The following is a 114,807-nucleotide window of genomic DNA, read 5'->3' on the forward strand; positions in this document are numbered from 1 at the left end:
GCTGCGGGCCGCCGGGGAGGGCGCACGGAGCTGCGGGCCGCCGGGGAGGGCGCACGGAGCTGTGGGCCGCCGGGGAGGGCACACGGAGCTGCGGGCCGCCGGGGAGGGCACACGGAGCTGCGGGCCGCCGGGGAGGGCACACGGAGCTGCGGGCCGCCGGGGAGGGCACACGGAGCTGCGGGCCGCCGGGGAGGGCACACGGAGCTGCGGGTCACCGCTGAGGGCACGCCGAGCTGCGGGCCACCGCTGAGGGCACGCCGCCCCGCGGGCGTCGGCCCGTCTCACCCCTGCCCCGCTGCCACCGCCACCCCCATCACCTCGCGGGCGTGACGGTTCGGGACCATGCCGAGGGTCCAGGCGCGCCAGCCGGCCTCCAGGTTCACGCCGCGTTCGAGGAGGAGCTCGTAGGCCTCGATGTACTCGGTGAGCTTCTCGTCGCGCAGGGGGTGAGGCGTGCGGGAGAGCTGGGCGAGTTCCTCCTGGGCCACGGCCGTGCCGATCTCGACGCCGCCGGGGGCGCCGTACGGGAGCATCGTGCAGCGCAGGAAGCGGGCCCAGTCCTCGCCGCGGCGGTCGCCGTAGGAGGCGAAGAGCCGCGCGGCCTCGTCGCAGAGGGCGAGGGCCTGCGGGGTACGGGCGTTGCCGGCGTCCACGACCGCCAGTTCCAGGCAGGTCCAGGCCTCGCCGTGGGCGACGCCGATGCGCTGGAAGTCGGCCCGGGCGTCGACCAGCAGCTGGCGGGCGAAGCCCGAGTTGCGCAGTGAGCCCGTCTGGACGGCACGCTGGTCCCGGGTGACCCGCGCCGAGTGGTGCCGGGCGCAGGCCAGGCCGTACACGTCACGCATCCGCGAGAACATCGTCCGCGACCGTTCCAGCTCCCTGACCGCCTGGTCGAGGTTGCCCGTCTCCTCCAGGGACTGGCCCAGGTAGTAGCCGGTCCACGCCTCACCGCGGGCGTCCTCGTTGTCGCGGTGGTGGGTGAGGGCCTGACGGAGGCCGTCGACAGCGGCGGAGGGATCACCGGCGACGAGGCGCGCACGGGCGAGCTGCGTCATGCTCCAGGCCTGACCCCGCGGGTCCCGGGTACGGCCGAACAGGTCGAGCGCGGTGCGGAGTTCGCCCTCCGCGCGCGGAACGTCGCCCATGCGCAGCAGCAGCTGGCCGAGCTGGAAGTGCGCCCATCCCTCGCCGTGCAGGGACTCCTGCTGACGGTGGATGACGAGGGCGCGGGTCAGCAGGTCGAGCGAGTCGGCGAGCCGGGAGCGGTCGCGTTCGACCGCCGCCAGCGCGTGCATCGTCCAGGCGCGGTCGGCCGCCAGCTGAGGGACCGCCTGCATGTCCAGGGCCTCGTGGAGCTTGGCCGCCGCCTCGGTCAGATTGCCCTGGTGGTGCAGGGTGATGCCCAGGGAGCACAGGGCCCGGGCGGCGCCCGCGTCGTGGTTGGTCTCCAGGTACAGGTCGACCACCGACGCCAGCGTCGTGCGGGCCTTGTCCAGCTCGCCCAGCTGGCGGGCCGCGATGCCCGTACGCCACTGGACGGAGCGGGTCAGCAGGCCCTGGTCCACCGACTGGGCCAGCTCGCTCAGCTCACCGAGGCGGTAGAGGTCGCCGCGCAGCAGGCAGTAGTCGCACAGCGCGCCCAGCAGACTCAGTACGGCCGCCTGGTTCACGCCCTCCGCGTGCCGCAGCGTGGAGGTGATGAAGCTCGTCTCGTCGTCCAGCCAGCGCAGCGCCTCGTCCAGCGACACGAAACCGTGCGAGCCGAAGCGGTCCGAGCGGGTCGACATGTTGCCGTCGACCAGCCGGAGCACCGAGTCGGCGAGGTCCGCGTACGTGACGATCAGCCGTTCCTGCGCGGCCGTCCGCTCGCTCGGCTCCTCCTCGTCCAGCAGCCGGGCCTGGGCGAACGCGCGCACCAGGTCGTGCAGCCGGTAGCGGTTGCCGTGCACATGGTCGATCAGACCGGCGCGGGCCAGTGCGGTCAGATGGCGGGTCGCCTCCGTCTCGTCCGTGGCGAGCAGCGAGGCGGCTGCGGCCGCGCCCAGCGAGGCCCGGCCCGCCAGCGCCAGCCGGCGCAGCAGCCGCCGGGACGGGTCCGACTGGTCGGTGTACCGCAGCCACAGTGCTCGTTCGACCGGTTCGACGGGGCCGTACGCGCCCAGGTCCGTGGCGAGCCGGCGCGGCGTGCGCGGGCCGAGGGACGAACCGGCGACGCGCAGCGCGAGCGGCAGCCCGCCGCACAAATGCCGGATGCGGGAGAGGGATTCGACGTCGTACGAGTTCGAGGCGGCCGTCGCGGGTGAGCCCTCGTTCGCCCCGGCCGACAGCGCCGAGGCGTCCTGGGCCGCCGTGCCCAGCAGTTCCCGCGTGCCGTCGCCGTCCAGCGCCTCGACGGGGAGCTGGTGCACCCAGGCGGGGAGGTCGGCGGGCAGCGCGAGCGGGGCGCGGGCGGTGACGAGGACGAGGCTGTCGGAGCGCTCGGGGACGAGTGTGCGGACCTGCTCGGGGTCGGAGGCGTCGTCCAGGACGATCGTGACCGGCAGCGCCGTCAGATGCTGGTGGTACAGCTCGCTCAGCCGCTTGACCTGCTGGTCCTGCGAGGTGCGCTCACGGAAGAGCAACTGCTCGCGGGGCGCGCCGAGACGGTTCAGCAGATGCATCAGCGCGTCCCGCGTCGACAGCGGGGTCTCACCCGGGCTGTCGGCGCGCAGATCGACCACACAGGCACCGCGGAAGTAGTCGCGCAGGTCGTGGGTGGCGCGGACGGCGAGAGCGGTGCGTCCGGAGCCGGGCGCGCCGTGCAGTACGACCACCGTCGGCCGGGTCTCGGTCTCGGCGCGGGCCGCCTGCACCCACTGGCGGATCTTCGCCATCTCCGCTCGCCGGCCCGCGAACCGGTCGTCCGCCTCCGGGAGTTGGGCGAACGACTGCTCCAGTACGTTGCGCCGACGGGCCGCCGCGCTCTTGTCGGCCCCCCGCAGCCGGGGCGCCTTCTTCTTCGCGGTGGAGGCGGCCAGGACACGTTGTTGGTCCAGGAACGGGCGTATCCCGCGCACCTCCAGCGCCGTCAGCCACTGCAACCGCAGCTGCTCAGGCCCTCCGGGCTGGCCAAGGGCGCCCGCGCGGTGGTGCGCGGCAGGCAGATGCGAGGCGGTCACCTTCAGGACCGTGGCCACGGCGCTCGCGACGCCGACGATCAGGCCGGTGCTCACGGCGGTGCCCGCGTCGACGCCGAACGACAGGTCGGCGACCACTGCGGTACCGGCCGCGACGGCCGCCACCAGCAAGGGAGTTCCGGAGCCCTCCCGCGCGTAGCGCTGGCCGAAGGTCAGCCGGCCGGCCTCCGACTCGTCCAGCGCGCGGGTGTACGCCTCGTACTCCTCCGCCGCGTTCTGCGCCATCGTGTCCAGCGCGGCCCGTGCGCGCCCCAGCAGGACGACTCCGTCGGTACGGCCACCCGACCTGCGGACCTCCTCCTCGACCGCCCGGACCAACAGCCGTTCGGCCTCCCCCCGGTGGCTGTCCCGCATCACACGTCCCCCTTCGCCGTAACGGCTTTCCCAGGCCAGTGTGGAGCGGATGGGGCGCACTGGCGAGAGGGCGTGGATCAGCCCGACGTCGCATGCGCGGGCGCAGGGGCGGTCATGCGTGTGCACGGCACACCTTTTGACACATGGTCACCACGGGCGCGGCGGACCGTTGCGGCGGGGGGCGCCCGCCCACGGTTTGCGCGGGATCGCCCCGCCCCTCAGCCGGTGGCCACCGTGCTGCTGCGGCGGCGGCCACGGGTGAGGGCCAAGCGGCCCAGGGCCATGCCGCCGGCCCCGATGAGCATGGCGACGATGGCCCCCGCCCGGCCGTTGCCGGTGCCGAACCCGCCGCTGGACGTGGCCAGGTGCAGCGCGCCGAGGGCCACCCCGGCCAACCCCGCCAGCAGGGCCGCCACCGCCCAGCCCCGCACGGACCCCGCCCGGGCGCCCGCTCCGACCGCGGTTCCCGCCCGAGCGCCGCTCCTCTCACCGCCTCCCCAGCCGAACCGGCCGGTGGCGCGGGCCAGCGCCAGGCCGCCGATCGCCGTGCTGATCAGGGCGACCACCGCCGCCACGACCGCCCCGGTCCGGCCGTCCCCGATGGCACCGCCGGCCACCGCCAGCAGCAGTACCTCTCCCGACCCCGATGCGCTCATGGCGTTCCCCTCTTCCGTTCCACGTGCCCCGACTCCTCCGTCCGGGCGTGCCTCGACGATGCCCGTCCGCCCGGCCCCCGGTCGTCCCGCGGGCGCAGGCACTTTCCGCTGCCGCCGGGGTGGCGCCCCTCCTGCCGTGGATGTCGTGGCCGGGGCGGAGGTGCTGCGTACGCGGTAGTCGGCGCCTCCTCCTCGCGCAGGACTCGCCCGGCGCGGCGCCCGGCTAGGGTGCGCCCATGAGCGGGGGACGGGCCGGTGTCGGAGCCGGTGTGAGGGACTGGGCGATCGCGGTCGGTGTGGCGGTGACGCTGGTGGTCACCGGGATGTCGGTGGACCACCCGTCCGCCGCGTCCGAGGCACTCGGCTTCGCGCTGCTGGCGTCCGGCGGCCTCGCGCTGGCCGTGCGCCGCCGGGCCCCCGTTCCCGTGCTCGCCGTCACCGGGCTGTGCGCGGCCGGATACCAGGCGGCCGGCTTCGACGTACCCGCCGTCGCGTTCCTGTTCGCCGTCTACGCCGCCGTACGGGAAGGACATCGCGTCATCACCGTCGTCGCGTCCGTGGCGCTGCTGGCGGCCCTCCCGCTGGCCGCGCTGGTCTCCCTGCACGACCTGGGGGAGGCGTTCGCGCGGGCCCGTGGTGCCCTCGAACTGGCCTGGCTGGTGGCGGCGGGCGCCGCCGGGGAGGCGCTGCGGCAGGCGGAACGGCGTGCCGACGAGGCCGAGCGGACCCGCGAGGAGACCGCCCGGCGCCGGGCCGACGAGGAGCGGCTGCACATCGCCAGGGAGCTGCACGACTCGCTGACCCACCAGATCTCGATCATCAAGGTGCAGGCCGAGGTCGCCGTCCATCTGGCCCGCCGGCGTGGCGAGGAGGTGCCGGCGGCCCTGCTGGCGATCCAGGAGGCGGGACGGGAGGCGAACCGGGAGCTGCGGGCCACGCTGGAGGCGCTGCGCGACGACGACACGAGTCCGCCGCGCGGGCTCGACCACGTACCGGAGCTGGTGGAGCGGGCCCGCGCGATGGGTCTCGACGTGACGCTGACGGTCGTGGGGGAGCGCCGGGACGTGCCGGCCGCGGTGGCACGGACCGTCTACCGCGTCGTCCAGGAGGCCCTCACCAACGTCGCCCGGCACGCCTCGGCGACCTCGGTGTCGGTCCGTGTCGACCACCGCCCGGACGCGCTCGCGATCCGTGTCGACGACGACGGTGCAGCCGCCCCGCACACCCCCGTGGTGCCCGGCGTGGGCCTGGTCGGCATGCGCGAACGGGTCACGGCCCTCGGCGGCCGACTGCGCGCGGAACCACGTGAACGGGGCGGCTTCACCGTCCGGGCCTGCCTTCCCGTCGACGGTGGCCGCACCGTGGCTGCGGACCTCCCGGTCGGCGGCGACCGCACCGGCGGTGTGGCGCCTGCCGTGGACGACGGCCGCCCCGTGGCCACCGGCCTGCCGGTCGGCGGCGAGGGCCGCTCCGTCCCCGCTGAGCGCTCATGATCCGCGTGCTGCTCGTCGACGACCAGCCGCTCCTGCGCAGCGGCTTCCGTGCGCTGCTCGATGTCGAGGACGACATCGAGGTGGTGGCCGAGGCCGGTGACGGCGAGGAAGGGCTGGCCCTCGTCAGGGCGCACCAGCCGGACGTCGCGCTCGTCGACATCAGGATGCCGGTCCTCGACGGCATCGAGACGACCCGGCGTATCGCCGCGGACCCGGCCCTCGCCGGGGTGCACGTGGTCATCCTCACCAACTACGGCTTCGACGAGTACGTCCTCGACGCGCTGCGCGCGGGCGCGGCCGGGTTCCTGGTCAAGGACATCGTCCCGGAGGACTTCCTGCACGCCGTACGGGTCGCCGCACGCGGTGACGCCCTGCTCGCTCCGTCGATCACCCGCAAGCTGATCGACCGGTACGTCACCCAGCCGCCCGGGCCCGTCGTCGGCCCGGGGCTGGAGGAGCTGACCAACCGCGAACGCGAGGCTGTGGCCCTGGTCGCGCACGGTCTGTCCAACGACGAGATCGCGGGCCGCATGGTCATCAGCACGCTGACCGCGAAGACCCACGTCAACCGGGCCATGACCAAGCTCGGCGTCCGCGACCGCGCCCAGCTCGTCGTCCTCGCCTACGAGTCCGGCCTGGTGGCGCCCCGTACCCGCTGAGGCGGGATGCGTCCGCCTTCCCGAGGCGCGTGCTGTCCGGCCCCGGCAGGGTACTGGGGAATGATGGACCGCATGCCGAATCGACTCGCCCACGAGACCTCCCCCTACCTCCTCCAGCACGCCGAGAACCCGGTGGACTGGTGGCCCTGGTCGGCCGAGGCGTTCGAAGAGGCGCGCAAGCGGAACGTGCCGGTCCTGCTCAGCGTCGGGTACAGCTCCTGCCACTGGTGCCATGTGATGGCCCACGAGTCCTTCGAGGACGACGAGACCGCCGCCTACCTCAACGCCCACTTCGTCAACGTCAAGGTCGACCGCGAGGAGCGGCCCGATGTCGACGCCGTCTACATGGAGGCGGTGCAGGCGGCCACCGGGCACGGCGGCTGGCCCATGACCGTGTTCCTCACCCCGGAAGCGGAGCCCTTCTACTTCGGCACGTACTTCCCGCCGGCGCCTCGCCACGGCATGCCCTCCTTCCGTCAGGTGCTGGAGGGGGTGCGGGCGGCCTGGGCGGACCGGCGGGAAGAGGTCGCCGAGGTGGCCGGGAAGATCGTCCGGGACCTGGCCGGCCGGGAGCTGAAGTTCGCCGCCGTCGACGTGCCCGGTGAGCAGGACCTCGCCCAGGCGCTGCTCGGCCTCACCCGCGAGTACGACGCCTCCCACGGCGGCTTCGGCGGCGCGCCGAAGTTCCCGCCGTCCATGGTGATCGAGTTCCTGCTGCGGCACGCCGCCCGCACCGGCTCCGAGGGCGCCCTGGAGATGGCGCGGGACACCTGCGAGCGCATGGCCCGCGGTGGCATCTACGACCAGATCGGCGGTGGCTTCGCCCGCTACTCCGTCGACCGCGAGTGGGTCGTCCCGCACTTCGAGAAGATGCTGTACGACAACGCCCTGCTCTGCCGGGTCTACGCCCATCTGTGGCGGGCCACGGGCTCCGAGCTCGCCCGGCGGGTGGCGCTGGAGACCGCCGACTTCATGGTCCGTGAACTGCGCACCGCCGAGGGCGGGTTCGCCTCCGCGCTCGACGCCGACAGCGACGACGGGACCGGCAGGCACGTCGAGGGCGCCTTCTACGTGTGGACCCCGGATCAGCTGACCGAGGTGCTGGGGGAGGAGGACGGCCGGCTCGCCGCCCAGTACTTCGGCGTCACCGAGGAGGGCACCTTCGAGCACGGTGCGTCCGTCCTGCAACTCCCGCAACAGGAAGGCGTGTTCGACGCCGATCGGATCACGTCGGTCAAGGAGCGGCTCGTTCGGGCCCGTGCGGAGCGCCCCGCGCCCGGCCGGGACGACAAGGTCGTCGCCGCCTGGAACGGGCTCGCCGTCGCCGCGCTGGCCGAGACCGGCGCCTACTTGGACCGGCCCGACCTGGTGGACGCCGCCGTCACCGCCGCCGACCTCCTCGTACGGCTGCACCTGGACGAGAAGGCGCGGCTCGCCCGTACCAGCAAGGACGGGCAGGCCGGAGCCCATGCGGGGGTCCTGGAGGACTACGCGGACGTCGCCGAGGGGTTCCTGGCGCTGGCCTCCGTCACCGGCGAGGGCGTCTGGCTGGAGTTCGCGGGGCTCCTGCTCGACCATGTGCTCGTCCGGTTCGTCGACGAGGAGTCCGGGGCGCTCTACGACACGGCGGCCGACGCGGAGAAGCTCATCCGGCGGCCCCAGGACCCCACCGACAACGCCGTCCCCTCCGGGTGGAGTGCGGCGGCCGGGGCGCTGTTGGCGTTTGCCGCGCACACCCAGTCCGAGTCCCATCGCAGCGCCGCCGAGCGGGCGTTGGGCGTGGTGAAGGCGCTCGGGCCGCGGGCGCCGAGGTTCATCGGCTGGGGGCTCGCCACCGCCGAGGCGCTGCTCGACGGGCCCCGTGAGGTCGCGATCGTCGGACCGGAGGGTGATCCGCGGACGAAGGAGCTGCACCGCACGGCTCTGCTCGGCACGGCGCCGGGCGCGGTCGTCGCCGTGGGGGCCGAGGGCAGCGACGAGTTGCCGCTGCTCGCCGACCGTCCGCTCGTCGGTGGTGAACCGGCGGCGTACGTCTGCCGTAACTTCACCTGTGACGCGCCCACGACGGACACCGACCGTCTTCGTACGGCGCTTCGAACAGCGCTGAACGGCTGAAAAGCGCCCCTGACATGCGGGGACGAGGTCGAACAACTGGCTGGAATTGGGCGAGTGTTCGGACTCGTCCGTTTGTGGTGTCTGTCGTTCGGAAACACGCTATTTATCGGAAGGGTCCACAGGATTCACAGTTTCCCCCTAGTCTCTGCACTGGTACGCGACCGGAGTGACGCCCCGTCAGGGGTGTGAACTCCGGTCGTGACAGGGGGCTTTGGGATCTGGGGGGATCTTTCTTGCTGACGTCAGTCTTCATTGCCGTCGTCTCGCTGGCCTTGTTCTGGATGGCGGCCTTCACCCTGTGGTGGCAGATGCACGCGTGGCGCACGCCCGAGGTGCTCGCCTCCACCCGGTTCAGCAGACCCGACGGGGACGAACATGTGTCCTTCTCGCTGCTGCTGCCCGCACGCCATGAACAGGCCGTGCTCGACCACACCATCCAACGACTACTTGAATCCAGCCACGACGACTTCGAGATCATCGTGATCGTCGGCCACGACGATCCGGAGACCACGGCGGTCGCCCGGGCGGCCGAGGCCCGCGATCCGCGGGTCCGCGTCGTCGTCGACCACCATGAGAAAAAGAACAAGCCGAAAGCGATGAACACGGCGTTGCCGCACTGCCGCGGTGACGTCGTCGGTGTTTTCGACGCCGAGGACCAGGTCCACCCGGAGCTGCTCTCCCACGTCGACCACGCCTTCCGCACCACCGGCGCGGACGTCGTCCAGGGCGGCGTGCAGCTGATCAACTTCCACTCCAGCTGGTACAGCCTGCGCAACTGCCTGGAGTACTTCTTCTGGTTCCGCTCCCGGCTGCACCTGCATGCGCAGAAAGGGTTCATCCCGCTCGGGGGCAACACCGTCTTCGTCCGCACCGGAGTGCTGCGCGACGCCGGCGGCTGGGACCCCGACTGCCTCGCCGAGGACTGCGACCTGGGCGTACGCCTCTCCAGCGTCGGCAAGAAAGTCGTCGTCGCCTACGACTCCGACATGGTCACCCGCGAGGAGACCCCCGGCAGCCTGATGTCGCTGATGAAGCAGCGCACCCGCTGGAACCAGGGCTTCCTCCAGGTCTACCGCAAGCGGGACTGGAAGCAACTGCCCAGTTTCCGACAGCGGTTGCTGGCCCGCTACACCCTGATGACGCCGTATCTCCAGGCCGTCTCCGGCGTGATCATCCCGCTGAACGTGGCCATCGCGCTCTTCCTCGACGTGCCCGTCGGCATCGCCTTCATCACCTTCCTGCCGGCCGTCACCGCCCTCGTCACCTTCGTGTTCGAGGTCGTCGGACTGCACGACTTCGGCAAGCAGTACGGCCTCCGCGTCCGGTTCGCCCACTACGTCAAGCTCATCGTGGGCGGCCCCTTCTACCAGGTGCTCCTCGCCTTCGCCGCCGTCCGCGCCGTGTGGCGCGAGCAACGCGGCCGCAACGACTGGGAGTTGACCAGCCATGTCGGCGCACATCTCGCGAACGTGAACCGAGAGGACGTTCCTGCGTGACCTCCACACTTCCCGCGGAGACCAAGACGGAAGTCAAGGTCCCCGCGCAGCGGACAGCTGCGCCCACAGCCCGTTCGACCGGTCGAACGACTCCTTCCGTTTCGCCCGGCCGCCTGCGCGACTCGCGCCCCGACCTGCTCCTGTGCGGACTCCTCCTCGTGGGGATCATGATCGTGCAGGGCTGGAACATCGCCGACTACCCGACCCTCAGCGACGACGAGGGCACCTACCTCGCCCAGGCCTGGGCCGTCCAGGAAGGCAGAGGACTCGCCCACTACACGTACTGGTACGACCACCCGCCCCTCGGCTGGATCCAGATCGCCGTCCTGACCTGGATACCCGCGCAGCTCGCCCCCGAGTCGATGACCGTCGGCTCGATGCGCGCGGTGATGCTGGTCGTCAGCGCCGTCAGCGCGGTCCTCGTCTACGTCCTCGGCCGCCGTCTCTCCCTGCCCCGCTGGGCCGCGGGCCTCGGCATGGCCCTCTTCGGACTCTCCCCGCTGTCCGTCGTCCTCCAGCGGGAGATCTTCCTCGACAACATCGCGGTCATGTGGACGCTGCTCGCGTTCTGCCTCGCCGCCTCCCCGAGCCGTCACCTCTGGCACCACTTCGGCGCGGGCATCGCCGCCGCCGCGGCCGTCCTCACCAAGGAGACGATGCTCCTCGTCCTGCCCGCCGTGCTGCTCACCATGTGGCGGCACAGCCACCGGGACACCCGCAAGTTCGCCATCACCGGCGCCGTCACCGCCTGCACCCTGATCGGCGTGTCGTACCCGCTGTTCGCCCTCCTCAAGGGCGAGCTGTTCCCCGGCGACGGCCACGTCTCCCTCTGGGACGGCATCGTCTACCAGATGAGCCGTCCCGGCTCCGGCTTCCTCCTCACCGAGGGCACCGGCTCGTACGGCGTTCTCCAGTCGTGGCTCTACTACGACCGCGTCCTGCCCCTCGGCGGACTCGCCGGAGCCCTGCTGCTCCTGATCACCTGGCGCTGGTCGGTGACCGCCCGTGCCCTCGCCGGACCCGCCCTCGCCGTGGCGATCCTCGCCGGCATGGCCCTGCGCCCCGGCTACCTGCCCGCGATGTACGTCATCCAGGCGCTGCCCTTCCTCGCCCTGGTCCTCGCCGGCGGCGCGGCCAGCGTCGTCCACGGCGTACTGCGCCGCCGACGCGCCGCCACCGAGAGACGACCGCTCACCTGGACGCGGTACGTGGTGGCCGTCGCGCTCGCCGCCGCGGCCGCCGTGTACGTCGTCCCGCGCTGGTACGACGGCAACCGCACCGCCATGACGTTCGACGCCAACGCCCCCTACCAGCAGGCCGTCAAGTGGCTCGGCAGCGAGGTCGACGACCCCGGCGACACCCGGGTCCTCGTCGACGACGCGCTCTGGCTCGACCTCGTCCACGAGGGCTACAGGCCCGGCCTCGGCGTCATCTGGTTCTACAAGGCCGACCTCGACCCCGCGGTCACGAAGACGATGCCGCGCGGCTGGCGCGACCTCGACTACGTGGTCGCTTCCCCGACAGTACGGCGCGACGCGGTCGACCTGCCCAACGTGCGGGCCGCGATGGAGAACTCCACGCCGGTCGCCACCTTCGGCACCGGCGAGGACCGCATCGAGATCCGCAGGATCCAGGCCGCGGGAGGCGACCGATGAGCAGCGGTTACGAGTCCGTCGTCCCCGAGGAACTGGGCGATCCGGCGGTGCGCGGGGCCGAGGTGCCCGAGCCCGGGGCCGTCACCATCGTCGTCCCCACCTTCAACGAGTCCGCCAACGTACGGGAGCTGCTCCACCAGATCACCGAGACGGTGCCCACGCGGCTGCCGTGCGAGGTCGTCTTCGTGGACGACTCCACCGACGACACCCCCGACGTGATCAACGAGGCCGCTCAGGACTGCCCGTTCCCGGTGACCGTCCTGCACCGCGACCGCCCGACGGGCGGACTCGGCGGCGCCGTCGTCGAGGGCATGAAGGCCGCCACCTCGGACTGGATCGTCGTCATGGACGGCGACCTCCAGCACCCGCCGTCCCTCGTCCCCGAACTGGTGGCGACGGGGGAGCGGGCGACGGCGGGTCTCGTCGTCGCCTCCCGCTACATCAAGGGCGGCAGCCGGGCCGGGCTCGCGGGCAGCTACCGCGTCGCCGTCTCACGGGCAGCGACCTGGCTCACCAAGTCCCTCTTCCCGCGTCGGCTGCACGGCATCAGCGACCCGATGAGCGGCTTCTTCGCGATCCGCCGCAGCGCCGTGACCGCCGAGATCCTCCAGCCCCTCGGCTACAAGATCCTCCTCGAGCTCGCCGTACGCAGCCGCCCCCGCCAGGTGACCGAGGTGCCCTTCGTCTTCCAGGACCGCTTCGCCGGCGAGTCCAAGTCGACCGCGAAGGAGGGCCTCAGGTTCCTGCGCCACCTCGCCGGCCTGCGCACCGCCGCACCGCTGGCCCGCATGATCGTCTTCGGTCTGATCGGCGTCACCGGCTTCCTGCCGAACCTGGCCGGCCTGCACGCGCTGACCTCGGCCGGCATGCACTACGTCCCCGCCGAGATCCTCGCCAACCAGCTCGGGGTGCTCTGGAACTTCTTCCTCATCGAGCACCTGTGCTTCCGCGAGCGGCGGGTCCACCGCAAGGGCTGGGACCGCATCGGCCGGTTCGCGGTGCTCGCCAACGCCGACCTGGTGCTGCGCATCCCGCTGATCGCCCTGTTCGTCGGCCAGTTCGGCATGGGGGCACTGCCCGCCACCGCACTCGCCCTGGTGACGACGTTCGTCCTGCGTTTCGCGGGCACGGAAGCGCTCGTCTACCTGCCCCGCAGGAAGCCTCGCCGTGGGGAGCGCGGCGGGGAGCAGAAGGCCGGACCGGGACCCGGTTCGGCCGAGAGCACGGAGGCCGAGCAGCGGTCCGGTTCGGCCGAGTCCGCAAGGAGAACAGCATGAGCCGTGTGAAGAACCGCCTGTCGATACGGATCAGACCCAGACGCAGAACCGCCCTGCTCGCCGTGGGCGCCCTCGCCTCGGGCCTCCTCCTCGTCTCACCCCAGTCCGCGTCCGCCGCCAACCTCGTCCAGAACCCCGGCTTCGAGACGGCGGGCCCACCGGGCGCGGCCGACATGCCGTACTGCTGGGAGAAGTCCGGCTGGGGCGACAACGACTTCAGCTTCACCACGGTCGCGGACGCCCACTCCGGCAGCAAGGCCATGAAGGTCGAGCTGACCCGCCGGGTCTCCGGCGACCGCAAGGCCCTGATCACCGAGTCGACGGCCTGCGCCCCCTCGGTCTCGGTGGGCAAGCAGTACGACCTCGGCCTCTGGTACAAGTCGACGACCCCGGACACGTCCCTCACCCTCTTCCGGCACGACACCACCGCGGGCTGGCAGTACTGGACCGACCTGAAGACCCTGGACATGGCGGGCAACTGGACCCAGGCGTCGGTCCGCACCCCGGAGGTCCCCGCGGGCACCGACCGCATCACCTGGGGCGTCTCCGTCTACGGCACCGGGTCCGTCACCACCGACGACTACACGATGGACCAGGTCGCCGACCCCGTCCCCGAACCCGAGTGCACCGGCACACCGGCGGAGTGCGCGAACGGCCGCTGGGACGTCCTGCCCACCCAGAACCCCGTCCGCTCCATGCACTCCGTCGTCCTCAACAACGGCAAGGTGCTGCTGATCGCCGGCTCCGGCAACAGCGAGGAGATGTTCAAGGCGGGCACGTTCACCTCGGCGGTCTACGACCCGAAGAACGGCACGTACAAGCAGATCCCGACGCCCGACGACATGTTCTGCGCGGGCCACGTCCAACTGGACGACGGCCGCGTCCTGGTGATGAGCGGCAACAAGGCGTACCCGGCGGCCAACGGCTCGCACGGCTACGAGGGCTACAAGGACTCGTACGTCTTCGACCCGGTCACCGAGACGTACAGCAAGACCAACGACATGAACGACGGCCACTGGTACCCGTCGGCGACGATCCTCGGCAACGGTGACGTCATCTCGTTCGGCGGTCTCCGCGAGGACTCGACGGGCTCGGTGACGGCCGAACTGTGGTCGGACGCCGAGCAGAAGTGGCTCGAACTCTGGAAGGTCAACCAGACCTGGTCGTACTGGGGCCTGTACCCGTCGATGATCCTCATGCAGGACGGCCGCCTCTTCTACTCCGGCAGCCATGTCTTCGGCAACAACATCCCCGGCACGGGTTCGGCGATCTACGACTACGGCGCGAACACGGTCACGTCCGTGTCCGGGCTCCAGAGGAAGGACGAACGCGACCAGTCCGCGAGCGTTCTGCTGCCCCCCGCCCAGGACCAGAAGGTGCTCACCCTCGGCGGCGGCAACATCGAGTCCAACCCGGAGGCGAACCGTCTGACGGACATCATCGACCTCAAGGCCCCGAACCCGGCGTACGTCGCCGGCCCGCCGATCCCGCAGGGCACGGTGGACCTCGGCGCCGGCAAGGTCGCCCAGACGGGTGACCAGGGCAAGATGTACGTCTCCGCGGTCCTCCTCCCCGACGGCAAGGTCCTGGAGACGGGCGGCGGCCTCCACAACCGCGCCAACCCGGTCTTCGAGACGTCGATCTACGATCCGGCGACGAACACGTTCGACCCGGTCGCGGCCGACCCCGAGGCCCGCGGCTACCACTCGTCGGCGTTCCTGCTCCCCGACGGCCGCGTCATGGCGACGGGCGACAACCCGGGCAACGGCAGCTGGAACCACAACGTGTCGGTCTACACCCCGCCGTACCTGCTGAAGGGTGCCCGCCCGAAGATCACGTCGGTGATCGACAGGGAGTGGGTGTACGGGGACACGCAGCGCATCACGGTCGACCGTCCGATCGCGAAGGCGGAACTGATCCGCCCCGCGGCGGTGACGCACTCCTCCGACCCCAACCAGCGCTATGTGGACCTGCCGCTGTCGGTCGACGGCAACAACGTCGACCTGAACGTGACGAGCAACCCGAACCTGGCGCCGCCGGGCTGGTACATGCTCTTCGCGGTGGACGCGAACGGCGTCCCGTCGGTGGCGGAATGGGTCCACCTGCAAGGCCCGTCGGCCCTGGCGAAGGCCTCCGGGGAGACCCCGTCGGCGCACGTCCACGACTTCGCGGACGCGTTGAAGGGCAAGACGACGGGCCCGAAGAAGAAGACGAAGTCGAAGCAGGTGAGCCCCACGCTGGCAGGCTGCGACCGCCACTACGGCTCCGCGAACGTGTGCGTCCCGACGGCCTTCCCAACGGAGGTGAAGCCGACGACCACGTCCCGCTGCGCCTGGTTGAAGGACAACGGCTACGGCCGCCTGAAACTGAACGGCAAGGACGACCCGCTGAGGCTGGACCGCAATGGGGACGGTCTGGCTTGCGGGAAGGGGGATGTGGGGCACGGCTGAGGAGGGGGCGGCCGAGCGGAGGGGACGCCGCCTTGAACACCGCGCCCCTTGCTGGGCAGCGGCCCGGTAATCGACGGTACTTGGCCGGTTACCGGGCCGTGGCCTGCGCACCGCGGTGGCTCGGGCTCACCGCGTGGTTCACGCGCGGCCGACGATGTGCGCGGCTCCGGGCGAGACCTGCACGTGCTGACGACAGTCCGGCGCGGCCGGGGGCACCGGCTGCCCGTCAAGGGCACGACACAGAGCGGCGTGAAGGTGCTCGCCCTCGACGAGCTGCGCTCTCGGTACGGCGGCGCACAGGCCGATCGGAGCAGCGTCTCGATGGCGGTCGGGTCACCGCCGGTGCGTGCTGGCGGTCGGCAGACGACGCATGTGACGCTCTCCTACGCCTCGCCAGTTCGGATGTCGTACGCTGCCCCACCCTCCGGCGGCCCTACGGAACCTGGCGGTAGACGTCGCGACGGTTGCCGACCGCCAGGACCCACACGATCAGCTGGCCGTCCTCGACGGTGTAGACGAGGCGGTAGTCGCCGACCCTGAGCCGCCAGCGCGAACTGTGGCCCTGCAGCGCCTTGATGTCGAACGACGCCGTGTCTTCCGCGTCCATGGCCTTCTGGAGTTCGGCGAGGCGGTACAGGATGCGCAGGGCGTCGGGGCGCGGAACCTTGAGCATGTCCCGCTGGGCGTGCGGCGTGAAGCGCGTGATGTATCCCATGGGTCAGCCCTGGTGGGAGCGCAGCAAGGCCGCCATCTCTTCGAGCGAGACCGACCCCTCCGTACCCTCCGATTCGGCCTCGTCGGCCAGTTGGTTGAGCCATGCCTCTTCGGCGTTCTCGGCGATCTCACGCAGGCGCTGGTACTCCTGGATGTCGATCACGACAGCCTCCTGCTTGCCGCGTCGCGTGATGATCGTCGGGGTTTCCTCCCGGCGAGCGCGGTCGATGACGTCGGCGAGGTGGCTGCGGACAGCGGCCATGGATTCAATCACCGGATCACTCATGTCACAAATGTAGCAGATGTACATGAGGGGCGCCGGTCGACGGTGGCGAGCAGGGCGCCGCGCGGGCACGCGGGCATCTGGGCGGGGCGCCCGGCAAGTCGGCCGTTCGGCGCGGAGTCGGCGGCTTTCCTGCCGGGCCCGCCAAGCCTGTGAGCTCGTACGTCGGCAGTCAGCCGGTCCGTGGCCGTTCGCTCGGCCTGAGGCGACCGCACCGGCAGCCCCGAGGCCGCACGCCGCTCGCACGCCTTGCGCTCGCTCTCCTCAAGGGCCGCAGTTCACCACGCAAAGAACAAACCGCGGCCGGCCGAGGAGACGTCGCTGGTCAGGGCAACCCATATACGGCCGGCCGCGGAGTCATGCGGGGGATCAGCCCAGGCGCTGCACCAGGGCCTGGTACTCGTCCCACAGTTCCTTCGGCGTGTGGTCACCGAAGGTGTTCAGGTGGTCGGGGACGAGCGCCGCCTCCTCCCGCCACACCTCCTTGTCGACGGTCAGCAGGAAGTCCAGGTCGGAGGAGGACAGTGCGAGGCCGTTCGTGTCGAGCGCGTCAGCCGTCGGCAGGATGCCGATCGGGGTCTCCACGCCCTCCGCCTTGCCGTCCAGCCGCTCCACGATCCACTTCAGGACGCGGCTGTTCTCGCCGAAGCCCGGCCAGACGAACTTGCCCTGGTCGTCCTTGCGGAACCAGTTGACGTAGTAGATCTTCGGCAGCTTCGACTGGTCCTTGTCCTTGGCCACGTCGATCCAGTGGGCCATGTAGTCGCCCATGTTGTAGCCGCAGAACGGCAGCATCGCGAACGGGTCGCGGCGCAGTTCGCCGACCTTGCCCTCGGCCGCCGCCGTCTTCTCGGACGCCACGTTCGCGCCGAGGAAGACGCCGTGGTTCCAGTCGAAGGACTCCGTCACCAGCGGTACGGCGGTCGCGCGCCGGCCGCCGAAGAGGATCGCCGAGATCGGGACGCCCTTCGGGTCCTCCCACTCGGGGGCGATGATCGGGCACTGCGAGGCGGGCACGGTGAAGCGCGCGTTGGGGTGGGCGGCCGGGGTCTCGGACGCCGGCGTCCACTCGTTGCCCTTCCAGTCCGTGAGGTGCGCCGGCGTCTGCTCCGTCATGCCCTCCCACCAGATGTCGCCGTCGTCCGTCAGCGCGACATTGGTGAAGACGGAGTTGCCCCAGAGCGTCTTCATGGCGTTGGCGTTGGTGTGCTCGCCGGTGCCCGGGGCGACGCCGAAGAAACCGGCCTCGGGGTTGATCGCGTAGAGCCGTCCGTCCTCGCCGAAGCGCATCCACGCGATGTCGTCGCCGATCGTCTCGACCGTCCAGCCGGAGATCGTCGGCTCCAGCATCGCGAGGTTCGTCTTGCCGCACGCCGACGGGAACGCCGCCGCCACGTACTTCGACTCACCCTGCGGCGGCGTGAGCTTGAGTATCAGCATGTGCTCGGCGAGCCAGCCCTCGTCGCGGGCCATGACGGAGGCGATGCGCAGGGCGTAGCACTTCTTGCCCAGCAGCGCGTTGCCGCCGTAGCCGGAGCCGTACGACCAGATCTCGCGGGTCTCGGGGAAGTGGGAGATGTACTTGGTGCTGTTGCAGGGCCAGGGGACGTCCTCCTGGCCGGGCTCCAGCGGTGCCCCGAGGGTGTGCACGGCCTTCACGAAGAAGCCCTCGGAACCCAGCTCGTCCAGGACCGGCTGTCCCATGCGCGTCATCGTGCGCATGGAGACGGCGACGTACGCGGAGTCCGTGATCTCGACGCCGATCGCGGAGAGCGGCGAGCCGAGCGGGCCCATGCAGAACGGGACGACGTACATCGTCCGGCCGCGCATCGAGCCGCGGAACAGGCCCTTCTCGCCCTGGAAGATGTCCCGCATCTCGGCGGGGGCCTTCCAGTGGTTGGTCGGACCCGCGTCCTCCTGCTTCTCCGAGCAGATGAACGTGCGGTCCTCGACCCGGGCGACATCGGTCGGGTCGGAGGCCGCGTAGTAGGAGTTCGGGCGCTTTATCGGGTCGAGTTTCCGGAAGGTGCCCTTCTGGACGAGCTCCTCGCACAGGCGCTCGTACTCGGCCTCGGATCCGTCACACCAGACCACGTTGTCCGGCTGGGTCAGTTCGGCGATCTCGTTCACCCACGAGATCAGTTCTCGGTGCGTGGTGGGGACGGTTGACGGGGGAGCCGCGATGTCGCGCGCCACGATTGCTCCTAAAATGAGGGGTTTTTTGTTGGAGGCCCCGTGGGGGCTGCGACCCGGATGCTTCACGGTTGGATCTTTGGGCGCTCATCCGGTGCCGACCGCACTCATTTGATCATCCGACGGGAGTGCCCATATGTCCAGAGGGCCTCACACGTGAGCACCGTGAGCATCGCCACTCCTCCGTTCGCGTCCGAGAGGTTTCCGTGGGTCACCACTGCTTCACCGCGGGTATCCAGGAACTCATCCGGGTACCCCCGATAGGGCGTCCTCGTGAGACGATGGACACTTCCTAGGGTTCGAACAGGCTGCACCGTCCCGCAAGTTACGGTTCCGTAGGTACGATGCCGGACATGACTGCGCCCGTCCCCGACGCGCCCACGGAGACGCCGGCCGACCGCCGCCGTCCGGACGCGCGTTCCTTGCCGCACCAGATCGCCCACCAGATCAGCCACCAGATCACGGACGAACTCCACGAGATAAAGCCCAAGCTGCGCGGCTGGCTACACCTCGGCATGTTCCCGGCCGTGCTCGTCGCCGGCCTGGTGCTCACCGCCCTCGCGGACTCGACGCGGGGGCGCATCGCCTGCGGAATCTATGTCCTCACGGCCTGCCTGCTGTTCGGTGTGAGTGCGCTGTACCACCGGGGCGACTGGAGCCCCCGCATGGACGGCATCCTGCGCCGGCTCGACCACGCGAACATCTTCCTGATCATCGCGGGTACGTACACGCCGCTGACCATGCTGCTCCTGCCCGGCGCCAAGGGGCAGTGGCTGCTGTGGGGCATCTGGGGCGCGGCACTCGCGGGGATCGTGTTCCGGGTCTTCTGGGTCGGCGCCCCGCGCTGGCTCTACACGCCCTGCTATATCGCGATGGGCTGGGCCGCCGTCTTCTTCCTGCCCGATTTCATGCGTACCGGCGGTATCGCCGTCCTGGTCCTCGTGGTGGTCGGCGGGCTCCTCTACAGCGCCGGCGGCGTGATCTACGGCATCAAGAAGCCGAACCCCTCCCCGCGCTGGTTCGGCTTCCACGAGGTCTTCCACTCGCTGACACTCGCCGCGTTCGTGGTGCACTACGTCGGCATCTCGCTGGTGGCGTACCAGCACGCGTAGCGGTCCGGACACCTCCTTCGGCACGGCCACGGCTTCCCGCCGTGGCCGTTTTTCGTGTGCCCGCACCAGCGCACGGTTGACAGTAACTATTTTTTGAGAGTTACTTTCATTTCATGGCTACTGTCACCCCCGTGGGCGCCGTGCGCCCCGACCCCCGCCGCTGGTGGGCCCTCGCCGCCCTCGTCGCGAGCATGCTGACGCTCGGCTTCGACATGACGATCCTCAACGTCGCGCTGCCGACGATGGCCGCCGACCTCGGCGCCGGCACGGGTGAGCAGCAGTGGATGGCGGACGCGTACCTCGTCGTCTTCGCGGCGCTCATGCTCCCTGCCGGTCTCCTCGGCGACCGGTTCGGGCGGCGACTGATACTGATCACGGGGCTCGGCGTCTTCCTGGCCGGCTCCCTGGCCGGGGCGCTCGCCGAGGACGTGAGCTGGGTCGTCGCAGCCCGCGCGGTGATGGGCGTCGGCGCCGCGCTCGTCACCCCGCTCGCGCTCTCCGTACTGCCCGCGCTCTTCGGCTCCGACGAGCGCACCAAGGCCGTCGGCATCCTGTCCGCCGCCTCCGCGCTCGGCCTGCCGCTCGGCCCCATCATCGGCGGCTGGCTGCTCGACCACTTCTGGTGGGGCTCGGTCTTCCTCGTCAACGTCCCCATGGCCGCGCTCGGCATCACCGCGTGCGTCCTGCTCCTCCCGGAGACCCGCGACCCGGCCTCACCGAAGGTCGACGCCGTCTCCACCGCGCTCACCGCGACCGGCCTCGGCGCCCTGGTCTACGCGATCATCGAGGCGCCCACGCGGGGCTGGGGCGACCCGTTGGTGATCGCCACGCTCGGCGCGGCCGTGATCCTCATCGCCGCGCTGGTGCTGCGCGAGCGGCGTGCCGAGCGCCCCATGCTCGACATGACCCTGCTCGCGCAGCGCGGCTTCCTGTTCAACACGGTCGCCGCGACCCTCGTCATGTTCATCCTGTCCGGCCTGCTGTTCGTCCTGCCGCCCTACCTCCAGGCCGTCCTCGGCCATGACGCCCTCGGCACGGGCGTGCGCCTGCTGCCGATGATGGGCGGCCTGCTGGTCGCCTCCCGCACGGCCCCGCCGGTCATCGCCCGCGTGGGGGCCCGGGCCACGGCCGGCGCGGGCCTGGCGGTGCTGGCCTTCGCCGCCCTCCTCGGCAGCCGTACGACGACCGGCTCCGGCTACGGCTTCACCGCCCTGTGGCTGTCCATCACCGGCCTCGGCTTCGGGTTCTCCCTCATCCCGGCCATGAACGGCGCGTTGGGCGCCCTGCCCCGCGACCGCGCCGGCAGCGGCTCGGGCCTGCTGATGACGCTCCGGCAGGTCGGCGGCGCGATCGGCATCGCGCTCCTGGGCAGCCTGCTCGCCGCCGCCTTCCGGGACCGCCTCGACGTCACCGGCCTGCCGGGACCGGCGGCCGACGCCGCCGGGGAATCGGTGGTCGCGGCACATGCCGTGGCCGAGCGGATCGGGTCGGCGCAGCTGGCGGCCTCGGCGAACAGCGCGTATGTGCACGGCATGGGCGTCGTGCTGCTGGTGTGCGGCGTCGCGGCGCTCGCATCGGCGTCGCTGGCCGCGGCGTTCCTGCCCGGCGGGAAGAAGGGTGAGGAACCGGACGAGGGGAAGGCCGGGAAGGATGCCGAGGCCCCGGGCGTGGTGGCGCCGCGGGCCGATGGCCGACAATGACCCGCATGAGCCCCGCACGCACGTCTCCCCCCACCGAGGGCCCCCAGCTGGGACTCCGTGAGCGGAAGAAGATCAAGACCCGGACGGCGATCCGCGACGCGACCTACGCGTTGATCAAGGAACAGGGTTACGACGCGACCACGATCGAGCAGATCGCCGACCGCGCCGAGGTCTCGCCGTCCACGGTCTTCCGCTACTTCCCCACCAAAGAGGACATCGTCATCACGGACGAGTACGACCCCGTCCTGCTCGCGGAACTGGCCGGGCGGCCGGCGGACGAGCCGTGGATCGACTCGCTGCGGTCCGTGACGACGAAGGCCTTCGGCTTCGGCATGGAGCAGGAGCCCGAGATCACCCGGCTGCGGGCGCATCTGATGGTCACCGTCCCCGCGGTACGGGCCCGCATGGTCGAGAGCATGGCGGTCGCCGGCAGACAGATCGCCGAGGCCGTCTCCACCCGCACCGGCCTCGACCGGGACAGCCTGGAGGTCCGGGTCTTCACGATGTCCCTCGTCGGCGGCCTCGCGGAGGTCGCCCGCTACTGGGCCGAGAACGACTTCCGCGACGACCCCACCGACCTCGTCGACCGGGCCCTGGCCGTCCTTGAACACGGCCTCGCCACCGGAAAAACCTGAGGTCACCTGCCCTCCGTCATGCCATCCTGACCAGGTGAACGGTCCCGAGATCCACGTCGAAGTCGCCCCCGAGCTGGCCCTGTTCGTCCCGCCCAACCGCCGAGGGCGCGCGACCGCGCTCGCCACGGACGGGGTCTCCACGCTCGGCCATGTCGTCGAGTCCCTGGGCGTCCCGCTGACAGAGGTCGGGGCGTTGCTCGTGGACGGGCGCCAGGTGCCGGTGTCGCACGTGCCGACGGCCGGCGAGTCGGTGACCGTACACCCGGTGGAGCACCCCCAGCGCGTACCGGGCGCACCCCTGCGCTTCCTCCTCGACGTCCACCTCGGCACGCTCGCGCGGCGGCTGAGGCTGCTGGGTGTCGACGCCGCGTACGAGTCGACCGACATCGGCGACGCCGCGCTCGCCACGCAGTCCGCCACCGAGCAGCGGGTGATGCTCAGCCGCGACCGGGGCCTGCTGCGACGGCGGGAGTTGTGGGCCGGGGCGTACATCTACAGCACCCGGCCCGACGAGCAACTGCGCGACGTACTGCACCGGTTCGCGCCGGAGCTCCGGCCGTGGACCCGGTGCACGGCCTGCAACGGACCGCTGAAGCCGGCCACGAAGGAAGAGGTGGCCGACCGTCTGGAGCACGGCACACAACGGTCGTACGACGTGTTCGCGCAGTGCGGTGACTGCGGGCGGGCGTACTGGAAGGGTGCGCACCACGAGCAGTTGGAGGCGATCGTGCGGGAAGCGTTGAGGACGCGTACCCAGACGGGTTGAGTACGGGAGCCGATCACCCGGCCCGGCCCCGGCCCGTTGAATCGTGGCATGAACACCGCTTCCTCGACCACGGACGAGCGTGGCCCCGTGAACGCTCCCCGCCCCTCCGCCTCGAACCCCCACCGGACCCTCAGCCTGTGGGCGGGCCTCGGGCTCGTCCTGCTGCTCCCGATGGTCGGGGTGTCCTACATCCTGTCGCTCCTGAGCGAGGAGGCCGGCCGCTGCCTGATGTACGGCGAGGGCTGCCCGACCCTCCCCGACGGTGTTCTCCACGCCTTCTTCTGGACCTCCGTGATACTCGGCCTCACGGCAGCCGCGTTGCCGCGCACGCGATGGGCTCCCGCCAGATACGGGGCCGTGATCCTGCAGTGGTGCGCCCAGACGGTGCTCTGCCTGCTGATCCTCGGCGGTGTTTGAGGGCGAGACCCGAGCCGTGCGGTGCGGTCATGAGGGGAGGACCATCTCCTCGGCCCCGGCGGTACTCCTCGGCGGAGAGGCCGCCCCTGGCGCGGATCTCCGAGAGCCTCGCGAGCTGCTCCGCCTCGCCTGCGGGCCCGGTGGCGCCGATGGTCCCGCGGACGTACTGGCCCGTTTCCCTCAGCCGGGCCCGGACGTGCTCCTGCTCACGCCTGCCCGGAGGTGGATGCCACCTGGTCCTCGGCGCCCGGGTGTTCCGCCGTGCCGGAGGCCGCGGCGAGCATGCCGAGGACGATCAGCACAAGGACGACGATGCCGAGGACCAGCGCCACGGCCCCGGGGGTGGGGTAGTTCCACAGCACCAGGGCGAGCGCGCCGCCGGCGATGACGATTCCGGTGGTCCACTTCGCGTGGGCGTCCAGCCAGCGGCCGGTGGCGCCGGTACGCAGGCCGTGGCGCGCCATGGTGCGCCCGGTGGCCCCGGTCCCGCCCGCCACGCCCCGTCTGACCCACCGGGCACCGCGCCCGGGACCGTACAGGTACGCGGCCAACGCCGTGATCACCGCGATGACCAGGACCGTGACGGTGCTGTTCTTGAGGAAGCGGAGGAAGGTGTCGTAGATGTCGGCCGCGGCGTCCCGCGGCAGGGCGGTCGACGGGACGGAGTCCAGATAGACCTGGCGCATCACGGCAAGACCGACGAGCAGCACGATCATCATGAGCCCGATGCCGATGGCCGTCGTCATCAGCGCCACGCGGTGCGCGGGCGCGCTCCAGACGGCGAGCCCCGCCAGCACCAGCACCAGCACGGGGAGCCATGTCCCGAGCACCTTCAGCAGACGCATGGCGTCCTGGGCCTCGTTCAGCTTGTCGGTCCGGAACAGAGTGATCGTCTTGTCGACGTCGGGAATCTTCGAGGCCTGGTCGAAACCCGCGTTCACCAGCTCTTTCTTGGCGTCGTCGATGACGGTGCCGAGATTCAGGTCGATGCTGTCGTCGCCCGCCTGGACGGCGCTGCCGCCCTCGCCGGTGAGAACCTTGACCACGGCGGCGTGGGCCCGCCGGTTGGCGTCGTCCCACACCTCGGCGAACCGGTCGCTGGTCACCACCTTGTACACGACCGAGTGGACGGCCGAGTCGAGCGCGCTCTTCAGCGGGCCGGTCAGCGCCTCGGCGCCCTGGACCACCTGAGGCGGCGCCCCATCCTTCCGCAGTGTCCGTGCGACGGCCTCGGTGAAGGCGGCGACGTCGACGCTGTCGACCACGCGCTTGGTGAGCCGGTCGGTCACGGTGTTCTGGACGGAGGATTTCGTGGCGAGGGGGGCGACGGTCTGGACGTACCGGTCGGTGTCGGAGACCTCGGAGTCCACCCAGGCGGCGACCACGGCGAGCGGCGCCAAGAGGAAGGCCAGGAGCAGCAGTACGGAGGTGGCCGTGTAGCGCAGACGCCGGTGGCGACCATGGGCCGCCTTGCGCAAGCGTTCGTACTCGTCCCGTTCCGTGGTGCTCAACGGGCGCCCGGCGACCGGACGGCCGGCACCTTCGGAGGCCGATGACGAGCCACCAGAAGAAGCCATGGATCTCCCCTTGGCGGACGGGCACTCGGCTGAGTGCGGGGGGCGGGGGCGGGGGCGGGGTTGGGGCGCGGGCAGCGGCGGGGGCAGGGGGTCAGCGATGGGGGAGTTCGTCGGCGTCACCGCTGTGACGAACGCCGGGTGGTACGGCGGCCCGCGCTGTCGGCGCCGTCGGCGGCGGTCGACGTGGGCGGGGCCGGGAGGGGCTGTCTCAGGCCTCATCCAGGGCCTCACCGAACTCGCGAAGCGTCCGGCCGTGATGGCTGTGGGCGACCCGCGAGGAAAGCGAGCTGTTCGGGAGGGAGCAGTTCGACACGCGGGCCGAACACGTCGCAGTGTGTGTGTTGGGGGGAGGGGGGCGGGCCTCATGCGGTCGGCGGCGTCGGCGTCGGCGGCGTCGGCCGCACCGCTTGTCCACCTTATCCAGGGTGGTCGGACGACGCATGGCGGGTGCCGTCGGCCTCTTGCGAGGCCTGCTCTGCCGCAGGTCAGTCACGTCGGCGGAGCCGACCGATGTGCGGATCCCACCGCCGGGTGGTGCACTGGATGAGGGTGTCGGTGCCGGAGGGGTGTCACCGGGCCGTCATGGGGTGTTGTCGCCTTCCGAGCCTTCCGAGCCTTCCGAGCCTTCCGAGCCTTCCGAGCCTTCCAAGCCTTCCAAGCCTTCCAAGCCTTCCAATCATGCGAGGTCTCATTGGCGGCGTCACCCGCACCGCTGTCGCCGCGGGGTACGGCGACGGCGGTGCAGAACCGATCCCAAGGTTCTGTCCCCGGTTCCGTCCCCGGCTCGGTCTTCGTCTGGGCCCTGTGCAGCATGCAGCCGCGGGACAGCTGAGGCCCTCAGGCCCTGCCTCCGCCAGGCTCGGTGAGGATCTTCGAAACCCTGCGCAGGGTCGGCTGTTCGGCCAGACTTGCCGTTGTTTCTCCCACTGAGAACGAGAAGGGGCGGCAGGCATGGGGAACAGCGCACTCCTGGTGATGGACGTCCAACGCGACGTCGTGGCCATCGCCGACGACGGTTCGGGATACCTGCCGCGCTTGCGCGGGGCGATCGACGGTGCCCGGGCTGCGGGTGTCCCGGTGGTCTACGTGATGATCGCGTTACCGGCGGGTGACCCCGGAGTCAGCCCCCGCAACAAGGTGATGAGCACCATCGTGCGGGCCGGTCTGTTCACCGAGGGTGCCCCCGGCACCGGGATCCACGACGACGTGGCGCCTCAGGAGGGCGACGTCGTGGTCACCAAGAGGCGAGGGAGTGCGTTCTCGGGCAGCGACCTCGACCTGGTGCTCCGGGCCCGTGACATCGACAGCCTTGTCCTCACGGGTATCGCCACCAGCGCTGTGGTGCTGTCCACGCTGTGGCACGCCATCGACCTGGACTTCGGCCTGACCGTCTTGGCGGATGCCTGCCTCGACACGGACCCCGAAGTCCACCGGTTCCTGACCGAGAGACTGTTCCCGCAGTGGGCGGAGGTCCTCACGGTCGAGGAGTGGCTCAAGGCGATCGCACCGTCGTAGGGGAGGGCGGTCCGGGTCCCTGGAGTGCTGGGAAGCCCTTGGAGAGATCCCGGACCGGGGGCGATCACTCTACCGACGCCTGTTCGCGCGCTTCTTCAGTTCGGCTTGGCCACGCTTCGTCCAGTCCCCCTGATGGAGATGGCAACGTGACGTGCCCTTCAGTGTCTTGTTCTGACAGCGACGCCCGGCCGCCGTCGGCCAACCGCACTTCCCCTGCTTCCACTCACCCACGATCGTCCCTCCCGCTGGTTCGCTTCGCGTCCGGGCGTCCAGCGTGTGGCACACGGCCGGCACGGAGCAGGGCGCACGGGCAGCGAGGTCAGGCGACGCAGGAGCACACGGGTCGGTACGTGGGAGCGCACCCTTGCGTGCACGCTGCCCAACTGCGGTGGTGGGATGCTGGGCGGTGCGCGGGGAGTTCACCCGCGTTCGTTCGCGGGCCACAGCGGGCCACACAGGGAGTGAGCATGCCGAACACCCAGGAGCTGCAGCCGGGAGACACCGTCCTGGTGACCGATGGCCCGTTCGCCCAGCTCACGGGCCCGGTGCGCGCCATCGACCGGGAGCGCAGCCGGGTGCAGCTGATGGTGCAGGTCTTCGGAGACGACACCCGCATCGACGTCCCTCTCGACGAGGTGGAGAAGATGCCTGGCGTCTGAAGGCCGCGTCTTCGCCTGTGAAGTCGCGGTCAACGGACTACTCGTACGTGGTCGCGGCTCGTAGAGCCCGCGCGAAGAAGCTCCCGCAGCACTGGTGGCCGCGAACGTCCCCGCAGGCAGCGGTCCGGCCATCGAGGGAGGTCGGCCGACCGATCCCCCTACCGCATGACTCGGACAGCGAGCACCCCTGGGCGGGCCAGGCCGGCGCCCGGAGCGCGCTGCTCGGCTCGGCCAACCTGGCCAACTGTGACGCCCAGCCACAGCTCGTGATCGTGTCACGAGCTCCAAGGGTGGGCCCCGTGGCGGCTCACCAGTACGGGCGGTGCGGAGGCGAAACGGCTGCCCCGCGGGGGAAATCGCGGGACACTACGGGACATCCGCCCCGAACCCCGAAATGAGGTGAGCCGGGGGTGCGTACACCCGTAAGTGACCCCATGAAGATCGGCCCGTACAAGATAGTGGGCCGCCTCGGCTCGGGCGGGATGGGCTGGGTCTATCTCGGCCGTTCACCCGCCGGCCGCGAGGTCGCGGTCAAGGTCGCCCGACCGGAACTCGCCTCGGAACCCGAGTTCCGTGAACGCTTCGCGCGGGAGGTCGCCGCCGCCCGCGTGGTCAGCGGTGCGTACACCGCCGCCGTGGTCGACGCGGACCCGGACGCCGAACTGCCCTGGCTGGCGACCCTGTACGTCCCCGGCCCCTCCCTCGCCGAGGCGGTCCGCGCGGACGGGCCCCTCCCCGAGGCCCAGGTGCGTCCCCTCGGCGCCGGACTGGTCGAGGCACTCCAGGCCATCCACGCCGCCCATGTAGTCCACCGCGACCTCAAGCCCGCGAACGTACTGCTGGCGAGCGACGGGCCCCGTGTCATCGACTTCGGCATCTCCCGAGTGGACGGCGCCCCGGGCCTGACCCGGGTCGGAGTCGTCGTCGGGACACCGTCGTTCATGTCGCCGGAGCAGATCCGCGGTGCCCGGGTCGGGCCGCCGAGTGACGTCTTCTCGCTGGGCGGGGTGCTGGTGTACGCGCTCACCGGGCGTCCCCCGCACGGCAGCGGCGAGGGGGTGCCAGGCGAGGTCATCAGGGGGAAGCCGCAGCTCGACGGTGTGCCGGACGGGCTGCGGCCCCTGATCGCGCGCTGTCTGGCCAAGCGGCCCGAGCAGCGGCCGCGACTCACCGAGATCCTGGAGGAGCTGGTCGCGGAGCAGCCCACGGTGGCAGCCTGGCCGCCACCCCAGGTCGCCCGGACCATCGAGGTGCGGTACGAGGAGCTGAAGGAGCGTCACCTGAGCCGTACCACCAGTGAGTCCGTGCCCTCCTGTCTGCTGCTGCACGCCCAGGCGTTGCTCGACGCGGGGCTGACCGATGCCATGGTCGCCGAGGCGGTGGTCCGTGACGGCGCCTGACTCCTACCCGGGCCGCGACTCCTACCCGGGCCGCGACGCCTACCCCGGTCGTGACCCGTACCCCGGTCGTGACTCCAACTCCGGCCGTGGGTCCTACTCGGGGCGGGACTCCTCTGCCGGGCGGGACTCCCACCCCGGACGGGACTCCCCTCCCGGTCGCGAGTCCTGTCCGGGGCGTGCCGAGATCTACGACCTCGGGACGCACTGGCGGCAACTCGTGCAGAACTGGGTGGCACGGCGGAATTACCACACGGTCCATGACACCGTGTCCGTCTCCCTCCAATTCGATCTCCGTGAGGCGGGGCGTACGGTGACGGTCAGATTCATGACGACCAAGAAACTCCTGGTCGCCTTCGCCACGGACGGGCATTTCCTGCGGCAGGACCAACTCGCCATTGCCGCCGCCGCTTCGAACGCATGGAATACAGAACAATTGAACCCCATGCTTTCCGTGTGGGACGTCCGCGGACCGCGCCCCTGTCTCGCCGGGGTCTGTGATCTTCCGCTGACCTGTCGTATCACCCAGGCCGACTTCGATGCCTTGGCCAATGACTGGGTGGATCGGGCACGGCAGATGTTCAGTCGTTGCCACCAGGTGTTCAAGTTGTAGAAGTGAAACGTAAGGCGATCGACAATTGTCGGAAGCCGCCCGATGGAATTCTCCAAACCCTTCCGGCCACCCAGCCCCCTGCTTCAGTATGGGACGGGTCTCAAAGGGCCGCGGGGGCGTGCCTTTCAGGCCACGGGGGGTGGGTGCGGTGGGTGCCGTCAGGCGTTTGTCCTCTCTTGGTGTCCTCATGGGGTTGTCGATCGCCGTCGCGCCGTGGACGGCGCCGTCCGCCGCGGCCGACCGGTGCGGCAACGGCTTCGCCGAGCAAGTGAGGTGCGGGGTCGAGGTCATTCCCGACGGCCCCGTCGTCATCACGCTCGACGGCCCGCTGAGGTTCGGGAAGCTCAGCGATCAGCAGCGCCACGATCTCGCGGAGTTGCGCAAGGACGGCAACCCGTTGGTCGTGCAGGTGCCCGAGGGCACCTCGACGGGGGAGGGCGGCACGGCCCTGCTCCTCATGGCCGACGGCCGGCTCGTCCATCCCGACGCCACGATCGACCGGCTCAGGCCGGAAACGCTGGCCGAGCTGACGAACGCCGGGGTCTGCGAAGAGAACCAGCTGTGCGGCTCCGTCGACCGGGACCTCACCGGTAAGCAGCTCATCGAGAAGGGGTTCGCCGCCGACCACTCCGCCAACGTCTTCGCCATCCACCCCGTGGACCCCGACTCGGCCTCCACCTCCCCCGAGTCCAGCAAGCCCAACGACAAGGAAGGCGAGCGAGGTGAGGGCGGCGAGGGCGCCAAGGACGGCAAGGGACAGGCCGACGGCGAGGACGCGGAGGCCGCCGGGGACAGTACCTCCTGGGCCGCTCTCTGGATGGGGCTGCTGCTCGTGCTGCTGCTTCTCGCGTTCGCCGTCGTGATCCGTCGCTCGCGGGGCCCCGTCGCCGTGGGGCACCGCGCGGCCTCCGGGCGGATGGCCGCCGTTCCGCCGGGGGGTGGCGCGCGCCGCCGGGACCGCCGCGATCCTCCGACCGTCGACAGGCGGGTCCCCGCCCACACGGCACCCGGCGGTGACGAGCGCACCACCCGGCTGCGCGTCGCGCCGGCCGCGCGCCACGGACGTGAGGTGAGCGCCCGCCCCGCCCACACCCGCACCGCCGTCGTCCGCACCGAACTGCACCCGCAGGGCTACGTCGAACTCGACCGGGTGCTCTACCGGGCCGTATGGGCCGAGGCGGGGCGGCCACCGCCCGCGCCCGGCGGGCTCGTCGACGTCGCCGAAGCACCCGAACGCGACTCCGACGTCCTCTACGCCTTCCCGCCCACCGCCGCCCGCCACGCCAAGGGCACCCCCCGCTAGGCCGCGCAGTGAACCACCCGCCCGCCGGACAACGCACCGCACCCGCCGCACACACCCCCCGGCACAGACGTACGCACCGCACCCGCCGCACACACCGCACCCGGCATCGCACCAGCCGTCCGCGCCCCACGCCCCGCACGCCGCTCGACCCGCCCTCCCGGCCGACGACGGGACGTCCGCCGCACGCCCCACCACGACAGGGCCTCCGCCCGCCCGCACGAGTACCGAGCACGAGAACGGAAACACCAGGGGGAACACCGATGCACAGCGAATACCCGCCCACCATGCCGGCGGAGTACGCCGACATCGAGTTCGAGAACAACGCCCAGCGCATGCCGCTCGTGCTGTGCCTCGACACGTCCAGCTCCATGGCGGGCGCGCCGATCCAGACGCTGAACAACGCGCTCGCCGAATGGACCCGCGAACTCCATGACGACGTCAGCCTCAGCTACAGCGTGGAGGTCGCCGTCGTCACCTTCGGCGGCCAGGGCGTCGGCGCCTGGCGCGGGCCCCACCTGCTCGACCCGCGCACCCGGATGAGCCCCTTCATCCCCGCCCACGCCTTCCAGGCACCGCAGCTGACGGCCGCCGGGGTCACCCTGATGACCGAGGCGCTGGAGCTGGCGATGCACATCGTCGCGGCCCGCAAGGCGGAGCTGCGGGCGTCGGGCCTCCAGTACTACCGGCCGCAGATCTGCCTCGTCACGGACGGTCTGCCGACCGACCCGACCGGTCATCTCACCGACTCCTGGCAGCGGCTGATACCCGTCCTCGCCGAGGAGCAGCGGTCCCGTCGCTTCCGGCTGTACGCCATCGGGGTGGGCGGCATCACCGACCGGGGCGAGCAGGTGTTGCAGGCGTTCGCGCCCAAGTTCAACGCGCGGTTGCAGGGTTTCCCGTTCCGGGAGCTGCTCCAGATGATGTCCGCCAGCGCCAACGCCGAGCAGAAAGGCGCGGGCGACGAGGTGTTCGAGAAGATCTTCAGCCAGTTCAAGACGCAGCGCCCGGCCTGGGAGGCGTGAGGTGACCGTCCCCTCATGGCGTGTCCACGGGCTCAGCGTCGAGGGCTACCGGCACCGGCGGCAGGGGCTGCCCTGCCAGGACGCCTGCGGCTACCTCATCACCTCCGCCGCCGCCGTCCTCGCGGTCGCCGACGGCGCCGGGAGCCGGCCGCGCTCGGAGGAGGGTTCCCGGCTGGCGGTGAAGCTGGCCGTCGAGCACTTCGCTCGGCGGGCCGGCGCGGCCGTGGAGACGCAGCCGGGCGAGGCGGTGCACGAACTGCTGCGGGACGCGTTGCAGGACGTCAGCGACGACTTCCGGGACCGGACGGGCAGCGACGCGCCCGACTTCGCCACCACCCTCACCGTGGTGGTGCTGGCTCCCGGCTGGCTGGGGCATCTGACCGTGGGGGACGGGTTCGTCGTCGTACGGGCGGGCACGGAGGACGGGGAGCGGCAGTTCCATCTGCTGCCGCAGGCGGCGGCGGTCAGCGAGTACAGCAACGAGACGGTGTTCCTCACCTCGCCGGACGCGGCGCGCTGGACGCACACCGAGTGCGTCTCGGACGACGGGGTCGACGGGGTGCTGCTCTCCACGGACGGCCTCGCGCAGGCCATGCTCAACCGGTCGACGGGCGGCGCCCAGTCCCCGAACACGTCCTTCGCCGACGCCGTCTTCCGCTCCCTCGACGCCGCTTCCGACGACGCGGACGGCAACCTCGCCGCCCTCCTGCGCTCCGACCGCCTCACCGCCCTGAACGCCGACGACAAGACCCTGCTGCGAGCCGTCCGCACGAACCGCAGATGACGGCGAGGACCGGCCGGCGCCCCGGGAGCGGCGGCCCGGACAACCACCCACGGCGGCCCGGGCGGTCGGTGTCGGCCCGGCCCGTACGACGGGCGCCGGAGCCGGAGCCGACACCGACCACCCCCACGGAACACTCGGAGGTACGGCCATGAGCGGCCGCACGGTCTTCCTCGACGGCAAGGCGGTCACACTGGCCGAGCAGCCCCTCAAAGGGGGCGGGCAGGCGGCCGTGTTTCCCGTGGAGGGCGACAGGGGGATCGTCGTCAAGATCTACCGCGATCCGCCCGGACCCGATCAGGAGCGGCGGCTGGCCCGCATGCTCACCATGTCCCCGCTGGCCGCCCGCCCCACCGACGCCAACCAGCCGCCCGAGCTGGCCTGGCCGACGGCGATGGCGCGCGGCACGAACGGCGAGTTCCTCGGATACGCGATGCGGCGCTTCGGCGAACCGCAGCACGTCCAGCTCGTCGGCCTGTTCACCCGCGTCCAGCGGCTGAAGCTCTTCCCGGACCGGGCCGACTGGCGGTTTCTGCTCGGCGTCGCCTGGAACCTCGCCTTCATGACGGCCCGGATGCACTACGACAACCTCGTCATCGGTGACTTCTCCAGCAGCAACGTCGTCGTCGACGGCAACGGCTTCGTCACCTTCCTCGACTGCGACTCCATCGCCTTCACCGACCCGGACACCGGCGAGCTGTTCCCCTGCCTGATGCACACCACCGACTACTCGGCCCCCGAGCGGCAGGCCGGCGGCCCCGCCACCCGGCAGAGCGACGACTTCGCGCTGGCCGTCCTCGTCTACCAGCTGCTCACCGCGGGCAACCACCCCTTCGGCGGGGTCCCGCACGAGAGCACCTCGGAGTCGACCGTCAAGGACAACATCGCCGCGAGCATCTCGTACGTCGTCCGCCCGGAGATGGTCATCATCCCGCGCGGCACCGTCGACCCCTCCGTCCTGCCGCCCGAACTCCTCACCCTCGCCAGGACCGCCTTCGGCCCCGGCGTCCAGACCCCCACCGCCCGGCCCCCGGCCGAGGCGTGGCTGCGCGCCCTGGACAAGGAACGCGGGCAGGTGCGGTCGTGCACGGTACGGCCCCTGCACACCTACGGGTCCCATCTGCCGACCTGCCCCTGGTGCACCCGGGCCGGCGTGACCGGGCACGACGTGTTCAACGGGCCCCGGCCGGCACCGGTCCCGGGAGCTCAGCCCCAGCCGGACCAGCCCCCGTCCCCGTACGCCGCGCTGAAGGTGCTGGGTGTGGTGATCGCGGTGCTGCTGCTGATCGTCATCCTGACGAACCTCGGCTGACCTCAGCCCGACCGGTCCTCCAGGTACCGTGTGTGCGACTCCTGCCGACGGGCCTCGATGTCGCGCAGGGCCGCCGCCAGGCGCTCCAACTCCTCGTGCAGGAGGGACAGCTGGCGTTCCAGGTGACGCTCGGGGGGTTCCGTGCCGGGCGTCAGACGGGTCCACCAGCGTGTGCGGACGTAGGTGTCGACGGCCTCCGGTACGTCCTGCCGCACCGCCCGGGACAGCGTGTGGACACCCTCGGGGTCCCGGCCCAGGATCTCGGACACCCAGCCAGGGTCGAGGAGGGCCGTCAGCAGCTCGGTCAGCTCGGTGAGACGGCCGGCGGCCGCGGGCGGCAGGTCGACATCGGCGAGGTAGGCGCCCAGCCGGCCGAAGTCGGCACGCACCTCGTCGAGCTGGGCGGAGGGGTCCGGGAAGTCCGGCAGCGGCGGGCGTTCGGGCGGGGCGAGCAGCGCGCCCGCGCCGTACAGGCCGCCGACCACGACCGGCCAGTACGGGCCCGCGACCCCGGCGAAGGTCAGTCCGAGCCCCGCCACGCCGAGGGCGCTGCCGGTGAGGTTCTTGCGGGACTCGACGTACGCCATGAACCTACTGGTAGCCACGGATCTCCTCGAAGGCGCCGTCCAGCGAGCCCTGCTGGGCGTCGAAGAGGCGGCCGCCGGTCAGGTCGGCGATGTGCTCCAGTTCGTCCCTGTCGGAGTCGCCGAAGAGGATCGGGAAGACGGGGACGCGCTGCTCGGCGGCCGGCAGCCGGTGGTAGAAGGCGTCGAAGTCCGCCGGGCTCGCGCCCTCGGTGTTCTCGCCGTCCGTCATCAGCACGATCGAGGTGAACGTGTCCCGGTCGGCGGTGCCGAGGTGCTCGTACGCCTTGCGCAGCGAGGTGTAGACGGCGGTGTCGCCGGAGGCGGAGAGCTTCCGGGTGTCGGCACGGATGCCGTCGAGCCCCGCCTTCGGGTCCGACGGCCGGACCACGTGTGTCCGCACGCTCTTCACCTCCGACCCGAACGGCATCAGCGTGACCTCCTCCCGGTCCCGGAAGTCGCCGGTCAGCTCGGTGAGGGCCGCCTTCAGCCGGTCCAGGCGCTCGCCCTCCATCGAGCCCGAGGTGTCGAGGACGTACACGGTCCTCGACGGGCGGCGCAGCTCGTTCTCGTACGCGTCGAGGAGCCCGTCGGCGACCGACCTGCTGCCGGGGAAGGGGAGTTCGCGTCGCCGGTCGGGGTCGAGGCCGGCGGCCGGGCGGACCGAGGCCACGACCGGGCGGCGCAGGGTCTTCTCGGTGATCAGCCGCTGGGTGTCGGGGGTGCGCAGCGCGTCGGTGAGACGGCGGACGTCGTCCCGGACGGCCCGGCTCGTCGACGCGAGGGAGGAGAGCGGGTAGTCGGCGGTGACGACCCCGTCGCGCGGGCGGATCACCGTCAGATCCTTCCGCGCCTTCAGCACCGACTCGTAGTTGAGCAGCGCGTCGACGTCGCCGCGCCGGTCGTAGGCCGCCGCCAGCCAGCCCGACGAGCCCGACGTCAGCTTCTGCCCCTGGAAGAACTCCTTCAGCCGGGGCGTCGCCCGCGCCACGTCCGCGTCGGTGAGCGCGGACTGCGCGTCGGCGAGCCCGGAGGCCACCGAGATGAGGGCGGAGAAGCCGGAGTTGGAGCGGGCCGGGTCCGTCATGCCGTACGTGAGGCCGCCGTCCGCGACGGCCTCCTCGATGTCCGACCAGGAGACGCGGTCCGGCTTCCAGCCCAGCTTCCGCGCGGTCGCGTCCTTCACACCGATCGCCACCGGGCTGGACATCACCGGTGTCTCGGACACGACTTGCTTCGCCGCGTCCGGCCGCAGCCGCAGATAGTCGTTCGACGACAGCCACACGGCGTCGTACGAGCCCTTCGCCCGGCCCTCGGCGAGCAGTTCCACGGCGTCCAGGGTGCCCATGTAGGTGGGGCGCACCTTGATGCCCGTGTCCTTCTCGACCCGTTCCAGCACCGGCTTCATGTCGGCGAGTTCGCTGGAGGCGAGGACGCGGAGGGTGCCGGGGACGTAGGTGTTCGGGTCGGACGGGGTGTCGGTGGCGGTCGTGCATCCGGCCGTCACCAGGGCGAGCGCGAGGACGGCCGCCGCGCCGCGGGAGGCGGAGAGAGTCCGTCTCATACGAGCCCACCTCCTTCGAGGGCCCCCTGCGAGCGGCTGCGCTCCAAGTGACGTCCGGCGTTCTGCAGTTCGGCCGTCAGGGATTCCACCGTCGCGGCCATGGTCTCCGTCGCCTGCGCCTTGTACGTGTCGATGGAGTCGAGGGTGCGGTAGATCTGCTGGAAGGCCGAGCGGAGCGTCTCCGCGCCGACGGCCGGGTCGGCGGCGATGCGCTGGATCTCGCCGTTCTGCGTGGCGAGCATCTCGGCGTTGCCGCGGACGAGGTCCTCGGTGGTGCCGCGCAAGGCGTTGACCTGGTCGACGACCTTGCGCTGGGTGTCGAGGGCGGAGGCCAGCATCACGGAGATGCGCAGCGCCGAGACCGTCGTCGTGGCGGCCCGGTCGACGCCCTTGATCAGCTCCTCGTTGTTGCGGCGGACGACGTCCATGGCCAGGTAGCCCTGGGCGCAGACGGCGAGCTGGGTGAGCAGGTCCTGGTGCTTCTGCCGGACGGGGAAGAGGACGTCGGCGCGCAGGGTGTCGGCCTGCTGCGGGTCGGCGGCGGCGATGTGCGCCTCGACGGCCGTGTCCAGGGCCTCGGTCAGGACCACGTACTCCTGGAGCTTGCCCATGGTCTCCCACAGGCGGACCCGCTGGGTCTGCAAGGCGGCGCTGTCACGCCGCAGTTCGTCCTGGCCGCCGCGCAGCGACCCCACGATCCTGTTCAGGGTGCCCTGCGCGGAGGCGTACTTGGCGACGTGGTCGCGCAGCCGGTTGCCGCCCGGCAGCCGGGACAGGAACCTGCGGCCCTTGCCGGCGGGCAGGTCCCGCGGGTCCAGGTCCTCGACCACGCGCCGCAGTTCGACGAGCGAGCCGGCGACCTGCGACTGGGCGTCCCCGCCCTTGTCGGGCAGGCTGCGGACGGTCCGCTCCAGCATGCGGTTGGACTGCGCGGCGGCGGTGCGCATCTCGCCCGCGCCGAGCGCCGCGATCTCCCCGACCTTCCCCGCGAACTCCGGCGAACGGGCGTCGAGCGCGGCGAGCGACCGGACGTACTCCTCGGCCTTCCTGGCCATGTCCGACCGTACGGACTCCTCGACCGGCACGAGTCCGCCGGCCTTCTCCCGGGGCACGGCCGCGACCGGCTCGGGAGGGGTGAGGGTGAAGCTGTCTTCCGTTGTCATGAGTGGTGTTCCCCCGTCGTTCAGCGGCCCCGCGCCCGGCGCGCCATCTCGTGCAGCACCTCGGAGGTGGGCACGGGCGCCTGCCGGACGGTGAGCCGAGGCGTCAGATAGGTGGTGAGTCCGGCCGTCGCCGTCGTGAACTCCGTCGCCGAGCCCTGCGGCCGGAACCCGTGCCGGGCGGCCAGCCGCCGCAGTTCCGGGTCCGTGCCGAGCAGTTCACCGAGGGCCCGGCCCTCGTCCGTGACGGGCACGACGGTGTGGTCGCTGTTGACGGTGGTGTCCGGGTAGAGGACGACCAGGTCGTCGATCTGCCGGCCGTCGGCGAGCAGGGCGGCGACCTGGGACTCGTAGACGAGGACGAGCGGGTTGCCGACTCCGCTGACGAAGTCGCGGAACGCCGCGTCGCTGCTCGGCTGCTGGGCGCCCTGGACGCTGATCAGGTCGTGCATGAGGGGCGCGGTCCTCTTGATGTCCGCCTCGCTCGCGACGACCCGTCCGTCGTTGGCGACGTTGGAGGTCGCGGCGAGATAGAGGGCCCCCGAGTTGGAGGTGGTCGGATCGGTGGTGGCGATGTAGAGCAGCCCCGCCAACTCGCCGTACCTGTCCGCCCCCTTGAGCTGCTGCCAGGTGCGGCCGGCCTCGGCCGCCTCGATGTAGGCGCCCATGTCGAGGACGCCGTGGTCCTTCTGCAGCGTGGCCAGCCCGTTGCGGCTCAGCACCTCGGCGGCGCCCCGGTGGGCGACCACGACGAGGGGCGAGTAGAAGGGGCGGGGCAGCGGTTCGCGTACCTCGTACTTCCCGGCCAGCTCGTCGGCGGGTGCCTTGCTGGAGGGGAAGGCGAAGTCGTACCCCTTCAGGTCCAGCCCGTCCATGGCCCAGGAGCCCGATGTCTCCGTCCTCACGGTGTAGCCCTCGGCGGCCAGGGCCTTCACCACCTCCGGGTCGGCGAAGAACTCCGCCTTCTCCGACCCGATCACTCCACGCACGGTCCTCGTTGCCGTGCTCGTGTCCCCGGTGTCCCGGCCCGCCACGACGGCTGCCACCACGCCGCCGATCAGCAGTACCGCGAGGACGATCCCTGCGATGCGTCTCACATCGAGGAGGGTGCTCGCGGAATCCGACGTTCCAGGGCGGGCCGGGTGAACACGGGGTGAAGCCGTCGTCCCGGAACACAACCGGAACGGGCCGCGCCGCTACGAGGGGTTTGCGCGCGCTTGCCCGGGTCTCACGCTCGGGGGAGGGCACGCTCGGGGACGCGGCCGTCGCGGTGCTCCACGCGGGCGCGGAACGTGGTGCTGTGGCGCCCGGTCCGCGCGTCGCTGCGGGTGCACGCGGACCGGGGCCGTCGAGGGGAGCGGGGGCTCGGGGGCGAGCCGCCGGCTCGGTGGGGTGCCGGGCGGGGGGTCAGTGGGACGCCAGTTCGCGGCCGGCCAGGGGCTCGGCGGCGGCGTGGGCGTCCATGCGCTCGGCGGCCAGGATCGCGGCCGCGGTGTCGGCGCGGGAGGCGGCGACGACGAGGGCACGCCCGGCGAGGGTGTGGGCGCGCCGGTGGAGCCCGGCGACATCGAGCTCGCGCCCGCCGGCCGGCGCGGACGACCGTACGGGCGGGTGTCCGCCGCGCAGCCGGGCCACCTGCTCGGACAGCCGCTCGGCGGCCGTGTCGAGGTCGGTGGCGGGGGCCAGCGCGCGGAGTTCGTCGGTCACCGCGAGCAGGGCGGCCAGATGGCCGGCGAGCTGGATGTCCAGCTCTTCCTCACGCGAACGGTGGGGGAAGTCGGAGGAGGGCGTGCCGGCCATCGTGTGGACCGACTTCGTGCGGATCGGCTCGTACATGGATGGCCTCCAAGCTCGCTCTCGGAGGACCAGCCTACATTAGATTCCGTCTAAAGTTGAGCGAGGTCCGGAAGTCTTCCGGAGGAGGGCCTCACGGCTGGCTGTAGCCGTCCAGGAAGTTCCCGATCCGGGTGATCGCCGACCTCAGATCGGCCACGGTCGGCAGCGTCACCACCCGGAAGTGGTCCGGCTCGGGCCAGTTGAAGCCGGTGCCCTGGACGACCATGATCTTCTCCTGGCGGAGCAGGTCCAGGACCATCCGCCGGTCGTCCTTGATCTTGAAGACGTCCGGGTCGAGGCGCGGGAACAGATACAGCGCGCCCTTCGGCTTCACGCACGTCACGCCCGGGATCTGCGTCAGCAGCTCGTACGCGACGTCCCGCTGTTCCTTCAGGCGCCCGCCCGGCAGCACCAGGTCGTTGATCGTCTGGCGGCCGCTGAGCGCGGCGACCACTCCGTGCTGCCCCGGCATGTTGGCGCACAGCCGCATGTTCGCCAGGATCGTCAGGCCCTCGATGTAGGAGTCGGCGTGCGCGCGCGGGCCCGAGATCGACATCCACCCGACGCGGTAGCCCGCGACCCGGTACGCCTTCGACATGCCGTTGAAGGTCAGCGTCAGCAGATCCGGGGCCACCGAGGCGGTCGGGGTGTGCGTGGCGCCGTCGTAGAGGATCTTGTCGTAGATCTCGTCCGAGCAGACGAGGAGGTTGTGGCGGCGCGCGATGTCCGTGAGACCGCGGATCATCGCCTCGTCGTACACCGCGCCCGTCGGGTTGTTGGGGTTGATGATGACGATCGCCTTGGTGCGGTCGGTGACCTTGCGCTCGATGTCCGCGAGGTCCGGCATCCAGTCGGACTGCTCGTCGCAGCGGTAGTGGACCGCCGTGCCGCCGGACAGTGAGACCGCCGCCGTCCACAGCGGGTAGTCCGGGGCCGGTACGAGCACCTCGTCGCCGTCGTCCAGCAGGCCCTGCATCGCCATGACGATCAGCTCGGAGACGCCGTTCCCGATGAAGACGTGCTCGACGTCCGTCTCGATACCCAGGGTCTGGTTGTGCATGACGACCGCCCGGCGCGCCGCCAGGAGGCCCTTCGCGTCGCCGTAGCCATGGGCGGACGACACGTTGCGGAGGATGTCCTCCAGGATCTCCGGCGGGCACTCGAAGCCGAAGGCGGCCGGATTGCCCGTGTTGAGCTTGAGGATGCGGTGCCCGGCAGCCTCCAGCCGCATCGCCTCCTCGAGTACCGGGCCCCGGATCTCGTAACAGACGTTGGCGAGCTTGGTCGACTGGATCACCTGCATGTCCGTGAGCTTACGACCCGGTAACGCCTCATGGGCCGTGTTTTCCACCACGTGAGCCCCGTAACTATGTGCCGAAATGTTCCTCCGCTGTCCCTGGGCGCCACTCCTCCCTAGAATCCGCCCCCAGGTCCGGCCGCCCCCCACACGGCTCCAGGGCACATGACATGAGGGCAAAAAAAGCAATGAATGGGCGAATCGGGTGAACGGGGTGAACGGTGTGGATCGGGACGGGGAGACCTCCCAGGAGCCGCCGAAGGTGTATCACCCTCTCGGCGACCCCTCCGCGACGCCCGCCTACGACGCCTTCCCCGACCCTGCCGCCGCCCATGGCTGGCAGAACGCATACGACGACACGGTGCAGCTGGACGAGGTCGTGCTCGACGACATCCCGCGGAGGGGCGGGGACACCTCCGGCGGGGCGGGGGCGCCGGGCGCGGCGGACGGTTCGTACGGGGGTGACTCGTACCCGGTCCACCCGTATGCGGCCGACCCGTATGCGGCCGACCCGTATGCGGCTGACTCCGAGTACGCAGACCCGCACGCGCCGGACGGGCCGTATCTCTTCGGCGGCGAGGACCCCGTCGGGCGTCGCGCCCGGCCGTCGGGCGGCCGGCGGGCCGCGCTCGGGCGGCGCCGGGCCCGGCGCCGCGGGGGCCTGATCGCGGGCGGTGTCGCCGCGGCCGTGGTCGTGGGTGCCGTGGCGGCGGGGCTCGCCGGTGTCGGCTCCTCGGACGAGGAGGGCCCGAGCGGTCCGGCGACCAAGGAGTCCGCCCCGGCGGACGGCCGGTCCGACGGCGGGGGAGCGGCCAAGCCGTCGACCGGCGCGTCCTCCGGCACGACGGAGGCGGCATCGCCCTCCGCCTCTCGGAGCAGGAGCTCCACGGAACCGTCCCCGTCCGGCTCCGATTCGGCCGAGCCGACCCCGACGGCCACGCGCTCCGCCACCGCGTCCACCGAGCCCTCCACGACGACCGACTCGGGCCGCGGCAACTCCGGCGGCAACCAGGGCCGCGGCCAGGGCGCGACGAAGGGGCCGAGGTAGGTCCGCGGGTCGGGTACGGCTCGGGCGGCGCTCACGGTTCGGCCGGGAGCGACGTGGTGCGGGGCTGGAACGAGACGGGGGAGGAACGATTCGGCGGCGGTGGGAGTGGGCGCGGTCCGCGCGAGCCCCGTGGGGCCGGGGATGAGGTCGCCGTCCGTGAGGCGCGTGAGAGTGGCAGGTGCGATCGCACCCCAAGGGCTGTCCCGCGCATGATCAGTTCACTTGGGGGCGCATGGAACGCGCCAGTGGGTGGCTGACGGCATGCGGCCCTTCGGTGCTGGACGTCCTGGGGACGGCGGGGTGGACGCCGAGTCGTGGCATCGCCACGGGGGACTGGACGCGGCGTCCGACCGCGGCGGGGTGGGAGCTCGACGACGCGGTGGCCGGTGTCCGGGCGGAGTTCGGCGAGCTGACGACGCGCCGATACGCGGAGACCTCAGCCCGGTGGGTATGTGGCCGGCCCCGTTCGTCGTATGTCGCGGCGGGCGGCTCATGGCCGTGGGGCTCCTGTGTCAGCTGGGTTCGACCTTCGCAGAGGCGCTGGCCTGCGTGGTAGCTGTCGGCACTCGACGAACCGTCAGATCCCCATGGACTCCCGCGCGCTGCTCCCGCCCCTCGCCACATCCCCCGCCCCACCCCCTCACCCTCACGCCCTCACCCTCACCCCCTCACTCCCGCCCCCGCATCACCTCATCCCCGCCCGAACTCCCGGCCCCTGGGCGCCCATCTGGCCGAACCCCATCCGGCCGGAACCAACTCCTTGCTCGGTCATCACACGCCCCTCACAATGCGCATGACAAACTGCGGTGGCCGGAAGATCTCCTGTCACTCACGTAGCAAGAGAGGGACCCCCACATGAGAAAGCCTCTCGTTGCCGCGCTGTTCGCCCTGGTGATCACCGGGGCGGGCGCGGCACCGGCGGTCGCGGCACCCCAGGCCGCACCGGAGCCCGCGACCGGGACCGCGAAGACGTCGGTCGGCAGCGTCGTCGAGGCGGCGAACAAGGCCGTGGCCGACGCGGCGGCCGTGGTCGCTCCGGCGGACTCCGCGGCCCAGGCCGTGAACTTCGCGGGCACCGTCTCGCTCAGCAACTGCTCCGGCTCGGTCGTCCGGATGCCGAACTCCGAGGACGACGACCCGGCTCTGGTGATGACCAACGGCCACTGTCTGGAGACCGGCTTCCCCGACCCCGGTGAGGTCCTCGTCGACCGGGCTTCGACCCGCTCCTTCGGCCTCCTCAACTCGGCGGGCACCCGCGTAGCCACCCTCCGCGCCAACAGGATCGTGTACGGCACGATGACCGACACGGACATGGCGCTGTACCGGCTGACCACGACGTACGCGCAGATCAAGAGCTCGTACGGGATCAACGCGCTGATCTTCGACACGGCCCGCCCGGCCGTCGGCACCGACATCACGGTCGTCTCCGGCTACTGGAAGCGGACGTACGCCTGCGACGTCGACGGCTACGCATACCGCCTCAAGGAAGGCGTGTGGACCTGGAAGGACTCGGTCCGCTACACCTCCGCCTGCAAGACCATCGGCGGCACCTCCGGGTCGCCGGTGCTCGACAACGCCACCGGCAAGGTCGTGGCCGTCAACAACACGGGCAACGAGGACGGCGGGCGCTGCACCGACAACAACCCGTGCGAGGTCGACGCGAACGGCACCGTCACCGTGCGCGAGGGCATCAACTACGGGCAGCAGACCTGGCACGTCCCGGCCTGCTTCGGTGTCGACAACAAGCTCGACCTGACCCGCAGCGGCTGCATTCTCCCCCGGCCGTAGCCATGGCGCCGCGCCCTCTCAGGGGGCGCGGCGGACCGCCCGCCCCGCCAGTACGTCCGTCCGCCGGCCGCCCTCGATCGCGAAACGGCCGTCGACGAGGACGTACGGGATGCCGGTGGGCAGGGTGCGCGGGGCCTCGTACGTCGATCCGGCGGCGACCGTCGCCGGGTCGAAAAGGACGAGGTCGGCGCGGTACCCCTCGCGGACGAGCCCCCGGTCGGGCAGCCGCAGCCGGGCGGCCGGGTGCGAGGTGAGGTGCGCGACGCACTCCTCCAGGGAAAGCACCCCCAACTCCCTTGTGTAACGGCCCAGATAGTGCGGGAACGTGCCGTAGGCGCGCGGGTGCGGCTTGGCGCCGTGCAGGATGCCGTCCGATCCGCCGGTGTGCGCCCGGTGACGCATGATCGCCCGTACGTTCTCCTCGTGGCCGACGTGCTGGAGGATCGTCGACCCCAGGCGGTCCTCGACGAGCAGTCGGCGCACGGTCATCCAGGGCTCCTCGCCGCGCGCGTCGGCGGACTCCCGGACCGTCCGGCCCACGTACGACGACAGCGCCGGGTCGGCGACCCCGGAGATCTCGACCGTGTCCCACTCGACCGGCACCCCGTGGCATCCGTCGGCGCCGACGACCTCCAGCTCGTGCCGGAGGCGTACGGCCGTGTGCTCGTCCCTCAGCCGCGCCAGGATCGCCTCGGGCCCGCCCACGCTCGCCCAACCGGGCAGCAGCGCCACGAGGGTGGTGCAGCCGGGGGTGTACGGATAGGTGTCGAGGGTGATGTCGGCACCGGCGGCCAGCGCGTCGTCGAGGAGCGCGAGCAACTCGGGAGCACGGCCCTTGTTCACGTCGAAGTTCAGGGTGGCGTGGGCCAGATGGAGGGCGCAGCCGGCCTCGCGGGTGACGGCGACCATCTCCTCGTACGCCCGGAGCGCGCCCGCCCCGTACGAGCGGTGGTGCGGGCAGTAGTAGCCGCCGTACTCGGCGACCACCCGGCACAGCTCGGTGAGTTCGGAGTCCTTGGCGTACATCCCCGGCGTGTACGTCAGCCCCGACGACATGCCGACGGCGCCCTCGCGCAGCCCGTCCGCGACCAACCGCCGCATGTGATCGAGCTCCTGAGGAGTGGGCTCCCGGTCCTCCCACCCCATGGCGAGCATCCGCACCGTGCCCTGCGGGACGAGGTAGGCGGCGTTCACGGCGATGCCCTCGCCGTCGAAGCCGTGGTCGAGGCGGTCCAGGTACCCGCCGACCGAACGCCAGGTGAAGTCGACGTCCTCGCCATGACCGTTCCAGCCGGTGATCGCCCGCCGCACCTCGTCCAGGGTCCGGTCGTCGACCGGCGCGTACGACAGCCCGTCCTGCCCGATGACCTCCAGGGTCACGCCCTGCGCGACCTTCGCGGTGTGCTCGGGGTCGCGCAGCAGGGCGAGGTCGCTGTGGGCGTGCATGTCGATGAAGCCGGGCGCGAGGACCAGCCCCTCGGCGTCGAGAACCCGCCGGGCGGAGGGCCGCTGGCAACCGGCCGCGGCGGCCTCCTGGACGACGGAGGTGATCCTGCCGCCCGACACGGCCACGTCGGCACGGTAGGAGGGGCCACCGGACCCGTCGACGACCTCGGCGTCACGCAGGACGACATCGTCCATGTCTGCCACCTTTCGAGAGCCACGGGCGGGAGACCCCGGCCGACCCCTCAGAAGTACGTACGGACGTACTCCACGACCGTCCCGTCCGCCTCCACCACCGGGATCAGCTTCCACTTGTCGAACGACGTGCACGGATGGGACAGCCCCAGCCCCACCCAGTCCCCGACCGACAGCCCCGCCCCCGCCTCCGTGCGCAGCCAGGCGTGCTGGTCGGAGAGTCCCGTGACGGCGATGCCGTCGCCCGCGTCCCGCACCTCGCCCGATCCGGCGTCCCGCACCACCTCGACCGTCGGCAGACCGAGGTCGTACGCGGCGTCGCGCTTGCCGGCGTTGGCGAAGGCCTGCTCGGGGGAGGGGCGCGAGACGACCTGGGCCCAGAGCCGGAACGCGGGCTCCAGGGCACCTTCCTCGGGTACCCGGTTGAAGGGGGTCAGACGCCGGTAGTGCCCGGAGTCGTGCGAGAGGTACGCCCCGGACCGCAGCAGCTTCAGCACGGGCGCCGACAGCTCGGGGATCTCGGCGAACACCTCCGCCACCGCGTCGAACCACGCGCTGCCGCCCGCGCTGACGACGATCTCCTCCAGCCCCGCGAACCGCCCGGCCTCGTCGAAGTCGACCGCCAGGGCGACGAGCCGCCGCAGCCAGGCACCCACCCGCCCCGGATCCGCGTCGGGCACCTCGCCCTCGTACCCGGCCACACCCACCAGCCGCAGTGTCTCCACCCCGGCCACAGCGTCCGCCACCGCCGCGCACTCCGCCTCCGTACGGACCCCGGTCCGCGCACCCTCACCCGCGGCGAGCTCCACAACCACGTCCAGCGGGCGCGCGGAACCCCGCAGGGCCGTGTCCATCAGCTCCACTCCGCGCACGGAGTCGACGTAACAAACGAGCCGGAACGACGGATCGGCGGCCAGCTCGGCGGCGATCCAGCGCAGCGCCGCCGGGTCCACCACCTCGTTGGCGAGGAACACGCGCTCGATCCCGAACTCCCGCGCGACCCGCACCTGATGCGGGACGGCCAGCGTGATGCCCCACGCCCCCCGCTCGACCTGCCGCCAGAACAAACGCGGCGCCATCGAGGTCTTCCCGTGCGGCGCGAAGGCCAGCCCGTGCCGCGCGGAGTACGCCTCCATCAGCGCCAGATTGTGCTCCAGCCGCTCGGCCGACAGGGCGAGCACGGGCGTGGTGAACCCGCCGGTGAACAGGTTCCGGCGCTGACCGGCCAGCTCCTCCACCGTCAGCCCGTCGGCGTCCGGCGGAAGGCCCTTGAAACGGTGGTCGACGCGTTCGGCGGCGAGACGAGCGAGCGCTTCGACACCCATGAGAGCCTCCCTGACAAGCTGCGTTGCACAAACTGCAACATCCGTTGCACATATCGCTCAAGGCTGTCTAACATCCCAGCGAGCACCGGTCAACGGTGTCGCCGCCACCCCGAGGAGCCCTCATCGTGCCCGACGGACTCCCTACCCCCGCACTCGACGTCGTGGCGCTCGGCGAGTCCATGGTCACCTTCCTCCCCACCCGCCCGGGCCGCCTGGCCGACGTCCCCTCCTTCGAACGCGCCATCGGCGGAGCCGAGTCCAACGTCCTGTGCGCCCTCGCCGCCATCGGCCACACCACACGCTGGGTGAGCCGCGTGGGAACGGACGGCTTCGGGGACCACCTCCTCGAAACGATCGCCGCGTACGGCGTCGACGTCTCCTCCGTACACCGCGACCCGGACCGCCCCACCGGCGTCTACTTCCGCACAGCGACGGACCGGGCCACCGACGCACACGAGGTGGCGTACTACCGCGCGGGTTCGGCGGCGTCCGCGATGACCCCGGAGAACACGGACCTGACGGCGGCGCGCGCCGGCAGGGTCCTCCAGCTCTCCGGCATCACGGCCGCCCTCTCCGCCCCCTGCCTGGCCCTCCTCCAAGAACTGACGGCCCCCCATCCCGACCGCCCCCTCATCTCGTTCGACGTCAACCACCGCCCCGACCTCTGGCACCACCCCGACGACCCCCGAATCCTCCTGGACCTGGCCCGCCACGCCGACCTCGTCTTCGTCGGCGAGGACGAGGCAGAGAATGCCTGGGGCATCACAGGCGGCCCAGAAGCGATCAGAGCCGCGCTCCCGGAACCGACCACCCTGGTGGTGAAGCAGAGCGCCCACGGCGCCACCCTGTTCGAACGGAACACCCCCGCGACGCGCCGGCGGCCTGCATACGGAGCGGTCCGTCCGCCGGGGGCGGCGCGCCCTACGGCGGGTCGGTCGCGTACGGACGTAGCCCCATGTGCCGCAGAGGCGGCGCAAGCCCCCGCGGCGGGTGGGCCGGCTGTGGACGGAGCGGTCCGTGCGCCGGGTGCGGCGCAAGCCCCTACGGCGGGTGGGCCGCCTGTGGACGGAGCGGTCCGTGCGCCGGGTGCGGCGCAAGCCCCTACGGCGGGTGGGCCGCCTGTGGACGGAGGAGTGCGTGGGCCGGGGGCGGCGCAAGCCCCCGTGGCGGGTGGGCCGCCTGTGGACGGACTGGTCCGTGCGCTGGGTGCGGCGCAAGCCCCTACGGCGGGTGGGCCGCCTGTGGACGGAGTGGTCCGTGCGCGGGGGGCGGCGCAAGCCCCTACGGCGGGTGGGCCGCCTGTGGACGGAGTGGTCCGTGCGCGGGGGGCGGCGCAAGCCCCTACGGCGGGTGGGCCGCCTGCGGACGGAGGAGTGCGTGGGCCGGGGGCGGCGCAAGCCCCCGCGGCGGGGGAGCCGCGTGCGGACGTAAGGGGGTGTGTCGGGGGGTGTCCGCCCGCAGCGGTTGGCGCGTCAACTGGTTCAGCTTCTCGGGAGACCGATTCCGCGCCGTTCCGAGGACGGACACCCCCCGGCGCGCCCCCGACCCACCCCGCACCCGAACGCGCCCCAGCCGCACCCCCACAGCGCGAAAGCCACCCACGAACCACGACGACCACCTTCGTACCGTCCCCTCACGTGGACGTCGTATCCCCCACAGGCGCCGGCGACGCCTTCGCCGCAGGTTTCCTCTCCGCCACCCTCCGCGCCCTGCCCCCCAAGGCCCGCCTCCGTCACGGCCACCTCATGGCCGCCGCCGCTCTCACCGCCCCCGGCGACCTCGGCACCCCACCCACCCGCCACCACGCCGACCGCCTGGCAGCCCTGGACGACGACGCCTGGGGGAGACTGCGACTCGCCCCCGGCTGGACACAGACACCCGACCGGGCCGACGAGGAGGTACGCACCCCATGAGCCAGACCGTCGACCGCGCGCTCAGCATCCTGCCCCTGCTCGCCCAGGGCCCGGCCGACCTCGGCCAGGTCGCCGACCGCCTCGGCGTCCACAAGTCCACCGCCCTGCGCCTCCTGCGCACCCTCCACGAACACGGCCTCGTCTACCGCCAGTCCGACCAGCGCTACCGCCTCGGCGCCCGCCTCTTCGCCCTCGCCCAGGAGGCCGTGGAGAACCTCGACATCCGCGAGATCGCCCACCCCCACCTCGTACGCCTCAACGAACAGTGCGGCCACACCGTCCACCTGGCCGTCTACGAGGAGAACGAGGTCCTCTACATCGACAAGGTCGAGAGCCGCTACCCCGTCCGCATGTACTCCAGGATCGGCAAGCCCGTGGCCATCACGGTCGCCGCCGTCGCCAAGCTGTGCCTCGCGGACCTCCCCGAAGCCGAGCGCCGCGCCCTCGCGGAGAAGCTCGACTACCCCATGTACACGTCCCGTTCCACGCCCAACGCCGCCGCCTTCCTCAAGGAACTGGCGAAGGTCCGCGAACAGGGCTGGGCCACCGACCTGGGCGGCCACGAGGAGTCCATCAACTGCATCGCCGCCCCCGTCCGGGGCGCCGGCGGCCGGGTGGTCGCCGCGATGTCGGTCTCCGCCCCCAACGTCGTCGTCACCGCCGACGAACTCCTCACCCTGCTCCCGCTGGTGCGCCGTACGGCGGACGCGATCAGCGGCGAGTACTCCGGTAGAACCCCCACGTCAGACCGCGTATGACGGACAAGGACCCGCTATGACCGACAAGATCGCCCTCACCCCGAAGACCCACACCGCACCGCCCGCGAAGTTCTCCCACGGCGTCAGGAAGGGCAACCTCCTCCAGGTCGCGGGCCAGGTCGGCTTCCTCCCCGCCGTCGAGGGCGAGCCCCCCACGCCCGCCGGCCCCACCCTGCGCGACCAGACCCTCCAGACCCTCGCCAACGTCCAGGCGGTCCTGGAGGAGGGCGGCGCCACCTGGGACGACGTGATGATGATCCGCGTCTACCTCACGGACGTGGACCATTTCGCCGAGATGAACACGATCTGCAACGCGTACTTCGAAACCCACCTGACCACGGCCCCGCCGGCCCGCACCACGGTCTATGTGGGCCTCCCCGAAGGGCTCCTGATCGAAATCGACGCGCTGGCAGTCCTGGACGTCTGACGAAAGCGGACATATGCCGGGCCCGACTGTTCGCGGCACAGGATCGTCGACCATACTGCCCGCTGTGGAGCAGCGCATTGGTTCGAACAGCCAGCCCCTGGCCGCCGCCGCGGTCGACCCGTCGCACATCCCCGGACTCACGGCACCCGTGTCCGTGACGAAGGAGAAGCAGGAGGAGCCGGAGGACATCAAGCCGACGGAATCCGCCGAGCAGGCGGCCACCGCGGAACCGGACGAGCCTGCCCCGGCCGACGGAACCGCCGTCGCGAGGACACCCGACGCCAAGGCCGATGCCCAGGCCGCTGCCGAGGCCGAGGAAGAGGCGGAGGAAGAAGCAGCCGTCGAGGGCCCCGTCTTCGAGGCCGCCGACCGCCGCGCGAAGATCGTCGCAGACCACAGGGGCGTACGGCTCCGGCTGGACGACCAGGAGTGCGAGTTCCGCTGGGACGAGATCGGCGCGGTCGAGACGGAGTCCCCCCGCTTCGGGAAGCGCTTCACCGTCACGGTCCACACCCCCGACCGCCGCTGGTACCCCATCGAGATCGAGGCGAAGGCCAAGTCCGAGCACGCCGAGTGGGAGACCCGGATCGACGAGGTCCTGGACGCGTACTTCGAGGACGGCGACGACAAGGCGAAGGACCCGGCCGAGCCCGCGAAGGCGGACGACCCGGCCGAGCCCGAGGGCACCGCGAAGCCGGACTCCGACGAGAGCGCCGACCAGTAGGGGCGCGGGGAACTGCGCGACCGGCCACCACGGGCCCGCAGTTCCCCGCTCACCGAACCGCTCTGCGGACCCGCTCACCGAACCGCTCTGCGGACCCGCTCACCGAACCGCTCTGCGGACCGGAACCGCCGTCAGCGGCCTGGCAGTGCTGCTAGCAGTACTGCGCCTGCTTGCCGATGGACCGGTACATGCAGTCCGAGTTCTCCAGCAGTTGCAACACGGCGTCCCGGTTGCGCGCCGTCTCCCGGGCGATGACCTCGTCGGGCGGGTAGAAGCCACCCCCGCCGGCTGACGACGGGTACATCTCGAACGTGTAGCCGAAGATCTTCTGGTTGCCCCACAGCCAGTCGTCGATCGACCCGTCCGTGATGTACAGGTCACTGGACTGCTCGGGCGTGTACCCGTTGCTCGCGGCCATCTTCCCGCCGACCGCCGCGAACGCGTTGCGGTCGTCGGCCGTCATCCCGGTCGTCGTGTCCGCGGTCGTGTACCCGAAGGGCCACAGCACCAGCTCGCTGTACGTGTGGAAGTCGATGGCGGTCTTGATCTGCTGCGCCCCGCCGACGACCCGGCTGCGGACGAAGTTCGCGACGACCTTCACCTCGGGCGCGGACTCGGCGGACGGACCGCGGTACGTCTCCGAGGACGTCGACCCGGACGAGCCGCCGCAGCAGCCCCAGCGGTAGTTCCAGTTGCGGTTCATGTCCGTGCCGACGTACGACGAACCGCTGTTGGGCTGGCGGTTCTTGCGCCACGAGCGGTACGAGCCGCTGGCGATGTCGTACTCGCCGCCGTCCGGGTTGAGGTCCGGGACGATCCAGATCTCGCGGTTGTTCACCATGTTGGTGACGCGGGAGTCGGTGCCGTAGTCGGAGGTCAGCTCGTTCAGCAGGTAGAGCGCCATCTCGACGGTGAGGTGCTCACGGGCGTGCTGGTGGTGGGTGAACAGCACCTCGGGCTCGGCCTCGTCGGTCCCGACGTTGTCGCTGATCTTGATGGCGACGATGTTCCGGCCCTGGTAGGAGGTGCCGATGACCCGCTGGCTCGCGATGGAACTGTTCGCCGCGACCACGGAGTTGATCTCGTTCGTCATCTCCGCGTAGTTGTGGTAGCGGGAGTCGGCGGACGGGAAGTCGAAGAGCCGTAGGTCGTCCTCGCCGTTCGACCGGTCCGGTACGGCGCCGAGCGGGGTGATCTCGTAGCCCTGCCGCTTGAGCTTCGTGATCTGGTCCGCGCGGCCGGAGACGAAGACCGAGTGGTCGTCGGCGCCGTCCACCGACACGCCCGACTTCTGGAGCGCCGTGCGGGACGCGGTGTCCGAGCGCATGTGGACCTCGTACTGGCGGATGTCGTCCGCCGAGGCCTTCGGGCGCTCGGCACTGGTCGCCGTCGCGTCCGTGGTGCTCGCGGCGACCGGCGCCGCGAGCGCCATCGCCAGCAGGCCGACCAGAGCGGCGGTGCGGCGGCCCGATCTTCTGCCCGTGCCGCCGGGCAGCGCTGATCTGCCGCGAATGCGGAGTCGCATGAAGTCTCCTACTTTCTCCAGGAATTCCGGGGTCTCCGGAGTGGGGAGTGGAGCGGGGGGTGGAGCCTGGCGCGACGTGCCTCCGGCCCGCCGATGACCGTGGGGGTGATCGTCGGGCCCTGGTGCGGGTGTGGCGCTCATGGTGCGTCTCTGGCATGACCAGGTCAAGAGTGGCCGGTGTCCGCACGGGGTCCGCGTGGCCGGAAGGGGGCGCAAAATGGCCGGGTTTGGGGCGCCACGGGCCAGGTGGAGGCATGGGGTGCGAGTGCCGGTGTCACGGCGAAACCGGCCCCGCGCCCATGAAAGTCGCGCAGTGTACGCGCGCGGCCCCTCAACTCGACCGCTACCGCGCAAGAGTGCACCCGCAGGTGTGAACTTCGGGTGTGATGCCGTGCGAAGGCGTCGACATTGGGAAGCCGCGCAGAAGGAGCCCCACACTCCGGCAACCCCCCTCAACTCACTCAGAGGACTGGCTGATCATGGGCGGATCAGCGCCACGCCGGGAACGGAACACGCCGCGCACGCCGGAATCACCGGGCACGCTCGACCCGACGAGCGCGCCGGAAGCCACGCGCGGGCCGAAGGCACCGCGCACCCTTTCGATGCCGCCGGGTGCGTCCGGCGTGCCGGGCACGGCGGGCAAGCGGAACGGCCCGAGTGCACGCAGCGCGCCGAGCATGCGCAGTGCCCCGGACTCACGGAACGCGTCGCGCACACGGAGTACGCCGGGCTCATCAGGCACGCCCGGCTCATCAGGAATGCCCGGCTCATCACGTACGCCGGGCTCATCAGGAACGCCGGGCTCACCGCGTACGCCGGGCGCGTCGCGTACGGCGGCTGTTCCGAGCACGCCGATCACACCCCGCAGCCAGACCGCCTCGCCCGAGCCGCCCCCGCCGGGCACGCCGGGCACGCCGGGCACGTCACCTCCCCCCGCCGCACTGCGAGCACCGAGCACGCCCAGGGCACCCAGCACACCAAGCGCGCCACCACCCACGTCCCTTGTCGGTTCCCCTGCCCCTGCCCCTGCCCCTGCCCCTGCCCCTGCCCCTGCCCCTCCTCCCCCTGCCTCCCCTCCGCTCCCTGCCCTCGCCCCCCTCCCCGTAGAGACGACCTCCTTCGTCGATCGCCATCACGAACTCGCCGAGGGCCGACGTCTGCTGACCCGCAGTCGGCTCGTCACGCTCACCGGTCCCGGCGGTGTCGGGAAGACGCGGCTGGCGTGGCGGATCGCCGCTCGGGCGGAGCGGGCCTTCCCGGACGGCGTGCGCGTCGTCCACCTCTCCGGCCTGCACGACCCCGCCCTCGTGCCCGCAGCGGCTGCGGAGGCGCTCGGTCTGCCTGATCCGCCCCCGGCGCGCGCTCCCCTCGACACGATCGTCCAGCACGTACGCGACCGCCGTCTCCTCGTGGTCCTCGACAACTGCGAACACCTGCTGCCCGCCTGCGCCGACCTGGTCGCCGCCCTGCTGTGCGCAACGACCGGCGTCCGGATCCTCGCCACGAGCCGTCACCGCCTGGCGCTCACCGAGGAACACCTCCTGGAGGTACGCCCCCTCCCGGTGCCCGACCCCGACGGCGACCTCTCCGACCCCGCTGCCCACCCGGCGCTCGCCCTGTTCGCCGACCGCGCCGCCGCCGTGGTCCCGGGTTTCACGCTCTCCCCGGCGAACCGCGCCTCCGTGGCCCGCCTCTGTCGCCGTCTCGACGGCCTCCCGCTCGCCATCGAACTCGCAGCCGTCCGGCTGCGCGTCCTGGGCGTCGACCAACTCCTGGAACGCCTCGACGACCGCTACCGCCTCCTTGCCACCGCCGGTCTCGCCACCCCGCCCCGCCACCGGACCCTTCGCGCGGCCGTCGACTGGAGCCACGACCTCTGCACCCCCGAGGAACGGTCCGTCTGGGCCCGTGCCTCCGTCCTGACCGGCAGCTTCGACCTGGAGACCGCGGAACACGTGTGCGCGAACACCGCGACGGACACCCGCACCGATGGCGCAGACGCAGACACCGGCGGCGCGGAACCCGGTACCGGCGGCGCGGAACCCGGTACCGGCGGCGCGGAACCCGGTACCGGCGGCGCGGACACAGACGCCGGCACCGGCACCCACGGCGCCCCTTCCTCCCCCCGCACCCCGTACGACGTCCTGGAAGCCGTCGCCGGGCTCGTCGACAAGTCCGTGCTGACCCGTGAGGAGCACTGGAGCGGCACCGTCCGCTACCGGCTCCTCGACAGCCTCCGGCACTACGGCCTCGACCTGCTGCGCCGCACCCCGGGCGCGGAGGCCGACGCCAGGCGCCGCCACCGCGACTGGACACAGCGCCGGGTGGCGGCGTACGAGCGGGCCTGGTTCGGGCCGGGCCAGCGGGAGATCGCCGCGCGGCTCCGCGCCGACCAGGACAATGTGCGCACCGCGCTGGAGTTCAGCCTCACCACCCCCGGCGAGGCCCTGGCGGGGCTGCGGCTCGCGGGCAGCCTGTGGTTCCACTGGTACGCCTGCGGGGCACCGAACGAGGGCCTGCACTGGCTGGAACGCGCCCTGGACGTCAACCCCGAGCCCACCCTCGAACGCGCCCGCGCCCTGTGGGTCGCCGCCCTCCTCCTGACCGCCGGGGGCGCGGACATCCCCCGAAGCCGCCGACTGGCCGCCGAGTCACGTGAACTCGCCCTCACCCTCGCCCGAACGGCCCCGGCCGCCCCGGTGGAGAACGAGACCGACTCGGCGGCCCGGACCCCTCACACCCCAGCCGAGACCGCCCGCGCCGAGGCCGCCCACGCCGAGGCCGCCCGCGCCGAGGCCGTCCTCGGGCTGACCCTGCTGGCCGGTGAGGACCCCGCCGGCGCCGTCGCCCACTACGACTCCGTTCTGGCAGCCGCCCCGGGCGCCGGCCACCTGCCCGCCCTCGCCGCGCTCGACCAGGTCCAACTCGCCCATGCTCTTGTCCTCCTGGGTCAGACCGACCGTGCCGTGGCCCTCTGCGAGCAGACCTTGCGCCGCTGCGAACGGCACGGCGAGGACTGGGTGAGGTCGTCCGCGCTCCGGGCCCTGGCGTTCGCGTACGCCGAACGGAAGCAGTGGCACCGGGCCGAGGCGCACGCGGGTGAGGCACTGCGCCGCGGGCTCGCCCTGCATGACGTGGTCGGTATCACCCTCACCCTCGACCTGCTGATCGGCATCACCACCGCCCTCGGCACCCGTGAACGTGCCGCCGTCCTCCTCGGCGGCAGCGACCGCCTCCGGGCCGGCAACCTTTCGCCGGGCCCGGCGGGTTCGACCCACCGGGACGGCGACCGCACCCGCCGTCGGGACAGCGAGACCCACCTCCGCAGATCGCTCGGCCGGGGCCCCTTCGAGAGGGCGTACCGGCGCGGTGGCGCCCTGGGCCTCGACGAACTGGTGATGTACGCACTCCAGCAGGAACCCCGGCCGGCCGTGCCCGAGACACCGGTGCCGCTCACCGCCCGCGAGACCGAGGTCGCCCTGCTCGTCGCCGAGGGGCTGGCCAACCAGCAGATCGCGGACCGTCTGGTCATCGCCCGCCGCACCGCAGAAGGCCATGTCGAGCGCATCCTCGGCAAGCTCGGTTTCCACAACCGCAGCCAGATCGCCGCCTGGGCCACCACCCAGGCCTTCGCCGCGGAGCGGCCCTGAACGTTACCCATGTATGGGTTCATACATGCCGATCAGTCTTGTAGTGCGTCAATTGCGGACGTTCTGGGGCGTGAAACAGGTATATGCACACGGGGAAACGGGTAATCCTCCCCGTGTGCCACGCGCCCGGTGGGGCAACCCTGGAAGCATGCTGCAACTCTCCGGGGGACTCCTTCCGGATTCCGGCCCCCACTTCGCTTCGTACTTCCAACCGTCCATGGGCGCGGGTCATCTGAGCGTCGAGTACGACCCCCGTCCGACCGCCGCCGCCGAGGCCCGTGCGGAGGTCCGCAGGCAGTTGGAGGGATGGGGACTGCACGACCAGACCGACACCGCGGAGCTGCTGGTGAGCGAACTCGTCACCAACGCCCTGGTGCACGCGCAGAGCCGTCTGAAGCTGACGCTGACCGCGGCGCACGGCGTACTGCGCTGCGAGGTGTCGGACACCGACGGGCGTCTGCCCCGGGTTCGCCGGGTCACGGAGATATCGGAGAGCGGCAGAGGGATGTTCCTGGTGGATGCGCTCGCCGGGCGCTGGGGCTGCCACCAGGACGGGCCGGGCAAGACCGTGTGGTTCGAGCTCGGCACGTGCGGGTCCGCCGGCTGTGGTCGGCGACAGCCGGGGTAGCCCGCGGAGTTCCGGCAGCGGCCTCGTCGGCCGCACCGGAACAACAGCCCGGGCCCCGACGGTTCACTCAGCCGCCGGGGCCCGTCCCGTGTCACGACTCCCGCCCCCGCCATCGAAACCCCAGGAGCACCCCCGTTTTCCTTCACCGCACGCCCTCTTGTGCCCTCCCCGGCTTTACGCTTTCTTGATCCGCATGGCGGACACCACGGACAACACAGCTACCGGGGACACGACTTCGGCCCCGCGCAAGTCCAGTTGGAAGTACATCGGCCCCGGCATCGTCGTCGCCGCGACCGGCGTCGGCGCCGGCGACCTGGTGGCGACCCTGATCGCCGGCAGCAACTTCGGCTACACCCTGCTGTGGGCGGCCGTCATCGGCTGCCTCGTCAAGATCTCCCTCGCCGAGGCCGCGGGCCGCTGGCACCTGTCCACCGGCCGCACCCTCTTCGACGGCTGGGCGAGCCTCGGCCGCTGGACGACGTGGTTCTTCGTCGTCTACGTCGTGGTGTGGGGCTTCACATACGGCGCGGCCGCCATGTCGTCCAGCGCACTGCCGCTGCAGGCGCTGTTCCCGGACGTCATGGACCTCGAATGGTGGGCCATCCTCTGCGGCCTGTCCGGCCTGGTCTTCGTCTGGTTCAACAAGTACGCGGTCTTCGAGAAGGTCATGACGGTTCTCGTCGGCGTCATGTTCCTGGTCACGGTCTATCTGGCGATCCGGGTCACCCCGAACCTCCCCGACGCCCTCGCGGGCCTCCTCCCCGTCCTGCCCGACGAGAAGGACTCGATCCTCAACACGCTCGGCCTGATCGGCGGCGTGGGCGGCACCATCACGCTGGCCGCGTACGGCTACTGGGTCAACGCCAAGGGCTGGACCAACGCCGGCTGGATGAAGATCATGCGCCTCGACAACCGGGTCGCGTACGCCACGACCGGCATCTTCGTCATCGCGATGCTCTTCGTCGGCGCGGAACTGCTGCACTCCGCGAACATCGCCATCGCGAGCGGCGACAAGGGCCTCATCCAGCTCGGCGACATCCTGGAGGACGAGTACGGCCCGGCCACCGCCAAGTTCTTCCTGATCGGCTTCTTCGCCACCTCGTACACCTCCCTCATCGGCGTCTGGCACGGCGTGAGTCTGATGTTCGCGGACTTCGTGGCCCGCTACCGGACGAAGGGGACGGTGAAGGGCCAGGAAGTCGCCTCCGGCGAGCGCGAACGGTCGTGGCCGTTCCGCGCGTACCTGCTGTGGCTGACCTTCCCGCCCATCGTCCTGCTCTTCCAGGGCCAGCCGTTCCGTCTGATCATCCTCTACGGCGTCCTCGGCGCGGCCTTCCTGCCCTTCCTCGCCGCCACCCTCCTCTGGCTCCTCAACTCCTCCCGCACACCACGGGAATGGCGCAACGGGATGGTCAGCAACGCCATGCTGGTGATCGTGGGCCTGCTCTTCCTGGTCCTGTGCGTGAAGCAGATCTGGGACCAGAACTGGGCGGACTTCTTCTGACCCCGGTGGGGCGGGACCGGCTGCCGATCAGCCGAGCCCGGCCCACTCGTCGCTGGTGGCGACGGCCTTCAGCTGGGCCATGGTGAGGGCGGGGGTGTCACGGGTCGCGGCGGTGTGCTGGGCGCCGGAGTTGAAGGCGCTCACCACGACCCGGGTGCCGTCGGGCCGGAGCGTGTCCACGGTCCACCTCACGACCCCCTCGCCCCCCTTCTCGCCGGGCTCCTGTCGCGTGACGACCTTCGTCCCGTCGGGCAGGGTCTCGGCGTCGGGCCCGAACAGCGAGGTCGGCCCGCCCGGCTGCACATTGACCTGCACCAGGCTCCGCCCCTCCCCGTCGTCGAGGACGACGTACGCGTACTCGGTCTGCCCAGTGCCGTCCAGGACGACTCTGAGGCCCTTGGGCACGAGCCGCACCAGCGTCGCCCGAATCGCGTCACCGCCGATGCCCGGCGGCTCCTCCGACCCGGAGGTGGCGTCCGGGCCCGGCGACTCCTCCGCCGCGTCCCGGGGCATGGCCTCGACGGCCTTGATCCAGTACGGGTGCGTCGCGATCTCCGCGAGCTCGGACCACACCAGGGGCGGTGCCTTCCGGCTGACCGGAGCGCCCTTCTCGGCGGGCGCGTTCCACTCCGAGACGGTCACGTAGTAGCCCTGCGGGGTGACCACATTGGCGTACCAGTGCTTCGTGTCCTCGCGCCGGTCCGCGTACTCGTACCCCTGGTGGACCATGAGCGTCGAGCCGTCCTCCAGTTTGCTGGACCGGCAGGCGTCGTACTCCCTCTGGTTTGTGTCGGGGCACTGCGTCGCGTGCAGGGCCTCGTCGCTCTGCGGATCGATCCGCGAGAGCCCGACCTGCACGGCCGCCGCGCCCTTGCCGTCGTCGTACACGACCCGCGCGTACGGTCCGTCCTTCGCGTCCGTGCCCCGGCCCTGCTCGTCGCTGAACTTCCCCTCGGGCATCAGCCGCTTGAGCGTACGGACGAGATCGGCGCCGGTGACCTTGCCGTCGTCGTCCTTCGGCGCGTCCGAGGCGGCCACGGACCACTTGCCGTCGTGGCCGCCCCCCGGCAGCAGCAGCGCACCGCCCACCCCGACGAGCGCGATCCCCGCCATCCCGCCGAGCACGGCCGCCCGGCGCCGGAACAGCAGCCGTCGGCCGCGTACGGCACCGCCGCCGACGAGGGCGTGCCCATCGGCGACGAAGGAGTCCCCGGCACGGCGGAGGGCGTCACCGATCCGGTCCTCGAAGGGGTCGTCGTGCTGCTGACGCTGGTCTACGGGCATGGCGAACCGCCGTTTCTGTGGCTGGAGTAGGGCAGTCTCCGGGGCCGGAGTGGGGTGTGTGTGGTGGACCTGGGAGCGGGCCGGGGCCTCAGGGAGTGACGTACTCACCGATGCCGTCCCCGAGGAGGACCCGCAGCCGGGCGAGCGCGCGTACGCACCGGGTCCGTACGGCAGCCGAACTGGCGTTCATCGCCGCGGCGGTCTCCTCGATGGACCGGTCCTCCCAGTACCGCAGGACGACCACGGCACGGTCCTTGGCGGGCAGTTGGGCGAGCGCCTCGACGAGGGTGAGCCGCAGGGACGAGTCGGACCCGGGCGCGGCGGGCACGTCCGGAATCACATCCGTGGCCCGCTCCTTGCTGCTGCGCCGCCGCTGATGGGCCAGGAAGACCCTGGTGAGAACGGTCTGCGCGTATCCGGCGGGGTTGTCGGCGCGCCGTACCCGCCCCCACTTCACGTACAGCCGCCCGAGGGTCTCCTGCACGAGGTCCTCGGCGAGATGGGTGTCCCCGCCGGTGAGCAGACACGCGGACCGGTACAGATGCCCCGCACGCGCCGCCGCGAACTCCTGGTACTCGTCCGCGCGGACTGGTCTCATCTCTGGCTTCTTCCTGCCGGCTTCGTCGGCCTGTCACTCCTTTGATGCGGTGACCCCCGGGGAATGTTTCACCGGAGGCAGAGGGATACGGTGCGGTACGAGTCGCACCGACGGGGCAGAAGGACGAACACCCATGGACCAGCCTGAGCAGGGCCACCAGCCGGCGCAGCAGCAGCCGGAGCCGGAGCCGCAGCGGCCGCCGCAGGCACAGCCGTGGGCACCGCCGGGAGGTCAGCCGGGGGAGCAGACGACTCCGGCGACCGGCCCGGCTCCGGAAACCCACTCGGAGCCCCCGGCGAGCCAACTCCCCACGCCGACGCCGGGCTTCGGCCCACCGCCCCCGCCGCCGAGCGCACCGCCGGGCCCGGTCCCGCAGCCGTACGGGACGCCGGGCACGGCCCCGCAACCGTATGCGCAGCCTCCGCAACCGTATGCGCAGCCTCCGCAGCCGTACGCGCACCCGCCCCACCCCTACGCGCAGCCTCCGCAGCCTTACGCCCAACCACCCCAGCCGTACCCGCCGCAGCCCTATGCGTCGCAGGCGCCCCCCTACGCGCAGCCGCAGCACCCGCACGCCCAGCCGCCGCCGCACGCATACGCACCGCCTGCCGCAGGGGCGGCGCCGGCGGTCCACGACGGCACGGGCCCGGAGTTCCTGGCAGTCGACCGCCACAACTCCATCGTCATCGACGCGTCAGGCGTGGCCTTCGAGGACCACGGAGTCTCCGTCGACTTCCCCTGGTCCGAGATCCGCAGCGTCCACTACAAGGCGAGCCCCAACGGCAAGGCCCTCATGGTCGCGGTGATCCACCTGGACGGCGGCTTCTTCGAGTGCACGGTCGAGGCCAAACCCCGAACCCGCCTCCACGAGTGGTTCCCCCACCTGGCCCACGTGCTGGGCCACTATCGGCCGATGGGATGAATAAGACCCTCGGAGCAGGTGATCGGTCACGCCGGTCGTATAACGCCAACCCGAACCGCCCGACCCCATGCTGCCGCTGCCTCCTCCCCGCAGGCGCGCAACTCGGTGTCCGCCCCCGCGGGTGACCCGGCTCAGCCCGCGGCCGGTCACAGCACAGCACAGCCTGGTCCCGGCCCGGCGCCGGGGGTGAGTGCTGTGGTCGTGAGCGATGTGTCAGGCTGCGACAGACAGTGGGCGTCCGCCCCAGCGGATGCCCTTCGCGCTGCGGATGCGGGGCGAGGGAGTCGAGCTGTGCGTCGAGGCTGTCGGGCGGTCGAGTCACGGGCGTGGCCGAGGCGGACGTGCCCGACCAACTCGGCGCCCGGCGCTCACCGGCCGGGGCAGCTCGGTCCACACCGACCCCGGCTTGCGCACGGCCGGGGTCGGCACGTTGAGCGCCTTGGCGAGTTGGGGCACGATACGGAAGCGGGCCGTCTGGTACTGGATCGCCACCCTGCCTTTGCCGGTCCGGCACGGGAAGCCCGCGGGGACGGCGCAGGTGGACATCGGGCAGTCGTGCGCTTCCACCCGCTTGAAGTCGTCACTCACCGACCCAAGACTGTTGTACGAGGGCGTTTCAATTCCCAGCCACCTGTGATGCGTGGGCGCTGCGCCCGGCCGCGGTCGGCGTCGGGTCACCACTGGGTGATGAGCGGCGTGTCCGGTCCATGCTGCTGCCAGGCTTCGGTGAGGCGGACGAGGCGGGCGGGAGCGGCGATGCCGCGCACGGTTGCGATCTTGCCGCCTGTGATGTCGAACGTCACGGCGCCGACGACCTGGTCGCCGGGCACGAAGAGGATGGCGGGGGCGCCGTTGACGAGCGCGTAGTGGAGGGCGGGCGTGCCGCCGGCAAGTCGCCGTTTCGCGGGTGTGGGTTTGAAGCCGGCCCGTGCGACGGCGGCGATGCGCTGCGGAGTGTCGAACTGCAGCAGCTTCTCCGTCCGGCCGGCGCCGTCGGAGATCGCGGTCGCGTCGTCGGTGAGCAGCGCCACCAGCCGGTCGGTGCGGCCCGAGGAGGCAGCAGCGAGGAATTCCTCGACGATCCTGCGGGCGGATGCCGGGTCGACTTCGCCGCCGCGGCGGGCGGCGGCGATGCGGCGCCGGGCCCGGTGGAGGTGCTGCTGGCTCGCGGACTCGGTGATGTCGAGGATCTCGGCGATCTCGGCGTGGCTGTCGGAGAACGCTTCACGCAGGACGTACACGGCCCGCTCGACGGGCGACAGGCGCTCCATGAGCGTCAGCACGGCCAGGGAGACCGATTCGCGCTGCTCGAAAGTGGCGGCCGGGCCGAGCATCGGGTCGCCGTTGAGGAGGGGGTCGGGCAGCCAGGCGCCGGCGGTGCGTTCGCGGCGAGCTTGTGCCGAGCGAAGCCGGTCGAGGCACAGGTTGGTGACGACCTTGGTCAGCCATGCTTCAGGCACCTTGATCCGCTGCCGGTCCGCGGCCTGCCAGTGCAGGAACGCATCCTGCACGGCGTCCTCGGCGTCGGTGGCGGAGCCCAGCAGCCGGTAGGCCAGTGAGGCCAGCCGGTTCCGGCTGGCCTCGAACCGGCTGGTGTCGAAGCGATCAGTTGCGGTGCTGTCCACGTGGATCACCCTAGGCGGCTGCGCGACCGCTCTTCTCGGCGGACGCATCCGGCGCGGCGGCCAGGCGGCGCTTGCGCTTGGGCAGGCCGAAGGTCGGGTGCGAGGTGCCCCACAGCGACCCCTTTTCGATGGCCGCCTTGATCCGCGCGGCCTTCCGCCCGCCCATGTACTTCGGCTTTGCCTGCCCTTCGTCGTCGACCGACTGCCAGAGTCCGTCCCGCCGCCCGAGGCTGATGGCGTTGTGCTGGTAGACCAGCTTGACGTTCGCGATCTTGCGGCCGGTCAGGCGTCCCACGATCGCCTCGATGGCCTGTCGGCCGGTGTAGCCGGCCGAGCCGCAGGACATGGGCAGCGGACGGCCGTTGTCGCCGAGGGCATGGACACTGTCGCCGATGGCGTAGACGTTCGGGTGCGAGACCGACCGCATGGTGCGGTCGACGACGATCCGGCCGTTCCCGGTGACCTCCAGCCCGCCGGCGGCGGCGATGGGATCGACCGCGAACCCGGCCGTCCACACGGTTGCGTCGGATGCCAGGGCGGTGCCGTCGGCGCACAGCACCCGTGTCGCTTCGACGGCTTCGACGCTGGTGTGCTCCAGGACGGTGATGCCCAGCCGGTCGCACGCCTGGCGCAGATGGTTGCGAGCTCCGGCGGAGAGCCGGTTGCCCAGCTCGCCGCGGGCGATCAGCGCCACCGACAGGCCGTGCCGGGCTTCGGCGATCTCGGTGGCGGTCTCGATGCCGGTCAGCCCGTCGCCGACGACCACCACACTCCCGCCTCCGCCCCGCCCGTCCAGGCCGTCCAGGCGCTCGCGCAGACGAAGCGCCGAGGGCCTGGTGGCGATGTCGAAGGCGTGCTCGGCCACGCCGGGGACGGCGTGGTCGTCACCGTGGCTGCCAAGCGCGTACACAAGCGTGTCGTAGCCGAGGTCGCCGCCACCGTCGGTGTCGGCCAGGGCAACGACCCGGCGCTCGGGATCGACAGCGGTCACCCGGGCCACGCGCAGGCGGATCCCCGTGCCCGCGAAGACATCGGCAAGCAGCGGAGCCTCGATGTCCCGGCCTGCCGCCAGCTGGTTCAGCCGCAGCCGCTGGACGAAGTCCGGCACGGCGTTGACCACGGTGATCTCGGTGTCCGCCGAGGACAGCCGGCGGGCCAGGTTCCCGGCCACGTAGGCCCCGGCATAGCCGGCGCCGAGCACGACGATGCGGTGCTTCATGTGATGCTCCTGTCGGTTCGCTTGATCCCGTGACTTGAGCGGAACAGCGCCCCGATTGCTGACAGGAACTGCATGTGGCATGGGTCACAGAGCGGCAGGAGCGTCGCTCAACGATGCTCGCGACGCCGAGGCGGCGCAGATGCAGGCCCGAGCTGCCCCGCCCACGACGTGGGTGAGTTCCAGGATCGTGTCCGCCTGGTGGTCGGCGAAGCCGCAGAGGAGCCGGGTCAGGGGCGGAGGCTCGAGGTGCCACGCGGAGGTTCGGGTGGTTCGGGCAGCTGACGCGGGTGACCACCGAGAGGGGTGGGACGTGGCTCCTGCGGGGTGGTCAGCTCCGCGTAGTCGGCGATCCTGGACCGGCGTACGCCGTCCGGCGCGTCACCGACTGCCCCATGATCAGGCATGCGTGCGATCATCGCATCGGTGTGTTGTGGGCTGCAACGCCGTTGCCTTTGCCCTTGTGCAGCAGCCGTCTTCGCCCCGGCCGCGAGGAAAGGCCGCGGTCGGGGCCGCGGCCCACGCAGCAGTTCGGGAGACCAGGGGGAAGCATGTCGTTCGGGCCGTCGCCCGCTGAGTCCGGGCCGCCGCCTGCGGGATCCGGGGCCGCCGTACCTGGCCCGCCGATCCCGCCTGGCCCGCCGATCCCGCCTGGCCCGCCTGCCGCCCCCGCCGCGTCTGCCGCACCCGCCGCCTGGGTCGCGCCGACGGAAGTCGAGACGGCGCTGCTCGACGCCAAGCAACGCGGCGACTGGGGCGCCTACTTCGACACGCTCGCCCGCAATCACCTTTACTACGAGATCGAGCGGGCGGGAGCGGACGCCACGCCCAGCCGCACCTACGCCGTCTTCGGCCACGATCCGCGGGTTGCCGGCGGGCGGGCCTGGGCGGTGTACACCGAGGGGATGCTGCCCGCCCCGGAGGAACACCGGGTGTTCGACCGGGCCGCACTCGGCTTCTTCGCGCGTGTGTGGCAGCCGACCGACCCGTCCACGATCGTCGTCAACCCCGGCAGCCCGTGCGAGGCGTTCCTGCCCACGGCGCCGCCGCACTCCTCGGCGTGGGCGCAGTTCTCCGAACGGCTGGGCCCGCCGAGGCTCGGCTCCACGCTGCGCGCGCTCCGCGTGGGCGGCCCCCTGTACGGATCCGTCGCCCACGGTCTGGCCTGCGGTGCCCTGCTGTGCGTCAACAACGGCTCCCTCTGGAACGCCATGGCGTGGCACGGCACCGGCTACACCGGGGAACGCACCCGGCTGCGGGAATGGTGGGGCATCACCACCCGTGAGGACTGGCAGGGCCGGCTGAACGACCTGCTGGACTGCCGTGCCTCCAGCCCGGTCTGGGGTTTCGCGCTCGCGCTGCGCCAAGGCATCGCGCGGGACTTCGGTGGGCTCGTCGACGTCGGCTACTGGCGGCAGGCCGCGGAGAAGGTGCTGCGAGCCAAGGCAGGCGGATCGGTGACCCTGGGCCCCGACGGGGTCACCAGAAACGACCCGCTGCCCGAATCGGAGACCGAGGCGCACGTCGAGGGGGTCCGACGGCTCATCGGGCGCATCACCCGGTACGAGGCCCGGATGCGCGCCGACGGGATCCTCGACGAGAACCGGTACGTCACCTCCGTCGAGGCCTGGGACCTGGGCCGTGCCTCGAAGATGGCCCGCTGGGGCCTCGGCGCCAGGTTCGGGACGCTGAAGGAGGCGGAGGCGGCGGTCGTTCAGGCAGGGCGCAGGGCGGCTCTCGAGTACCGGTCGTGGCAGGACTTCTCCGCCGGTTACATCCTCGGACGCTGTCTGCACTTCGACGACGAGGAGTTCGGCGACTGGTACGCGGACATGGTCGCCGCCCACCGCATCCTGATGTCCGAGCCCGGCAGCCCCTGGCTCAACATCCCCTTCCGGTGAGCACCGACGGCTGCTGATCGCAGGGCTCGCCGACCGGCGCCGGCCGAGGGGGCCCGCCGCGCCGCCGACGCGGGCAGGCCCCCTCGTGGTCCCACGGCTACGAGCCCGGCCGCTCCCGCCACCTGTCGACGACGGCCCGCTCCAGCACGGCCGACTCGTCCATGACCGTCCCCTTCTTGCCCATCGGCCCGTCGGCCGTCAGATAGCTCCGCCGGCCGATGTACTCCAGGCTGTCCCGATCGAAGATCCACTCGGTGGCCCAGTCCGCTCGCGCGTCCACCCGGCGGATGCCGACGCCGTGCCGCCCGGCCGGGTCCACCGCGTTCTCGATCCGGGTCACCCCGGGGATCTTCGCGGCGGCCTCGTACAGCGCGGCCGCGGTCTCCGGCGGCATGATCGCGCCGAGCAGCTCACCGATCTTGTCGAAGACGGCCTGGTCCTTCTCCTGCCCCTCGAAGGTCCTGGTCAGGCGGGAGAGCCGGTCGAGGAGTCGGTCGGGGTCGGTCGGCAGCGAGGCCAGCCACTTGTACGTGGGACGGTCGATGCCCGCGGGCACCCCGGGCGACCCCGGCGGCAGCAGCTCCCGGACCGGGTAGTAGTGGCCGTTCTGGTAGGTCAGGCCCAACCGCTTCACCGGGCCCGGCTCCTGAGGCACCCAGTTCTCCACCTCGGACAGCTTCCCCGGCACGAACACGCTGTCCTCCCCCTTGGCCTCGGCACCGGCCGACAGGCTCCTGCTGTACACGAACTGGTCGTCGCGTACGGGCGTGACCTCCGACTTCGCGGCCACCTCGGCGATGCGGTCGAGCAGGACGACCGCGGTCTCCCCGTCGGACGTCTCCACTCCGAGGCCGGAGTCCATGGTCGTGACCAGACCGACGGTCAGCGCCCCGGCCAGCGCCAGCGCGGCGGCGGGCACCCAGAGCGCCCGGCGCGGCATACGCGGGCGCGGCCTGCGGGTGGTGCCGTCCGCGCGGCCGACGGCGGCGGCCGAGGGGGTGTCGGTCGTGGTCGATGGGGTGAAGGGGGCGTCGGCCCGGTCCTCGTCGATCAGTCGCATCAGACGTTCCTTGTGGTGGGAGAGGGGACCAGGGGGGACGTCCCGCTCGGGCGGGGGCGGCAGCAGCCGGGCCAGCTCCTCGTTCATCGGGACCCCTCCTGAATCTCCTTGAGTCGAAGGGCCGCGAACGCGGCCTCACCCTCTACCTCTCCGCGGCGCCGCCCCGGTTCCTCACCTTTTGCGGTGGATTTCTCGCGCTGTTCGCCCAGCCGCTCGTCCGTCAGCCGCCGCAGCCGATCCCTCGCCCGCGACAGCCGTGACCGGACGGTCCCCACGGGAACCCCCAGCGCCTCGGCCGCCTGCGCGTAGTCGAGCCCCGACCACACGCACAGCGCCAGCACCTCCCGCTCGCCGCGCCGGAGCCGCCCGTACACCTCCCGTACGGCGGCGAGCCGGCGCGCGTCGTCCACGCGTCCGGCGGTCTCGTCGGCGAAGTCGGCCACCGGTCCGGGGGCCGGGCGACGGGCCAGGAAGGCCAGCCGGCGGCCGAGACCCCGGTTGGCGTTGCGGGCCTTGTTGGTCGCCATGCCGAGCAGCCACGGCTTGAGCGAACCGCCGTCCGGGTCCAGTTGCTCCCTGGTGCGCCACGCGTCGAGGAAGGTGTCCGCCATCACCTCCTCGGCCGTCGACCAGTCGCCGGTGAGCCGGTAGGCGTGGTTGTAGACGGCGCGCGCGTACGCGTCGTAGACCTCGGAGAACGCCGCCCGGTCACCGGCCCGTATCCGTGCCCGCACGGGGGCGTCGGCCTCACTCATCTCGTATGCACCTCTTCCACCTCACACCCTTGCCTCTCCGCGGGGTGAGGCGGGTTCCGGTGACGTGCGCCACAGAGGTGGAGGGGAATCGGCGACAGGTCCGCCGGCGGGAAGCGGCGACACGTCCGCCGACGGCACCCGAAGGCACCGCCGGCGGACCGGTCACGCGTCGGCTTCGACGGCGGCCACGGACGACATCGAAGCCGCCTTCGACCCTCTACGGCAGCCCGTGCACGTGCGGCCCCACCGTGTTGGACCACGCGTTGCCCGCCGTCGCGTCCCAGTTCGTCGACCAGGTCATCGCGCCGCGCAGGTCGGGGTAGGTCCGCGGTGGCTTGAAGGAGCCGCAGTTCGTCCCCCGGGCGAGGCAGTCCAGCGCGTTGTTGACGACGCCCGGCGAGACGTACCCGCTGCCCGCGCCCCGCGTCGAGGCGGGCAGGCCGAGACCCACCTGGGACGGGGCGAGGCCGCCCTCCAGCTGAATGCAGGCCAGCGCCGTCAGGAAGTCCACCGAGCCCTGGCTGTAGACCTTGCCGTCGCAGCCCAGCATGGAACCGCTGTTGTAGTACTGCATGTTGACGACAGTGAGGATGTCCTTCACGTTCAGGGCCGTCCGGAAGTACGCGTTGGACGTCGACTGCATGTCGATGGTCTGCGGGGCCATGGTGAGGACCATCGAGGGGCCCGCCTTCGCCGACAGGGCCCGCAGCGCCTGCGTCATGTACGTGGCGTTGAGGCCGTTCTCCAGGTCGATGTCGACGCCGTCGAAGCCGTACGTCTGCATCAGGGCGTACACGGAGTTCGCGAAGTTCGTCGCGGAGGCCGCGTCGTTCACGGCCACCGTGCCGCGCTCACCGCCGACCGAGACGATGACCTTCTTGCCCGCCGCCTGCTTGGCCCTGATGTCCGCCTTGAACTGGTCGACGGTGTACCCGCCGAGGCCCGCCGAGTCGAGGTTGAAGGTCACCGCGCCCGGGGTCGCGGTGGCGTCGGCGAAGGCGACGGCGATGATGTCGTACTGCGACGGGACGTCGGACAGCTTCTGGACCGTCGCCCCGTTGTTGAAGTTCTGCCAGTAGCCGGTCACCGCGTGCCGCGGCAGCCCCGTGCCGGGACCGCCGGGTGTCGCCGTGGTCGTCCCCGTCACCGTCGCCGACCTGGCCGACTCGCCCGCCGCGTTCACCGCCGTGACCTGGAAGGTGTACGCGGTGGAGGCGGCGAGGCCCGTCACCGTGGCGGAGGTGCCGCTGACGGCCTGGATCTTCGTGCCGCTCCGGTAGACGTTGTAGCCCGTCGCGCCCGACACCGCGTTCCACGCCAGCGACACCGACGAGGACGTCGTGCCCGAGACGGCGAGGCCCGTCGGGGCGGACGGGACGGTGGGCGGCTGGTCGCCGCCACCGCCGCCGTCGGGGCCGAACACCGACACGTCGTCAGCGAAGTACGCGGCCTGCCCGTACCAGCCGTGCGTGTACACCGTCACCGAGGTCGTCGAGGAGCCCGTCCTGAAGGTGGTCGACAGCTGCTTCCAGTCCGTCGAGTCCGGGGTCCATGTCGACACGTCGGTCGTGCCGGTGCCGGTCGCGCCCAGATACGCGTACCCGCCCCGCACCCAGGCGCTCAGCGTGTACGTCGAGTCGGGCCTCACCGCCACGGTCTGTGCGCAGCGGGCGTTGTCCTGCCCGGCCGGGGTGGCCCGCAGCGCGGCCGTCCCGCCGTGCACGGGGGAGGAGGCGGTCGTGCCGCTGCCCGCCGAGCACGTCCAGTTCGCGAGGCCCGACTCGAAGCCGGCGTTCCTGGCGTTGTTGACGTCGGCGGCGGACGCCGGGGCGGCCCCGGCGAGGGTGAGGCCGGCGGCGGCCAGTACGGCCGTGACGGCTCCCGCCGCCCATCTGCGTATGCGTGGGGGTATGCCTGAGACGCGGTCCACGGGGTGCCTCCGGTGGGGAGTGGGATGAGGACGGTGGCCACCGCTGGACGTACAAGTTGGTCCAGACCAATCGGGTTGTCAATACTCCGTTCCGGGAACCCCTCACCCGAACGGGCGCCCCAACCGCCGTAGCCGCCCGTCGAGTTGGGGCATATGCGTCTCACTCTGTGTGGATACGGCCCGCACCTTCGGTGAGTTGATCAAGGAGATTCGGTGTTGATCGGGCCATGCCGTGGATATGGTGCTGATGCAAGACGATGCAGGAGGGGCGGCGAGTCGTGTGCCGGCCCTCTCAGGGGCCGACTGAGGCGGTGGTTCGACCACCCCGCCGCAGTGAACGGGGTGGTGTGCAGCGTGCCGACCGCGATAGCCGTCACCAGTTCCGATCTGGTGCTCCCACCGCACGACCGGCAGACACCGCCCGCGGTCGTACAGCCGCAGGAGACCCTGGAGGGCTCCCTGCTCGGCATGCACGCGCTCATCGAGCAGCACGGCTATGTCATCGCCCTGCACCAGGCGTCCGGCGCGACCCCGGAGGAGCTCGCCGTCACCCGTCGGCTCCAGACCGTCCGCTCCGTCCTGGAGAGCGACCGCATCGCCCTGCTCGGCGTCGACCTGCCGCCCCTCGGACTCGCCCTGCTCGCCCAGCAGTTACGCCAGCTGTCCGCCTGCGACTTCAGTCCCGGGGTCCTCGCCTCCTCCGTACGCCTCCTCGCCCACTACATCTACGCCGGCGCCCTCCTCGGATCCGTCGCCAAGCTCGACCGGATCCCCGTCACCCTCAAGGCGCACGCCAAGTCCTGGTTACCAGGCGCCCAGTTCGCGGTACTCGCGACCCCCCGTCCCCAGCTCGTCCGGCTGAACGTCACCGACCAGGAACCGCTGTCCGGGCCCGAGTTCGGCACCCGGCTGCTGATCGCGCAGGGCCCGCAGCCGCCGTCCGACTGGGTGACCGCAACCCTCGCGCCCGCCTGGAAGGTGCAGGGCGCCGCCACCGTGCCGCTGCCGGAGGGATCCGCGCGCTGGTGGGGGACCGGGAAGCTCGTCGAGTTCGCCGCCGGGCTCTGCGACGTCTCCGTGCTCTACCAACTGGTGTCCTCCGTACGCCGGGAGACCTGCCACTGGTGCGGCCTGGAACTCATCGGCGACCGCTGCGGATTCTGCGCGGCCCCCCTGCGCGAACCCGACACCGCCGCGGCCCACGCCCTTCCCCGAGGGGCCCCATGACGGACGCACACCCCCTCCGCAAGCAGGTCCGCTCCACTGCCCGGCACGTCCCCACGAGGTGAGATTCAGTGAACTCGCGCCAGCGCCGCGGCGTCGTCCTGCTGGTCCTGTCGGCCCTGTGCGCCCTGGCCGCCTTCGCCGGCGTGCTCTCGGTGATCCGCGACGTGAACTCCAAGGTCGGACCGGAGGTGACGGCGTATCGGCTGAAGGGTGACATAGCGCCCTACAAGGAGCTGTCGGCGGGCCAGTTCGAGAAGATCTCGATGCCACGGCGTTGGCTGTCCGACACCGCGATAACCGACCTCGCCGACATCCGCGGCAAGATCGCCGTCACCCAGCTGGAGAAGGGCTCCCTGCTCCAGTCCGACATGATCGTCGACCGTCCCGAACTCAAGCCGGGACAACAGGAGATCGCGATCATGATCGACGCGTCGACCGGCGTGGCCGGAAAGATCAACCCCGGATCGCTGGTCAACATCTACGCCACGTTCGAGGAGAAGGACAGCGACTCCGGCAAGGACACCTCCAAGCTGATGGTCTCCGACGCCCGCGTCATCGACGTGGGCACGCTCACCCCCCTCGAACCCGGCCAGTCCAGCAGCGAACGCCGCCGCACGGTGACCGAGGCGGTCCCGATCACCTTCGCGCTCGACACCGCCGACGCCCAGCGCGTCGCGTTCGCCGAGTCCTTCGCGGAGCACGTCCGTCTCGCCCTCGTCGGGGGCGGCGACGCCACGGTCGTCGTACCGGACGACCGCTCGTACACCCTCGACGAGGACAAGGAGAAGGCCGCGCGATGAGGTCGGTCCGGAACGTCCGCACGAGGGCACCCCGAACGGAAGTGCGTCGAATGCCCCTGCGGCTGGGCATGCTGATGAGTGAACAGGGACAGGCGTCCACAGCGGTGCGGCCCACCGGGTCCGGCACGGGAACGGGGAACCGCCGATGACCATCCGCATCCTCCCCGCCGTCGGGGACATCGACTCGGCCCGCGCCCTGACCACCCTGCTCAGCCAACTGGCCGACGCCGAACCGGCACCGCCCGTGCCCGACTCCACCGCCCTCCTCGACACCCTGGCGCGCCTCGCGGCCGACTCCCTCGACGAACTGCCCGAGGTCGTCCTGGTCCACGAACGCATCGGCCCGGTCCCCGCACTGGACCTGGTCCGCGACCTGGTACTGCGCTTCCCGGCGGTCGGCGTCGTCCTCGTCACCTCCGACACCAGCACCGGTGTCCTCACCGCCGCCATGGACTCCGGCGCCCGCGGCATCGTCAACCTCCCCCTCTCCTACGACGCCCTCGCCGAACGCGTCCAGGCCGCCGCCGCCTGGTCCGCCGGCATGCGCCGCCACCTCGGCAGCGGCACCCCCGAGCTGTATGCGGGCCCCGGCGGCACCGTCGTCACCGTCAGCGGCGCCAAGGGCGGCGTGGGCGCCACGGTCACCGCCGTCCAACTCGCCCTCGCCACCCGCGCGTCGGGCCGTACGGTCGCCCTCCTCGACCTCGACCTCCAGTCCGGGGACGTCGCCTCGTACCTCGACGTGCAGTTCCGCCGCTCCGTCGCCGACCTCGCCGGGATCACCGACATCAACCCCCGCGTCCTCCAGGACGCGGTGTACGCGCACGACACCGGCATCGCCCTCCTCCTCGCCCCCGCCGAGGGAGAACGCGGCGAGGAGGTGACGGACCGCGTGGCCCGCCATGTCCTCGCGAGCCTGCGTTCCCGCCACGACGTGGTGATCGTCGACTGCGGCTCGCAGATGAACGCGGCGACCGCCGCGGCCGTCGAGATGGCCGACCAGGCACTCCTCCTCGTCACCCCGGACGTCGTCGCCGTCCGCGCCGCCAAACGCATGGTCCGCCTCTGGGACCGCCTCCAGATCCGCAAGGCGGAGGAGACCCTGACGGTGGTCAACCGCCACTCACGCGGTACGGAGATCCAGCCGTCCCTCGTCGAGAAGGTCACCGGCACGAAGGTGGCCCGCAACGCCGTCCCCGCCGCCTTCAAGGAACTCCAGTCCGTCGTCGACGCGGGCCGCCTCCAGGACCTGGACACCCGCTCAACCGTCAAGCAGGCCCTGTGGTCCCTGGCAGGCGAACTCGAACTGGTCACGCCCCAGGAGACCGGGGGCGGCGGCCGCCGCCGCAAACCGTCCTCCGACCGGGGCGCCCTGGTCCTGCGCCGCAAGGGCGGCGACCGGGGTTCGGCCACCCTCGAATTCGCCGGAATGTTCCCCCTCCTCCTGATCGTCATGACGATCCTCTGGCAGGCCGCCCTCTACGGCTACACGTACTCCCTAGCCGGCAACGCCGCCGACGAGGCCGCCCGCGCCGCCACGGCCGCCTACGCCATCGACGGCGACGTCCCGACCGCCTGCCAGGCCGCCGGCATCCAGCACCTCCCTGGCGCCTGGAGCGACACCTCCATCGACTGCGCCTCCAACGGCACGGTCATGAAGGCCGAGGTGGAGGCCCCCGTCCCCCTCTTCTTCCCCGGCTTCGACGCGGGCTGGACGGTCACCGGCGAGGCGGGCGCGGCGCTGGAGGAGACCCCATGACCCCTACAACGCAACAGCCACGACCAGCCGGACCGGCACGCGTAACGGCAAGGACCCAAGCCCCCGCGGGTGGGCCGCCTGAAGAAGGAGGAGTGCGTGGGCCGGGGGCGGCGCAAGCGCCTACGGCGGGTTGGCCGCGTACGGACGTAGCGGCAGGTGCCGCAGAGGCGGCGCAAGCCCCCGCGGCGCGTCAGCGGCCCGCGGACGGAGGAGTGGCGGACGGAGCGGTCCGTGCGCGGGGGGCGGCGCAAGCCCCTACGGCGGGTGGGCGGCCTGTGGACGGAGGAGTGCGTGGGCCGGGTGCGGCGCAAGCCTCCGTGGCGGGTGGGCGGCCTGTGGACGGAGCGGTCCGTGCGCGGGGGGCGGCGCAAGCCCCTACGGCGGGTGGGCCGCCTGTGGACGGAGGAGTGCGTGGGCCGGGTGCGGCGCAAGCCCCCGTGGCGGGTGGGCCGCCTGTGGACGGAGCGGTCCGTGCGCTGGGGGCGGCGCAAGCCCCTACGGCGGGTGGGCCGCCTGCGGACGGAGGAGTGCGTGGGCCGGGGGCGGCGCAAGCCCCCGCGGCGGGGGAGCCGCGTGCGGACGTAAGGGGGTGTGTCGGGGGGTGTCCGCCCGCAGCGGTTGGCGCGTCAACTGGTTCAGCTTCTCGGGAGACCGATTCCGCGCCGTTCCGAGGACGGACACCCCCCGGCGCGCCCCCGACCCACCCCGCACCCGAACGCGCCCCAGCCGCACCCCCACGCACCCGCCACACCAACGACCGAGGCGCGGCCATCCTGGAGTTCGCCGGCTTCCTCCCCATCCTCCTCCTGGTGGCCATGGCGGCGGTCCAGCTCGGCCTTATCGGCTACGGCATCAGCCAGGCCGGCTCAGCCGCCAGGGCGGCCGCACGCGCCCAGTCCCTCGGCAACGACGGAGTGGCAGCGGGACAGGCCGCGGCGAGCGGCTGGCTCGACCCCGACGTGAGCCCCAACCAGGGCCCCGACACCACCACCGCGACGGTCGTCGTCACCGTCCCCTCCGTGATCCCCCTCTTCGACCCGGTCACCCTCGAACGCACCGCGACCATGCCGAACGACACAGACGAAGACTGACGAGACGCGACACCCCCCAAGCCAAGCACCAGCACCAGCACCAGCCCCCCGCCCCCGAGAGGAGTTGACGAAGAGATGAGCCTGCGATCCCGCATCGCCGCCCCCGACGAGGGGGGAACCGGACGCGAGGACGGACACCTCGTGGCCGTCTACCGCGCCAAGCTCCTCGAAGAGATCGACCTCGCCGAGATGTCGGCCCTGACGGCGGCCGACCGCCGAGCCCGCCTGGAACGGGTACTCGGCCACATCATCAGCCGGGAAGGCCCGGTCCTCTCCTCCGCCGAACGCTCCCAGCTGATCCGCAGAGTCGTCGACGAGGCCCTCGGCCTGGGCGTCCTGGAGCCGCTCCTCGCCGACGCCTCCGTCACCGAGATCATGGTCAACGGCCCCGACTCGATCTTCGTGGAGCGAGCCGGCCGCGTGGAACAGCTCCCGCTCCGCTTCGCCTCCACGGACCAGCTGATGCAGACGATCGAACGCATCGTCTCCACGGTCAACCGCCGCGTCGACGAGTCGAACCCCATGGTCGACGCCCGCCTCCCCACCGGCGAACGCGTCAACGTCATCATCCCCCCGCTCGCCCTCACCGGCCCGACCCTCACGATCCGCCGCTTCCCGAGGGCGTACACGCTCCCGGAGCTGATAGGTCTCGGCTCCCTCGACGAGCAGATGCTGATGCTGCTGGCCGCGTTCGTCCGCGCCCGCTTCAACGTGATCGTCAGCGGCGGTACCGGCACCGGCAAGACGACCCTCCTCAACGCGCTCTCCGGCCTGATCCCGCCCCGCGAACGCATCATCACCATCGAGGACTCGGCGGAACTCCAGCTCCAGCAGGACCACGTCATCCGCCTCGAATCGAGGCCGCCCAACATCGAGGGCAAGGGCCAGATCACCATCCGCGACCTGGTCCGCAACTCCCTGCGCATGCGCCCGGACCGCATCATCGTGGGTGAGGTCCGCGGCGGCGAGACCCTGGACATGCTCCAGGCGATGTCGACGGGCCACGACGGCTCCCTCGCCACCGTCCACGCCAACTCCGCCGAGGACGCGCTGATGAGGCTGCAGACCCTCGGTTCGATGTCCGAGGTCCTCATCCCCTTCGAGGCGCTCAAGGACCAGATCAACTCGGCGGTGGACGTCGTCGTCCAGCTGACCCGTTTCGCCGACGGCTCCCGCAAGATCACGGAGATCGCGCTGCTCGTCTCGCACGGCCGGGAGCAGTTCCGCATCGCCACCGTGTCCCGCTTCGCCCCGGACCCCCTGGGCGCCGACCGCGTGGTCCACGGCCGCTTCGAGCATCTGCCGATCCCTCGCCCCGTGGCGGAGAAGCTGTACGTGGCCAACGAGCCACTGCCGCCCGCGTACGGCGTGGCGGAGGCCATCGACGTACTCCACACGAGGCAGGCCATCGGATGAGCCCGACGAACCCCACCCCGAACCGGCCTGTGACGCCGCGGCCTGCCACATCGAACAGGCCCTTGACATCGAACCGTCCTGTGACCCCGAACCGGCCTGTGACCCTGAACCGACCTGTGACCCCGAACCGACCTGGGACACAGAACGGGCCTCTGCCACAGGACGGACCTCTGCCGGACGGACCTCTGCCGGACGGGCCTCTGACACCGAACAGGCCCGTGACCCCGAACCGCCTCCTCACACAGAACCGGCCCGCGACCACAGACAGGAGCGCCCCGTGAACAACGCCACCCTGCTGGCCCTCGGCGCCACCGTCCTGTGCGGCACCCTCGCCGTCGCGGGCGCGCACACCTACGCCTCCGGTCGCGCCCAGCGCCGAGCCCTGGTCGACCGCCTCGCCGGCAGCCAGGGCGGCCCGTCGCGCACGGCGAGCGGCCGCGTACGACGGTTCACGGCCGTAGACCGCCGCCTGCGCCGCACCCGCCTGGGCCGGGCGATCCATCTCCGCCTGACCACGACGGGACTCGACCTGACGGCGGGCGAGTTCGCGACGTACGTCGCCATGGCCGTGGTCGCCCTGTGGCTGATCGCCGCCGCCACACTCGCCCCGTTCTTCGGCCCGATCGCCGGAGCCGTCGGTATCTGGGCCGCCGCCATCTTCCTCAACTGGCAGCGCCAGAAACGTATCGAGGCCTTCATCAACCAACTCCCCGACGTGGCACGCCTGCTGGCCAACGCCACGGCCGCCGGCCTCGCCCTGCGCACCGCCCTGGCGATGGCGGCGGAGGAACTCGAGGCCCCAGCAGGTGAGGAACTGGCGCGGGTCGCCGACCAGCTGGCCCTCGGCCGTTCCGTGGACGACGCCCTCGGCGAACTCGCCGAACGCCTCCCCTCCCGCGAGCTGATCGTGCTCGTCACCACCCTCGTCCTGTCCAACAAGGCGGGCGGCACGGTCGTCAGTTCCCTCCGCAATCTCACGCAGACCCTGGAGGACCGCAAGGAGACCCGCCGCGAGGTCCGCACGATGCTCTCCGAGGTCAACGCGACGGCGTTCACGGTCCCTCTCCTGGGCCTGGGCTCCCTCCTCCTGATCAACTCCTCGAACGAGGGCGCGCTGGCCCGCGTGACCGGCTCGCCCCTGGGCCAGGTCCTGGTCCTGGTGTCGATCGGCCTCTACACGGTCGGCTTCTTCGTCATCCGCCGCCTCGGCAAGATCGAAGTCTGAGAAGGGAGCCGCGACCCGCCATGACGACATCGACGCTCCCGCTCCTCCTCGCCGTGCTGATGGCCGTCGCCGTGGCGGGCGTCCTCCTCGGCATCCGGATGATCCGCGCCGACGCGAAACTCCCGAGCGACCTGGCCCTCGCCCTGGAGGTGGGCGCAACCCGCGTTTCCAAGACGGGCTCGGCGGTCGACCGCCTCGGCATGCGCTTCGCGCCGCTCGTCCTGCGCCTCATGGGCCCTCGCCGGGTCGAGGCCAAGCGCCGCCGTATCGACATGGCCGGCAACCCCGGCGGCCTCACTCTCAACCGCTACGCCGCCCGCCGAGCCGTCTACGGATTCTTCGGCGCCTTCATGGGCCTGGTCTTCCTCACGAGCGACCGCCCCCTCTTCGCCGCGGCCACTTTCGCCTTCGGGTTCTTCGCGGCCGACGCCGCGATCTGGCAGGCCGTCCGCGAACGCAAGGACGTCATCGACCGCACGCTCCCCGACTTCCTGGACGTCCTCGCCGTCGTCGTCTCGGCGGGCCTCGGTTTCCGCCAGGCCCTGGACCGGGTGGCGGAGAAGTACGAGGGCCCGTGGGCGGATGAACTCCGCATCACGCTCCGCCAGATGGACATGGGCGTCAGCCGCCGCCAGGCCTTCGACGAACTCCGCAAGCGCAACTCCTCGGAGCAGGTGGCGCAGTTCGTCTCGGCGTTGCAGCAGGGTGAGGAACTGGGCAGCCCGATCGCGGAGACACTGATCCAACTGGCCGCCGACATGCGCCGCACGGACGCCCAGAACGCGCGACGCAGGGCCGCGAGGACGATCCCCAAGGCCACCATGGTGACCCTGATCTTCATGCTCCCGGCGACGATGATCCTCATCGCGACGGGCATGTTCCTCGGTTCGGGTACGAACTTCGGCGAGATCCTGGGCCGCTGATGAGGACGCGCGGACGGAATCTGCTGCCCGGGACCGCTCGGCTGAATGCGGCCATGCACGCGCCCCGGCTGCGTGCGGCCATGCACGCGCCCCTTTCCCGGTGGGCCGCGGTGTCGCCGCCGACGCTTCCGACGGCCGCCTCTTCAGCCCCAGGCCGATCCACGGGCGAGCGCACGCGCCCCCCGTCCGGTCCCACCACCGGCTACCTGCAGGACGACGCCGCGCCCCCCGCGACCCTCCGCCTCCAGCTCAACGCCCTCCAGGCCCTCTCCCGGCAGACCATCGCCGTCCGTCTCACGATGCTCGCCATCGGCACGCCCTTCGCCATGGCCAACACATCCGACGGCGCCCCCACCCATGCCGTACTCATCGTCGCGGCCCTCGGCATCACCATCTCCTACGCCATGCTCAGGGACTGGGACCGCTTCGCCCCGCGCCTCCTCGCCCACCCCTCCCTCATGGCGCTGGACCTGCTCCTCGGCGCCGTCCTCCTGCTCACCGCCTCCCCGGTCTCCCCCCTCGCCTACGCCACGGTCTGCACCCCGCTCCTGTCCGGCCTCCTCTACGGCTGGCGCGGCGCCGGCCTCTTCACCGGCCTCCAGCTCGCCGTCCTGCTGACCGTCCACCGGGCCTGGGAGCAGCGCCCGGGAGCGGGCGCCGGCACTCTCCTCATCGCCGGCTTCTGCGTAGCGGCCGGCATCATCGGCGTGACCCTCCGCAATCTGATGTTCCGCTTCGGTACGGCCACCCAGGCCCTGGCCGAGGCCACGTCCCGCCTGGCCGTGGCGGAGGCCGTCGAGTCGGAACGCGCCCGCCTGGCCCGCGAACTGCACGACTCCGTGGCCAAGACCCTGCACGGCCTGGCTCTCGCCGCGGACGCGCTGGCGACCTCCGCGGACGGCCCGGGCCCCGACCCGGCGGTGCTGAGGCAACAGGCGATGCTCGTGGCCGGGGCGGCCCGCCGGGCCGCCGCCGAGTCCCGCGACCTCCTCACGGACCTACGGCGCCACACGGACCTCACGAGGACGACCCCACCGGCGGACCTGAGAACCGAACTCACCTTGAAGGCGGCGACCTTCGCGTCCCGCACCACCCTCCCCACCCACCTGACCCACACGGGCCCGGAACCCCCGCCGCTCCCACCCGCGACGATCCACCACCTCCTGGCGATCGTCACGGAGGCGCTGGAGAACACCCACCGCCACGCGAACGCGACGAGAGCGGACATCGCCCTGACGGTCACGCCGACCGCCCTCCGCCTCACGATCAAGGACGACGGCACGGGTCTTCCACCCGCACCGGCCCTGGCCGAGGCACCCGATTCCGGCCACTTCGGTCTCGTGGGCATGAGGGAACGAGCCGAACAACTCGGAGCGCACCTCCACATCGCCCCCGGCACACCGGGCACGGAAGTGACCCTGACCCTCCTGCTCCGCGAACCCCCCACCGACAGCCGCCGAACCCCTCATCAGGAGTCCGCCCATGCATGACCGGGACCAGGCACTCCCCACCGAGCCTCGCCTCCGCGTACTGGTCGCCGACGACAACCCGGTCGTCCGCGCCGGCCTCGCCGCGCTCCTGGGCGCCCACCCGGACATCGAGGTGGTGGCCCAGTCGACGAACGGCGCGGAGGCGGTACAGGACGCACGGCTGCACGGCCCCGACGTCATCCTCCTCGACGTCCGCATGCCCGGCTCGGACGGCCTCACCGCGCTCCCCGAACTGGCCGCGCTGTCCCCCGTGATGATGCTGACGTACAGCACGGAACCGGAGGTCGTTGCGGAGGCCCTGCGCCGGGGAGCGTCTGGCTACCTGGTGCACGGCGACTTCACAGCGGCGGAACTGATCCAGGCGGTACGTGAGTTACGCGAGGGCCGAAGGACGATCTCCGCCTCCGTCTCGGTGACGCTCGCGGATGTCTCAACTTCCCTCGGCGTTTCCTACAAACCTTCACACGAAAGTCATGACCCTACTTCGCAGGTGCAACCATCTGTGTCACAGTCGTCAAAGGCTCGACCCATGTACGCGGCGACACTCCACCGCCGCGTCCCCGACCCGTCCGACCGACCGCCATTCGGCTTGAGTTCAAGGGAGGTGGAGGTGATGGACCTCATCGCGTCCGGCATGAACAACCGTCAGATCGCCGCCACCTGCTTCATCAGCGAGAAGACCGTCAAGAACCACATCAACCGCATCTTCGCGAAACTGCACACCACGACGCGCAGCGAAGCGATCGCCCACTGGCTCGGCACGGCCCACGGGGGGTGGACGCGATGACCCCGCCCACCCGCCCAAGTTGGGCCCCTGGACCCACCCCCCGTACGGGCCCTTTCACGTACGGTGATCCGATAGACGTCCCCGTCGCGCGGGAGGGCAACCGCCATGAGCTTCAAGCACAGCTTCACCACCTGGAAATCCACGGTCACGTCCCGCATGCGAGGCAAGAACCGCGACGCGGGCGCGGGCTTCGTGGAGTACGCCGGCATCATGATCATCGTCGCGGGCATCTTCGTGATGATCGACAGCCTCGGACTCGACGGTTTGATCTCTCAGGCGATTCTGAACGCGGTGAACGACGTCATTGGCGGCTGACGCGCAACGGGTGCAGGGGTGATCGAGGTTCCACCCTTCCCCTCCATATTTGGGTGACGACGATCGTGCTCTTTGTGGCGTTGGTGTTCTTCGTCTTCGCCCAGGCCGCGTCCGCCCGCAGTGGGGCCCAGTCCGCGGCGGACGCGGCGGCGTTGGCGGCAGCTCAGCAGGCACGTGAGGACCTGTTGCTCGACCTCGCGGAGGCCATCGGCTCGGGGGACGACGACTGGCTGGACTGGCTGGACCTTCCCGGTGACGGTCTGCCCGCCGGAGGCGCTCTGGCCGCGGCGCAAGAGCTGGCCGCGGCCAACGATTCGACGGTTCTCGGCTTGCAGTCGACCGAGGTCGGTGGGTTCCCAGGTTTCCGGGTCGAAGTGGAGACGACTGATACGGTCGGCGACTCGATCATTCCTGGTACGGAGAACCTGACGGCCAAAGCGCAGGCCACCGCCGTGATCCAGCCGCGCTGCGACTTCGACCTGGACGCTGATCCCACGAAGCTCGTGACGTTGGTCTGTGACGGTCAGCCCGTCGACATCGACCCCGAAAAATTCAATCCGGGCGACCTTCCCGACGCGTCCGTGATGTTCTCTGTGCGTCTGGCTGAGTGAGAGGAAGTCGTGTCCATGAAGTTCCGGTACACCACTAGGGGCCGCGCTGCTCTGACCACGGTGACGATCGCCACCGGGCTGGTCCTTATGGTGGCCGGCTGCGGAGGGGGAGGAGGGGACGACAAGTCGTCCGACTCGAAGTCGTCTTCGTCCCCGCCCGCCAAGGGCGACGACAGCAGTGACGACAAGGTGTCCGCAGCACCCTCCTCCTCTTCGGTGTTGGCCGAAGTGAAGGGCGAGAATGGGATAACGCTGGCTGTCACGTCCGCTCAGCGCGACAGCGGCGGCTTCGTCACAGTGCAAGGCACGGTCACGAACAACACCGGTGAGGCGTGGGTCGCGGCGAGCTGGCGTGGTGACGAGCGGGAGCTGGCCAAGAACGGAGCCTCCATCGCCGGTGCCAATCTCACCGACCAGGCCGGCAAGAAGAAGTACCTCGTCCTGCGTGATACGTCGGGCCGCTGCCTCTGCACCCAATTCACGGGCGGTGTGAAGGAAGGCGAGACCGCGCAATGGTTCGCCCAATTCCCGGCACCCCCCGAAGGCACAACCTCCGTAGACTTCCAAGTCGGCTCCATGCCCCCCGCCACCATCGAGCTCTCCGAGGGCGAGTGACCATGGCCGCTCTCACCCCACGGGCGGTCGCCGCCCTCGCGGCCGTGGCCGTACTCACCCTCGCCACCCCGGCGGCCCACGCCGACGACGACCCCAGCGAACCCCCAGGCTCGGTCACCACGTCCCCGCCTCCGGAGGTGGACGCGAACAGCCCGGGGCTGAAGCTGGCGGCGGGGGCGACGCTCGCGCCCGCCAAGGTGCTGGACATCAAGTCCGTCGTGGAGGACCTCGGCGGTGAGGAGCGCCGCGAGGACACGAACGAGAACGTGACGTTCGCGCTCCAGGCCGAAGTCCTCTTCCCGAAGGACAGCGCGAAGCTGAACCCCCAGGCACGCTCCCGCATCGAGGCGATCGCGGCGGAGATCAAGACGCAGAACGCCACCAAGGTCCGCGTCTTCGGCTTCACCGACGACCTCGGCTCGTACGCCCACGGCCTGACCCTCTCCAAGAAGCGCGCCGAAGCCGTCCATGACATCCTCGCCGGCGACCTCGACGGCGATGTCACCTTCGAGGTCCGCGGCTACAGCGAGGACTACCCCATCGCCGACAACTCGTCGGAGGAGGGCCGCAAGAAGAACCGCCGAGTGGAGGTCTCCTTCCCGAGGACCGCGTCGGGGGCCGGCGACGAACAGGGCTGACCAGCGACCGGCCGCGGCCAAGACGGCGCGGTCGCTCAGACACCCACGACGCGGACCCTGTCGCCGCACAGCTTGTTCATGTCGTCCGCGTCCGACGTGACGATGATGCGGGGCCCGGCGTAGCCAAGAGCCGTGGCGGCGACGACGGAGTCGATCGCGTACTTGTGCCCGTGGAAGTTCGCGTTCCGGAGCAGGTCGATGGCACGCCAGGTGATCGCATCACTGACAGGCAACACCTCCAGGCGGGACGTGTGCCAGCGGAGGCGGTCCATGCGCACTTTGGCGTGCCATGCCTCGATCAACGTGAGGTTGCTCAGGGCCACCAGGGTGTCCTTGGCCTGGGCCGTACGGATCAGCCCGGTGACCTGTGGATCGTTGGCCATGAACTTGCTCAGCCCCTCGCTGTCGAGGAGCAGGACACCGTGACTCAACCGGCCTTGCGATCGGGCCATGCCGCGCCCTCGTCCCCCTCGACCGCCTCGGCCCGACGCTCGTCGGCTGCCAGGGCCTCCGCCTCCTGAAAGATCTCCGCAGCCCAGTCCAGGACCTCGGGGGAGGGGCGGCCGATCTCGTCCTCCTTGGCCTGAAGGAGTTCCTCCAGCAGATCGCGCTGTATCTGCCGCTCCACGGCCGCGCTCACATAGGCGGAGAAGCCGCGCGCGCCCACGCGGGCCTTGACCGCCGCGATGCGCCCTGCGGGCATGGACACGCTGACCTTCTGCGCGGGCCCCTCATCCTCGCGGTACTGCTCCGGAGTCTCCATGACGTCAGGCTACCAACATGGTGTCAAACGAAGTAGCAAACCGTTCGGAATCGCGATGAGGTCTTACTGCTCCGGAGCGGAGTCCGGCTTCGGCTCCGGCGGATACGCGACGAACGTGCCCTTGGCGGGCAGGGTGACGACGAGACCGCGTTCACGCAGTTCGCGGGTCGCGCGGCGGGCCGTCAGGTGTGCGACCCCGTACTCCGCCGCGAGGTCACGTTCGCCGGGCAGGCGGGCGCCGGGCCGCAGGTCGCCCGTGCTGATGCGTTCGGCGATGTGGTCGGCCATCTGCATGTACACATAGGCGATCTTGCTCGGGTCGATCGGCGAGTCGTCTGGAGCAGGCGTCATTCAAACAACGTACGCCAGCGTTCAGCTGTGCGAATCTATGGAGCGCGCCTAACCGCTATACACCTAGCCATACCACCCTGTAGCTTTGTCACGTCAAAATGAACCCCGGCGACGGTGGGGCCGTCCCGGGGCATGGTCAACGCTGACAAGGAGCGCCGACAATGCTGGACCTTACCGTCCGAGCCCTGGCCTGGATGCTGCACATCTGGCTGCCGGACTCACGTGGTCGCCACCGGGCGGGATCCCCCGTCCCACCACCCGCCCCCGCAGCCCAGCCCGTCACTTGCCCCCACCCTCACCCCAACCCCCAACTGCCAACGCCCACCTACACCCTGGACGAACGCGTTCGCCGCCGTGCGACCCGTGGACTGCGCGAACGGCGCCGCGCCCTCTACCTGGCGAGTCTCGGTCTCGATACGGAGCCGCCCGTGTCCCGTGAAACCCGTGTCCCCCGCGCCCTCGTGGGGGCCACCCGATGACCGACACCGGACACCACCCACCGCGCCGCCTCCCGATCCGCATGTGCGCCCGCTGCCAACGCTTCACGCAGAACCCGGTCCTGGTCCACGAGCACCACGGGGCCACGGGCCCCGGCTTCAACGTCTACGCATGTGAGGAGTGCGCCCCGCACTACCCGCCCCCGACGGATGAGCTGAGCGCACGGCGCTGACGTTCCTTCCTGTCGCCGCCGGGAGCCCCCGGCGGCGACGCCGGCGTTCGCTGCCTAGCGGAAGTCGAACCAGTAGACCTCGCTGCCGTCGTTCGGCAGCTGGCGCAGCTGCTGCCTCTCGCCGACCTTGGCGCCGTTGCAGTGCCCGCCGCTGCGGAGTTCGGCCCTGACGGACCAGGTACGGAAGGGCTTGCTCCAGATGTCGGCGTTCACCCATGCCTGGCTGTAGCCGTTCCATGCCTCCAGCCCGTTCAGGGCGCTGGCGGGCTTGCCGCTGTTGATGCCACCGGGCCAGCGGAAGCAGTAGGTGGCCCACTCGGTGTTCTGTGAGCCCTTGGCCTGGAAGACGACGGACTGTGCGGTGGTCGGCGCGACGAAACCGACGTACTGGCGGCCGTCGGCGGCCGCATGGGCGGAACCGGCAAAGCCGATGGACAGTGCGGTGGCGCAGACTGCTGCGGCCATGCGGAATGTGGGGGACATGCGTACTCCTTGGGGACAAGCACTTGAACTCGCAAGCACTTCGTTGCGCTTGAAAGCTAGCAGCCCGAACTGACTTGCAATCAGGCCAAGTTGGCGCATGGGAAACCGTCGCACGTGTCAGTAAAGACGAGGTCAGTTCTTCAGTCAGGAACGGCCGACAGGTACATCCGGGCGTTTACCGCGCCCCACCTGGGCCGACTCCTTTGAGGCGCGGCGGATCAGAAGCGATGTGAAACTTCACCGAAGAAAAGGGAGCAGCATTCTTCACACCGGCCGTTCCACGCCGGCTCTGCGACGGGCGGCCGGGTACGCCCGTGGCGGTGGCGATCCGACCCACCCGCAGTGCCATATCCATGCGACTGGGCCCTTCCCGCGCCATGCTCGTCCCAGGTCGACACCGAGAAGCGCGGGAGCCCACACATGCGAAAGATCGTCCTGATGATGTCCCTGTCCCTCGACGGCTACATGGAGGGCCCGAACCGCGAGCTGGACTGGCATCTCGTCGACGAGGAGCTGCACACCCACTTCAACGACGTCCTCAGGGACATGGGAGTCTTCCTGGACGGCCGGGTCTCCTACGAGCTGATGGCCGGCTACTGGCCCACGGCAGACCGGGACCCCAAAGCGCCCGCTCCCATCGCGGACTTCGCCCGCATCTGGCGGGAGAAGCCGAAGCTCGTGTTCTCGCGGACGCTGCACCACGCGGACTGGCACACCACGATCGTGCGGGACGTCGTCGTGGAGGACATCAAGGCGCTGAAGGCGCAGGAGGGCGGCGACCTCGCCCTCGGCGGCGCCACCCTCGCCGCCGAGTTCATGCGGCACGACCTGATCGACGAGTACTGGCTCTACGTCCACCCGGTCATCCTCGGCCGGGGCAGGCCACTGTTCTCCCAGGCCGAGGACCGGCCGAAGGCCGACCTGCACCTGATCGAGACCCGCACCTTCGGCAACGGCGTCGTCCTGCTCCGCCACGGAAGGAACTGACCGGCACCCCCGCCGGACGGGACCGGCACCCCCGCCGGACGGGACCGGCACCCCCGCCGGACGGGGCCTGGCTGGAGCGGGCCTAGCCGGACGGGGCCCCGTCGGACCGATCCCCGCCGGACCGGGTCGCACCATCGGACGGCGCCCCCCGGCCGTGCGGCTCCTCGTCCCCGTACGCCCTGCCCTGCGAGTACGCCCGCAGTGACCCCACCACCGTGTTCGTGACGGCGACCAGCGGCACCGCCACCACCGCGCCGCCGATTCCCGCGACCATCCCGCCCGCGGCGACCGACAGGACCACGGCCAGCGGATGGACGCGTACTGCTCGTCCGAGGATGAACGGCTGGAGGATGTGACCCTCGATCTGCTGGACCGCGAGCACCACCACGAGAGTCATGACCGCGGTGAACACGCCCTGCGTCACCAGCGCCACCACCACGGCCAGGGCGCCCGAGACGACCGCGCCGACCAGGGGGATGAAGGCGAACAGGAAGATGAACACGGCGAGCGGGACGGCCATCGGCACATCGAGGAAGTAGATGCCGAGGCCGATGAAGATGGCGTCGATCATGGCCACTATCACCGTGCCGCGCACATACGCCGTCAATGTCCGCCAGGCGCGCGGCCCGGCCGCGGAGACTCCGGGGCGGGCCGCCGCCGGGACCAGTTTCAGGGTCCACTGCCAGATCCGCTTGCCGTCGTAGAGCAGGAAGAGCGTGGAGAAGATCGTCAGGAGGATGCCGGTGAGCGCCTCGACGATGACGGTCACGCCCTCCAGGCCGGCTGTGGTGATCGTGTCCGTGTTGTCGCTGATCGCCTCGCGGAGGTTCTTGGCGATGTCGTTGATCTGGTTCTCGGTGACATGGAACGGGCTGGCCAGCAGCCAGCGGCGCAACTCGTCGATACCGTCCTGCACCTGGTCGGAGAGGTCGTCGATGTTCTCCATGACCTGCCAGGTGACGAACCAGCCGATGAGCCCCATGATGACGAAGCCGAGGGCGGCGGTCAGGGCAGTGGCGAGGCCGCGCGGTACGCGGTGCCGGGTCAGCCGGGCCACCGTGGGCTGGAGCAGCGCCGTGATGAGCAGCGCGCTGGTGAAGGACAGCACCAGGAGTTGGACGGAGCTGATGATCCGCATCAGCACCCAGACGGTGCCCGCGAGGACGAGCAACCGCCAGCCGGCCTCGGCCGCGACCCGCATGCCCCAGGGCACCGCGGACGCCGGGTCGGGGCGCGGGCGGAGGACCGTTGTGGGCGCGTCGGCCGGACCGCCGCCGGAGGAGCCCTGCGATTCCACCGCGAGTCTCTTGGGGGCATCGCCTCCGGACGGGCGCGAGGAACCCTCCTCGGATCCCGACCCGGCTGAGGATCTGGAACCCGCCGAAGCCCCGGAACCCGCTGACGACCCGAAGGACTTCGAAGACCCGAAGGACCCCGAACGTCCGGAGGGCTCCGAGGACTCGGACTCGATCTCCGCGCGGCGGCGCTCCAACCGCTCGCCCCAACCGCTCAGGCCGGAGCCGATCCGGCCGAGCCACCCTGGCACCCGCGACTTCATTCGTCCTCTTCCCCCGTCGCCCATGCTGTCCACCGTGTGCCCCGGAGGCCGCGATTCCTCCCGGGGGTTTCGACCGTACATGGCGGAAGCCCCCCACCGAAGGATGGTGGGGGGCTTCCGGAGGTCGAGCGGCCGACGACACCTCGCCGACGAAGATCGCGGCTGGTCATCGACGGTTCGGCGGGCCTAGTACCAGTGATTGGCCTGCCAGAAGGACCACGCCCCGCAGGGGCTGCCGTAGCGCGATTCCATGTAGTTGAGGCCCCACTTGATCTGGGTGGCCGGGTTGGTCTGCCAGTCGGAACCGGCGGACGACATCTTGGAACCGGGGAGCGCCTGGAAGAGACCGTACGCACCCGAGGACGCGTTGACGGCCTTGTAGTTCCAGCTGGACTCGTGGTTCACGATGTTGCTGAAGCAGGTCCACTGGTCACTCGCCACGACCGCCTTCGCCATCGCCTGGATCTCCGCGATGGTGTAGGAGCTCTGCGTCGGGGCGTCGCCGAGGGAACTGGCGGCCTGGGCCTTGGTCTCGGCCTCTTCCTTCGCCTTGCGCTCCTGCTCGGCCTTCTCCGCCTGCTTCTGCTTCGCGATCGCGTCCTCGGCCGCCTTCTTGCGGGCGGTCTCCTCGGCGTCCTTGCGTGCGGTCGCGTCGGCGGCGATGGCCTGGGCGTCGGCCTGTGCAGTCAGGGATGCGGTCTGGACCTGGGCCTGCTGACCCAGAGGTATGTCGGCGAGCAACGTGGTGTCGTTCGCGACCGCCTCGGCGTCGTCCGTGGTCTGAGCGGTGCTGCCCGAGGCAACGCCGACGACACTTCCGACTGCGGTGACCGCGGTGGCCGAGGCCACTGCGAATCCCCGGACCGAAATCCGGCTCACACGGTTTCCTTCCAGCATCGCCCGCCTCGGTGACCCTGGCGGACGCAATCGTGCCCCTGGCGCTGGCCTCCCAACTGCGGGGTCACGGAGGCGCGGGCCCGGTGGGCAACTCCCTTGCGGGAGCGCCGCGTGGTGCTCGGGCGGCATACGACGACGCTATGGAGTTGACCTGGTGCTGCTGTGGTTCCGTACCGCTGGGGGTACGGCTGTGTCGTATGCGGGGCCTGACAGAAGTGAGACTCTGCCGTAACCCGGCACCGCAAGGCAATTCGTGGTTGCGTGTGAAAGCTCACACCTCGTTTGGCCCAGGAGTTTCCAGGAATCGCCCACATGCCGAGGCGCCGCCCGGCTAGGCTCATCGCCTTTGCCGGACGGCGCCAAGAGGTCCATCGGTGACCGGGATTGACCAGAAGTGGTCGTATCGCCCGGAACCGGCAGAACCGTTAAATCGGCTAAATCTGCCCGTCCTCCAGCATCTCGGTCACCAGGGCGGCGATCTGGGAGCGTTCGGACCGCGTCAGCGTGACGTGCGCGAAGAGCGGATGGCCCTTCAGCTTCTCCACCACGGCGACGACACCGTCGTAGCGGCCGACGCGCAGATTGTCGCGCTGGGCCACGTCATGCGTCAGGACCACCCGTGAATTCGCACCGATCCGGGACAGAACGGTCAGCAGGACGTTCCGCTCCAGCGACTGGGCCTCGTCCACGATGACGAACGCGTCGTGGAGTGAACGGCCGCGGATGTGCGTGAGGGGGAGCACCTCCAGCATGCCGCGCGCGGTGACCTCCTCGATGACGTCACGGGAGGTGACCGCGGAGAGTGTGTCGAAGACCGCCTGCGCCCAGGGACTCATCTTCTCGGCCTCGCTGCCGGGCAGATAGCCGAGCTCCTGCCCGCCGACCGCGTAGAGCGGACGGAAGACCATCACCTTCTGGTGCTGGCGCCGTTCGAGCACGGCCTCCAGACCCGCGCAGAGCGCGAGCGCGGACTTGCCGGTGCCGGCCCGGCCGCCCATCGACACGATCCCGACGTCCGGGTCGAGCAGCAGATCCAGCGCGATGCGCTGCTCGGCGCTGCGGCCGTGGATGCCGAAGGCCTCACGGTCGCCGCGGACGAGCCGGATGTTGCCGTCCGGTGTCACCCGGCCCAGCGCCTTGCCGCGCTCCGACTGGATCGTCAGACCCGTGTGGACCGGGAGGCCGCTGACCTCGGGGACATGGATCGTCCCCTCCTCGAAGAGGATGTCCACCTGTTCGCCCGGCAGGGTCACCTCGGACATCCCGGTCCAGCCGGAGGCGTCCGTGATGGCGAGCTCCGCGCGGTACTCCTCGGCGAGGAGACCCACGGAGGACGCCTTGATCCTGAGGGGCAGGTCCTTCGACACGACGGTCACGTCGTAGCCCTCGGCCTGCAGATTGCGGGCGACCGCCAGGATGCGGGAGTCGTTGTCCCCCAGGCGGTAGCCGGTCGGCAGAACGCTGGGGTCCGAGTGGTTGAGCTCGACGCGTACGGTCCCGCCGAGGTCCCCGATCGGGATGGGGGCGTCGAGGCGGCCGTGCCGTACCCGGAACTCGTCGAGCAGACGCAGGGCCTGCCGGGCGAAGTAGCCGAGTTCGGGATGGTGCCTCTTCGCCTCCAGCTCCGTCACCACGACGATCGGAAGCACGACCTCGTGCTCGTCGAAGCGGCTCAAAGCGTTCGGGTCGGCCAGCAGGACGCTGGTGTCGAGGACGTAGGTGCGCCGGTCTGGCTTGTGGCGCTTTGTGCTGGTCACCACGGAAGGACGTACCCCCTCGGATGAGGTCGGGGAGCGACGGGTTCGAACTGGGCCGGTCGTCGGCGCCGTTGCACGGGCCGGTGACCGGCCCTCCGCTGCTTCGTCCGTGCTGTGACCGCACGATCGGGCTGGTGCAAAGGGCCTCCCGGGCGGACGGCCCCGAGCCGTCCGCTGAGATCCGACACCCGTGGTTCGGGTGTCGACCTGACTGGCTTATGCCCTCGAACATGCGCCGCCATGCCACGCCGTACGAGGGCGCCCCGGTGAACTCCTGGTTACTTCCGCCTCGAACGGGGTGAAATGCACCTCATCGGTAACGCGGGGAAAATACGGAGGGTCAGCCTCCGTAGCGCCGGTGTCGCACCGCGTAGTCCCGCAGCGCGCGCAGGAAGTCGACCTTCCGGAAGGCCGGCCAGAAGACGTCGCAGAAGTAGTACTCGGAGTGCGCGGTCTGCCAGAGCATGAATCCGGACAATCGCTGCTCGCCGCTCGTACGGATCACCAGATCCGGGTCGGGCTGGTCCCCGGTGTACAGATGACGGCCGATCATGTCGACGTCGACGCTCTCGGCGAGTTCCTCCATCGAGGTGCCCTTGTCCCGGGCGTCGAGGAGCATGGACCGTACGGCGTCGGCGATCTCCTGGCGGCCGCCGTACCCGATGGCGACGTTGACCAGTATCCCGTCGATGTGCGCGGTGGACTCCTCGGACTCCTTCAGGGCGGTCTGGAGCTGCCCGGGGAGCTGGTCGAGCGTGCCCACGTGGTGCACCCGCCAGCGGCCGTCGGCGGCGAGGGAGCGTACGACGTCCTCGATGATGCCGAAGAGCGGGACCAGCTCCTCCTGGGGGCGGCCGAAGTTGTCGGTGGAGAACAGCCAGAGGGTGACGACCTTCACGTCCGTCTCGGTGCACCAGCCGAGGAACTCCTCGATCTTGTCGGCACCGGCCCGGTGTCCCTGTGCGGTGGTGGAACCGGCGGCCTTCGCCCAGCGCCGGTTGCCGTCCATGATGACGCCGATGTGCTTGGGCACCTGGGCGTGGTCGAGGTGCCCTTCGACCCTGCGTGCGTAGACCTTGACCAGCAGGCCGCGCAGTTTGTCGCGCAGGTTCACGTGAAAGCCCCTCCGGTGTCGCGGCAGTCCCCTTGGTTGGCAGAGCCTACCGGTGGTGGAGGCCAGATCCGCCAAGGGGTGTTCGGGGGTGACAGGGCCCTCGGGGCCTGTCACCAGGCCCGCGGAGAGATCTCCGCGGACGGGCACAAAAAACGGGCCGGTCCGTGGGGGGGAGACGGACCGGCCCGAGGGGGGGTTTCCACCATAACCCTTCGTGAGTGATGCTGCGCGCATCGGCGTGCCACAACTACTCTGCGGAGTCGGATGACAGCGCCAGGGTGAGCACGGAAGGGGCCATTCAGGGTGTGATCGAGGGGGATCATGGCCGGATCGCGACGGATTCCAAGGGAAAGAAGGGGAAATCCGGCGGAACCATGGGGTTCGCGCATTCTTGTGCGACTCCCGTCGAGAGTCGGCGGAGCGCCCTCATGTGGGTGAAGGGGCACGGAACACCCACTTGACACGGCCACCGGTTCACGGCACCGCGCAGCCCCCTCCACTGCGCGGTGCCGCCCGCGCAGCTTTGCTCACGCGAATTACCTTGGTCTGAACCTACGCGAGGAGGGTCGTCCAAGCCAAGTCGCGGGCCATAACGATGTGAGAACCAGGGGGTATGGCACGGTCGTGCCGCAGGGGACCGGGCGGGCCTCCCTTCACCCGGTCAGCTCACCCGGATGCACCTCGAAGCGTCCATATCCGCAGCGGGAGTTGGCGAAAGGGAAGGCTGCGGGCGGGCGCCTCGCACGCCTGATCGGTCACGCGCCCGCCGGCTTGCGGGCCTCGAAGAGATGGCGGGCGCTGTGAGCGACGAAACACCCCTCCCTCTCGATCCGTTCGTGGAGGGAGCGCAGCTGTGGCAGATACGCGTCGACGGTGAATCCGGGCACCATCCACACGACCTTCCTCAGAAAGTGCACCACGGCGGCGATGTCGTAGAACTCCATCCGCAGCCGCTCGGCCCGCAGCTCCACGATCTCCAGCCCCGCGGCCTCGGCGTCGGCGCGCTCCCGGTCCGGGTGCCGGCCGCCTCGGACCTCCTCCGGCTGCGGACCGGTGAAGTGCTCGACGAGTTCGAAGACGCTGGCCGGCCCCACATGCTGGGCGAAGTAGGTGCCGCCCGGCCTGAGCACACGGGCGATCTCCGGCCAGTGCGCCCGGACCGGGTGCCGACTGGTGACCAGGTCGAAGGCCTCGTCCGCGGAGGGCAGCGGTGCGTCCTCCGGGCTGGCGACGACCACCGCGCCGCGCGGGTGCAGCAGGGCGGTGGCCTTCGCGACGTTCGGCGGCCAGCCTTCCGTGGCGACGGTCAGCCGGGGCAGCCGAGGGGCGGAATCCAGCACCTCCCCACCCCCGGTCTGGATGTCCAGCGCGGCCGACGCCCGCCCCAGCCGCTCGGCCATCCCCCGCGCGTACCCCCACGAGGGCCGGGCCTCGGTGGCCCGCCCCTCGAACCAGGAGAAGTCCCACCCCGCGGTCGGCACGGCGTCGCCTTCGGCGACGAGCTCTTCGAACGTACGGGAAGGGAGATCAGCCATGGGCAGGGATTTTTCCAAGGGGGCGTGCCCGGACGCGAGCGCTTTTCAGCGGGGCCTGCCACCCGCTGAAGGGGGCCGCAGGCCCCCTTCAGCGGCGCGGGGAACTGCGCGAACAACCCCGACGTACGCGCGGTCGCCGCCGCACCCCCGCCCCCCCAAGGCGCCCCAGGGGCCTAGGGGGTGTTGTGTGAAAGTCCCGCACAGCACCCACGGCGCCCGGCACGCACCCTCGCCGCACCGGCCAAAGACCCACGTAGCGCCGCTACAAGGGCCTTCGTCCGGCACGCCGAGGCCACGCACCGGAAACCGCGGGCACCGCACTGGACTTTCACCACACCCCCTAATCGCGGAGAATCGTCTCCGCCTCCAAGGTGACCCCCACCGCCTGGATCACCGACGCGATCTTGAACGCCTCCTGCACGGTCTCCCGGCCGACCCCGGCCTTGCGCAGGACCTGCTCGTGCGAGTCGAGACACAGCCCGCAGCCGTTGATCGCGGACACCGCGAAGGACCACAGCTCGAAGTCGACCTTGTCGACCCCGGGGTTGCCGAGCACGTTCATCCGCAGCCCGGCCCGCAGGTTGCCGTACTCGTGGTCCGAGAGCAGATGCCGCGTCCGGTAGAAGACGTTGTTCATCGCCATCACCGCCGCCGCGGACTTCGCCGCCGTGTAGGCCTCGGGCGACAGGTTCGCCTTGGCCTCCGGCGCGAGCTCCCGCAGCACCACGGCCGACCGCGAGGCGATGGCCGTGGCGAGCACGGTGCCCCACAGCTGCTGCGCGGGCAGTTCGGAGTTGCCGATGACGGACCCCAGGTTGAGACGGAGGTCCTTGGCGTAGTCCGGTATCGCGGACTTCAGAGCGTCGAGGGACATGGCAGCCTTACTCCCCGGCCAGCAGCTTGACGGGGTCCAGTGTCTCGTCACCCCTGGTCCAGTTGCACGGGCAGAGCTCGTCGGTCTGCAGGGCGTCCAGGACCCGCAGGACCTCCTTGGGGTTACGGCCCACCGACCCCGCGGTCACCATGGCGAACTGGATCTCGTTGTTCTGGTCCACGATGAAGACCGCGCGCTTGGCGAAGCCCTCCTCGTCCTCGATGCCGAGGTCCCGCATCAGCTCGTGCCGGGAGTCGGCCATCATCGGGAACGGCAGGTCGCGCAGGTCGTCATGGTCCTTGCGCCAGGCGTGGTGGACGAACTCGGAGTCGCCGGAGAAGCCGAGGACCTGGGCGTCGCGGTCGGCGAACTCGTCGTTCAGCTTGCCGAACGCGGCGATCTCGGTGGGACACACGAAGGTGAAGTCCTTGGGCCATGCGAACACGATCTTCCACTGACCCTCGTAGGTCTTGTGGTTGATCCGCTGGAACTCCTTGCCCTTCTCCAGCGAGACACAGGCCATCAGATCGAACTCGGGGAACTTGTCACCGACAGTGAGCACAGGCTCTCCTTGCAACGCGAAAACACCCCTTGGACCAGGGGTTTCCGACGGGTTGGACGATCACGATGGTGGCACAGGGTGCATTGATCAATGAAATAGCTACACTCGGTCGGATTGATCGTATGTGGTTATCAGTAACTGTCAGTGAAAGGTGGGGGTATAGGTGCGGCCTCCCGTGAACGGCGCCGTCCGTCGCCGGCCCAGCCTCTCCCAGCTGCGGGCCTTCGCGGCCGTCGCCGAGCATCTGCACTTCCGGGACGCCGCGACCGCGATAGGGATGAGCCAGCCGGCCCTCTCCGGGGCCGTCTCCGCGCTGGAGGAGACGCTGGGCGTGACGCTGGTGGAGCGGACCACCCGCAAGGTGCTGCTCTCACCCGCCGGTGAGCGACTGGCCGTACGGGCGCGGGCGGTGCTGGCGGAGGTCGCGGCGCTGACGGAGGAGGCCGAGGCACTGCGGGCGCCCTTCACGGGGGCGCTGCGGCTGGGCGTGATCCCCACGGTGGCGCCGTATCTGCTGCCGACGGTCCTCAACCTCGTCCACGAGCGCTACCCGGACCTCGACCTCCAGGTGCACGAGGAGCAGACCGCGAACCTGCTCGACGGCCTCACCACCGGCCGGCTCGACCTGCTGCTCCTCGCCGTGCCGCTGGGCGTCCCCGGCGTCACCGAACTGCCGCTCTTCGACGAGGACTTCGTGCTCGTCACCCCGCTCGGCCATGAACTGGGCGGCCAGGAGGGCATCCCGCGTGAGGCGCTGCGCGCGCTGAACCTGTTGCTGCTCGACGAGGGGCACTGTCTGCGTGACCAGGCCCTGGACATCTGCCGGGAGGCCGGCCGCGACGATGTCCCGGTCACCACGACCGCGGCCGGTCTCTCCACCCTCGTCCAACTGGTCGCCGGCGGGCTCGGGGTGACGCTGCTGCCCCGGACGGCCGTGACGGTGGAGACGGGCCGGAATCCGCAGCTGCTGACGGGGCGCTTCGCGCACCCGGCGCCGAGCCGCCGCGTCGCCCTGGCCATGCGGACGGGGGCGGCGCGGGGGGCCGAGTACGAGGAACTGGCCGCAGCGCTCGGGCAGGCGCTGCGGCCGTTGCCGGTCCGGGTGCTGTAGCCGCACCCCCGAACGGGCCGGACTACTCCGTGCGCAGCCCCTCCGGCCGCATCAGCCTCAGCAGCGGCGGCATGCTCAGGGCCGTGACCAGGACGACCACACCCGCGCCGATGCCCGTCATCGACAGCACGCTCGCCCAGTCGACCGCCACGCCGACGTTCGACATCTTCAGCAGGACGGCGCCCAGGGTCAGACCGACCGCCAGGGCGAGGGCGAGGCCGATGGTGATCGGGATCGCCGTCTGCCACAGCACGGACAGGCCGAGGGTGCGGCGCCGGGTGCCGAACGCGACCAGCGCGGACAGCAGCTTCTTGCGTTCCCGGAGCTGCTCCAGCTGGGACACGAGGAGGCTCGCGCCGATCAGTGCGAGCACGGCGGTCGCGCCGACCAGCAGACCGGTGCGGATGTCCTCGAACTGGTCCAGCCGCCGGGTCGACTCCCACTCCCAGGTCCGGATGAGCGGGTCGATCGCCACGGCCGCGTTGCGCACCTCGTCGAGCGCGTCCGGGACGGTGGGGTCCGTCCGTACGTACACGGTGCTGTAGAAAAGGGGCCCGGTCTTCGCGGGCAGGGCGCCCGGGGTCGCCATCAGCCCCGACATCCCGCTCCGCAGCGAGTGGGCGCGCTCGGACACCTGCTTCACCTCGGCCGGCAGCTTCCAGGCGATCTCGGCGCCCGGGTCCTCCCCGCTGAAGGACGGGTCGAAGTACAGGGTGCGGCCCGCGGTGGCGAGATTCGTCACGCTCGGGTCGGCCGGGTCGGGCATCACGAAGACGTCGCCGTCGCGGCACGAGGGGATCCTCGCGAGTTCGCGCAGCGCGGCGCAGTCGCCGACGGTCACCTCCGTCGATTCCTCCGGGTCCTTGGCTTCGCGGGAGACCGTCGAGGTGGACAGCGCCGCGGTGGCCGCCGCGCCCTCGGCCCGCTTCAGCTTCTCGCCGGCCTCGCTCACCGGGAGGTCCGGCGGGAGGGCCAGCTCCATCTGGGCCCGCGCTGTGTCCTTGCCGGTCGATTCGGTGAAACGGCCCTCGACCCCGGAGAACAGCATCTGCAGGGCGATCGCGCCGGCCACCGCCACCGCGATGCCGTTGACCATGCGGGCCGCGGAGCCGCTGCTCAACTGGAGCCGGCGTACCGCCAGCTGCCAGGAGACCGCACCGGAGCCCAGCCGGGCGACGAACGCCTCGACGACCCACGGCAGCAGCGCGGTGACGCCGAACAGCAGCAGGACGACACCGCCGATCACCATGTACTCGTTGAACTCCCCGTTCTCCGAGCCCTGGCCGAGCATCGGGTAGAGCAGGGCGAGACCGGCCAGCGGCAGCAGCAGCCGCCACCAGAGCCTGCGGCGGGCCGGTTTGGCCGTGCGGACCACGCCGAGAGGTTCGATGACGACCCCGCGCAGCGCGAACAGCGTGACGAGGACGGCGGCGGCCGGGACGGCGAGCGCGACCAGCAGGGCGAGACCGGGGGAGGGGTTGAGGTCGCTGGGGAACACGCTGACGTCGAACACCTCGACCGACCCGGCGACCTCCCTGCCGAGGAGGAAGAACCCGGTGCCGAAGAGCAGTCCCAGGACGGAACCCGCGAGGGCCTCGCCCGCCGCGATCCGGCGGGTCATACGACTGTCGGAGCCGACCAGCCGGAGCGCCGCGAGCCTGCGGTCGCGCCGCTCGCCGCCGAACCGTACGGCCGTGGCGATGAAGACGGCGACCGGCATCAGCAGCACGACGAAGACGACGAGAGTGAGCAGGAGCAGGATCGGGTCGACCTCCTCCTCGGGCTGGTCCGTCGACGAACCGAACTGGTCGATGCGGGCCACCACCGAGCCCTCGATCCGCTGGGCGAGTCCCTCGGCGCCGGCGTAGTAGGCGAGGTCGCCCGAACCGATGAGCCCGGCCTGGCCAATGGTGCCCACCGTCTTGTACGGCAGCCGGTCGTGCAGGAGTTTCCCGGCGTCGGACCTCAGCAGCTCCGCGAGGGCGGGGGAGACGACCATCTCGCCCGGAGCCGGGAACTTCGCGACCCCCGGCGGCGGCGGCGCGTCGGCGCCCTCGGGTTCGAGGAGCCGTCCGCGGATCTCCTGGTGCCGGTACTCGGTGTCGGTGTCGGCGACGAGCAGACTCCTGGCGGTCGGCTTGGACACGGCGTTGTTCTCGAGGTAGCCGATCCCCCGGTCCTGGCGGGCCTCCTCGCGGGCGTCCCGCATGGACATCACGTTCGGCACGGCCGCGGTGAGCAGGAGCAGCGCCACCCCGAGGCCCACGCCGAACGCGGTGAGCACGGCGCGCACCCATCCCTCACGGCCCCCGGTGAAGGTGAACCGCACGCCCATCGCCAGGTCCCGGTACCACTGGCCGGCGGCAGCGCTCATATGACGCGCTCCATGTCCCGCGACTTGCCGTCCCGTACGACGATCTCGCGGTCGGAGTACGCGGCCACCCGCGCCTCGTGCGTGACCAGGACGACCGCCGCGTTGGTGGACCGGGCCGCCTCCGTGAGCAGTTCCATCACGCGCTCGCCGTTGAGCGAGTCGAGCGCGCCGGTGGGCTCGTCCGCGAACAGCACCCGAGGGCTGGTGACCAGTGCCCGGGACACCGCGACCCGCTGACCCTGACCGCCGGAGACCTCACCGGGACGCTTGCGGGCGAGGTCGTCGACCTCCAGGCGCGCCATCCAGGACAGCGCGGTCCGCTCGGCCTCCTTGCGGGAGGTGCCGTTGAGCCGGAGCGGCAGCGCCACGTTCTCCAGGCAGGTCAGTTCGGGCACCAGCTGGCCGAACTGGAAGACGAACCCGAAGTCGCTGCGCCTGAGCGCGCTGCGCTGGGCGTCGTTCATGGTGGCCATCTCGCGGCCGTTGTACGCGATCGACCCGGAGTCGGGCGTCACGATCCCGGCGAGACAGTGCAGCAGGGTCGACTTGCCGGAGCCGGAGGGCCCCATCACCGCGACGACCTCGCCGGGGTGGATGGAGAACTCGGCGCCGTCCAGCGCGGTGGTCGGACCGTACGCCTTGCGCAGGTCGGTCGCGACGAGCAGGGAGCCGGCGGGCGGCGGGGTCATCGGGTCACCACCTCGGCCAGCTTGCCCAGTCGGGCGGCGGTCAGCTCCAGCCATCGCAGGTCGGCCTCCAGGTGGAACAGGGCGTGGTCGCAGATCAGCTGGTCGGCGAGATCGCCCTTGCGCTTGCGGTCCGTGAGGATGCGCATCATGCGCAGGTGCTCGGAGCGCTGGGTGTCGAGGATGTCCGCGGCGTCCCGGTGAGTGAGCAGGGCGAGCACGACCTTCGTGTAGAGGGTCGACTGCAGATACGGCTCGGGCTTCTCCGGCGTCGCGAGCCACCGCTGGACATCGGTGATGCCCGCCTCGGTGATCGCGTACCGCTTGCGCTCGGGGCCGCCGCCGGGCTCTATGCCGTCGACCTCGACCAGGCCGTTCTTCAGCAGCCTGGACATCGTCGAGTAGACCTGGCCGTAGTGCAGCGGCCGGTCGTGACCGAACTTCTCGTCGAAGGCCCGCTTCAGGTCGTAACCGTGTCGGGGCCCGGACTCCAGGAGTCCCAGGAGTGTGTGACCGATGGACATGACCTGACTGTACACACCGCGTATACACGCCACGTATACCTACCGTGTATAGGTCGCGACGGCTGGTGGATCCGCCCCAGGTCACCAGCGAATGTCGCGGTTCTGTCACCGCGGCGGCCCGTAACTGGTGGGCCTGCTGGGGCAACCATCGGCCCTGCTGGAACGTCCGTTCCGGTGGGACGAGGTATGCGAGGTTCCGTACCGCGTGCGCATTGTCACGCCGGACCGGGCCGTACCGACTCCTCTTTGTCACAGTCCTCGGTGTTAGCTTGCTGAGCTGGCATTGACCTGAGTGACGTACGAGACCGAGCAGAGGCGGAGCGGACCGGAGCCATGGGACGAGCGGAAGAAAGACGAGCGCGGCAACGCGGCGGTCGCCGCGCGGCGCCCAGGCGCTCGTCCGGCGGTGCGGCGGGGACGACCACGGTCATAGGCTCGCCCGAGGGCGGCGGACGGGCGGCCGCCCGGGCCGCGGCCAAGGGCGGCGGGAAAAAGAAGAAGACCGGTGTACGCCGCTTCTTCACCTGGAAGAAGATCCTCGGCACGTTCTTCGGCCTGTGCCTGCTCATGATGGGCGCGTTCGTCGTTCTGTATCTGATGATCGAGATCCCCAAGGGGAACCCGGACGCGACCAAGGAAAGCAACGTCTACGAGTTCAAGAACGGCAAGATCCTCGCCCGGACGGGATCGACCAACCGTGAGATCGTCGACCTCTCGGTCGTGCCCAAGCCGGTCCAGAAGACCTTCGTCGCCGCCGAGAACAAGACGTTCTACAACGACCCCGGTGTCGACTTCAAGGGCATGACCCGCGGTCTGATCAACACCCTGTCCGGCAAGGGCAAGCAGGGTGGCTCGACGATCACCCAGCAGTACGTCAAGAACTTCTATCTGACCTCGGACCAGACGGTGACCCGCAAGCTCAACGAGCTGGTCATCTCCCTGAAGCTGGAACGGGAGAAGTCCAAGGACTACATCCTCGCGGGCTACATCAACACCAGCTACTACGGCCGCGGCGCCTCCGGTATCCAGGCGGCGGCCCAGGCGTACTACCGCAAGGACGCCAGCAAACTCACCGTCGCCGAGGGCGCGTACCTCGCCGCCCTCCTCCAGGCCCCCAGCCAGTACGACCTGGCCGTCGCCACCCCGACCGGCAGGAAGCTGGTCATGGCGCGCTGGAACTACGTCCTGGACAACATGGTCGAAATGAAGTGGCTGGACGCCGCCGAGCGCAGGGACATGAAGTTCCCGAAGCTGAAGCCGCCGCAGGCCGCACCCGACATGGCCGGGCAGACCGGCTATCTGGTCGAGGCGGCCAACAGCGAGCTGGCCCGCCAGCTCGTCGCCAGCGACAGGGTGGACGACCGTGAGCAGGCCACAGCGCTCATCGACAAGGGCGGCTGGACCATCAAGCTCAACATCGACCCGAAGAAGCAGACCGCGCTGGAGAAGGCCGTCAAGCAGCGGCTCACCAGCAAGCTCGACCCCAAGAAGCGCAAGGTCGACGCGTACATCCAGGCCGGCGCCGTCTCCGTCGACCCGAAGTCCGGCAAGGTCCTCGCCATGTACGGCGGCGTCGACTACGTGAAGCACTACCAGAACAACGCCACGCGCCGGGACTACCAGCCGGCCTCCACCTTCAAGCCGGTGATCCTCGCCGCCGCCGTGGACGGAGATGCCGAGACCCAGGACGGCGACCCGATCGCCGCGAACACGATCTACGACGGCGACAGCCGGCACCAGGTCGTCGACAACGGCACCAAGGTCGGTTTCGCTCCGCCCAACGAGGACAACGTCGACTACGGCGACGTCAGCGTGCAGGTCGCCATGAACAAGTCCATCAACTCCGTCTTCGCCCAGATGGGCGTCGACGTCGGGATGGAGAGGGTCATGGAGGTCGCCGGGAAGCTCGGCATGGACACCGAGGGCATGCAGGCGGTGCCCGCCCAGACCCTCGGCTCCATGGGCGCGAGCCCGCTGGAGATGGCCGGCATCTACGCCACCCTCGACAACCACGGCAAGAAGGTGACCCCGACCATCCTCGCCTCGGCCACCCACCGGGACGGCGCGGTCGACGTGCCCTCGGCGCTTGGCGAGCAGGTCATCTCCCGCGAGGCGGCCGACACGGTCACCTCGGTCCTCACGGGCGTGGTCGACGACGGTACGGCCAAGATCTCCGTCCGGGACAACCCGGCCCGGCGCGGCCAGCAGGTCGCCGGCAAGACGGGTACCTCCGACGAGAACCGCTCCGCCTGGTTCACCGGCTACACCCCGAACCTGGTGACCTCCGTCGGCCTCTTCGGCGAGGACATGAGCAAGAACGGCAAGCACGTCCCGATGTACAGGGCGGCCGGTGTCGAACGCGTCAACGGCGGTGGCTTCCCCGCCCAGATCTGGGCCACGTACACCTTCGGCGTGATGGGTGAGAAGACCAAGTTCGACCTGGAGACCACCCAGGGCGCCGCGGTCGAGCCGACGGAGTCCCCGAGCCCGAGCCCGACCCCGTCGGAGTCCCCGGAGGCGAGCCCGTCGGAGTCCCCGGAGGCGAGCCCGTCGAAGTCCCCGGAGGCGAGCCCGTCGAAGTCCCCCGAGACGACGCCTGAGGAGACTCCCGAGACCACGCCGGAGGAGACCCCCAGCGACGGCGAGATCGACCTGCCACCGGACCCGAACGACCCACAGTCAGGCGGCTAGCCAAAGGCAACACACAGAGGGGGCGCCCGGTGAAAACCGGGCGCCCCCTCTCTTGTTCAGGGGCGCGGGGAACTGCGCGATCAACCACACGCAACCCGCAGTCCGCAGTCCGCAGACAACGGTTGGCCCCGAGCTGTGACCGGCTCAACACCGCGGAGCGCTCACGCCTGGTTCAGCTCGAACCAGACCACCTTCCCCGCACTCAGCCGGGTCGCTCCCCACCGCTTCGCCAGCCGGTTGACGAGGTAGAGCCCGCGCCCGCCCTCGTCGGTCGCCCGGGCCTGCCTCAGCCGCGGCAGCTGAGGCACGTCGTCGGTCACCTCGCACCGCAGTACATCGGTCCGCAGCAACCGCAGCGTCACCGGCCGAGTGGCGTACCGCACCGCGTTCGTCACGACCTCGCTGATCAACAACTCGACCGAGTCGGTCAGTTCCTCCAGCCCCCAGCGGGACAGGGCATGACGAGCGAGACGACGGGCCCGCCCCGGAGCCATCTCCTCCGGCTCCAGGAACCAGTAGGCGACATCACTGGGAGCGATTCCATCGAACCGTGCGGCGAGCAGCGCGATGTCGTCGTCCCGGTCACCCGGTCCGAGCATGTCGAGCACCTCGTCGCACAGGGCTTCCAGCGGCGGCGGATGGTCCGGCCCGGTCAACTGCGCGGTCGCGGCGAGCTTCTCGCGAAGCTGCTCTATCCCGGTCCACACGTCCCTGAGCCGGGACTCCACCAGCCCGTCGGTGTACAGCAGCAGCGTGCCCCCGGCCGGCGCGTCCAGCTCCACCGCCTCGAAGTCCACCCCGCCCACACCGATCGGCGCCCCCGGCGGCACCCGCAGCACCTCGGCACGGCCGCCCAGATGCAGCAGCACCGGTGGCGGATGCCCGGCGTTGGCGATGGTGATGCGGTGCGAGACCGGGTCGTAGACGGCGTACAGACAGGTCGCCATCCGGTCCGTGCCCAGCCGCTGCGCCTGCTCGTCGAGGTGGTGCAGCACCTCCTGCGGAGGAAGGTCGAGACCGGCCAGCGTCTGCGCGGTCGTCCGCAGCTGGCCCATGATCGCGGCGGACGTCATCGAGTGGCCCATGACATCGCCCACGACCAGCGCGACCCGGCTCCCCGGCAGGGGAATCGCGTCGTACCAGTCACCGCCGACCCGTGCCGTCTCCGCGGCCGGCAGATACCGGTGCGCGAGCCGGACACCGGTGCACTTCGGCAACGCCTCCGGCAGCATCGTGCGCTGCAACTCGTCGGCGATGTACGCCTCACGCCCGTACAGCACCGCCTTGTCGATGCCGAGCGCGCTGTGCGTGGCGAGCTGGGCGGCGACCAGCAGGTCGTCCTGCTCGAACGCCATCCGCTCGGGCCGGCGCAGGAACACGGCCGCGCCGATCACCCGGCGCCTGCCGCGCAGCGGGGCGAGGATCGCCCGCTGTCCCGTCGGCACCGTCAGCTCGGCGTCCGGGCCGAGCAGTTCCGGCAGCGCGTCCTGCGCGGCGGGCGCGTCCGCGAAGACCGGCCGTACCCCGCGCAGCACCTCGGCGAGCGCCCCGCCGGGACGCACCTCGCACTGCTCGGCGGTGACGACCGCCAGATCGGCGGGCTCGGGCTGGAGCGCGGGCATGAAGCCGCCCTCGGTGTCCCGCTCCTCGGGGATCCGGTCGGTGCGGCGCAGCCGCAGCACCATGGGCCCGGTGGGCCGCTCGTCGCCGACGGGCAGCGGCTCGCGCAGATAGACGAGGATCGCGTCGGAGAACGTCGGCACGGTCGCCCGGCACAGCCCCATGACGATCTCGTCCAGGTCGATGCCGCGGGCGATCCGACGGGTCGCGGCGCCCACGAACCGCAGCCGGTCGCCGTCCCGCCGCATCGGCATGGGGGCGCCCGGCGGGACACCCTGCCCGCCGCGCCGCTCCACACCGCCGGCCGCGCCCGCGGACCGCTCCGCGTCGCCGCCGGGCTGCGCCGGAATGGTCTCCGGTGCCGGGCGCGGGCGGTGCGGATCGGGCTCGGTGGCCGCAGGCTGTGAGTGCTCGGAGAGCGCCGGCTGGGCGTGCTCCGAAGGGGCCTCGCCGCTCTTCGGGCACGGGGTCGCCGTGCCCGGCTCGGCGGCCGCGTCGCCCGTGCGGGCCTGCGCGTCACCCATGCGTGCCTGTGCGGGTAAGGCCGTGGCGGGCGCCGTGCGCAGCGGCTCCTGGGTACGCAGGACCGCCCCGCGGGCATCCGCGGGGCCGGCGCCGCTCTGAGGGCGCTCGTGGGAGGTGGGGTGCTCCGTCACGCGTGTCGAATCCATCCGTCCGGGGCTGCGCGAGTCACGCGCAGTTCGTCCCGCAGCAAACCCGATACTTCGTCCCGCAGAAAGGCCGATACCCGGATTAGGTGCCCCCGGAACGGATTTCCCGCGTGGTCAGAGGCAGTTCCTGTGCCACACACGGTACCTGCGGACCGGCCGAACGACAGTACTGACCGTCCGTCTGGCCTTCTCCGGTTTCTGCCGGTGTGGCCCTCGTACCCCTTGATCACGTCCTGCCGCCCCTCGGTGACGTATGGTCAAGCACTGTGCGAACTGCCGGATTTGCCCCTCGGCATCCTCGCGGAGGACGATCCTACGGTTGTGGACCGGGGGCGCATCAAGGGTCTCATGAGGACAAGTGCGCAGGCGTGCGGTCCCAGTCGTCAGGGAGAGACGGTACTCCCCACGCGGGATTCGGGCGCCAGTGCTGCCATCCGTCCGAGAACGGCGGGCCCCAGGCGCGGATCGTCTCCACCGCCGATCGCCCCGCCTCCCGCACCTGTTCCGCCGCGTGACCGTCCATCAGCCCGTCCTGCTGGGCCTGGGCGAACTCGTCCTCGTCACGCCAGTCCCAGGACCGGTCCGGATACACGCAGATGTCCAGGAAATGGTCCACGGAGTCCACGCCGCCGTCCCAACGGGCCAGCGGCGTCTCGAGATTGACGTACCAGTTCTTGAAAAGCCAACCAGGCTCCCAGAACAGCCACACCGACCACGGCTGGCCCGGCCGGGCCAGCTTCAGCACACCCGTGCCGAACCACCGGTCCCGCTGTACCTCGCGCGGCTTCTTGTAGCGGGTGGCGAGCGGCTCCGCGTGCAGGGGGGTGCCGTCGGCGAGGACGGGCTTCACGCACTCGGTGCCGGGGGCCATCCACACGGCCAGCAGTTCCTCGTCGTCACGGACCACCGTGACGGGGCGTGCGATGTGGAAGCGCTCGCCCGCGTTCTCCCGGTAGCGCCACAGGATGTGATGTCCCGGCTCCCAGAACGCCGTCGGGCCGCCCACTTCCACTCGTCTCACCGCTCCACCATCCGCCATGCACAGATATTAGGTGTCATGCGCATATGACGCTGCGGTGCCGGTCATGGTTCACGCCTGGGCGGGAATCGGTAACCCGTGCGTCATCCGGGGCCGCCGCCCCGCGCCGTCCTGTCACGGCCGCGTCATCCTCAGGACATTCAGTGCCTCGTCGAGTTGTTCCACCGTCAGATCGCCGCGGTCCACGTATCCGCTCTCCAGGACGACCTCCCGGATGGTCTTCCGCTCGGCCAGCGACCTCTTGGCGACCTTCGCCGCCTCCTCGTACCCGATGTACTTGTTGAGCGGTGTGACCACCGACGGCGACGACTCGGCGTACTCCCGGGCCCGCTCCCGGTGGGCGACGATCCCGTCCACGGTCCGGTCGGCGAGCAGCCGGGAGACGTTCGCCAGCAGCCGGATCGACTCCAGTACGTTCTTCGCGATGACCGGCAGCATGACGTTGAGCTCGAAGTTGCCGGAGGCGCCCGCGACGGAAACCGTCGTGTCGTTGCCCGTGACCTGGGCGGCGACCATGAGGACGGCCTCCGGGATCACTGGGTTGACCTTGCCGGGCATGATCGAGGAGCCCGGCTGGAGATCCGGCAGGGAGATCTCCGCGAGGCCGGTGCGCGGCCCGGACGCCATCCACCGCAGATCATTGGCGATCTTGGTGAGGGACACGGCGATCGTACGGAGCTGGCCGGACGTCTCGACGACGCCGTCCCGCGCGCCCTGTGCCTCGAAGTGGTCCCGCGCCTCGGTCAGCGGCAGCCCGGTGACCCGCGCGACCTCGGCGATCACGGCGGCGGAGAACCCGGGCGGGGTGTTGATGCCCGTCCCCACGGCCGTACCCCCCAGGGGCAGTTCGGCGAGCCGGGGCAGCGACGCCTGCAGCCGCTCCACGCCGTACCGGATCTGGGCCGCGTATCCGCCGAACTCCTGGCCGAGCGTGACCGGTGTGGCGTCCATCAGATGTGTACGGCCGGACTTCACGACGTCCGCGAACTCCTCCGCCTTGCGGGAGAGCGCGGCCGCGAGGTGTTCGAGCGCCGGGATCAGGTCGTGGGTGACGGCGGCGGTGGCGGCGATGTGGAGGGAGGAGGGGAAGACGTCGTTGGACGACTGCGAGGCGTTGACGTGGTCGTTGGGGTGGACGGCCCGGCCCAGCCGCTCGGTCGCCAGGGTGGCGATGACCTCGTTGGTGTTCATGTTCGACGACGTCCCGGAGCCGGTCTGGAACACGTCCACCGGGAAGTGGTCGTCCCACCGGCCCTCCGCGACCTCCTCCGCCGCGTCCTGCACGGCCTCGGCGATGTCCTTGTCGAGCACTCCCAGCTCGGCGTTGACCTTCGCCGCGGCGCCCTTGATCCGCGCCAGGGCCTCGATGTGGGCGCGCTCGAGGCGCTGCCCCGAGACCGGGAAGTTCTCGACCGCCCGCTGGGTCTGCGCACGCCACTTGGCGTCCGCGGGGACCCGGACCTCGCCCATGGAGTCGTGTTCGACGCGGTAGTCACTCATGACCCGTACAGCGTCCGGGCCCGTCACGATGTTCCCGGCTTCCCTCGTACGAGTGAGGGCGCGATCGCGTGGGCCCTTGTCGGCGGTGTGCAGTAGCGTCACCGCGTCGACCCAACGGTCGACGAACTCCGACGAAAGAACGTGCATTGAGAAGCGCTGTCATACGCCGGTCCTGCGCGGCCGGTGTCGCTGTCCTGTCGCTGACCCTGCTGGCCGGCTGCTCGGACTCCGGCGAGGACGGGAAGGAGACGGGCAAGGGTGGCTCCGGCTCCGCCGGGAAGAAGACGCCCGCCCTGTCCGCCGCGGACCTGGAGAAGGTCGTGCTGAAGGACGGCGACGTCAAGGGGCACAAGGTCACCGCCCCCACCGTCACCGTCGAGCAGAAGGACATCACCACCGAGGACAAGGCGTGCGCCCCGCTGGCGTACGCGACGATCGGCTCGGTCGTCGACCGGCCCGGCGCCACCGTGCAGCGTGAGACGGCCAGTGTGCCGAACGCCGCGGACCCCAAGAGCCTCGACGTCACCCGCACCCTGATCCGTCTGTCCTCCTACGAGGGCGACGGCGCCGAGGCCGCGCTGGCCTCCCTGACCAAGTCCGTGGACGCCTGCGCCAAGGGCTTCAAGGTGACCGCCGACGGCACGGACCAGCAGGTCACCAAGGTCGCGAAGACCGAGGCTCCCGGTGGCGCCGACGAGGCGGTGGCCCTCGACGTCGTCTCCGAGGCCGAGGAGGCCAAGGTCCCGATGAAGGTCGTCGTGGTCCGCAAGGGCGCCACGGTGGCCTACTTCACCGCGCTGAACATCGGATCCCTCGCCACGGGCAAGGACTTCGACTTCCCGGCCGAGATCGCCGACGCGCAGATCGCCAAGCTGGGCTGACGGCCCGCCGGGCGACCACGGCTCGTACGGATGCCCGCGCCCCCGGAAGGCGAAGCCTCCGGGGGCGCGGGCATCGTCCGGCCTAGGCCAGGCCCGGCCCGCGGACCGGGATGGTCGTGAACGTCGGGGCGGGCGCCGGGTCCTTGAAGAAGTCGTTGCCCTTGTCGTCGACGACGATGAACGCCGGGAAGTCCTCGACCTCGATCTTCCAGACGGCCTCCATGCCGAGCTCCTCGTACTCGACGACCTCGACCTTCTTGATGCAGTCCTGGGCGAGGCGGGCCGCGGGGCCGCCGATGGAGCCCAGGTAGAAGCCGCCGTGCGTGCCGCAGGCATCGGTGACCTGCTGCGAGCGGTTGCCCTTCGCCAGCATCACCTTGGAGCCGCCCGCCGCCTGGAACTGCTCCACGTAGGAGTCCATGCGGCCGGCCGTCGTCGGGCCGAAGGAACCGGAGGCGTACCCCTCGGGGGTCTTCGCCGGACCCGCGTAGTACACCGGGTGGTCCTTCAGGTACTGCGGCATCTCCTCGCCCGCGTCCAGCCGCTCCTTGATCTTGGCGTGCGCGATGTCACGGGCCACGACCAGCGGACCGGAGAGCGACAGCCGGGTCTTGACCGGGTACTTGGTCAGCTCGGCGAGAATGTCGTCCATCGGCTGGTTGAGGTCGATCCGCACGACGTCGCCGGCCTCGTCGAGGTGCTCGTCCGTGGTGTCCGGCAGGAACCGAGCCGGGTCCGTCTCCAACTGCTCCAGGAAGACGCCCTCGGCGGTGATCTTCGCGACGGCCTGGCGGTCGGCGGAGCAGGACACGGCGATGGCGACCGGGCAGGACGCGCCGTGCCGGGGGAGACGCACCACACGCACGTCGTGGCAGAAGTACTTGCCGCCGAACTGCGCGCCGATGCCGATCTTCTGCGTCAGCTCGAAGACCTTCTCCTCCAGCTCCTTGTCGCGGAAGCCGTGCCCGAGCGGCGAACCCTCGGCGGGGATCTCGTCCAGGTAGTGCGCGGAGGCGTACTTGGCGGTCTTGAGCGCGTACTCGGCGGACGTACCGCCCACGACGATCGCGAGGTGGTACGGCGGGCAGGCGGCGGTGCCCAGGGAACGGATCTTCTCCTCCAGGAACTTCATCATGGAGGCCTCGTTCAGGACGGCCTTCGTCTCCTGGTAGAGGAACGACTTGTTGGCGGAGCCGCCGCCCTTGGCCATGAACAGGAACTTGTACGCGCCGCCGTCCGTCGCGTACAGCTCGATCTGCGCCGGGAGGTTGGAGCCGGTGTTCTTCTCCTCCCACATGGTGAGCGGAGCCATCTGGGAGTAGCGCAGGTTGAGCTTGGTGTACGCGTCGTAGATGCCCTGCGAGAGCGCCTTCTCGTCCCCGCCCTCGGTGAGGACGTTCTGGCCGCGCTTGCCCATGACGATCGCCGTGCCGGTGTCCTGGCACATCGGCAGGACGCCGGCCGCCGCGATGTTCGCGTTCTTCAGCAGGTCCAGCGCGACGAACTTGTCGTTGCCGGATGCCTCGGGATCGTCGATGATCCGGCGCAGCTGCGCCAGGTGGGCCGGGCGCAGATAGTGCTGGATGTCGTGGATGGCCTCGGCCGCCAGCTTGCGCAGTGCCTCCGGCTCCACCTTGAGGAAGGTGCGTCCGTCGGCCTCGAAGGTGGAGACACCCTCGGAGGTCACCAGCCGGTACGGAGTGGTGTCCTCTCCCATGGGGAGCAGATCGGTGTACTCGAACTCAGGCATCGGTGCCCATTCCTCACTAGACAGGCTGATTCAGACGCGGCTCGCCTCCGGGGCGCCGGAGCCTGTGGCTCACACCGGCGGCCGGCCTCCGTCGGCGGCGTCCACCAGCGTAGGACCTGCCGCCGACGGCGGGCTTGTGAGGTAAGGCTCAGTTCCACGCCGACGGGGTCTATCGCGATCTATCGTGAATGGGTACGCTGCTGTCGTGGACCTTCAGAAGCAGACCGGAGCGCATGCAGCCGCCGCCGAGTTGCGCGCCTCGGACGCCGACCGTGACCGCATCACCGACATCCTTCGTGACGCCCTCGCCGAGGGGCGCCTCACCGCCGAGGAGCACGCCGAGCGGGTCGAGGGTGTGCTGGCCGCCAAGACGGTCGGCGCACTGGACGTGTTCATCCGGGACCTGCCCGCCGCGCACAAGCCGTCGGCGTACCCGCCGCCGTCCTCCGTGCCCAACCGCCCCGCCCCCGGCTCCATCCCGATCGACGCGGACGAGCGTCTGCTCGCGGTCTTCAGCTCCTCGGTCCGCAAGGGCCGCTGGCGGGCCGGCCGCCGCATCCACGCGTACGCCGTATTCGGCAGCGTCGAGATAGACCTCAGCGAGGCCCTCTTCGAGCACCGACAGGTGATGATCAGGGCCGTCTCCCTCTTCGGCAGCGTGGAGATCCGCGTCCCGGAGAACGTTTCCCTGCGCGGCAGCGGCGGTGGTGTCCTCGGCGCCTTCGAGGTGGACAACCTGGACTCCGGCGAGCCGGACGCGCCCGTGGTCTACGTGGACGGCTTCGCCGTACTCGGCAGCGTCGAGGCGAAGCCCAAGCGGGGCAAGATGATCGCCGATCTCCTAGGCCGGGTGACCGATCATGTCGCCCGCAAGGTCGACGGCGGTTTGCGCAAACACCTGGACCGTTGACGCTTGTGAATCGGATCGCTCCCGGACTGTTCCCGAAGGGGTTCGGTCCGCTTGTGACCGCTTGGTGAGGCCCTGAATTTCGGCGGTTGGGGACTCAGTGCATAGGCCCGCGCACAGCGGGTAGGCCTTGCTGCATCGTCTCTCGCTCGCGAAGCCGTCGTCAGGAGTAGACCGTGCTGCAACCGCCGCATTCGTCCCTGCAGGTCGCTGCCGTTCCGCCCCAGCGGGTGCCAGTGCGAGACAGGGATCAGGACGCCCCGTGGCACACGGAGGCCGTGTGCCGGCGTGACGAGGCCGGGCTGTTCTTCGCCCCCTCCAAGGAACCCACCGCGGCCCGGCTCTCCCGCGAGGAGGCCGCCAAGCGCGTCTGCGCCCGCTGCCCCGTCATGGTCGAGTGCCGGGAACACGCACTCCTGCAACCGGAGCCGTACGGCGTCTGGGGCGGTCTTACCGCGGCGGAACGCCGAGTGGTGCTCGCCCGGAGGCGCCGCCGGGACCTGGAGTTGAAGAAGGCGGCGCGCGCAGCGGGGACGATAGCCGCCGCCGGCTGACATCGACGGCTCCACCGAGGGCGCCCTCTTCCGCACCAGAGGGCGCCTTTGTGGTGCCGACCAGGGGCCGGCGAGGACGACGGCGGCAGCCGGGTAGCCGTCAACTCCGGAAGGCGCCCTCTCCGCACAAGACGGCGCCTTCGTGATGCCGGTCGCCCGAAGGCCGTGCGGGCCGCGGGGAACTGCGCGCGACAAGCCACGGCGAACCCCGCAGCCGACAGGCAACCGCGGTCCCTCTGATCCCCACCGCTCGACCGGCGGAGCTACTTCGCCTTCTCGAAGTCGATGGAGCTGTAGGCCCGCAGCTTGCTCAGCCGGTGCACCGAGTCGATCCGCCGCACGGTCCCCGACTTCGACCGCATCACGATCGAGTCGGTCGTCGCGGTCTCCGACCGGTACCGCACACCCCGGAGCAGTTCACCGTCGGTGATCCCCGTGGCGACGAAGAACACGTTCTCCCCGGACACCAGGTCGTCCGTGGTCAGCACCCGGTCGAGGTCGTGCCCCGCGTCGATGGCGCGCTGCCGCTCCTCGTCGTCCTTCGGCCACAACTTGCCCTGGATCGTGCCGCCGAGGCACTTCACCGCGCAGGCCGAGATGATGCCCTCGGGCGTACCGCCGATGCCGAGCAGCATGTCGACCCCGGTGCCCTCCCGCAGCGCCAGGATCGAGCCCGCGACATCACCGTCCGAGATCAGCTTGATGCGCGCACCGGTCTCCCGGATCTCGTTGATGATGCCCTCGTGCCGCGGCCGGTCGAGGATGACGACCGTGACGTCCTCGGGCGTGGACCGCTTGGCCTTGGCGACCCGGCGGATGTTCACCGAGACCGGCGCGTTGATGTCGACGAAGTCGGCGGCCTCGGGGCCGGTGACGAGCTTGTCCATGTAGAAGACGGCCGACGGGTCGAACATCGTGCCCCGGTCGGCCGCCGCGAGCACGGCGATCGCGTTGGTCATGCCCTTGGCCGTCAGTGTCGTGCCGTCGATCGGGTCCACGGCGATGTCGCACTCCGGGCCGGTCCCGTCACCGACGCGCTCCCCGTTGAAGAGCATCGGGGCCTCGTCCTTCTCGCCCTCCCCGATGACGACGACGCCGTTCATCGAGACGGTGGAGACGAGGGTCCGCATGGCGCGTACGGCGGCGCCGTCGGCACCGTTCTTGTCCCCGCGGCCGACCCAGCGGCCCGCGGCCATCGCGGCCGCCTCGGTCACCCGTACGAGCTCCAGGGCGAGGTTGCGGTCGGGGGCCTCGGAGGGGACTTCGAGCTCGGACGGCAGATGATGATTCTCGGTCATCGGAGCGCACCTTTCTGATACGACGACGGCCGGATGAGGGTTCGGGCCGACTCTATCGTCAGGCTGACAAATTGAGCAGGGGACCCCACGGATGAGCAGACCGGTGCACCTGCGACGATGAGTTCGTGGCAGGTACGAAAGGCAAGCAGACCGTTCGCGACATGGTCCTCTCCCTGGGGCTCATCGTGCTCGCGGCATGGGTCATCTATCTCTTCATCCCGCACGACGAGACCGAGCAGGAGCTCAAGCGTGTCGACTACCGCGTCGAACTGCTCACGGCGCGCCGTGCCGCCTCCTATCCGGTGGCCGCGCCGGTAGGCCTGCCCGACACCTGGAAGGCGACCTCCGTCCGTTTCAGCGGCGCCGACTCCGACCACTGGCACCTCGGGTTCCATGCCCCCGACGGTCAGTACGTGGCCGTCGAGCAGTCCGCCGGGAAGCCGTCCCGGTTCATCCCGGACGCCACCCAGGACGCGAAGAAGACTGGCACGACCGACGAGATCGGCGGCGAGACCTGGACCCGCTACGAGGGCGACCGCTACGACGCCCTCGTCCTGCGGCGAGAGGGGTCCACCACCGTGGTGGCGGGCAGCGCGTCGTTCGAGCAGCTGACGAAGATGGCGCGGGCGCTGCGGACGGAGTGAGGCGCCCGCGCATGCGGAAAGGGCCCCCGGCGATCCTTGCCGGGGGCCCTTTCCGCGTCGTGCTCGGTGTCAGACGGTCGTGATGACGTCGTCGTAGGCCAGGCGCGGGGAGCGCGGGTAGGAGGCGCCCTCGCCCGGCTTGCCGATGTTGACGACCATCAGCGGGGTGTGGTCGTCGTCCAGGAACTCCTTCTGGACGCCCGCGGCGTCGAAGCCGGTCATCGGGCCGGCGGCGAGACCCGCGGCGCGGACACCGATGATGAAGTACGCGGCCTGGAGGGCGGCGTTCAGCCCGGCGGCGGCCTCACGGGCCGGGCGCTCGGCGAAGAAGAGGTCCTTGGCCTGCGGGAACGCCGGGAACAGGCTCGGCAGCTCCTCGTGGAACTCGTTGTCCGCGGCGAGGATCGCGACCAGCGGGGCGGTGGCGGTCTTGGCCTGGTTGCCCTCGGCCATGTGCGGCACCAGACGCTCGCGGGCCTCGGCGGAGCGGACCAGGACGATGCGCAGCGGGGTCTGGTTGAAGGCGGTCGGGCCGTACTTGACCAGGTCGTAGATCGCCTGCACCTGCTCGTCGGTGACCGGCTCGTCGGTGAACGCGTTCGCGGTGTGCGCCTCGCGGAACAGCAGGTCCTGGGCGGCGGGGTCGAGAACGAGAGACATGGAACAACCTTCGGAAGACGGCGCTGACGACTTCGAAGGTACGCAATGGAAGTTCAAATTTCAATCAAAAGCGGGGTCGGGTGATCCTCTTCACACGAACCGGTGATCGGCTTCACAAGAACCGGGGGTGTCTCCCCAGGTGCGGGACCTGGCAGGTATGCGATGCCCGGAAGGTTGGGTCAGCCCTGCCCGTCGCCGGCGGCGTCCGCCTGCTCGTCCTCCGCCAGCGCCGCGTCCAGCCGCGCCCGCGCACCGTCCAGCCAGCGGCGGCACACCTTGGCCAGTTCCTCGCCGCGCTCCCACAGTGCGAGGGACTCCTCCAACGTCGTACCGCCCGCCTCCAGTCGCCGGACGACCTCGATCAGCTCGTCACGCGCCTGCTCGTAGCCGAGGGCACGGTCGGCCTCGGACGGTCCGGCCGCCCCGCCCGTCACGGTGGTCTCCTCGGCCTCGCTCACGTTGCTGGTCATGCGGCCCACCTTATGCGTCCCCTCCGACAGTGCCCTCGACCCGGACGGCGAACTCGCCCTCCGCCACCCGCGCCCGCAACGGCTCCTGGGCCGTGACCTCCTCGGGCGCGCGCACCACATGCCCGTCCGCCCTCTGGAGCACCGCGTACCCCCGCTTCAGGGTCGCGGCGGGGGAGAGGGCCACCACGCGCGCGTGCGTGTGCGTCAGCTCCGAGACGGACCGGTCCAGATGGTGGCCGAGGCACCGGCGAGCCCGGTCGAGCAGCGAGACCACCTGGCCGGCCCGCTCGTCGATCATGCGGTGCGGATCCTCTATCGAGGGGCGCGCCAGGGCGTGCGCGAGCCCCCGCTCCTCCCGCTCCACGAGCGCCTGGACGCACCGCCGCGCCCGGTCCCGCAGCCACCGCACCCGCTCGTACTCCTCGCCGACGTCCGGCACGACCTTCTTGGCCGCGTCGGTCGGCGTGGACGCCCGCAGGTCCGCGACGTAGTCCAGCAGCGGGGTGTCCGGCTCGTGCCCGATCGCCGACACCACCGGCGTACGGCACGACGCCACCGCCCGGACGAGCTGCTCGTCGGAGAACGGCAACAGGTCCTCCACGCTGCCGCCGCCGCGCGCCACGATGATGACGTCCACGCCCTCCATCGCGTCCAGCTCCTTCACCGCCTGCACGACCTGCGGCACCGCGTGCACACCCTGCACGGCGACGTTGCGCACCTCGAAGCGGACGGCCGGCCAGCGGTGCCGGGCGTTCTCCAGCACGTCCCGCTCGGCCGCGGAGGCCCGGCCGCACACCAGCCCGATCAGCTGCGGCAGGAACGGCAGCGCCTTCTTCCGCTCCGGCGCGAACAGCCCCTCGCCGGCCAGCGACTTCTTCAGCTGCTCCAGCCGGGCGAGCAGTTCACCCACCCCGACCGGCCTTATCTCGGTGGCCCGCAGGGACAGCTGACCGCGCGGCGCGTACCACTCCGGCTTCGCGTGCACCACGACCCGGGCGCCCTCGCTGACGACGTCCGCGATCGCGTCGAAGACCTGCCGGTAGCAGGTGACGCTCACGGAGATGTCGTGCGACGGGTCGCGCAGCGTAAGGAAGACGACGCCGGCGCCCGGACGCCGCGACAGCTGCGTGATCTGCCCCTCGACCCACACCGAGCCGAGCCGGTCGATCCAGCCGCCGATGAGCCGGGAGACCTCGCCGACGGGCAAGGGGGCGTCGGCGGACGTGTTGAGAGCCATGTGGGGAGCGTAACGGGGGGTGCCGACAGCGCCTCATAGCTCGGGGGTGCGCAGTTCGTCGGCGAGTGCGGGTGGTTCGTGGTTTTGCGGGTGGTTCGTGGTTTCTCGCGCAGTTCCCCGCGCTCCTGAAGGGAACGGGCCTGCGGCCCGCCCCTTCATAGGAAAAGCACGGGGCGTAGCCCCGGTCGCTTTTCAGGGGCGCGGGGAGCTGCGCGAACAGCCCCCACTCACCCGCACCCGGCACACCCACGTTCACCCCCGAGCTCACCCCCCGCTCCCACGGCGGAGCCCTCCGCGGGGAACCCCCTACGATGGGGACCATGACCGCTTCGCCTGGCCGCCGCCGTGTCCTCCTCGCCGCTCCGCGCGGCTACTGCGCGGGTGTCGACCGTGCCGTGATCGCCGTCGAGAAGGCCCTCGAGCAGTACGGGGCCCCGATCTACGTCCGCCACGAGATCGTCCACAACAAGTACGTCGTGCAGACCCTGGAGAAGAAGGGCGCCATCTTCGTCGAGCAGACCGAAGAGGTCCCCGAGGGCAACATCGTGATGTTCTCGGCGCACGGAGTGGCCCCCACGGTCCACGAGGAGGCGAAGCGCGGCAGGCTCGCCACCATCGACGCGACCTGCCCGCTGGTCACCAAGGTCCACAAGGAGGCGATCCGCTACGCGGGCGAGGACTTCGACATCCTCCTGATCGGCCACGAGGGGCACGAGGAGGTCATCGGCACCTCCGGCGAGGCCCCGGACCACATCCAGCTGGTCGACGGCCCCGGTGACGTCGAGAAGGTCGAGGTCCGCGACCCGTCGAAGGTCGTCTGGCTCTCCCAGACCACGCTCTCCGTCGACGAGACGATGGAGACCGTCGGCGCCCTCAAGGAGAAGTTCCCGCTGCTCGTCTCCCCGCCGAGCGACGACATCTGCTACGCCACGCAGAACCGTCAGCTCGCCGTGAAGCAGATGGGCGCGCAGGCCGAGCTGGTCATCGTCGTCGGCTCGCGCAACTCCTCCAACTCCAAGCGGCTCGTCGAGGTCGCCAAGCTCGCCGGCTCCCGCGAGGCCTACCTCGTGGACTTCGCGAGCGAGATCGACGAGGCCTGGCTGGAGGGCGTGGAGACGGTCGGTGTCACCTCGGGCGCCTCCGTGCCGGAGGTCCTCGTCGAGGAGGTCCTGGAGTGGCTCTCCCAGCGGGGCTACGAGGACGTCGAGCTGGTCAAGGCCGCCGAGGAGTCGATCACCTTCTCGCTGCCGAAGGAGCTGCGCCGCGACCTGCGCGAGGAGGCGGCCGCCCTGGTAGCCGAGCGCACCGGACAGGGCGCCGCCGGCGCCTGAGCCCCGGCTGTCTCCGTACGGCCCCGGAACGTGAAGGTTCCGGGGCCGTACGCGTACGGGGACGTGAGGGTTCCCCGGCCGGGCTGCGGCCGGGTGGCCGCCGGCCGTGACTGTCCGTCGTTCGTCGTAACGTAAGGCTATGCACATCTTCGGCGTGGACATCGGTGGATCCGGGATCAAGGGCGCTCCCGTGGACCTTGACCTGGGCGACCTGGCGGACGAGCGGTACAAGGTGCTGACTCCGCACCCGGCGACGCCCGACGCGGTGGCCGACGGGGTGAAGGAGGTCGTCGACCACTTCGGCTGGACCGGCCCGGTCGGCATCACCTTCCCCGGCGTGGTCACGGGCGGCGCCACGATCCGTACGGCGGCCAACGTCGACAAGAGCTGGATCGACGTCGACGCGCGCGCCCTGCTCGGC

100 protein-coding genes and 3 pseudogenes (1 of these 103 only partly in view) are annotated in these 114,807 nt (G+C 70.9%); 57 read left to right on the forward strand and 46 right to left on the reverse strand.

Annotation, left to right across the window (positions count from 1 at the left end):
* Positions 1–281: 281 nt before the first annotated feature.
* Entirely contained in the window at positions 282–3,530 is a 3,249-nt protein-coding gene (locus tag ACZ43N_RS31585; RefSeq protein ID WP_468102467.1) for a tetratricopeptide repeat protein, read from the reverse strand.
* 218 nt (positions 3,531–3,748) lie between these two features.
* Positions 3,749–4,186 carry a DUF6223 family protein gene (locus ACZ43N_RS31590; RefSeq protein WP_468102468.1) on the reverse strand — a complete coding sequence of 146 codons (438 nt, stop codon included), beginning with the start codon at positions 4,184–4,186 and terminating at the stop codon, positions 3,749–3,751.
* A gap of 236 nt (positions 4,187–4,422) precedes the next feature.
* Here ACZ43N_RS31590 and ACZ43N_RS31595 point away from each other — a divergent pair, with 236 nt between their 5' ends.
* From ACZ43N_RS31595 to ACZ43N_RS31625, 7 genes are all read left to right on the forward strand, one after another.
* Entirely contained in the window at positions 4,423–5,679 is a 1,257-nt protein-coding gene (locus ACZ43N_RS31595) for a sensor histidine kinase (RefSeq protein ID WP_468102469.1), read from the forward strand.
* Entirely contained in the window at positions 5,676–6,338 is a 663-nt protein-coding gene (locus tag ACZ43N_RS31600) for a response regulator (RefSeq protein ID WP_468102470.1), read from the forward strand. The genes ACZ43N_RS31595 and ACZ43N_RS31600 overlap by 4 nt, the downstream gene beginning before the upstream one ends.
* A 72-nt stretch (positions 6,339–6,410) precedes the next feature.
* A complete protein-coding gene (locus ACZ43N_RS31605) occupies positions 6,411–8,453 on the forward strand; it encodes a thioredoxin domain-containing protein (RefSeq protein ID WP_468102471.1) in 2,043 nt (680 codons plus the stop codon).
* Positions 8,454–8,686: 233 nt separating this feature from the next.
* Complete coding sequence (locus ACZ43N_RS31610) at positions 8,687–9,949, forward strand: glycosyltransferase (RefSeq protein ID WP_468102472.1); 1,263 nt, start codon at positions 8,687–8,689, stop codon at positions 9,947–9,949.
* On the forward strand, positions 9,946–11,604 hold the full coding sequence (locus ACZ43N_RS31615; RefSeq protein ID WP_468102473.1) for a phospholipid carrier-dependent glycosyltransferase: 1,659 nt from the start codon (positions 9,946–9,948) through the stop codon (positions 11,602–11,604). Before ACZ43N_RS31610 ends, ACZ43N_RS31615 begins: the two co-directional genes overlap by 4 nt.
* Positions 11,601–12,881, forward strand: a complete 1,281-nt coding sequence (locus tag ACZ43N_RS31620) for a glycosyltransferase (protein WP_468102474.1) — start codon at positions 11,601–11,603, stop codon at positions 12,879–12,881. Before ACZ43N_RS31615 ends, ACZ43N_RS31620 begins: the two co-directional genes overlap by 4 nt.
* Complete coding sequence (locus ACZ43N_RS31625; protein WP_468102475.1) at positions 12,878–15,331, forward strand: galactose oxidase-like domain-containing protein; 2,454 nt, start codon at positions 12,878–12,880, stop codon at positions 15,329–15,331. Before ACZ43N_RS31620 ends, ACZ43N_RS31625 begins: the two co-directional genes overlap by 4 nt.
* A gap of 433 nt (positions 15,332–15,764) precedes the next feature.
* Here ACZ43N_RS31625 and ACZ43N_RS31630 read toward each other — a convergent pair whose 3' ends face one another.
* The 3 genes from ACZ43N_RS31630 to ACZ43N_RS31640 form a co-directional block, all read right to left on the reverse strand.
* On the reverse strand, positions 15,765–16,046 hold the full coding sequence (locus ACZ43N_RS31630) for a type II toxin-antitoxin system RelE family toxin (RefSeq protein WP_468102476.1): 282 nt from the start codon (positions 16,044–16,046) through the stop codon (positions 15,765–15,767).
* A 3-nt stretch (positions 16,047–16,049) separates the two neighbouring features.
* Positions 16,050–16,331, reverse strand: a complete 282-nt coding sequence (locus ACZ43N_RS31635; protein WP_468102477.1) for a type II toxin-antitoxin system Phd/YefM family antitoxin — start codon at positions 16,329–16,331, stop codon at positions 16,050–16,052.
* 366 nt (positions 16,332–16,697) lie between these two features.
* The gene (locus ACZ43N_RS31640) at positions 16,698–18,524 is read right to left on the reverse strand and encodes a phosphoenolpyruvate carboxykinase (GTP) (protein WP_468102478.1); all 1,827 of its coding nucleotides are present in this window, start codon (positions 18,522–18,524) and stop codon (positions 16,698–16,700) included.
* Positions 18,525–18,874: 350 nt separating this feature from the next.
* Here ACZ43N_RS31640 and trhA point away from each other — a divergent pair, with 350 nt between their 5' ends.
* From trhA to ACZ43N_RS31665, 5 genes are all read left to right on the forward strand, one after another.
* Entirely contained in the window at positions 18,875–19,633 is a 759-nt protein-coding gene (gene trhA / locus ACZ43N_RS31645) for a PAQR family membrane homeostasis protein TrhA (protein WP_468102479.1), read from the forward strand.
* A 113-nt stretch (positions 19,634–19,746) separates the two neighbouring features.
* A complete protein-coding gene (locus ACZ43N_RS31650) occupies positions 19,747–21,333 on the forward strand; it encodes a DHA2 family efflux MFS transporter permease subunit (protein ID WP_468102480.1) in 1,587 nt (528 codons plus the stop codon).
* A gap of 5 nt (positions 21,334–21,338) precedes the next feature.
* On the forward strand, positions 21,339–21,968 hold the full coding sequence (locus ACZ43N_RS31655) for a TetR/AcrR family transcriptional regulator (protein ID WP_468102481.1): 630 nt from the start codon (positions 21,339–21,341) through the stop codon (positions 21,966–21,968).
* A 34-nt stretch (positions 21,969–22,002) separates the two neighbouring features.
* The gene (locus tag ACZ43N_RS31660) at positions 22,003–22,734 is read left to right on the forward strand and encodes a Mut7-C RNAse domain-containing protein (protein ID WP_468102482.1); all 732 of its coding nucleotides are present in this window, start codon (positions 22,003–22,005) and stop codon (positions 22,732–22,734) included.
* 48 nt (positions 22,735–22,782) lie between these two features.
* Positions 22,783–23,151 carry a hypothetical protein gene (locus ACZ43N_RS31665; RefSeq protein WP_468102483.1) on the forward strand — a complete coding sequence of 123 codons (369 nt, stop codon included), beginning with the start codon at positions 22,783–22,785 and terminating at the stop codon, positions 23,149–23,151.
* A 206-nt stretch (positions 23,152–23,357) separates the two neighbouring features.
* Here ACZ43N_RS31665 and ACZ43N_RS31670 read toward each other — a convergent pair whose 3' ends face one another.
* The gene (locus tag ACZ43N_RS31670; RefSeq protein ID WP_468102484.1) at positions 23,358–24,728 is read right to left on the reverse strand and encodes a hypothetical protein; all 1,371 of its coding nucleotides are present in this window, start codon (positions 24,726–24,728) and stop codon (positions 23,358–23,360) included.
* A 951-nt stretch (positions 24,729–25,679) separates the two neighbouring features.
* Between ACZ43N_RS31670 and ACZ43N_RS31675 the strand changes: the two genes are divergently transcribed.
* From ACZ43N_RS31675 to ACZ43N_RS31710, 8 genes are all read left to right on the forward strand, one after another.
* The gene (locus ACZ43N_RS31675) at positions 25,680–26,243 is read left to right on the forward strand and encodes a cysteine hydrolase family protein (protein WP_468102485.1); all 564 of its coding nucleotides are present in this window, start codon (positions 25,680–25,682) and stop codon (positions 26,241–26,243) included.
* A gap of 467 nt (positions 26,244–26,710) precedes the next feature.
* Positions 26,711–26,902, forward strand: coding sequence for a KOW motif-containing protein (locus ACZ43N_RS31680; RefSeq protein WP_468102486.1), 192 nt, complete (start codon positions 26,711–26,713; stop codon positions 26,900–26,902).
* Between the two features lie 410 nt (positions 26,903–27,312).
* On the forward strand, positions 27,313–28,302 hold the full coding sequence (locus tag ACZ43N_RS31685; RefSeq protein WP_468102487.1) for a serine/threonine-protein kinase: 990 nt from the start codon (positions 27,313–27,315) through the stop codon (positions 28,300–28,302).
* Between the two features lie 325 nt (positions 28,303–28,627).
* The gene (locus ACZ43N_RS31690) at positions 28,628–28,912 is read left to right on the forward strand and encodes a hypothetical protein (protein WP_468102488.1); all 285 of its coding nucleotides are present in this window, start codon (positions 28,628–28,630) and stop codon (positions 28,910–28,912) included.
* 187 nt (positions 28,913–29,099) lie between these two features.
* Positions 29,100–30,215, forward strand: a complete 1,116-nt coding sequence (locus ACZ43N_RS31695) for a hypothetical protein (protein ID WP_468102489.1) — start codon at positions 29,100–29,102, stop codon at positions 30,213–30,215.
* A gap of 260 nt (positions 30,216–30,475) precedes the next feature.
* Entirely contained in the window at positions 30,476–31,237 is a 762-nt protein-coding gene (locus ACZ43N_RS31700; RefSeq protein WP_468102490.1) for a vWA domain-containing protein, read from the forward strand.
* 1 nt (position 31,238) lies between these two features.
* Complete coding sequence (locus ACZ43N_RS31705) at positions 31,239–32,021, forward strand: PP2C family serine/threonine-protein phosphatase (protein WP_468102491.1); 783 nt, start codon at positions 31,239–31,241, stop codon at positions 32,019–32,021.
* Between the two features lie 148 nt (positions 32,022–32,169).
* On the forward strand, positions 32,170–33,330 hold the full coding sequence (locus ACZ43N_RS31710) for a hypothetical protein (RefSeq protein ID WP_468102492.1): 1,161 nt from the start codon (positions 32,170–32,172) through the stop codon (positions 33,328–33,330).
* A gap of 2 nt (positions 33,331–33,332) precedes the next feature.
* Here the strand turns inward: ACZ43N_RS31710 and ACZ43N_RS31715 are convergent, their stop codons facing one another.
* From ACZ43N_RS31715 to ACZ43N_RS31740, 6 genes are all read right to left on the reverse strand, one after another.
* Complete coding sequence (locus tag ACZ43N_RS31715) at positions 33,333–33,917, reverse strand: hypothetical protein (RefSeq protein ID WP_468102574.1); 585 nt, start codon at positions 33,915–33,917, stop codon at positions 33,333–33,335.
* A gap of 4 nt (positions 33,918–33,921) precedes the next feature.
* A complete protein-coding gene (locus ACZ43N_RS31720) occupies positions 33,922–35,478 on the reverse strand; it encodes a substrate-binding and vWA domain-containing protein (protein WP_468102493.1) in 1,557 nt (518 codons plus the stop codon).
* Positions 35,475–36,641 carry a toxic anion resistance protein gene (locus tag ACZ43N_RS31725; RefSeq protein ID WP_468102494.1) on the reverse strand — a complete coding sequence of 389 codons (1,167 nt, stop codon included), beginning with the start codon at positions 36,639–36,641 and terminating at the stop codon, positions 35,475–35,477. The genes ACZ43N_RS31720 and ACZ43N_RS31725 overlap by 4 nt, the downstream gene beginning before the upstream one ends.
* A 20-nt stretch (positions 36,642–36,661) precedes the next feature.
* The gene (locus tag ACZ43N_RS31730; protein WP_468102495.1) at positions 36,662–37,735 is read right to left on the reverse strand and encodes a hypothetical protein; all 1,074 of its coding nucleotides are present in this window, start codon (positions 37,733–37,735) and stop codon (positions 36,662–36,664) included.
* 310 nt (positions 37,736–38,045) lie between these two features.
* Positions 38,046–38,474, reverse strand: coding sequence for an SCO4983 family protein (locus ACZ43N_RS31735; RefSeq protein ID WP_468102496.1), 429 nt, complete (start codon positions 38,472–38,474; stop codon positions 38,046–38,048).
* 91 nt (positions 38,475–38,565) lie between these two features.
* Positions 38,566–39,777 carry a pyridoxal phosphate-dependent aminotransferase gene (locus ACZ43N_RS31740; RefSeq protein WP_468102497.1) on the reverse strand — a complete coding sequence of 404 codons (1,212 nt, stop codon included), beginning with the start codon at positions 39,775–39,777 and terminating at the stop codon, positions 38,566–38,568.
* A gap of 208 nt (positions 39,778–39,985) precedes the next feature.
* Between ACZ43N_RS31740 and ACZ43N_RS31745 the strand changes: the two genes are divergently transcribed.
* Entirely contained in the window at positions 39,986–40,819 is an 834-nt protein-coding gene (locus ACZ43N_RS31745; RefSeq protein WP_468102498.1) for a hypothetical protein, read from the forward strand.
* A gap of 855 nt (positions 40,820–41,674) precedes the next feature.
* On the forward strand, positions 41,675–42,607 hold the full coding sequence (locus tag ACZ43N_RS31750) for a trypsin-like serine peptidase (protein WP_468102499.1): 933 nt from the start codon (positions 41,675–41,677) through the stop codon (positions 42,605–42,607).
* 18 nt (positions 42,608–42,625) lie between these two features.
* Here ACZ43N_RS31750 and ACZ43N_RS31755 read toward each other — a convergent pair whose 3' ends face one another.
* On the reverse strand, positions 42,626–44,248 hold the full coding sequence (locus ACZ43N_RS31755; RefSeq protein ID WP_468102500.1) for an N-acyl-D-amino-acid deacylase family protein: 1,623 nt from the start codon (positions 44,246–44,248) through the stop codon (positions 42,626–42,628).
* Between the two features lie 47 nt (positions 44,249–44,295).
* Positions 44,296–45,570 carry an amino acid deaminase gene (locus tag ACZ43N_RS31760; protein WP_468102501.1) on the reverse strand — a complete coding sequence of 425 codons (1,275 nt, stop codon included), beginning with the start codon at positions 45,568–45,570 and terminating at the stop codon, positions 44,296–44,298.
* Positions 45,571–45,749: 179 nt separating this feature from the next.
* On the opposite strand from ACZ43N_RS31760, the pseudogene ACZ43N_RS31765 reads away from it, so the two are divergent.
* From ACZ43N_RS31765 to ACZ43N_RS31790, 6 genes and pseudogenes are all read left to right on the forward strand, one after another.
* Positions 45,750–46,457 (forward strand): annotated as a pseudogene (locus tag ACZ43N_RS31765) (sugar kinase); the annotation flags it as partial.
* 130 nt (positions 46,458–46,587) lie between these two features.
* Positions 46,588–47,001, forward strand: coding sequence for a hypothetical protein (locus tag ACZ43N_RS31770; protein ID WP_468102580.1), 414 nt, complete (start codon positions 46,588–46,590; stop codon positions 46,999–47,001).
* A 182-nt stretch (positions 47,002–47,183) separates the two neighbouring features.
* Positions 47,184–47,483: pseudogene (locus ACZ43N_RS31775) on the forward strand (PfkB family carbohydrate kinase); the annotation flags it as partial.
* On the forward strand, positions 47,480–48,241 hold the full coding sequence (locus tag ACZ43N_RS31780; RefSeq protein ID WP_468102502.1) for an IclR family transcriptional regulator: 762 nt from the start codon (positions 47,480–47,482) through the stop codon (positions 48,239–48,241). The pseudogene ACZ43N_RS31775 and the gene ACZ43N_RS31780, both read left to right, overlap by 4 nt.
* Positions 48,242–48,257: 16 nt before the next feature.
* Complete coding sequence (locus ACZ43N_RS31785; protein WP_468102503.1) at positions 48,258–48,668, forward strand: RidA family protein; 411 nt, start codon at positions 48,258–48,260, stop codon at positions 48,666–48,668.
* 64 nt (positions 48,669–48,732) lie between these two features.
* Positions 48,733–49,392 carry a hypothetical protein gene (locus tag ACZ43N_RS31790; protein ID WP_468102504.1) on the forward strand — a complete coding sequence of 220 codons (660 nt, stop codon included), beginning with the start codon at positions 48,733–48,735 and terminating at the stop codon, positions 49,390–49,392.
* A 151-nt stretch (positions 49,393–49,543) separates the two neighbouring features.
* On the opposite strand, the gene ACZ43N_RS31795 is transcribed toward ACZ43N_RS31790, so the two are convergent.
* Both ACZ43N_RS31795 and ACZ43N_RS31800 read right to left on the reverse strand, forming a co-directional pair.
* Entirely contained in the window at positions 49,544–50,917 is a 1,374-nt protein-coding gene (locus ACZ43N_RS31795) for a M14 family metallopeptidase (RefSeq protein ID WP_468102505.1), read from the reverse strand.
* A 457-nt stretch (positions 50,918–51,374) separates the two neighbouring features.
* A complete protein-coding gene (locus ACZ43N_RS31800) occupies positions 51,375–51,839 on the reverse strand; it encodes a hypothetical protein (protein ID WP_468102581.1) in 465 nt (154 codons plus the stop codon).
* Positions 51,840–52,017: 178 nt separating this feature from the next.
* On the opposite strand from ACZ43N_RS31800, the pseudogene ACZ43N_RS31805 reads away from it, so the two are divergent.
* The 3 genes and pseudogenes from ACZ43N_RS31805 to ACZ43N_RS31815 form a co-directional block, all read left to right on the forward strand.
* A pseudogene (locus tag ACZ43N_RS31805) lies at positions 52,018–54,567 on the forward strand (ATP-binding protein); the annotation flags it as partial.
* 217 nt (positions 54,568–54,784) lie between these two features.
* Positions 54,785–55,195, forward strand: a complete 411-nt coding sequence (locus ACZ43N_RS31810) for an ATP-binding protein (protein ID WP_468102575.1) — start codon at positions 54,785–54,787, stop codon at positions 55,193–55,195.
* Between the two features lie 193 nt (positions 55,196–55,388).
* On the forward strand, positions 55,389–56,699 hold the full coding sequence (locus ACZ43N_RS31815) for an Nramp family divalent metal transporter (protein WP_468102506.1): 1,311 nt from the start codon (positions 55,389–55,391) through the stop codon (positions 56,697–56,699).
* A gap of 27 nt (positions 56,700–56,726) precedes the next feature.
* Here the strand turns inward: ACZ43N_RS31815 and ACZ43N_RS31820 are convergent, their stop codons facing one another.
* A complete protein-coding gene (locus ACZ43N_RS31820) occupies positions 56,727–57,983 on the reverse strand; it encodes a hypothetical protein (RefSeq protein ID WP_468102507.1) in 1,257 nt (418 codons plus the stop codon).
* An 88-nt stretch (positions 57,984–58,071) separates the two neighbouring features.
* The gene (locus ACZ43N_RS31825) at positions 58,072–58,581 is read right to left on the reverse strand and encodes a SigE family RNA polymerase sigma factor (protein ID WP_468102508.1); all 510 of its coding nucleotides are present in this window, start codon (positions 58,579–58,581) and stop codon (positions 58,072–58,074) included.
* 133 nt (positions 58,582–58,714) lie between these two features.
* Here ACZ43N_RS31825 and ACZ43N_RS31830 point away from each other — a divergent pair, with 133 nt between their 5' ends.
* The gene (locus ACZ43N_RS31830) at positions 58,715–59,503 is read left to right on the forward strand and encodes a hypothetical protein (protein WP_468102509.1); all 789 of its coding nucleotides are present in this window, start codon (positions 58,715–58,717) and stop codon (positions 59,501–59,503) included.
* A gap of 318 nt (positions 59,504–59,821) precedes the next feature.
* Here the strand turns inward: ACZ43N_RS31830 and ACZ43N_RS31835 are convergent, their stop codons facing one another.
* The 3 genes from ACZ43N_RS31835 to ACZ43N_RS31845 form a co-directional block, all read right to left on the reverse strand.
* Positions 59,822–60,091, reverse strand: a complete 270-nt coding sequence (locus tag ACZ43N_RS31835) for a zinc finger domain-containing protein (RefSeq protein WP_468102510.1) — start codon at positions 60,089–60,091, stop codon at positions 59,822–59,824.
* An 86-nt stretch (positions 60,092–60,177) separates the two neighbouring features.
* Complete coding sequence (locus ACZ43N_RS31840) at positions 60,178–61,128, reverse strand: sigma-70 family RNA polymerase sigma factor (protein ID WP_468102511.1); 951 nt, start codon at positions 61,126–61,128, stop codon at positions 60,178–60,180.
* Between the two features lie 10 nt (positions 61,129–61,138).
* The gene (locus tag ACZ43N_RS31845; protein ID WP_468102512.1) at positions 61,139–62,347 is read right to left on the reverse strand and encodes an NAD(P)/FAD-dependent oxidoreductase; all 1,209 of its coding nucleotides are present in this window, start codon (positions 62,345–62,347) and stop codon (positions 61,139–61,141) included.
* A gap of 548 nt (positions 62,348–62,895) precedes the next feature.
* Between ACZ43N_RS31845 and ACZ43N_RS31850 the strand changes: the two genes are divergently transcribed.
* On the forward strand, positions 62,896–64,245 hold the full coding sequence (locus ACZ43N_RS31850; RefSeq protein WP_468102513.1) for a DUF1266 domain-containing protein: 1,350 nt from the start codon (positions 62,896–62,898) through the stop codon (positions 64,243–64,245).
* A 97-nt stretch (positions 64,246–64,342) separates the two neighbouring features.
* Here ACZ43N_RS31850 and ACZ43N_RS31855 read toward each other — a convergent pair whose 3' ends face one another.
* The 3 genes from ACZ43N_RS31855 to ACZ43N_RS31865 all read right to left on the reverse strand — a co-directional run bounded on the left by ACZ43N_RS31855 (position 64,343) and on the right by ACZ43N_RS31865 (position 67,990).
* Positions 64,343–65,392, reverse strand: coding sequence for a CU044_5270 family protein (locus tag ACZ43N_RS31855; RefSeq protein WP_468102514.1), 1,050 nt, complete (start codon positions 65,390–65,392; stop codon positions 64,343–64,345).
* A complete protein-coding gene (locus ACZ43N_RS31860; RefSeq protein ID WP_468102515.1) occupies positions 65,389–66,060 on the reverse strand; it encodes an RNA polymerase sigma factor in 672 nt (223 codons plus the stop codon). The genes ACZ43N_RS31855 and ACZ43N_RS31860 overlap by 4 nt, the downstream gene beginning before the upstream one ends.
* Before the next feature lie 217 nt (positions 66,061–66,277).
* Positions 66,278–67,990, reverse strand: a complete 1,713-nt coding sequence (locus ACZ43N_RS31865) for a chitinase (RefSeq protein ID WP_468102516.1) — start codon at positions 67,988–67,990, stop codon at positions 66,278–66,280.
* 354 nt (positions 67,991–68,344) lie between these two features.
* Between ACZ43N_RS31865 and ACZ43N_RS31870 the strand changes: the two genes are divergently transcribed.
* The 14 genes from ACZ43N_RS31870 (at position 68,345) to ACZ43N_RS31935 (ending at position 80,887) form a co-directional block, all read left to right on the forward strand.
* Positions 68,345–69,217, forward strand: coding sequence for a hypothetical protein (locus tag ACZ43N_RS31870; RefSeq protein WP_468102517.1), 873 nt, complete (start codon positions 68,345–68,347; stop codon positions 69,215–69,217).
* A gap of 68 nt (positions 69,218–69,285) precedes the next feature.
* Entirely contained in the window at positions 69,286–70,017 is a 732-nt protein-coding gene (gene cpaB, locus ACZ43N_RS31875; RefSeq protein WP_468102518.1) for a Flp pilus assembly protein CpaB, read from the forward strand.
* 145 nt (positions 70,018–70,162) lie between these two features.
* Entirely contained in the window at positions 70,163–71,776 is a 1,614-nt protein-coding gene (locus ACZ43N_RS31880) for an AAA family ATPase (protein ID WP_468102519.1), read from the forward strand.
* A 231-nt stretch (positions 71,777–72,007) separates the two neighbouring features.
* The gene (locus ACZ43N_RS31885; protein ID WP_468102520.1) at positions 72,008–72,361 is read left to right on the forward strand and encodes a hypothetical protein; all 354 of its coding nucleotides are present in this window, start codon (positions 72,008–72,010) and stop codon (positions 72,359–72,361) included.
* A 188-nt stretch (positions 72,362–72,549) separates the two neighbouring features.
* Positions 72,550–72,867 (forward strand): TadE/TadG family type IV pilus assembly protein, encoded by a 318-nt coding sequence (locus tag ACZ43N_RS31890; RefSeq protein WP_468102576.1) that lies wholly within the window; start codon positions 72,550–72,552, stop codon positions 72,865–72,867.
* A gap of 75 nt (positions 72,868–72,942) precedes the next feature.
* Positions 72,943–74,283: a CpaF family protein gene (locus ACZ43N_RS31895; protein WP_055717910.1), complete on the forward strand. Its 1,341-nt coding sequence runs from the start codon at positions 72,943–72,945 to the stop codon at positions 74,281–74,283.
* A gap of 277 nt (positions 74,284–74,560) precedes the next feature.
* A complete protein-coding gene (locus ACZ43N_RS31900) occupies positions 74,561–75,508 on the forward strand; it encodes a type II secretion system F family protein (RefSeq protein WP_468102521.1) in 948 nt (315 codons plus the stop codon).
* 20 nt (positions 75,509–75,528) lie between these two features.
* On the forward strand, positions 75,529–76,431 hold the full coding sequence (locus ACZ43N_RS31905) for a DUF5936 domain-containing protein (RefSeq protein WP_468102522.1): 903 nt from the start codon (positions 75,529–75,531) through the stop codon (positions 76,429–76,431).
* A 53-nt stretch (positions 76,432–76,484) separates the two neighbouring features.
* Positions 76,485–77,921, forward strand: a complete 1,437-nt coding sequence (locus tag ACZ43N_RS31910; RefSeq protein ID WP_468102523.1) for a sensor histidine kinase — start codon at positions 76,485–76,487, stop codon at positions 77,919–77,921.
* Positions 77,914–78,708, forward strand: coding sequence for a response regulator (locus tag ACZ43N_RS31915; protein WP_468102524.1), 795 nt, complete (start codon positions 77,914–77,916; stop codon positions 78,706–78,708). The genes ACZ43N_RS31910 and ACZ43N_RS31915 overlap by 8 nt, the downstream gene beginning before the upstream one ends.
* Positions 78,709–78,813: 105 nt before the next feature.
* Positions 78,814–79,023 carry a hypothetical protein gene (locus tag ACZ43N_RS31920; RefSeq protein WP_468102525.1) on the forward strand — a complete coding sequence of 70 codons (210 nt, stop codon included), beginning with the start codon at positions 78,814–78,816 and terminating at the stop codon, positions 79,021–79,023.
* Between the two features lie 53 nt (positions 79,024–79,076).
* Positions 79,077–79,634 carry a pilus assembly protein TadG-related protein gene (locus ACZ43N_RS31925; protein WP_468102526.1) on the forward strand — a complete coding sequence of 186 codons (558 nt, stop codon included), beginning with the start codon at positions 79,077–79,079 and terminating at the stop codon, positions 79,632–79,634.
* A gap of 15 nt (positions 79,635–79,649) precedes the next feature.
* A complete protein-coding gene (locus tag ACZ43N_RS31930) occupies positions 79,650–80,249 on the forward strand; it encodes a hypothetical protein (RefSeq protein WP_468102577.1) in 600 nt (199 codons plus the stop codon).
* A gap of 2 nt (positions 80,250–80,251) precedes the next feature.
* Positions 80,252–80,887: an OmpA family protein gene (locus ACZ43N_RS31935; RefSeq protein WP_468102527.1), complete on the forward strand. Its 636-nt coding sequence runs from the start codon at positions 80,252–80,254 to the stop codon at positions 80,885–80,887.
* 35 nt (positions 80,888–80,922) lie between these two features.
* Here the strand turns inward: ACZ43N_RS31935 and ACZ43N_RS31940 are convergent, their stop codons facing one another.
* The 3 genes from ACZ43N_RS31940 to ACZ43N_RS31950 all read right to left on the reverse strand — a co-directional run bounded on the left by ACZ43N_RS31940 (position 80,923) and on the right by ACZ43N_RS31950 (position 82,001).
* Positions 80,923–81,339, reverse strand: a complete 417-nt coding sequence (locus ACZ43N_RS31940; RefSeq protein ID WP_468102528.1) for a PIN domain-containing protein — start codon at positions 81,337–81,339, stop codon at positions 80,923–80,925.
* Positions 81,315–81,650 (reverse strand): hypothetical protein, encoded by a 336-nt coding sequence (locus ACZ43N_RS31945; protein WP_468102529.1) that lies wholly within the window; start codon positions 81,648–81,650, stop codon positions 81,315–81,317. The genes ACZ43N_RS31940 and ACZ43N_RS31945 overlap by 25 nt, the downstream gene beginning before the upstream one ends.
* A gap of 63 nt (positions 81,651–81,713) precedes the next feature.
* Positions 81,714–82,001, reverse strand: coding sequence for a winged helix-turn-helix domain-containing protein (locus ACZ43N_RS31950; protein ID WP_468102530.1), 288 nt, complete (start codon positions 81,999–82,001; stop codon positions 81,714–81,716).
* A gap of 475 nt (positions 82,002–82,476) precedes the next feature.
* On the opposite strand from ACZ43N_RS31950, the gene ACZ43N_RS31955 reads away from it, so the two are divergent.
* Positions 82,477–82,671 (forward strand): hypothetical protein, encoded by a 195-nt coding sequence (locus ACZ43N_RS31955; RefSeq protein WP_468102531.1) that lies wholly within the window; start codon positions 82,477–82,479, stop codon positions 82,669–82,671.
* A 54-nt stretch (positions 82,672–82,725) separates the two neighbouring features.
* On the opposite strand, the gene ACZ43N_RS31960 is transcribed toward ACZ43N_RS31955, so the two are convergent.
* Positions 82,726–83,154: a hypothetical protein gene (locus ACZ43N_RS31960; RefSeq protein WP_468102532.1), complete on the reverse strand. Its 429-nt coding sequence runs from the start codon at positions 83,152–83,154 to the stop codon at positions 82,726–82,728.
* Between the two features lie 420 nt (positions 83,155–83,574).
* Between ACZ43N_RS31960 and ACZ43N_RS31965 the strand changes: the two genes are divergently transcribed.
* On the forward strand, positions 83,575–84,141 hold the full coding sequence (locus ACZ43N_RS31965; RefSeq protein WP_468102533.1) for a dihydrofolate reductase family protein: 567 nt from the start codon (positions 83,575–83,577) through the stop codon (positions 84,139–84,141).
* Positions 84,142–84,223: 82 nt separating this feature from the next.
* Here ACZ43N_RS31965 and ACZ43N_RS31970 read toward each other — a convergent pair whose 3' ends face one another.
* The 7 genes from ACZ43N_RS31970 to ACZ43N_RS32000 form a co-directional block, all read right to left on the reverse strand.
* Positions 84,224–85,699, reverse strand: coding sequence for an AI-2E family transporter (locus tag ACZ43N_RS31970; protein ID WP_468102534.1), 1,476 nt, complete (start codon positions 85,697–85,699; stop codon positions 84,224–84,226).
* A gap of 186 nt (positions 85,700–85,885) precedes the next feature.
* The gene (locus tag ACZ43N_RS31975) at positions 85,886–86,596 is read right to left on the reverse strand and encodes a cell envelope integrity TolA family protein (RefSeq protein ID WP_468102535.1); all 711 of its coding nucleotides are present in this window, start codon (positions 86,594–86,596) and stop codon (positions 85,886–85,888) included.
* Positions 86,597–87,030: 434 nt separating this feature from the next.
* The gene (locus ACZ43N_RS31980) at positions 87,031–88,356 is read right to left on the reverse strand and encodes a PhoH family protein (protein WP_468102536.1); all 1,326 of its coding nucleotides are present in this window, start codon (positions 88,354–88,356) and stop codon (positions 87,031–87,033) included.
* A 337-nt stretch (positions 88,357–88,693) separates the two neighbouring features.
* The gene (locus ACZ43N_RS31985; protein ID WP_468102537.1) at positions 88,694–89,467 is read right to left on the reverse strand and encodes an isoprenyl transferase; all 774 of its coding nucleotides are present in this window, start codon (positions 89,465–89,467) and stop codon (positions 88,694–88,696) included.
* Between the two features lie 755 nt (positions 89,468–90,222).
* On the reverse strand, positions 90,223–91,002 hold the full coding sequence (locus tag ACZ43N_RS31990; RefSeq protein ID WP_468102538.1) for a class I SAM-dependent methyltransferase: 780 nt from the start codon (positions 91,000–91,002) through the stop codon (positions 90,223–90,225).
* A gap of 340 nt (positions 91,003–91,342) precedes the next feature.
* A complete protein-coding gene (locus ACZ43N_RS31995) occupies positions 91,343–91,876 on the reverse strand; it encodes an alkyl hydroperoxide reductase (RefSeq protein ID WP_468102539.1) in 534 nt (177 codons plus the stop codon).
* 7 nt (positions 91,877–91,883) lie between these two features.
* Positions 91,884–92,438, reverse strand: coding sequence for a peroxiredoxin (locus tag ACZ43N_RS32000; RefSeq protein ID WP_468102540.1), 555 nt, complete (start codon positions 92,436–92,438; stop codon positions 91,884–91,886).
* Between the two features lie 175 nt (positions 92,439–92,613).
* Here ACZ43N_RS32000 and ACZ43N_RS32005 point away from each other — a divergent pair, with 175 nt between their 5' ends.
* Positions 92,614–93,549: a LysR substrate-binding domain-containing protein gene (locus ACZ43N_RS32005; protein ID WP_468102541.1), complete on the forward strand. Its 936-nt coding sequence runs from the start codon at positions 92,614–92,616 to the stop codon at positions 93,547–93,549.
* A gap of 22 nt (positions 93,550–93,571) precedes the next feature.
* On the opposite strand, the gene ACZ43N_RS32010 is transcribed toward ACZ43N_RS32005, so the two are convergent.
* Genes ACZ43N_RS32010 through ACZ43N_RS32020 form a run of 3 tightly spaced genes read right to left on the reverse strand, consistent with a single transcriptional unit; the run spans position 93,572 to position 97,133 of the window.
* Complete coding sequence (locus ACZ43N_RS32010; protein ID WP_468102542.1) at positions 93,572–95,923, reverse strand: ABC transporter permease; 2,352 nt, start codon at positions 95,921–95,923, stop codon at positions 93,572–93,574.
* A complete protein-coding gene (locus ACZ43N_RS32015) occupies positions 95,920–96,612 on the reverse strand; it encodes an ABC transporter ATP-binding protein (RefSeq protein WP_468102543.1) in 693 nt (230 codons plus the stop codon). Before ACZ43N_RS32015 ends, ACZ43N_RS32010 begins: the two co-directional genes overlap by 4 nt.
* On the reverse strand, positions 96,609–97,133 hold the full coding sequence (locus ACZ43N_RS32020; RefSeq protein WP_055521151.1) for a PadR family transcriptional regulator: 525 nt from the start codon (positions 97,131–97,133) through the stop codon (positions 96,609–96,611). Before ACZ43N_RS32020 ends, ACZ43N_RS32015 begins: the two co-directional genes overlap by 4 nt.
* Before the next feature lie 333 nt (positions 97,134–97,466).
* Here ACZ43N_RS32020 and ACZ43N_RS32025 point away from each other — a divergent pair, with 333 nt between their 5' ends.
* Positions 97,467–99,824 carry a transglycosylase domain-containing protein gene (locus ACZ43N_RS32025; RefSeq protein ID WP_468102544.1) on the forward strand — a complete coding sequence of 786 codons (2,358 nt, stop codon included), beginning with the start codon at positions 97,467–97,469 and terminating at the stop codon, positions 99,822–99,824.
* Positions 99,825–99,985: 161 nt separating this feature from the next.
* Here ACZ43N_RS32025 and ACZ43N_RS32030 read toward each other — a convergent pair whose 3' ends face one another.
* From ACZ43N_RS32030 to ACZ43N_RS32040, 3 genes are all read right to left on the reverse strand, one after another.
* On the reverse strand, positions 99,986–102,100 hold the full coding sequence (locus ACZ43N_RS32030; protein ID WP_468102545.1) for an ATP-binding SpoIIE family protein phosphatase: 2,115 nt from the start codon (positions 102,098–102,100) through the stop codon (positions 99,986–99,988).
* 361 nt (positions 102,101–102,461) lie between these two features.
* Complete coding sequence (gene fomD / locus ACZ43N_RS32035) at positions 102,462–103,154, reverse strand: cytidylyl-2-hydroxypropylphosphonate hydrolase (RefSeq protein ID WP_468102546.1); 693 nt, start codon at positions 103,152–103,154, stop codon at positions 102,462–102,464.
* A 114-nt stretch (positions 103,155–103,268) separates the two neighbouring features.
* Positions 103,269–104,654: a class II fumarate hydratase gene (locus ACZ43N_RS32040; RefSeq protein ID WP_468102578.1), complete on the reverse strand. Its 1,386-nt coding sequence runs from the start codon at positions 104,652–104,654 to the stop codon at positions 103,269–103,271.
* A gap of 146 nt (positions 104,655–104,800) precedes the next feature.
* Here ACZ43N_RS32040 and ACZ43N_RS32045 point away from each other — a divergent pair, with 146 nt between their 5' ends.
* Complete coding sequence (locus tag ACZ43N_RS32045) at positions 104,801–105,535, forward strand: hypothetical protein (RefSeq protein WP_468102547.1); 735 nt, start codon at positions 104,801–104,803, stop codon at positions 105,533–105,535.
* 82 nt (positions 105,536–105,617) lie between these two features.
* Here ACZ43N_RS32045 and ACZ43N_RS32050 read toward each other — a convergent pair whose 3' ends face one another.
* Positions 105,618–107,285 (reverse strand): fumarate hydratase, encoded by a 1,668-nt coding sequence (locus tag ACZ43N_RS32050; RefSeq protein WP_468102548.1) that lies wholly within the window; start codon positions 107,283–107,285, stop codon positions 105,618–105,620.
* 205 nt (positions 107,286–107,490) lie between these two features.
* On the opposite strand from ACZ43N_RS32050, the gene ACZ43N_RS32055 reads away from it, so the two are divergent.
* Together ACZ43N_RS32055 and ACZ43N_RS32060 are read left to right on the forward strand one after the other, a co-directional pair.
* Positions 107,491–108,195: a DUF1707 SHOCT-like domain-containing protein gene (locus tag ACZ43N_RS32055; RefSeq protein WP_468102549.1), complete on the forward strand. Its 705-nt coding sequence runs from the start codon at positions 107,491–107,493 to the stop codon at positions 108,193–108,195.
* Between the two features lie 173 nt (positions 108,196–108,368).
* Positions 108,369–108,746: a WhiB family transcriptional regulator gene (locus ACZ43N_RS32060; protein ID WP_468074428.1), complete on the forward strand. Its 378-nt coding sequence runs from the start codon at positions 108,369–108,371 to the stop codon at positions 108,744–108,746.
* Between the two features lie 263 nt (positions 108,747–109,009).
* Here the strand turns inward: ACZ43N_RS32060 and glpX are convergent, their stop codons facing one another.
* A complete protein-coding gene (gene glpX, locus ACZ43N_RS32065) occupies positions 109,010–110,044 on the reverse strand; it encodes a class II fructose-bisphosphatase (RefSeq protein ID WP_468102550.1) in 1,035 nt (344 codons plus the stop codon).
* Between the two features lie 125 nt (positions 110,045–110,169).
* Between glpX and ACZ43N_RS32070 the strand changes: the two genes are divergently transcribed.
* Complete coding sequence (locus ACZ43N_RS32070) at positions 110,170–110,688, forward strand: DUF4245 domain-containing protein (RefSeq protein WP_468102551.1); 519 nt, start codon at positions 110,170–110,172, stop codon at positions 110,686–110,688.
* A 69-nt stretch (positions 110,689–110,757) separates the two neighbouring features.
* Here the strand turns inward: ACZ43N_RS32070 and ACZ43N_RS32075 are convergent, their stop codons facing one another.
* From ACZ43N_RS32075 to xseA, 3 genes are all read right to left on the reverse strand, one after another.
* Complete coding sequence (locus ACZ43N_RS32075; protein WP_468102552.1) at positions 110,758–111,348, reverse strand: malonic semialdehyde reductase; 591 nt, start codon at positions 111,346–111,348, stop codon at positions 110,758–110,760.
* 179 nt (positions 111,349–111,527) lie between these two features.
* Complete coding sequence (locus ACZ43N_RS32080) at positions 111,528–111,818, reverse strand: exodeoxyribonuclease VII small subunit (RefSeq protein WP_468102553.1); 291 nt, start codon at positions 111,816–111,818, stop codon at positions 111,528–111,530.
* A 10-nt stretch (positions 111,819–111,828) separates the two neighbouring features.
* The gene (xseA, locus tag ACZ43N_RS32085) at positions 111,829–113,055 is read right to left on the reverse strand and encodes an exodeoxyribonuclease VII large subunit (RefSeq protein ID WP_468102554.1); all 1,227 of its coding nucleotides are present in this window, start codon (positions 113,053–113,055) and stop codon (positions 111,829–111,831) included.
* A gap of 311 nt (positions 113,056–113,366) precedes the next feature.
* On the opposite strand from xseA, the gene ACZ43N_RS32090 reads away from it, so the two are divergent.
* Positions 113,367–114,386 (forward strand): 4-hydroxy-3-methylbut-2-enyl diphosphate reductase, encoded by a 1,020-nt coding sequence (locus ACZ43N_RS32090; RefSeq protein WP_468102555.1) that lies wholly within the window; start codon positions 113,367–113,369, stop codon positions 114,384–114,386.
* A 139-nt stretch (positions 114,387–114,525) separates the two neighbouring features.
* Positions 114,526–114,807, forward strand: the 5' portion of a protein-coding gene (gene ppgK / locus ACZ43N_RS32095) for a polyphosphate--glucose phosphotransferase (protein ID WP_468102556.1). It continues 465 nt past the right edge of the window; the window shows 282 of its 747 coding nt (coding positions 1–282); its start codon is at positions 114,526–114,528; its stop codon lies beyond the right edge, outside the window.

This window comes from Streptomyces sp. NPDC030814 (assembly GCF_055572155.1).

Coding starts and splice junctions, on each gene's coding strand:
- ACZ43N_RS31585 (WP_468102467.1), bottom strand. CDS start 3,530: ATGCGGGACAGCCACCGGGGGGAGGCCGAACGGCTGTTGGTCCGGGCG.
- ACZ43N_RS31590 (WP_468102468.1), bottom strand. CDS start 4,186: ATGAGCGCATCGGGGTCGGGAGAGGTACTGCTGCTGGCGGTGGCCGGC.
- ACZ43N_RS31595 (WP_468102469.1), top strand. CDS start 4,423: ATGAGCGGGGGACGGGCCGGTGTCGGAGCCGGTGTGAGGGACTGGGCG.
- ACZ43N_RS31600 (WP_468102470.1), top strand. CDS start 5,676: ATGATCCGCGTGCTGCTCGTCGACGACCAGCCGCTCCTGCGCAGCGGC.
- ACZ43N_RS31605 (WP_468102471.1), top strand. CDS start 6,411: ATGCCGAATCGACTCGCCCACGAGACCTCCCCCTACCTCCTCCAGCAC.
- ACZ43N_RS31620 (WP_468102474.1), top strand. CDS start 11,601: ATGAGCAGCGGTTACGAGTCCGTCGTCCCCGAGGAACTGGGCGATCCG.
- ACZ43N_RS31625 (WP_468102475.1), top strand. CDS start 12,878: ATGAGCCGTGTGAAGAACCGCCTGTCGATACGGATCAGACCCAGACGC.
- ACZ43N_RS31630 (WP_468102476.1), bottom strand. CDS start 16,046: ATGGGATACATCACGCGCTTCACGCCGCACGCCCAGCGGGACATGCTC.
- ACZ43N_RS31635 (WP_468102477.1), bottom strand. CDS start 16,331: ATGAGTGATCCGGTGATTGAATCCATGGCCGCTGTCCGCAGCCACCTC.
- trhA (WP_468102479.1), top strand. CDS start 18,875: ATGACTGCGCCCGTCCCCGACGCGCCCACGGAGACGCCGGCCGACCGC.
- ACZ43N_RS31650 (WP_468102480.1), top strand. CDS start 19,747: ATGGCTACTGTCACCCCCGTGGGCGCCGTGCGCCCCGACCCCCGCCGC.
- ACZ43N_RS31655 (WP_468102481.1), top strand. CDS start 21,339: ATGAGCCCCGCACGCACGTCTCCCCCCACCGAGGGCCCCCAGCTGGGA.
- ACZ43N_RS31665 (WP_468102483.1), top strand. CDS start 22,783: ATGAACACCGCTTCCTCGACCACGGACGAGCGTGGCCCCGTGAACGCT.
- ACZ43N_RS31670 (WP_468102484.1), bottom strand. CDS start 24,728: ATGGCTTCTTCTGGTGGCTCGTCATCGGCCTCCGAAGGTGCCGGCCGT.
- ACZ43N_RS31675 (WP_468102485.1), top strand. CDS start 25,680: ATGGGGAACAGCGCACTCCTGGTGATGGACGTCCAACGCGACGTCGTG.
- ACZ43N_RS31680 (WP_468102486.1), top strand. CDS start 26,711: ATGCCGAACACCCAGGAGCTGCAGCCGGGAGACACCGTCCTGGTGACC.
- ACZ43N_RS31690 (WP_468102488.1), top strand. CDS start 28,628: ATGACGACCAAGAAACTCCTGGTCGCCTTCGCCACGGACGGGCATTTC.
- ACZ43N_RS31695 (WP_468102489.1), top strand. CDS start 29,100: ATGGGGTTGTCGATCGCCGTCGCGCCGTGGACGGCGCCGTCCGCCGCG.
- ACZ43N_RS31700 (WP_468102490.1), top strand. CDS start 30,476: ATGCACAGCGAATACCCGCCCACCATGCCGGCGGAGTACGCCGACATC.
- ACZ43N_RS31710 (WP_468102492.1), top strand. CDS start 32,170: ATGAGCGGCCGCACGGTCTTCCTCGACGGCAAGGCGGTCACACTGGCC.
- ACZ43N_RS31715 (WP_468102574.1), bottom strand. CDS start 33,917: ATGGCGTACGTCGAGTCCCGCAAGAACCTCACCGGCAGCGCCCTCGGC.
- ACZ43N_RS31720 (WP_468102493.1), bottom strand. CDS start 35,478: ATGAGACGGACTCTCTCCGCCTCCCGCGGCGCGGCGGCCGTCCTCGCG.
- ACZ43N_RS31725 (WP_468102494.1), bottom strand. CDS start 36,641: ATGACAACGGAAGACAGCTTCACCCTCACCCCTCCCGAGCCGGTCGCG.
- ACZ43N_RS31735 (WP_468102496.1), bottom strand. CDS start 38,474: ATGTACGAGCCGATCCGCACGAAGTCGGTCCACACGATGGCCGGCACG.
- ACZ43N_RS31740 (WP_468102497.1), bottom strand. CDS start 39,777: ATGCAGGTGATCCAGTCGACCAAGCTCGCCAACGTCTGTTACGAGATC.
- ACZ43N_RS31750 (WP_468102499.1), top strand. CDS start 41,675: ATGAGAAAGCCTCTCGTTGCCGCGCTGTTCGCCCTGGTGATCACCGGG.
- ACZ43N_RS31755 (WP_468102500.1), bottom strand. CDS start 44,248: ATGGACGATGTCGTCCTGCGTGACGCCGAGGTCGTCGACGGGTCCGGT.
- ACZ43N_RS31760 (WP_468102501.1), bottom strand. CDS start 45,570: ATGGGTGTCGAAGCGCTCGCTCGTCTCGCCGCCGAACGCGTCGACCAC.
- ACZ43N_RS31780 (WP_468102502.1), top strand. CDS start 47,480: ATGAGCCAGACCGTCGACCGCGCGCTCAGCATCCTGCCCCTGCTCGCC.
- ACZ43N_RS31785 (WP_468102503.1), top strand. CDS start 48,258: ATGACCGACAAGATCGCCCTCACCCCGAAGACCCACACCGCACCGCCC.
- ACZ43N_RS31795 (WP_468102505.1), bottom strand. CDS start 50,917: ATGCGACTCCGCATTCGCGGCAGATCAGCGCTGCCCGGCGGCACGGGC.
- ACZ43N_RS31810 (WP_468102575.1), top strand. CDS start 54,785: ATGGGCGCGGGTCATCTGAGCGTCGAGTACGACCCCCGTCCGACCGCC.
- ACZ43N_RS31815 (WP_468102506.1), top strand. CDS start 55,389: ATGGCGGACACCACGGACAACACAGCTACCGGGGACACGACTTCGGCC.
- ACZ43N_RS31820 (WP_468102507.1), bottom strand. CDS start 57,983: ATGCCCGTAGACCAGCGTCAGCAGCACGACGACCCCTTCGAGGACCGG.
- ACZ43N_RS31825 (WP_468102508.1), bottom strand. CDS start 58,581: ATGAGACCAGTCCGCGCGGACGAGTACCAGGAGTTCGCGGCGGCGCGT.
- ACZ43N_RS31830 (WP_468102509.1), top strand. CDS start 58,715: ATGGACCAGCCTGAGCAGGGCCACCAGCCGGCGCAGCAGCAGCCGGAG.
- ACZ43N_RS31845 (WP_468102512.1), bottom strand. CDS start 62,347: ATGAAGCACCGCATCGTCGTGCTCGGCGCCGGCTATGCCGGGGCCTAC.
- ACZ43N_RS31850 (WP_468102513.1), top strand. CDS start 62,896: ATGTCGTTCGGGCCGTCGCCCGCTGAGTCCGGGCCGCCGCCTGCGGGA.
- ACZ43N_RS31855 (WP_468102514.1), bottom strand. CDS start 65,392: ATGAACGAGGAGCTGGCCCGGCTGCTGCCGCCCCCGCCCGAGCGGGAC.
- ACZ43N_RS31860 (WP_468102515.1), bottom strand. CDS start 66,060: ATGAGTGAGGCCGACGCCCCCGTGCGGGCACGGATACGGGCCGGTGAC.
- ACZ43N_RS31880 (WP_468102519.1), top strand. CDS start 70,163: ATGACCATCCGCATCCTCCCCGCCGTCGGGGACATCGACTCGGCCCGC.
- ACZ43N_RS31895 (WP_055717910.1), top strand. CDS start 72,943: ATGAGCCTGCGATCCCGCATCGCCGCCCCCGACGAGGGGGGAACCGGA.
- ACZ43N_RS31905 (WP_468102522.1), top strand. CDS start 75,529: ATGACGACATCGACGCTCCCGCTCCTCCTCGCCGTGCTGATGGCCGTC.
- ACZ43N_RS31910 (WP_468102523.1), top strand. CDS start 76,485: ATGCACGCGCCCCGGCTGCGTGCGGCCATGCACGCGCCCCTTTCCCGG.
- ACZ43N_RS31915 (WP_468102524.1), top strand. CDS start 77,914: ATGCATGACCGGGACCAGGCACTCCCCACCGAGCCTCGCCTCCGCGTA.
- ACZ43N_RS31920 (WP_468102525.1), top strand. CDS start 78,814: ATGAGCTTCAAGCACAGCTTCACCACCTGGAAATCCACGGTCACGTCC.
- ACZ43N_RS31930 (WP_468102577.1), top strand. CDS start 79,650: ATGAAGTTCCGGTACACCACTAGGGGCCGCGCTGCTCTGACCACGGTG.
- ACZ43N_RS31935 (WP_468102527.1), top strand. CDS start 80,252: ATGGCCGCTCTCACCCCACGGGCGGTCGCCGCCCTCGCGGCCGTGGCC.
- ACZ43N_RS31940 (WP_468102528.1), bottom strand. CDS start 81,339: ATGGCCCGATCGCAAGGCCGGTTGAGTCACGGTGTCCTGCTCCTCGAC.
- ACZ43N_RS31945 (WP_468102529.1), bottom strand. CDS start 81,650: ATGGAGACTCCGGAGCAGTACCGCGAGGATGAGGGGCCCGCGCAGAAG.
- ACZ43N_RS31950 (WP_468102530.1), bottom strand. CDS start 82,001: ATGACGCCTGCTCCAGACGACTCGCCGATCGACCCGAGCAAGATCGCC.
- ACZ43N_RS31955 (WP_468102531.1), top strand. CDS start 82,477: ATGACCGACACCGGACACCACCCACCGCGCCGCCTCCCGATCCGCATG.
- ACZ43N_RS31960 (WP_468102532.1), bottom strand. CDS start 83,154: ATGTCCCCCACATTCCGCATGGCCGCAGCAGTCTGCGCCACCGCACTG.
- ACZ43N_RS31965 (WP_468102533.1), top strand. CDS start 83,575: ATGCGAAAGATCGTCCTGATGATGTCCCTGTCCCTCGACGGCTACATG.
- ACZ43N_RS31970 (WP_468102534.1), bottom strand. CDS start 85,699: ATGAAGTCGCGGGTGCCAGGGTGGCTCGGCCGGATCGGCTCCGGCCTG.
- ACZ43N_RS31975 (WP_468102535.1), bottom strand. CDS start 86,596: ATGCTGGAAGGAAACCGTGTGAGCCGGATTTCGGTCCGGGGATTCGCA.
- ACZ43N_RS31990 (WP_468102538.1), bottom strand. CDS start 91,002: ATGGCTGATCTCCCTTCCCGTACGTTCGAAGAGCTCGTCGCCGAAGGC.
- ACZ43N_RS31995 (WP_468102539.1), bottom strand. CDS start 91,876: ATGTCCCTCGACGCTCTGAAGTCCGCGATACCGGACTACGCCAAGGAC.
- ACZ43N_RS32010 (WP_468102542.1), bottom strand. CDS start 95,923: ATGAGCGCTGCCGCCGGCCAGTGGTACCGGGACCTGGCGATGGGCGTG.
- ACZ43N_RS32015 (WP_468102543.1), bottom strand. CDS start 96,612: ATGACCCCGCCGCCCGCCGGCTCCCTGCTCGTCGCGACCGACCTGCGC.
- ACZ43N_RS32020 (WP_055521151.1), bottom strand. CDS start 97,133: ATGTCCATCGGTCACACACTCCTGGGACTCCTGGAGTCCGGGCCCCGA.
- ACZ43N_RS32025 (WP_468102544.1), top strand. CDS start 97,467: ATGGGACGAGCGGAAGAAAGACGAGCGCGGCAACGCGGCGGTCGCCGC.
- fomD (WP_468102546.1), bottom strand. CDS start 103,154: ATGGCGGATGGTGGAGCGGTGAGACGAGTGGAAGTGGGCGGCCCGACG.
- ACZ43N_RS32040 (WP_468102578.1), bottom strand. CDS start 104,654: ATGAGTGACTACCGCGTCGAACACGACTCCATGGGCGAGGTCCGGGTC.
- ACZ43N_RS32050 (WP_468102548.1), bottom strand. CDS start 107,285: ATGCCTGAGTTCGAGTACACCGATCTGCTCCCCATGGGAGAGGACACC.
- glpX (WP_468102550.1), bottom strand. CDS start 110,044: ATGACCGAGAATCATCATCTGCCGTCCGAGCTCGAAGTCCCCTCCGAG.
- ACZ43N_RS32075 (WP_468102552.1), bottom strand. CDS start 111,348: ATGTCTCTCGTTCTCGACCCCGCCGCCCAGGACCTGCTGTTCCGCGAG.
- ACZ43N_RS32080 (WP_468102553.1), bottom strand. CDS start 111,818: ATGACCAGCAACGTGAGCGAGGCCGAGGAGACCACCGTGACGGGCGGG.
- xseA (WP_468102554.1), bottom strand. CDS start 113,055: ATGGCTCTCAACACGTCCGCCGACGCCCCCTTGCCCGTCGGCGAGGTC.
- ACZ43N_RS32090 (WP_468102555.1), top strand. CDS start 113,367: ATGGGGACCATGACCGCTTCGCCTGGCCGCCGCCGTGTCCTCCTCGCC.